Below are 115,343 nucleotides of genomic sequence, written 5' to 3'. Positions count from 1 at the left end.
GATTCAGGATCACGACCATCAATACGTGGTGAACCTTGAGTAATACGGCCACGTACAACAGTTTTTTCTAAATCATGGAACAAATCTTTTGCTTCTTGAACGTTAAGATCGGCGTCTTCAGCCAATAACGCTTCAACAACTGAATTACGAATTTCAGCTATTTTTTCATAACGAACCGCTTTTTCAGTAATTTGGTATGCTTCATCAACTTGTGCTGCTGATAACTCAGCTATTTTAGCAACAAGCGCTGCATTTTTAACTGGTGCAGTCCATTCCCATACAGGCGTGTTCACTTCAGCTTTAAATTCTTTAATTGCATTTACTGCTACTTGCATTTGTTCATGACCAAATACAACAGCACCAAGCATTACTTCTTCAGATAACACGTCCGCTTCTGATTCAACCATTAATACGGCAGAATCTGTACCTGAAACAACTAAGTCCAATTGACTTGTTGGTAATTCAGATTGTAGTGGGTTAAGTATATATTGACCATCAGTATAACCAACACGCGCAGCACCAACTGGACCACTAAATGGTACACCGGCAATAGCTAAAGCGGCAGAAGTACCAATTAATGAAATAATATCAGGGGCAATTTCAGGGTTTACAGAAACAACCGTGATAATAACTTGTACTTCGTTTGTAAAACCTTCTGGAAATAACGGACGAATTGGACGGTCAATTAAACGTGCGATTAAGGTTTCTTCTTCTGAAGGGCGACCTTCACGTTTGAAGAAACTACCTGGGATTTTACCCGCAGCGTAAGTACGCTCTTGGTAGTTTACCGTTAATGGGAAGAAATCTTGACCTTCTTTCGCTTCTTTTTTTGCAACAACAGAGACTAATACACACGTATCATCCATGCTTGCCATAACAGCAGCCGATGCTTGACGTGCAATCGTACCTGTTTCAAGCGTTACGGTATGTTTACCAAATTGAAATTTTTTAGTTACTGGATTAAACATTTACTATGTTCCTTAATTTTCACGTTCTGCTTTCCCTTTAAAAGAATTAAACAGTAACGTATTGAGCATTAATCAATCTGTACAATTATTTATTCACTTAAACGCTAAATTACAGTTAAGTAGAACAAAAAATTATACAGTTTGATTGATTATTTTATTAAAAGTTTTTGCTTAAATTGACCATCGTTTAAAACGGTGCAAAATAAACACGCATATTATACTGACCTGAGTATTATTTACTAGCAAGAATCGCGTGTTAAGGTTTTTTATGTTCATTTAAAAAACAAAAAGGAGCCAAAGGCTCCTTTTTTTAAAATACTTAAATCGACGATTAACGACGTAGACCTAATTTACCAATTAAAGCAGTATAACGTTCAACGTTTTTGCCTTTTAAATAATCAAGTAATTTACGACGTTGTGCAACCATGCGTAATAAACCACGACGTGAATGGTGATCATGGATGTGCTCTTTGAAGTGACCTTGTAAATGGTTGATTTGTGTTGTTAACAAAGCAACTTGTACTTCTGGTGAACCTGTATCACCTTCTTGTTGAGCATATTCTGCAACAATAGCAGCTTTTTGAGTAGCATTTAAAGACATTGTAAATCCTTAGTGTGAGTGCCCTTTTCCTTTTATATATTTTATATATAAAGATAAAGAGCTAAAATAACGACCCAAGCCAAACACTAATCCAAAATGAGGTAACGAAAGAGCGCGTATTCTAACAGGGAATAACTAAAAAGCAACAACTATTGAATACACTGTTAAGTATAATTAGGTTCGATAACCACAATGCGTTTAGGCGCTACTTGACCATCATCATCAATAAAACCCACACCAATAAATTCGGCGGTTTCATCATGCTCATTTTCACCAATATAAACCTGCACACTTCCATCAGCCGGCGCTTGATAGGCTTGAACAGGGTTACCGTGACGTAAAAAGTTAGCAGACATATCATCCACATAAACTGAAGGCATCCCTTCAACGGCACTTTGCATAGGTAATAATAAGGGATCAAGTAAATCTGACGGACTTATTTCTTGCTCATGCGCTTGTTCTAGTAATGCTTCTAATTGTGGTAAAGTGACCATTCTATCAATGGGATAGCTACCCACAGCTAAACGACGTAAATCAGCAACATGCGCACCACAACCTAATAATTCACCTAAATCATCAATAATAGTACGAATATAGGTGCCTTTTGACACATGAATTTTCAGCTCAACTTCATCAAGTTCAAAACGCAATAGTTCTAAAGAAAAAACGGTGATATCACGTGATTCACGCGGTACTTCAATTCCTTCACGTGCATATTTATATAAAGGCTTACCTTGATATTTCAGCGCAGAATACATGGAAGGTATTTGCTTGTCGGTCCCACGAAAACTATCAAGTGCCTGAGCTAATTGCTCATTAGAGACTGACACTGGTCTTTCGCTAACAATGTCACCATCCACGTCACTTGTGGTAGTACGAACACCTAGTTTAGCCGTTACTTGATAAGTTTTATCTGTATCAAGTAAAAACTGAGAAAATTTAGTGCCCTCACCTAAACATATTGGCAACATCCCTGTAGCTAAAGGATCTAATGCCCCAGTATGTCCTGCCTTTTGAGCGAAATATATTCTTTTAACTGCTTGTAGAGCATGATTTGACGACATTTCATAAGGTTTATCTAATAACAAAACACCATTAACAGGACGACCTTTTCTACGTTTTGCCATAACTTATTCGCTCTTCTCACTATCTTCTGTATTGCTGTCTATGCTGCTATTTGTGCTATCGCTTTCTATGTCGCCTTTGTGACTATCGCTAGCAACAGCCTGATCTACTAATGCGCTCATGCGCACACCCTCGCTCATTGAACTATCATAAATAAAACGTAAGTGCGGCATAATTCGCGCACGTAAACGCTTACCTAATAATGAACGAATATATCCTTCAGCTTCAGCTAATACTTCAAGCGACTCTTTAACTTCATCAGCATTATCATTAAAAAATGTTACAAACACTTTTGCGTAGGCTAAATCGCGTGTTACTTCCACTGCTGAAACAGTGGTCATACTTAAACGCGGATCTTTAATTTCGCGCATTAAAATAACGGCAATTTCTTTTTGGATTTGCTGACCAACACGGTCAGTACGGGCATATTCTCTAGCCATGGTTTTCTCCTAACAAAAACGGAGGCTAAGCCTCCGTTCCAATTCTAATTTCGAAGGTCAGTCAATTAAAGACTTCGCCGATCTCTACCGTTTCAAAAACTTCAATTTGATCACCAACACGAACATCATTGTAATTTTTCACACCGATACCACATTCAATACCGTTACGAACCTCTTGTACATCATCTTTAAAGCGACGTAGTGATTCAAGCTCACCTTCGTAAATAACAATATTATCACGTAATACACGAATTGGTGCACTACGTTTAATAGTACCTTCGGTAACCATACAACCAAGAATAGCACCAATTTTAGGTGATTTAAATACATCACGTACTTGTGCAAGACCAATAATCTCTTGTTTGAATTCAGGTGCAAGCATACCGCTCATCGCTTGTTTCACTTCATCAATCAAGGAATAAATAACGCTGTAGTAACGTAAATCAATGTTTTCAGATTCAATTACCTTACGAGCAGAGGCATCAGCACGTACATTAAAACCAACAACAATGGCATTTGAAGCAGCGGCTAAAGTAGCATCTGTTTCAGTAATCGCACCAACACCTGAACCAATAATTTTAACTTTCACTTCATCAGTAGAAAGTTTAAGTAATGAATCAGTTATTGCTTCAAGTGACCCTTGAACATCAGATTTAATTACCACGTTCACCTCAGATATATCACCTTCGGCCATACTAGCAAACATGTTTTCAAGTTTAGCTTTCTGTTGTCGTGCTAATTTAACATCGCGGAATTTACCTTGACGATATAAAGCAACTTCACGTGCTTTTTTCTCATCTTTGACAACAGTGGCTTCATCACCTGATTGTGGTACACCACTTAAGCCCAATATTTCTACTGGAATTGATGGACCTGCAGATTCAATAGTTTTACCATTTTCATCACGCATAGCACGCACACGGCCATATTCTAGACCACAAAGAACGATATCGCCTTGCCTCAACGTACCTTCTTGCACAAGAATGGTTGCAACAGGACCACGTCCTTTATCAAGTTTTGACTCAACAACAACACCATTAGCCATTTTATCGATAACGGCTGTCAACTCTAACACTTCAGATTGAAGTAATACCGCATCTAATAATTCGTCAATACCTAAGCCTGTTTTTGCTGAAACATGACAAAACTGTACATCACCGCCCCATTCTTCAGATAATACATCGTGTTGCGATAGTTCACTTTTCACTCTGTCTGGGTCGGCACCTTCTTTATCCATTTTGTTAACAGCAATAATGATAGGTGCTTCTGACGCTTTAGCATGTTGAATTGCTTCAATGGTTTGTGGCATAACGCCATCGTCTGCAGCAACTACAATAATAACAATATCAGTCGCTTTTGCACCACGTGAACGCATTGCAGTAAACGCCGCATGACCTGGAGTATCTAAGAATGTGATCATGCCATGACCAGTTTCTACATGATAAGCACCAATGTGCTGAGTAATACCACCCGCTTCTCCGGCTGCAACTTTTGCTTCACGTATGTAATCGAGTAATGATGTTTTGCCATGGTCAACATGACCCATAATAGTAACAACGGGTGCACGAGTTATTTCTTCACCGGTATGAGCACGATCGGCTAATACCGCTTCTTCTAATGCATTTTCTTTAACAAGAACCACGTCAAAGCCCATTTCTTCAGCAACTAATGCTGCTGTCTCTTGGTCTATTACTTGGTTAATGGTCGCCATTGCGCCCATTTTAAACATAGCTTTAACAACTTCAGCACCTTTTTTAGCCATTTTATTAGCTAGTTCAGCAACAGAAATTGTTTCACCAATACGTATGTCTTGCACTTTCGTTTCAACTGGTTTGGTAAAACCATGTTTCAAGCTTTGTGGCGCTGATAACGTTGTTTTACGACCTTTGCCAGAACGACCTGCATTAGCATTTTTATCTTGAGCTGCCTTTTTCTTCTTACGACGACGACCTGCGCCTTCATCTGCAGCATCAATTTTATCTTCTGCTTCTTGTGCATATTTAGAAGAAGTAACATGAACGACTTCTTTTTCTTTCGCTTTACGTTCTTCTTCTTGTTCTTTCCAACGCGCTTCATTTTCTTCGGCTAATTTTCTTGCGGCTTCAGCGGCTTCTTTCGCTTCTGCTTCAATTTTTGCCGTGGCTTCTTTTTCTTGAATTAAACGAAGTTTTTTAGCTTCTTCGGTTTCTTCAACTTTAGCCACAGGTGCTTGTTCTGGATTTTTAGCTTTTTCAGCGGCTACTTGTTTAGCTTTTTCTGCTGCTTCAAGTTTGGCTGCTGCTTTACGTTCAGCTTCTGCTTCTGCTTTCGCTAAAGCAACTGCACGTGCATTTTCTGCTTCTTTTGCTGCTAATTCAGCTTTAGCTTTCGCTTCGGCTTCTGCCTTTTCAGCTGCAATTGCTTCGGCTTTTGCTGCCTCTTCTGCTAATTGCTGCTCTTCTATCTCGCTTCGTTTAACATAAGTACGCTTCTTACGAACTTCAACGTTAACCGACTTAGCTTTACTACCGTGACCCATTGTCAAAGTAGATTTAGTTTTGCGATTTAGTGTTAATTTATTCGGTTTAGCTTCTGAATTGTCGCCATGTTGTTTCTTTAAATATCCCAACAAAGATTCTTTTTCGTCTTGCGAAATCACATCAGTTGCCGATTTTATCACGCCTGAATCAGCCAATTGGCTCACTAAACGCTCCACCGGTGTGCCAATTTCTTGGGCAAGTTCTGCTACAGTTATATCTGCCATCTACGCTATTCTCCCGGTGTTATTTATTCTTCGTTAAACCAACAAATGTTACGTGCTGCCATTATTAGCTCACCCGCTTTGGTTTCAGTTAATTCTTCTATATCGCTTATTTCGTCAATGCCTTGTTCTGCTAAGTCTTCTAATGTACATATACCACGACTTGCAAAAACAAAGGCTAAATGACGCTCTAAACCGACAAGCCCAAGTAAATCGGCTGCAGGCTCTGCGCCCTCTAAAGATTCCTCACTTGCTAAAGCTTGCGTAGTTAACGCTTCTTTAGCACGGTCACGAAGCTCTTCGATAATTTCTTCAGTTAAACCATCAATTTCAAGCATTTCAGCCACAGGAACATAGGCAATTTCTTCTAATGAGGTAAAACCTTCATCAGAAAGTAACGTAGCAAAATCTTCATCTAAATCTAGTTTTTCGATGAATAAATTTAACACCTTATCATTTTCTGCCTGATGTTTTTCTTTCATGGCTTCAACAGTCATGACGTTTAGTTCCCAACCTGTTAATTGGTCGGCTAAACGAATATTCTGACCACTTCGACCAATGGCCATGGCTAAATTACTTTCTTCAACGGCAATATCCATGGTGCCTTTATCTTCATCAACAATGATAGAAGCAACTTCAGCCGGCGCCATTGCATTAATAACATATTGTGCAACGTTATCATCATACAATACGATATCAACACGTTCGCCACCAAGCTCACCAGAGACGGCTTGTACACGTGAACCACGCATACCAACACAAGCACCAACAGGATCTATGCGTTTATCATTACTTTTTACAGAAATTTTAGCACGTGAACCAGGATCGCGAGCAGCGCCTTTAATTTCCAACATTTCTTCACCAATTTCTGGCACCTCAAGACGGAAAAGCTCAATCAACATTTCTGGTTTTGTACGACTAACAAATAATTGTGCACCGCGTGCTTCCGGCTTTATTTCGTATAACAAACCACGAACTCTGTCACCTGGACGAAAGCTTTCGCGCGGTAACATATCATCGCGATAAATTATCGCTTCAGCATTATTACCTAAATCTAAAATTACGCTTTCTCTACTCGATTTTTTTACTACACCGGTTACTAACTCACCAATTTGTTCTTGGTAAGCATCAACAACTAAAGCACGCTCTGCTTCACGAATTTTTTGAACAATAACTTGTTTAGCTGTTTGTGTTGTAACACGATCAAACTTAACTGATTCAATTTGGTCTTCAACATAATCACCGACATTTAATTCTGCATCGTCGTATTGTGCGGCAGACAAGCTAATTTCAGCAAATGGATTGCTCATTGGTTGATCGTCTTCAACGATTAACCAACGACGGAATGTGTCAAATTCACCAGATATACGGTCGATACTCACTCGAACCATTATATCACCTTCATATTTTTTGGTTGCTGTTTCTAAAGCTGTTTCCATTGCTTCAAAAATGCTTTCTCTCGGTAATGCTTTTTCATTTGATACCGCATCAACGACCAGTAATATTTCTTTACTCATGCTTCTTAGCCTTAATTTAATTATTTCTATAGTCGCGCCACAAGATTCGCTTTATCAACATTATTGATGACAAGTTCATATTCAATGCCATCAACGTCAACGATTAATGTGTCATTTTCTATGGCAACTAAAGTACCTTTAAACTTTCGACGACCATTCAAAGGCATCGATAATCTGACGTTTACCGTTTCACCAACCACTGATTGAAAGTGCGCCATTTCAAACAATGGTTTATCAATACCTGGTGATGAAACTTCTAAATTGTATTCACTACTTATTGGATCTTCTACATCTAAAATAGCACCCACTTGACGACTCACTTCTGCACAGTCATCAACATTAATGCCATTTTCATGATCAATAAACAAACGTAAAACTGAATTATTACCTGCACTGATAAATTCAACACCCAGTAATTCTTTACCTGTTTCTTCCACCGCGGGACGAAGCATGTCAGTTAGTTTTTGTTCAAATTTAGCCAATCGTTTTCTCCTGTTTTACCTAAAATCAACTTAAAATCAATTGAAAATTCACGTCAAATAAAATTTAAGGTACAAAAAAAGGGCTTATAGCCCGACATATATTTTTGCTGTATATTTTTGTTTTTAATACTTGCCAAAGCAACGGGCTAATAAATACTAAACATTAAAAACAAAAAAACCCCATAACAGGGGCCTATATCACTGACCCCATACTTTTTATTTAACAGTCTTTTAGCTAAGCACCGTTAAGAAAAAGTACTAATAACAAGAATAGGAACCCCCACATTCACACGAAAAAGTAGTGGGTAAATTCTTCAGTGACATCTTGCTATCTGTTCAATTTTAGCTTTACAGTAAAAAGAACAGGACAGATTATATAAGGGCGAACGTCTAAGCGCAAGCGTGAATGGCAATTATATGCTTAAAAAACAACAGAAATTAGCGCAATTAATTAACATATGCATTACAATAAGTTAGTATAAACTCGGTATCAGTGCTATAAAGCTTTATAGTGGTTAATGTTAACTCAATAAATTTAGTGTTTTTTGTGGAGCAATTTACTAGATATGTACACATTCCCCCAGTTATTATTAAGAAATGTTGCTTTGGCTCTAATTTTTATTGTGTCTATCAGCGTTATTTCTATCACCATGTTGTCTTCATTACTTGGAACCAAAAGCCAAGAGCACATTTCACTCATTAATTCATTAACACAACACTTTACGGTGAATGATGAAGATGATGAGTTAAAAACGGCAAATAACCTTTTAAGTACACTTAAAAAAATATCTAATTATAAACAATTAGCTATTTATAGCACCACAGGAAAACAACTAGGTCAATTTACTAATAAAGACGCCATTGTAAATATTCCTTTTATATTTCCTGAACCTACAAAAGTAAATGCTCCAAATCTACAGCTTACTATTGAATACCGGCTCAACTTTAAAGGTGAGTCAATTTTAGTATTAACTTTTATTATCCTTTCTATTGTGCTTTCTCTTGTACTTGTTTTTATTGCTGCCACCCTAAGCTCAAAACGTCATAAAGCGGTATTTAATATTATTGGGCAACAAATTAAAAACGACCTAGCATTAATTAAAAACCCGAATAAAACAAATAATGACAAGTCTACTGCCGACCATGATGTATTAGAAATACCAGAATTAAAACAGGGTGTTGATGACATTAAAGCCTTAATGAAATTGCAACTTAAAAACGTGGTTGATTTAGAGCAAACCGCCTACGTTGACTCACTCACGAAACTTGATAATCGGGGTCGTTTTGTCCAATTTTATGAAAACCAAGTGGTTAATGATAGTCCTGTAAAATTTGGTGTGCTAGTTATGACACGTTGCTCTGAATTACAAACTATTAATCAAATACACGGCTATCACGAAGGTGACAATTATATTGCGCACGTAGCATCACTTATAAAAAAAGCAGTTTCAGTTTATCCTGATAGTAAGTTATTCAGATTAAATAGCTCGGATTTTGCCTGTATATTACCTAACATCAAATTAAAGCAAGCAGAAAATCTGACAAAAGAGTTAACCCTGTTATTTAATGAGTATCAACTTGCGTCAGATCTAGACTCGGTTGCTTATTCTGGTTTAGTCGGTTTTGACAAAACAAAACCCTTAGGTGAATTACTTGCGTTAGCTGATACGGGAGTGAGTATAGCCCAAACACAATCCCCTAATTCTTGGTACACACAAACAGATACTGATATATTACAAAAAAATAGCGCTAACTATGGTAACCAAAATTGGCGACAAGAAATTGAAAGCGTTATAGAAAATCAACGTGTCACATTATTGTTACAACCTATTCAACCAACGGGTCGCAACAGTAAAGTATATGGTGAAGTGTTAGCCCGTTTCCTCAACTCTAACGACGAAATGTTACCCACCGCTTCTTTTATTGCCATGGCAGAAAAACTTGACAAAATAACGGCCGTTGACAAACTTATTGTTGAAACCACCATTAGGAATATTGTAGATAAAAATATGCTTGGTCACAGCTTCGGTATAAATATCAGCCCAAGAAGTATTAGTGACGAGCATTTCATTATTTGGTTAGAACGTCGATTATTGCGCGACCCTAAAGTAGCTACACATTTAATTTTTGAAATATCAGAATACGGCTTACAACAAAATATAAAAACCAGTAAACGTTTAGTTGATATGTTACATCGTGTTGGCTCCAGAGTTACCGTTGAGCGATTCGGCGTTGGCTTAACCTCATTTAAATTTTTTAGGGATTTAACCCCTGATTACATTAAAATGGATAGCTCTTACACCCGCGATATTGACGACGATAAAAACAATCAATACTTTTTACGCTTAATGGTTGATTTAGCCCACAGATTAAGCATTAATGTACTAGCTGAAAGCGTAGAAAGCCAAGAAGAAAAACATACCTTAGAAAAACTCTTCATTGATGGTTGTCAGGGATTTTACATTGGAAAACCTCATCCACTATAAGTAGTTACCCGAACAGTTTTTTTGTAAAGCCAAATAACTTATTATTTGGCTTTTTTATAATTCACAAATCATTAATCCAGATCATTATCACATAACAACCTTATTAATCGTGGTGTTGTTATATCGACTAAAACAAAGGATAATGTAGCTAATATTATAAAACTAACGTTCTGATCTAACTCGCAAATGACTGATTACATTCTGCTACTTATTGGCACAGTACTCGTAAATAACTTTGTATTGGTGCAATTTCTTGGTTTATGCCCTTTTATGGGGGTGTCATCTCGTACTGAAACGGCTATTGGCATGTCGTTTGCCACTACCTTCGTTATGACGCTTGCATCATTGCTCAGCTACTTAGTTACCACGTATATTTTAGCGCCACTCAATCTTGAATACCTAACCACAATGAGCTTTATTTTAGTAATTGCCGTTGTTGTGCAATTTACTGAAATGGTTGTACACAAAACCAGTACCAGTTTATATCGTTTATTAGGTATTTTCTTACCGTTAATTACGACGAATTGTGCTGTCCTAGGGGTTGCTTTGTTAAACTTAAGGTTAGAGCATAACTTTTTTGAATCTATTGTTTATGGCTTTGGTGCTGCCGCCGGATTTTCTTTAGTTTTAGTGATGTTTTCAGCGATGAGAGAAAAACTCGTTAATGCCGATGTACCAACACCTTTTAAAGGCGCCGCTATTGCGATGATCACTGCCGGCCTCATGTCTTTAGCTTTTATGGGCTTTTCTGGCCTAGTAAAGATATAGAGTACATTTAACCTATGAATATTTTAATTGCCATACTTGTTTTAGGACTGATTGCAGCCCTATTTGGTGCCATACTTGGCTATGCATCAGTACGTTTTCATGTTGAAGGCGACCCTATTGTTGAACAACTTGATGCCCTTCTACCACAAACGCAATGTGGCCAATGTGGCTACCCGGGGTGTAAACCTTATGCTGAAGCGGTAGCTAATGGTGAAGCTATTAATAAGTGTGCACCAGGCGGTGAAGACACAATTAAGAAAATAGCGGATTTATTAGGTGTAGAAGTAGAGCCTTTAGATGAAAACCATGATGCTAATAAGGGCCCAACCGTTGCTTTCATTATAGAAGAAGACTGCATTGGTTGTACTAAATGTATTCAGGCATGTCCCGTTGACGCTATTCTTGGTGCAGCAAAACAAATGCACACTATTATTAGCGATGAATGCACAGGTTGTGATTTATGTGTAGCCCCCTGCCCGGTTGATTGCATTGAAATGCGCCCTATTCCTGAAACGATTCAAAATTGGCAATGGGATTTAACTAAAATTGCTGTTAAGCAAGTAGATTAGGAGCAAATACTCATGGAATCTATAATCGAACGCATCAATCAACAAAAATTCTGGCAATTTCATGGCGGTATTCACCCTCCTGAACAAAAGCAATTAACGTCTGATAAGCCTATTAGGCAATTACCCTTACCAAAACAACTCATCATACCTTTGCAACAGCATATAGGTCGCCAAGGAGATTTGTTGGTAAAAGTAGGTGATAAAGTATTAAAAGGTCAACCCTTAACTCAGAGTACCAACCCAATGGCTGTGCCAATACATGCACCAACCAGTGGTATTATTAGTGATATAAAAAAATCAGTTATTGCACATCCATCAGGGTTAAGTGAGCTTTGTGTTTTTCTTGATGTAGACTATGAAGATACTTGGCTACCACGACAAATCTGCCAAGACTTCACTCAACTCAATAAGCAAGAAATTCTTAAAAAAATTGCTGATCTTGGTATTGCAGGTATGGGCGGAGCTTGGTTTTCCCACCCACATAAAAGTGAATACCAAACCTGACATTAATTTTTTAATCATCAATGCCGCAGAGTGTGAACCTTATATCACGTCTGATGATTTATTAATGCGCGAACAAAGTGAAGCAATTATTGATGGCATAAAAATACTTGATCACTTGCTAAACCCCGGTTTTATACTCATTGGCATTGAAAACAATAAACCAATAGCTATTAAAGCATTGCAACAAGCCACAAAAGATATAGAAAAAATCAAGGTTTGCGTAATCCCCACCAAATACCCATCCGGTGGAGAAAAACAGTTAATTAAGATACTGACAGGCAAAGAAGTTAAAAGTGGCTCTCTGCCAATTCATTCTGGCATTGTTGTACAAAACGTTGCCACTTGTTTTGCTATTAGTGATGCTGTAATTCATGATACACCGTTAATTAGACGAGTTGTAACACTCACCGGTCAAGCGTTAAGCAAACCACAAAATGTGTGGGCTTTGTTAGGCACACCAGTAAGTTATTTACTTGAACAAACGGGTTTTACTAATGAGCGTGTTATAGCAAACAATGCGGATAATAATGTAACGCCTCCAGTCATTATGGGCGGCCCTTTAATGGGCTTTAGTATTTTAAATGAATTAGTCCCCATTATTAAAACCAGTAACTGTATTTTAGCGCCAAGTAAAACTGAAATGCCAAGTGCCTTTGACAATTACAGTAATGAAGTAGAGTGTATTCGTTGTGGTCAATGCGCAGAAGTGTGCCCTAGCCAATTACTACCACAAGAAATGCAGTGGAGCGCTAAGGCAAAAGACTTTCAGCAACTAACCAAACTCAATATTTTTGATTGTATCGATTGTGGTGCCTGTGCTTATGTTTGCCCAAGCCAAATTCCGTTAGTGCAATATTACCGAGTGGCTAAAGCTGAAATACGTCAACAACAACAACTTGACATTAAATCTGAAAAAGCCAAAGTACGCTTTGAAGCACGAAAACTCCGCCTAGAAAAAGAAAAAATAGCCCGTGAAGAAAAACATAAAAAAGCGGCTGCCGCACGTAAAGCAACCATGAACAAAAAATCAGCTGATGGCAGTAGCGCTAGTTCAGCTGTTGCCGCAGCCTTAGCTAGAGTAAAAGCTAAGAAGCAAGCGGATGAAAAAGGTAATGAATCAACTGATGCCAACACCGATGAAAAAAGTGGAACATCTCAAGTACAAGCGGCTATTGCTAGAGCAAAAGCCAAAAAGCTTGCGAAGCATAATGCTATGGTAGAGCCGCCCGTTACTGAAAATGTACCGAGTAGTGATGACACCAATGAAAAATCACAAGTAAAAGCGGCTATTGCTAGAGCAAAAGCCAAAAGGCTTGCAAAGCATAATGCTACAGAAGAGCCCGCCGTTACAGAAAATGTACCGAGTAGTGATAACAACAATGAAAAATCACAAGTACAAGAGAAAAAATCACCTGAAGATCATTCCGTGAGTAATGACGCGCTAGATAAAAAAGCAAAAATTGCCGCGGCAATTGCCAAAGCTAAGGCAAAGAAAGAAGCGAAAAAGGAAATAGAAGCGCCCGAGATCAATTCAGATATCGAAAAACCAGATGATGCGTCGCCTAATATAAACGACAAAAAAGCAAGAATTACCCAAGCTGTCGCCAAGGCAAAGGCTAAAGCCAACGCAAAAAAAGAACAAGCCAAACAAGCTGAGCTATTAAAAGAAACCAATAACGAAGCACAATCATCCTTAAAACTTAGCAAAGAAGAATCAGAATAATTATGGCATTTTGGATAGCAAGTTCACCCCATAATCACAATCAAGCTGAAACATCTGCCTTAATGCGTATTGTTATTTATGCATTATTGCCCGGTATTTTAGCCCAATGGTACTTTTTTGGTTGGGGTAATATTATTCATATTACCTTAGCGGTAGCCACCGCATTAGTTTGTGAATTTATCGCCTTATCACTACGAAATAAAAAGGTTAACAAAGGCATTAGTAAACAACTTTTTGATGGTAGCGCCATACTTACCGCCGTGTTGCTAGGTATCTGTTTACCTGCTATTGCCCCTTGGTGGATTTCAGTGATTGGCGCCGCATTCGCTATTCTGGTAGTTAAACAACTCTATGGCGGTTTAGGTCATAACTTATTTAATCCGACCATGGCCGCTTATGTCATGTTATTAATTTCATTTCCAGTACAAATGACCTCTTGGCAACCAACACTCGCTCTTATGAGCATAGAATTAGATTTTTCCAATACACTAAATACTATCTTTACTGGTTTTACTAATGATGGTTATTCAATAGAACAGCTTCGTACGAATATAGATGGCTTCACCATGGCCACACCGCTAGATACACTGAAAACGACAATTGGGTTAGGTTATACAACATTTGAAACCATGAAAAATGAGCTGTTTTCTAATAACTTATCAGAAAGTTTAGGTTTTGCTTTTGGGTGGGAATGGGTAAATATCGCTTTTTTCGCCGGTGGTTTGGTATTAATTGCCAAAAAAGCCATTGCTTGGCAAACACCTTTTAGCTTTTTATTAAGTTTATTTATCTGTTCTTTTATCGCGTATAGCGTCAGTCCCGATACAAGCGGCTCTACCTTTTTTCATTGGCTTACGGGGGGCTGTATGCTAGGCGCCTTTTTTATTTTAACTGACCCGGTTTCAGGTGCTACCAGTGTAAAAGGTCGTTTAGTTATTGGAGCGCTAGCCGGATTATTAGTTTACCTAATTCGTACTTATGGTGGTTACCCAGACGGTGTCGCATTTGCTGTATTACTGTGTAACATGGCAGCACCACTTGTGGATCAATATACTCGCCCACGTACTTATGGTCATTCCCTTAACACTGAGAATTTGTCAGTACTTAACGATAAAAACAGTAAATCGAAAACAGATGAGCAAGGCGAGGTTAAGTAATGTCTGCACCACTTTCTGACGACAAACCTAAAGACGAAACAAAAACAACCTCTCTTTTTAGGATAGCCATACAAAAAAATAGTGTCATATTAGCCCTATTTGCCATTGTGTGTACCGCTATTGTTGGTTTGGTTAATGAGTTAACAAAAGATAAAATTGTTGCCCAAGCACAACTAGAGCTGTTAAATACGCTGCACAGTATTATTGAGCCTAACCGTTATAATAACGACATCACTCAAGACTGTATTAACATAACCGCACCTTCGCTTAAGCTTACCCGTGACGATAAAACAACAGGAACTGCTTATATCGCCCGTAACAATAACATACCAATAGCCGTTGCTATTACGAGCAGCGCACCCGATGGCTACAATGGTAATATTGATTTTATTGTTGCCATTAACATGGACAACACGGTCAGTGGTGTTCGAGTACTAAAACACCAAGAAACCCCAGGTTTGGGTGACAAAGTAGAGATAAGAAAAAGTACTTGGATAACCCGTTTTAATGGCAAAAAACTGCTTTCTGAAAACGATAACCGTTGGGCTGTAGCTAAAGATGGTGGTATGTTTGACCAATTTACTGGAGCAACTATTACTCCCCGAGCTATTGTTAAAGCCATGAAAAAAACACTGTTATTCTTTCAAAACAATAAAGAAACACTGTTAACCTTACCTAATAGTTGTGCAATAACAAATAATGATCCCCAAATTGAACATGACCCAACCAAAGTAAATGTAACGAAAAGTGAGGTCACAAATGAGCACTAATACACAAGAGTTACCTGAAAACTCAGGCGAACTTCCGCCAGAATCAGACAATATGTCTGCTGAAAAAGCGTTAGCTAAACAAGCACTCAAAGCTGAATACAAAGAATTGGCGCTGCAAGGTTTGTGGAAAAACAACCCAGGCCTAGTGCAATTATTAGGACTTTGTCCCCTGCTTGCCGTAACGGCAACCGTTACTAATGCTTTAGGCTTAGGTTTAGCGACACTGCTTGTGCTAGTTTGTTCTAATGCAACGGTTTCAGCCATACGTCACTGGGTTCCAAAAGAAATTCGTATCCCGATTTTTGTATTAATCATTGCAGCATTTGTTACCTGTGTGCAATTATTGATGAACGCTTACACTTATGGTGTATATCAATCCTTAGGTATTTTTTTACCGTTAATAGTCACCAACTGCGCCATTATTGGTAGAGCAGAAGCTTATGCGTCTAAAAACCCAATATTACAAGCAAGTTTTGACGGCTTAATGATGGGCATAGGGTTTGCGTTAGTCTTACTATTATTAGGTGCTATTCGTGAGGTACTAGGACAAGGTACTTTATTTGACGGCGCACACTTATTGTTAGGTGATTGGGCAACCGTTTTACGTATAGAAGTAATGCATTTAGATAGCCAATTTTTATTAGCTATTCTTCCGCCAGGCGCATTTATTGCAATGGGCTTCATCATTGCACTTAAAAATGTTATTGATGATAAAATAAAACAACGCCAACCTAAAATAGAAAAACAAGCGATAGAACGCGTTAGAGTCAACTTTGAGTCTTAAAAATATAACAACCGTGTGATTACTAAAAAATGAACAAAGAAAAACGTTTAGACATGTTAACAAGGTTGCGTGAAAACAACCCAAATCCAACAACAGAGTTAAACTTCAGCACACCGTTTGAATTGTTAATCGCGGTACTATTGTCTGCGCAAGCAACAGACGTTAGTGTAAACAAAGCCACAGCCAAGTTATACCCTGTTGCCAACACTCCACAAGCTATATTAGATTTAGGGCTTGAAGGCTTAATAAACTACGTAAAAACCATTGGTTTATTTAATACTAAAGCCAAAAACACCATAAAAACCTGTCAAATCTTTGGTTGATTTACATGGCGGCGAAGTCCCCGAAAACAGAGCAGCATTAGAGGCATTACCTGGCGTTGGAAGAAAAACAGCCAATGTGGTACTTAACACAGCATTTGGCCGGCTTAAAGACAATGAAGGCAAATACTTCTTAGCCGTGGATACTCATATTCAACGCCTTGCAAATCGTACTGGTTACGCCAAAGGTAAAACGGTTGAACAAACTGAACAAGCCATTATAAAAAACACCCCTAACAAAACAGAATTCATGTTTAATTTACATCACTGGTTTATTTTGCATGGACGTTATACCTGCACAGCTAGAACCCCTAAATGTGGCTCTTGTATTATTGAAGATTTATGTGATTACAAAAATAAAACAGAATAAAACAGAATAAATGAAATTCTGATACTACAATAATAAAGACAATCCTGATAACACAACAAAAATTGAAATAACAATCAAAATATGGGTTTTAATTGATCCTTGATCTATTTTCCCTCGTACTATGGATATAAACCGTTTTAGTTTTATTATCTTTGAAATTTAATTTATAGTTTACAAAGGATAACGAATACACCAAAGGATGATTAATGCCCTTAAGTTTAATTAAAAAAAAGACCGATTATCAGCGCCAAAAATTAATTGATCTTGGCAGGTTTCACAGTGTCCATTGGATTATTTTGTGCTTATCCGCCATGTTAACTGTGCTAGCTTGGTATATATCTAATCAACAAGTAACCCAAAAAATAGAAGAGCGATTTCAACGTGAATCAGGTCATGTTATTGAACTAGTCAAAGATCGTATCACTTTATACGAGCAAGCCTTATGGGGAGCCGTTTCATTTTATGCTGCCAGTGATGAAAAATTTGGCCATACACAATGGAATAAATATGCCACACGTTTACATATTGATGAAACCTATCCAGGTATTAACGGTATTGGCATTATTTATAACATTACCCCCGAGCAACTACCGGATTATTTAGCAAACGAACGAGCTGAGCGACCTAGTTTTACAATTCATCCTAAACATCAACAAAATGAATATTGGCCCATTACTTATATTGAACCTGCACAAATAAATAAAGAAGCCATTGGTTTAGATATGGCGTTTGAAAAAAACCGATACGCAGCGATAAAAAAAGCCAGAGATACGGGATTAGCCCGCTCACAGGGCCCATTACTCTAGTGCAAGATGATAAAAAACTCCTGGCTTTCTCTTTTTCACCCCTTTTTATAAACACTATGCTCCAATTGACACGGTAGAATCTCGACAGCAAAACATTGTGGGTGTTAGTTTTGCGCCATTTATCATGTATAAACTTATCTCTGGCACGTTAGCTATTGAAAACAGATTAGTTACCCTGAAAATCAGTGACCAAGGAAATATGCTTTACGAGGATGCAACAAATAATACCACCGAAAATATCGACAAATCGCCGCTATATAAAAAGAGTGTAGACGTCGATTTTTATGGTCGGGTATGGACTTTTGATATTGAATCGAATTTAGCTTTTCGACGAGCATCAGAGTCTTACCAACCTACGCTTATTCTATTGAGTGGTATTTTTATCGATCTTATAATTCTTGGGTTATTTATTTTCTTAACCCGGGCAAATCGACAAGCTTTGAGGTATGCCGATAATATGAATGTTGAATTAAAGATAAAAACCAAGCGCTTAGAAAAATCTAATCATGATCTTGAAGAATTTGCTTATATTGCCTCTCACGATTTAAAATCTCCCTTAAATGCCATGCGAAAACTCGTGAATTGGATAAAAGAAGATTGCATTGATATTCTGCCAGAGAGTTCATTAAAACATATAGCATTACTTGAAAACAGAAGTGATCGAATGAGTAACTTACTCAATGATTTACTCGATTATGCTCGTATAGAGCGCTTTGACTATAAAGCTGAAACATTGCACTTGGCGGCTTCAACAAAAGAAGTATTCTCGTTGTTGGACCATGATGATAACGTCACATTAACCGTTCTTGATGATGTTGAATTAGAATTTCCACGCATACCTTTTGAAATGATAATGCGCAATTTAATTTCAAATGCCATCAAGCATCATGACAAAGCAATCATTAAAATCAACGTGTCATATGTGCAAGAGAATAATATGCATAAAATTAGTATTGAGGATAATGGCCCAGGTATTCCGCCTGAATTATTCAACAAAGCCATAGAAATGTTTCAAACCTTAAAACCAAGAGATAAAGTTGAAGGAAGTGGAATGGGGCTTGCCTTAGTAAATAAAATTATTCTACATTATGAGGGTAAAATGAATATTGAATCTGATGGTATTTGTGGCACACGCATTAACATAATGCTGCCTTTGCAAATAAAATAAGGCAAAAGAAATAGGTATTAGTATATGAATATTTTAATTGTTGATGATGACATAGTCGATCGCGAACATATCAAACGAACATTAAGTAAGTCTGATGAAAAATGTCATTTTACAGAAACGGAATCGGTAGACGAAGGACTCGCAGCATTTAGAGCCCATAAATTTGACGTAATTCTTCTTGATTACCGCATGCCACAACGCGATGGCATAGAAATGCTGTTAGAGTTAAAAAATGAACCTATCGAAGATTCAGTTGCCATTATTATGCTTAGTAACTCAGAAGAAAGTAACCTAGCCTTAGAGTGTCTTAAAGGCGGCGCCCAAGATTTTCTGCTTAAAATAGAAGTAACCGCTGCCAGATTAAATCGTGCAATTGTACAAGCACAAACGCGCTTTGAATTAGAACGAAAACTCTACCAAAGTTATAAAAATGCAAAAAAAGTCGCTGAACACGACACATTAACAGGCTTAGCGAATCGTTATTCATTTGAAGAAACACTAAAATCAAACGTAAATAAAAGCTCACGAAGCAAAGATAGCATTTCTTTAATGTTAATCGATTTAGATCATTTTAAATATGTTAATGACACCCACGGTCATGATATCGGCGATTTACTATTAAAAGAGTTTGCAACAAAAATTAGTCATTGTTTGCGAGATAGCGAATTGTTTGCCCGCATTGGTGGCGATGAATTTGCTGTTATCTTAAAAAATAAAAACAACAATTACTTAGCGACTAAAGTTTCTGATCGCATTCTAACAAGTTTATCGACTCCTTTTCATATTAATGGTATTGAAATTCAGATGAGTGTCAGTATTGGCATTTCTATTTATCCTGACAATACCCTGAATGCCGATGAACTATTTAAGTTTTCTGACATTGCTATGTACAGAGCCAAAAAGCTGGGTCGAAACCAAGTATGTTATTTTGAAGATGAAATGCAAAAACAGTTTCTATTACGCTATAAAAAAGAACAAGCACTTGCTAATGCTATTGGTAATAACCAACTACTTCTTCATTACCAACCAATATTGTGCACAAAGAAACAGACCCTTGTAGGTTTTGAAGCCCTACTACGGGTCGATAGATGATGTACTTCAAATGCCCGATGAATTTATTAACATTGCTGAAGAGTCTGGCATAATATTAGAAATTGGGCGATGGGTTATTTATAAAGCGATTAATCAACTGTCTGTTTGGCAGCGTCATAATCCGTCGTTGCATATGTCTATTAATTTATCTGCCGTACAATTAGCTGATACTCAATTAATAGATTGCATAAAAAATGCGTTAACAAAACATGCTATCGACGCTAGTTGTATCGAATTTGAACTCACCGAAACCGCTTTGCTAGAAAACAACGACACAAGTAAAAACATGATGAAGGAACTTAGCCAATTAGGATGCAAGATTGCACTTGACGATTTTGGCACTGGATTTTCGTCAGTGTCACATTTACAGAATTTCCCTATCAATACGGTAAAAATTGATAAATCGTTAATGTTAGCTTCATCTACAATTAAAACATTGTCTTTAATTAGGGGGTTATCGTTAATGTTACATTCGCTCAATTTAGAGATTGTTGCTGAAGGTATTGAAACTGAAGAAGCCCTAAATTTATGCCAACACTTAGATATTCATCGAATTCAAGGGTATTATATTTCTAAACCCATAGACGTGAAAACTATGGAAGCAAGGTATTTTAAATAAAGTGTTTTGAACCACATACTTTAAATATTAAGATGAACTTTATCCATTATAGAGTAGTTACTTATAGTAATTACTTGTTATAGTTATAATTAATTTTATTCAAGTGTCGATCATAAGTAGATTCACAATATATATACTTAAAATGTTCTACAGATCTAAAAAATTAAGTATATAAACCACTAACCCATAGGAATAACAATGAAATTTTTGCATAGCATGATACGCGTAAGTGATCTTGAAGCCTCATTAGACTTTTACATTAATAAACTCGGCTTAGTTGAAGTAAGACGACAAGATGTACCTGAGGGAAAATTCACACTGATCTTTTTAGCTACCGCCGCAGGTGAAGCAGAAATTGAACTGACCCATAATTGGGGATCAGAAGAAGTTTATAATACCGGCCGTAACTTTGGACATTTAGCATTTGAAGTTGATGATATTTATCAAACTTGCAAAAATTTACAAGACAATGGTGTTGTTATCAATAGACCACCGCGCTGTGGGTACATGGCTTTTATTAAATCACCCGATAATATTTCTATTGAATTATTGCAAAAAGGTGAAGCACTTGCACCTCAAGAACCATGGCTAAGCATGGAAAACACGGGCACTTGGTAAACTTTTACTAAATATCAGTATAAATAAAGATAAATTACGCTTCAGTTACTCCACTCATTTCAAAGTAGTAAAAATTACATGGCACTAAAAGCAACCATTTACAAAGCAAATATTGAATTAGCTAATATGGATCGTAATTATTACGACTCTTTGCAACTAACGTTGGCACAACATCCTTCTGAAACAGATCAACGACTCATGGTTCGTTTGATCTGCTTTATATTAAATGCTCACAGCGACTTACAATTTGGTAAAGGCGTGAGCGATGAAGATGAAGCAGCCATTTGGCAAATTAATTATAGTGATGAAATTGCACTGTGGATTGAGTTGGGCCAATTAGACGAAAAGCGCATAAAAAAAGCCTGTAATAAAGCCGAAAAAGTTAAACTGTATTGCTATGGAACAAGTGTCGACACCTGGTGGACACAATCGCAAAATGCACTAAAAAAATTCCCCAAACTTAGCGTTGAACAATTTTCAACAAGTACAACCGATGCACTCGTAAAATTATTAAATAGAACAATGGAGTTTCAATGCAGCATTCAAGATGGACAATTATGGTTAAGCTGTGGTGAAGAATCATTATTAATTGAAACAACCGTACTAAAAACGTCAATATAAGCAATATTTCATATGATCATAAAAAAACGTTTCTCATTGTATCCTTTTAGTATTTTTGTAATGTGTTTAGTGCAATCTATAACGGCTTTTGCCGCACCAAGCAATACTGCTGAACCTGAGAATACTATCTCTTTAGCGCAGATCACTAAAGACATTAGCTATTTAGCAAGCGACAAACTAAAAGGCAGAGGCAATTTTTCAAACGAACTGAGCCTCGCTGCACATTATATTACTAAGCGCTTCAAAGACATTGGTTTAATTGGCACTAATAACATTGCCGCAAAAGGCTTTTTACAAACATATAAAATATCAACCATCAGCCCTAATAACCTAATGTTAGTTTTAAATGATCAAGCAATTGCTGCTGAAAATTTAACCATCGCTAGCACGATGAATAATGTGTCATGGAAAATATCAAATGGGGAAAAAACACCCCATTTTTCCTTCACAATATAAACGAAAATGATGATATGCAAGCCATCATTAGCACGCTTAATCAACAAGGAGGAAATCATCTTGTTTTAAGCCACCCTAAGCATAAAGCACTTTTTGAACGATATAAGCACTATTTTCAGCAAGGAATTACTAAGTTAGCGATAAAACAAAGTAACACTATAAAAAATGATGCTATTAAAAACGGCACTATTATCATAGCCTTGACTGACATAAACGGCGATGACATTACCAATATGCATGCCAGTGCCATAAACACTACCGGATAACTGAGCTTAACAATGTTATTGCGATATTACCCGGTAAAACTAAACCAAACGAAATAGTGCTCTTCTCCGCACATTATGATCATTTAGGTAGTAAAAATACTGAAGGAGATAATATATTTAATGGGGCAGACGACGATGCCTCAGGTACTACGGCTATTATTAATATTGCCCAGTATTATGCTAAACAGGCCAATAATGCACGTACTTTGATGTTTGCAGCATTTAGTGCAGAAGAAATTGGCGGTTTTGGCTCCCAATATTTTTCAAAGCAATTAAATCCTGATGCGATCACCGCGATGATTAATATTGAAATGATTGGTAAACCGTCTAAGTTTGGTACTGGTGCACTCTGGATGACGGGTATGGAACGTTCTAATTTAGGGACACAACTTAATCAAGCATTAGCTAAATCAGGTAAAAAAATACACAAAGATCCCTACCCTAAGCAAAAGTTATTTTATCGTTCAGACAACGCAACCCTTGCAAAATTAGGCGTACCCGCGCATAGTTTTAGCAGTTCGCAGTTAGATAAAGACCAAAGATTATCACCAAGTAAGTGACGAAATATCTTCATTAAATTTACCCTCTATGCGTGAGGTTATACAAACACTTGCTGTTGCAACGCAACCTTTAGCTAATGGTTTAGTAACCCCCTCACGTATTGATACTAACAATGTAAAAGAAAAAGGAATAATTTTTTAAACTGAATTAATAACAAGGTTTTAAATTGCAATTTAGGTAAACTAAGCAGCAATAACCTCAAGCGGGCAGCGCATTTGAAATTCTAACTTGTTTTTACCTTCAATTTGAAAACCGTGACGTAAATAAAGCCCTCTTGCAGGGTTTTTCAATAACACATTCAGCGTTATGGGTAACTGAAGTTGTAATGCTCTTTTTTTCACTACCGCTAAAACTTTACTGCCAATACCCTGCCCTTGATATTCCGGCATTATTTGTAACTGCCTAATATGCAAACTTTTATCCATACCTTTAAGAGCAATAACACCAAGCTTCAACACCCCAATCGCTTTACGGTTACGTAAAATAATATGCGAGTCATAATAATGTTCTTTTACGCGTTCAAGATGCTGCTCAGGTGTTAATTTTATGTTGGCGTCAACTAAATGTTTAGACATAGACTTTTTTCGCAACAATAACAAAAAATCTAAATCTTCATGTTTAACAGCCCTAAAGCCGATAGTAAATTTCATTAAAATAATCAATAAATATTGTTATATGAATTAAGTATAACAATATTTATTGGAAATAAAATACGCTTATAATAAATCTGATAAAGGGCTACGCACACCATTAGCCCCATGTTCAAGCACATGCGTATAAATTTGGGTGGTTCGAACATCACTATGCCCTAATTGCTCTTGCACCGTTCTTATGTCAGCCCCGCGTTGCAATAAATGTGTCGCAAATGAATGTCTTAATGTATGACAACTTACCCGTTTATCAATATTAGATATTATAGCGGCTTGTTTAACATGCCAACGTAAACCGGTTTCATCAATATGATGGCGGCGAAACTCATTCGACTCAGGATCATTACTCAGTCGGTGAGAAGGAAATAAATAATGCCACCAAATTCCATTGCCGCTAACGGATACTTACGTTTTAATGCATGAGGCAACCAAACACCTGAGTAATACCCGTTTCTAATATCTTGCTGATATAACAATTTTGTTGCTGAAATTTGCTGTTTTAATGGCGTTATTAACTCTTTAGCTAAAGTAACACGACGATGCTTACCGCCTTTACCATGCCATATCATTACTGATAGATAATTAAAATCAACATCTTGAACTCGTAGCCTAACCACCTCCATTAAACGTAATCCACTCCCGTACATCAACTTACAAGGCAATGCATGACTAGCACTAATATTTTTTAATAAGGTAGCTATTTCAATGGTTGTTAGCACCGTTGGTAATTTAGGCTGCGCCGTACTTTTATTAAAGTTTAAGTTCAACGTTAACGGTTTTTTAATAATTTCACGGTACAGAAAAACTAACGAATTTAATGCAAGTGCTTGCGTTTTAGGCGCTACATTCAGTTGGTTAGTTAAAAAAGAAAGAAAACACTCCACTTCAATATCATGGCAGTCGACAGGGTGTTTTTTGTTATTAAAATTAATAAAGCCTTTGATCCAGTAAACATAGCTTTGAATTGTTCTTTTAGCGTATCGTTTAGTACGCATTTGTTCGGTAACATAGGTTAGAAAAACAGATCCCATTGTAAATTCCCTTTATTTTAAACTGTATACAAATACAGTATAGGCATAAATTATGTAATTTGCATGAAAAAAGGTTTTTATCAACCTTTCACTCATCAACCAGTTAACGGGATTACTATTAACTTATTGATGAGTAGAGGTAATTGGAGTATTGTAGGTTTTAAAATTATTATGAAAGAAGGATCAATGCCGTGTTTAAACATGAAGTTCATCCTTCTAATAAGCGTTAGCCGTACTATGAATTTCGCAGTCAAGTTGTAATAAAGGACTAAAATAATGACAAGAAAAAGAACCGTTTCCTATACCGCTTTTAATATAAGAACACACCCACACTCATCACAAACATATGTAGATTTATTTAATCGCCTGTTTGATTTAAAAAGACAAGTCAATTTAAGAGGTGATACCTATTGTATCCTAACTGAAATAGAGCCCCTGAATGAAGATCCATTAAAAGGAATTTCAGGTGAAATTGTGAAATTTACCAAAATAGAGGTTGGAAAGTGGTTCAATATCGAAAAGTTACGCGCTGCTGAAGAAGACGAAACTAAAAAGATTACAATACCAGAAGACTTGAGGCCTAACTTTACTAGCTTTAATTTTGTTTTTTACCCTAAGAATCACTATCTAGTTATTGAGTGTAAAGATAAGTTCGGGCAAATAAGCCCAAAAATGTTAGAAATATACTTACGCAACTTATTTGATTCAGAAGAGATTATAGAAGAGTTTAATACAATTGAGTTAACTTTAGTCCCAAGAACGGATCAACTAGAATCAGTTCTTTCTTTAAAACAAATCAGTTCTTTAGAAATGGTGCTTCGTCGCCCTAATACTGATGGTTTAGAAGATCTAGAGGATGAAGTCCTTGAAAGGCTTAATCAACAAAATGTTGAAGAAGAAATTATAATTTTAAAAGCACAGAGAGGATTATCTGTTGAAGCTGATGATAGAACTGTTGCTTTAGGTCATATCGCTCAATTAAATGGTGAAGTTAAAGCTACAGGTCATGACGAAAATGGTAAACGTGTAGAAAAATCTACTAAACAGCATCCTTTTGTTGAATCGGGTGCATACGTACCAGGTGAGATCACAGCAAAAGATTTTTTAGTAGTAATGGCAAATGCTATAGTTAAAAAAGTTAGGCGTATGGCTAGAGCGGGAGCCTAGAATGGCTAAAAAAGGGCAATACACAGGCGTCAGGAAATTATTTGCTCGATATTGGGTTGCTTATGGTGGTTTTAAATCTATCTTAGGCTCGCCATACATGCATGTATCACTCTTTATCACGCTAATTTCCTCTGGAATTTGGTTAGAATATGATTGGGTGGAAATACCAATCTCTGTACTACCTAATATTATTGGCTTTTCTCTTGGTGGATACGCTATTTGGTGGCATTAGGTGATGATAAATTTCGAGCTAGCATATCCGGTAAAACCAAAGATGGTGGTGAATCACCATTTATAGTTGTTAACGCCACATTTGTGCATTTTATTGTATTACAAATTTTAGCCTTAATAGCTGCATTGATTGGTAAATCTCAACCAATTTATAATAGCCCACTATGCATACAAAGATTCTTACTTGATCTAGCTCCTTGGTTATATGAAGTATCTTTGGTCATTTCAGTCGCTAGCAGCTTTATTGGTTACTTCCTCTTTATTTACGCCATTTTTTCAGCACTTGCAGCTACAATGGCAATATTTAGGATTGCAGGTTGGCTTGAGGTCTATCACGTAAAGCAAGTTAATAAAAAAAGTGTGCAAGGTACGGCTAATAAATAAAGGATAGGTTGCGCTTGCCGCAACTTAATCCTGTTGTTGAACAAGCCCGTTGTTGATGTGTACTCTTTATAAGTAAATAAATAAAATTGCGGAGGGTTGTTTATTTGCGGTGTTTTCTTGTCGTTTTTTCAGGCCGAGCCTGCCTGCTATCACTCAGTTTAGTTGAGCAATATCGCCACGTAACTCTTTTTTGTCATCTATATTTCGCTTATAAATAAAATCCTCACTCAGTGAATGTTTTGGGCGCAACAATTCCGTTTGCTTAGGCACGTCCTTGTTCTAAATCGGGTAACCAATAATCACGCGCTGCGTTCGTCGCATCAGGTACAGGGTCATGTACGCTTTACATTGAGGGCAGCAAACCCCTTGTTTAGGGGTTGCCGCTATGGGCGGCAGTACCACGTGAAGCATTAACTGTAAGCGCTTTAATGTGCGTTTAGCATTCCCGTGTAAAAACCCATAATTGCGCGCTCGTCGAAACCCTTTAGGCAGTACATGTTGTAGAACGCGCCATAAAAAGGCGGTGGCATGCTCAGTGATGGTTTTATACTGCTTGGTTTGACTGTCTTGGTATTGAAACGTTACTTGGTCATGGTGTATTGATAAGATATTGTTTTCATTAATCACCCCACGATAAAGATATCGCGCAAGGTAGGTTAATGCACTGTCACCTTTGCCCACATGATGACAATCAGCTACCCAGGCGGTTGGGGTTTTAGGCGGTAGATAATACCCCGAGTCGCGCAGCAGTGCGATAAATTTACCACGAAACACCTTGGCAAGGTTATCGGCTTTAAACAGGTACTTGCCTGTTTTTGGTTGCCACTGTTTTTTTGTTTTATCAAGCCCACCTCTTTGGAATAACCAGGTTAATATGTGGGTGAAATGCAAGGCGTCGTGAATGGGTGTGTAACACACCCAGTAAACCATTATGCTCACCTAAGTGCTTATCGCGTTTAAAAAACGCATCAAGGGTTTGCTTAGCCGCATTAAACATCGCCTGATACGCCCATGCTTGATGGCTCCAAACAAAATGGCGTAGCTGATACGGTAGCGTAAAGGTCACTAAATAGTAATCCACCGGCAGCAACTTTTGTTGTTGCAAGGCCAACCAATCACGATTGCTGTTATGCTGACACGCCGGACAATGTCGGTGACCACAGGACGGGTAAACCGTACTGTCGGTTTGACAATCATCGCAATGATACAACATCGCCCCGGCTTGTGGGGTATGACATGCCATCATCTGCGTGAGCGCTTGGTGGTGTACCCCGTTCATTTTAGCGCCATAGTGTTGGATAAAGTCATGATGATACTGTCTGGCTATCTGGGCAAGCTCAATCATGAGGTTGCTCCTGCCAAGTGATATCAAGACTATCGATAATATCGTTGTGTAATAACTGGCTGTTTTGAGCAACCTCTTCAGTCATACGCGTATAAAGCGCAGTGGTTTTAGGGCATGCGTGCCCTAAAAACACTTGAATAGAGCGCAAACTGGCACCGCGCTCAAGCAAATGCGTAGCAATAGAATGCCTAAGCGTATGCACGTGCACGTTTTTGGTAATACCACAGGCGTTAGCCACAAGTTTAATGGTTTTTTGTACGCCGCCTTTATCCATGACTAAGGTTTTTCCCTCACGACAATGCGGTGGTTTACCCCCAGGAAATAATAACGTGGGGTGGCGATGGGTTTTCCAGTAATGGCGTAAGGCAAGTAATGTGGCATGGGGTAGTGGCACAATGCGATCTTTTTTGCTTTTGGTATAACGTAAATGCACCTGCATTAAGTGACTGTCGATATCGGCAATGGTCAGGTTCAAGGTTTCACTTAACCGTAAGCCTAAACTGTACGTGGTGAGATAATACACTTGGTAACGCAATTGGCGTGTGGTGTTAATAATAGCGGCGACTTCAGCGACGGATAACACATCTTGCAGTGCTTGTACCTTGGGTGGTTTGACAATATCTACCCATTGCCAAGGGCGCTTTAGCACATGGGTGTATAAAAACTGAATGGCGCAACGGGTAATTTTAACGTGACTCCATGATTTATGCTCAACGAGATACAGAAAGTAGGTTTTAAGGGCATCAACGGTTAAGTTATCAGGGCAGGTATCAAAGAAGGTCGCGGTTTGCCTGATACAACGACAATAGGCATCAATTGTTTTTTCACTTTTTCCTTGCAAGGTCAGTTCGTTAAGGTAAGATTGAGCTAATAAATTAAAACGTGTTTGTTGGGTAATATTCATGGTGTACTCCTTAAGGGCTGCCAGTATTGACAGTTAAGGTAAGTACAGACGATTTTGTCTTATTCTGCCGCAAAGCGGCTTCGTTCAAATCGGGTAGCCGGAGGTTTCTACCCTCCGGCCCCCCACACCACCCTGCATGCGGCTCCGCACAGGGCGGTTCATTAACCATGATGGATTTTAATCCAGATATCCCTAAGTGATACTAAACCTGCATTGGCTAAATACTCGTTGCTCAATGCTTGATTTATCCCTTTGGTTTTCGCACTTCGCCATACCCCTTTTCTTGTCGCTCCACAGCTAATTGCTAGCGCTAGTGGAACACCCCGTTTTAATAGATTTTTCACTTTGGATCTTGGCTTGCGCCATTGTCGCCAAAAACACATCCGTATTCTTCGGCGGATCCATTGATCTAAATCGACACATAACTGATAATCGTTGGCGATGAGGAAGTAGTTTCCCCATCCTCGCAGATATCGGTTAAGGCTCGCAATTTGCTTGCTCATGGCAATGCCCCAATTTCTGTTAGTTAACTCTCGCACACGGTATTTAAAACGCTGCAATGAATTATCATGTATTTTGATTCGCCCATATTTGAAACCAAAACCTAAAAACCTGGTCTCTTTTACCGCGCCTACACGACTTTTCTTCTCGTTAACGACGAGTTTAAGGATTTGCTTTATAAACAAGCTAATACTCGTTAAAACGCGTTCGCCTGCTCGCTTAGTTTTCACCAAAATGGTGAAGTCGTCCGCATAACGGGCGAAGTGATGTCCTCGTTTTTCCAACGTTTTATCAAGCTCGTCAAGCATGATATTAGAGAGTAACGGTGACAATGGCCCTCCTTGTGGTACGCCTTGGGTTGGTTTTACTCGCTTACCGTGTTCAACAATTCTTGCGCGTAAGTAGCGCCCAATCAGTTTCATCAATACTTTATCTTTTATTTTCAAACCGAGTTTATGCATGAGTAAATCATGATTAACTCGGTCAAAGAATTTAGATAAGTCAATATCAATGGCTATTTTACGACCCGATTTAATACCTGTTTGCAAATGTGTTACCGCTTGTGCTGCATTGCAGTTTGGGCGAAAACCATAGCTGTAAGGTGAAAAATGCGGGTCGAATAGTGGATTGAGTACTTGGTGGATTGCTTGTTGGATAAACCTATCGAGTACGGTAGGAATACCCAGTTTTCGCGTGCCACCATCGGGCTTAGGAATGTTGACCCGTAGCACGGGGCTAGGTCGGTATGTTCCTTGAGCTATCTGTGTTTTGATGTGTTCCCAGTTTGCGTTAGCAAAAGTGGGAAAATCATCTATCGTCATCCCATCAATACCTGCACTACCTTTGTTGGCTTTGACTCGTTTCCAAGCATTATCCAAATTAGCAGGGCTTAACAGCTTTTCGATGAGATTTTCATGTAAGGTCAGTTGATATGCCATGCTCAATAACATCATTACCTGACGGTAATTTTGATGTATTCAAATGCATAAATGTTCCTCCTTAAGTTAATGTTCAGGCCTTCACCGTGTCCCAACCATTACGATGGGCATTTGGCTACTATGCCGTCTGCTGACTTCTACTTAATCACCATTGACGTTACCATCATTGGCGCTATCGGTTTACATCTCATTCGCTCTTCGTCGTCGATGTATTCAACGAAGCCAAGGCACTTATTAACCAGAGCCTTACTGGTTTAATGCCGATTGCGTGTTAAGCAGATCTCCCCAGATAAGTGCATGTACTTTCTTTGCACTGCTGCATCATTTACGGTGACCATTAGATCACATGGTTTCGTTATGCTTGGCTAACTCACCTCTAGTCTACGCCTCATATGATGTTCTTGTTCATCAGCTCACAAATTTGCTAGCGGCTTCCTTCAGACCATTCTTCGCAGAAAAGCCCTTGCCATTCGCTAGTAGTTAGCGTTTAATAAAACTCATTAAACGGTGATCTTCCTACAGAGGACTTTCACCTCATTAGTTCATGCCCATGCCGGCGTACCAAGTCAATTCAGCAGGACAAATAACAGTTGGTTTTGCTCCTGCGTCGCTAATTATAACCAACAATTATTTGCCTCTGATTGAGGCGTTATACCTATACGGAGGATTCGTGGCTCAACTTCACCCTAACTGTCGTTATATGTTTAAACATGCCATGAAGGCTATAGAAATATTAATTACTTATCCTTGTGGTATTGTTGAAAGATTGAAGCATTCAGGTGAAGAGTTATTACTTATTCCTATTGAAGTGCTACCTGAAGACTTGCAATGCCCATATCTTGAAATAAAGATTTACCTTACAAAGTATAAAGCTAAACCAGAAGCACGTTTTCCGTATGATACTGATTTACGAGAAACAATGAGAAGACGGCGAGCTCAAACAGCAGCGCCGATGGCACAAAAGGTTTGGAGTTTTTATAAACAATATGAAAATTCGTTAAAATAGGTATAATAAATAAAGGATAGGTTGCGCTTGCCGCAACTTAATCCTGTTGTTGAACAAGCCCGTTGTTGATGTGTACTCTTTATAAGTAAATAAATAAAACTGAGGTGGGTTGTTTATTTGCGGTGTTTTCTTGTCGTTTTTTCAGGCCGAGCCTGCCTGCTATCACTCAGTTAAACTAATCATGCCACCCATGATAAATACCCCCATAATCAATACCCAGATGCAACATTGCCAATAACGCCTTTGCCATTCAGATTATCTTCCCCTTAGTCGGGATGATAAGGCTTCTTTCAGCCTATCGGGTTTGCTAGCTTCGGCGGGCAAACAAAAAAAGGCAAATATTACTATTTGCCTTTTCTACTCGTATAACTTAATTTATCTACTTTTTGCTAAAACGTGTTCTTAATAGCAATAAAGACGATAAAAATAACAAAGCACTTGCCGGTTCAGGTACTGATGTTACGTTAAACTTCGCATCAAATTGGTTAAACTGATCTATCGAGTTATTGTCTAGGCTAACAACTTCCATACTATCAAGAACTGAAAGTATTTGTGGGCCGGCAGTTAGAGCACGAAAAGTTAATGTTGCTAGTGTAAACCCGGTACCTTGATTAGCTTGTAATACCATTTCATCAGCATCAAAGTAGGCAAAGTCTTCCAAATAAAACAAGCCTGCTATGGAATCATCGGCATAAGGGCTGTGCCCTAAACCGTCATTAAAGCCGTTGCCAAATGACCAATTAATCAACTCTAATGCATTAAAATCGTAGCTTACTTCTGCTACAAAACCACCCAGAAAATAATCTAAACTAGTCAGATTTAATTGAGCTGTGACAACTTCATTTTCGAGATAATTTGTTTTATCTAAATCGAGATTTATTAATGTTGCATTGCCGGCAAAGCTAGTAAGCAAAACTAAAGTTAGTAATAATTTTTTCATTTTATTTTCCTTTTCTTTTCTTTTATTTGTATTGTTGTAGTTTTATGGAGCAATAGCGCATCTTGATAAATCACATAATGCCATCATTGGGCGTACGTCTCGTATATCGACCACTTCGTCTTCATTAAAGTCGTAATCAATTGAAAGCAATGGGTTACCACGTAACATTTTTCTAAACATTAAAATATCACGCATATCTATAGTATTATTTTCGTCTAAATCAGCTGTCTGAAATACTTGCTCTACACATTCACCATCACCGGCTACAATACAAGTTAACCACTCAGAAAACTCTTGGTCGAATGATGTGCCCCAGTTATTTAAAATGTCTGCGTAAGGTGTGTATTCTGGTAAATTTGAATCAATTGGTGTGTTTGTTGGTCTACCACATGTCCAAACCCAGTCAGGGTATCCACCTTCACTATCGTCATATGCCCGGCCCCAACCATTTTCTGTTGCATTCTCTTTACGATGCCGGCTCCAATCCATAGTACAATCACCTGGGGTCATTTCATATTTTGCAGCTCTTAATGAAGGCAATAATTCATTGTCAATGAAACTTCGTTTCTCTTCCATCATGAAACGTACTGCCAAGTAACCCCAGTCATAAGTACGTACTTGATCAGAGTTAGCGTAAGTCGTTTGAAATAATTGACTTAAAGAATACTGGTTAGTTTTGGCGGCAATCAACGCTTTAGCATTATTGTTAGGTTGACTTAAGTATTCTGCAATACCTTCTCCCCACCAAACTGAATTAGCTGCTTGTTCGTAGAAGTTACCCCACTTATTGAAACGTCCATCTAAGTAATGAATAAATTCATGCTCCAAATTCCACACTGAAAAATCTGCTAACCACGTGGCTTGATGTGCAAAAAATCGAGCTTGATTACCTTCTGTTGAAGGGCTTCCTTCTAAATAAAACCCTCCATTATCTGTATTGATACCAAAAAAATCATTCCCATAGTTGTTATAATCTGTATATGAACTGAAAATAATCATTTCTAATACGGCGTTTTTATCATCTTTAACGGGAGTTTCGTTTGATGTATTCATGAGCCTATGAAATTTTTGTTCTTGTGAAGCAATGCTTTGACAAATCTTACCTAGATTTTCTGTTGTAATAGGTTCTTGATAACGAAGCTTTACTGTATCGCCACATTGGTGACTGCCAGATAATATGGCTGCCTGTAAATCAAATTCGCAAACATCACCGTATAGAGAGCAATTTGCATTATCGTTATAATAAACGGCTGACTGAGCGTTAAGCCATCCCTTGCTTCCTTCACCTATATGGCTATATGTGTTTAAAATAGCTTGAATACTTGGTCTAACATTTTCAGCGATACTACCACCAAAACGTAAGTATCTACCCAGTTCTGTAACAGCATCGTTCCAATGCCATTCACGGGCATGACCGATTAACCATTTACCATCAACATCTACAAACTGTTTTAGATTGGCAATGATACTCGGATTATTTAGCACCAATTGTTCAACTTCTTCACTTCTGTCAGTAATAGCGTAATATAATTTTGTAAGAAGCTCATCGACCGCTTTTTCTTCGTAATACACACCGTCGTTATCTGCTCTAGATACAGTGTTAGCGTATCCTAAAAGGGCAGTAGTGAAATTAGCTAAAAATTGTAAAGAGTCGGTTTTTGAACTCGCGACCAGTACCGGCATTTCTCGTTTTACGGAAAAATCACGGGTTGCTTCACCGTTAAATATTGAAAAACTATCACTAGAAAAATACTTAGTGAAAGCTTCATTTAAGGCGGTGTTGTAATTATCAGTATGAGTTCTATTTAAATTGCGCTGAGCATAATGCATTGCTCTTAAATAGGTCACTAAGGTTTCTAGTTCATCAGCACTTTTTGCATCGGATGCATTATATGTGTCTAAGTGTAAAACCATAGCCTCTACAATTGCTGCAGCTTTATCATCAGAGAAAGCGTCACTATTTGATGCTTCACTGTACAGACCATATAAACAGTCACCTAAGCTACTAGCCTTTACGGTATCGACTAAATCTTGACCTGTTAAAGCATATAGTTCACTTACTGATGTGCAACCAACAGCACTAGCGGCAAAGCTTTTAAATAGTTTATTTTTAGACGCTTTATTTTCTGTTTTTTTAATAAAAAATGACGATCTTTGGAGGTGTTTTGTCTGCGAAGTTGATCAAATTCTTCTATAGATAAGTTATTAGGAGTTCTTAATGCTTTATTGTCTGCGTGATTTAAATGTGGTTTTGAATCGAAAGTTGCAGCTTTAGGCATTAATTCATCTTGTTCTTGTTGTGTGTTTACTTGGGCATTTGCTAAGCAAGTACTAATTATTAAACTCGTACATAAGAGTCCCTTTGTTTTTTTCACGGCGGTTTCCTCTATTTAATTATTTTTGTTAGTGTATACAAAATACACAAAAACATTATATTGTATAAAATATATTTATCAAGTGATTGATTAGCTTTTGATTGGACTAATACATTCAGGTAGAGATAAAGACATTTTTGAAGGAAATCATCAGAAAAGTAGCTGTAGGCTTGCGGTACAGCAATCTCCCCATTGTTTTTCTTAATGTTTAACGCGTTTTCTTTGGTTAAGGTGTGGCGAGCACGGGTATTACACAAATGGCATTAGCACTCGACAAGTGGGTCAAATAACAGAAGAAACATAGATAATATTAACGAGGAAAAAACGATGTTTTTATCCGTTGGCTTCGGGCTTGTTGAACACCCGAATAATGTGTCGGCTAGGCGACACCTATCCTTATTTGTTAGGCGATTTTTCGTGCTTTAATTGAATAAAGTAATGGCACTTGCTGCCCCTTGTGTAACATTTGATAGCCCTTCCCAGAAACAAGCTCAAGTCCTTCAAAACAACTATACGGACTATAGGGGTACTCTTTAAAATTCTCTATACTCAAGCCTGCTGAAATTAAAGCATTAATCACTTCACTTAAGGAGTGTGCCCACGTTACCATTTTTGATTTTGTACCATCACAGTTTTCAGTGTATGTCCCTTCATCTTCAACATCCGGCTCAGATTGAGGGAAGTACGAGTAACCGCATAGTAAGTCGTTAAAAGTATGGAACTCTACAAGATGAAACTCACCATGTGTCACTAATGAATTAGAGATTGTTTTTGCCCAATGGTTAAGATCTGGTAACCAACAAAGAACACCGTAAGAAGTAAAAACAATATCAAATTTTTCTGTGCTTTCATTACCAAATTGATAGATATCATTAGCAACAAAAGTTGCGTCTAATCCTAGAGTTAATTTGAGTTCATTAGCTTGTTCTATTGCCTCTGTAGACAAATCAACTCCTGTAACCATTGCACCTTGCCTAGCCCATGACAACGTATCTTGTCCAAAATGACACTGAAGGTGTAATAGCTTTTTTCCTTTTACATTACCAACTTGCTCAAGCTCGACTGCGTTAAGTGATGATTTTCCATCTTTGAAAGCTTCTACATTGTAAAATTTAGATTCCACATGGATCTTTGTTCGCTTATCCCAAGCTTCCTTATTAATATTTAGATAATCCACTTAATACTCCTACCACTGAATTCAACCAATCGCCTAACGAGCCTGTAGATTAACTCGTTTTTTACATTTTTTATTAATAAAATGAACAATAGCTGAGTTCTTATTTTGGTTCAATCAGTTGCTTCGATTTTACATAAAATATAAAAAGCGTATTTCGTGCTGTTTTAATTGACGTTTTAGAAAGTTTTACAGGTGTTAATATAATTAATTTAATAACAGCTAACCGAGCCATTGACCTGTTCATGATATGGATTATTTTAATAAGAAAACAACCTAATTCACATGTCGTTATTACTTAAATTCATCATGGGTGGCCTGATAAATAGCCTGATAAATATAATAAGGGCGTGTTGTTGTAATCTATTCGACACACCCTTACATTGTATACTGTATACTATTCGTGATATAATTTATTTAGTGTGATTTTTAAACAACAGGAAATATGATGAAAACGAATAGTTCAGATTGGAGATATACCGTAATGCCGGCTGTGTTTACATGGCTGAAAGAATCAAAATCAGGTGTCGTTGAAATAGATCTTGAAGAAACAAAAAAGCAAGCCGCAAGTGTTTTAAAAGCCAAAGGTAAGGGCGGAAGCAGAATGGGCGGACTTGTCGGCTCTGGTACTCTTGGTGAGAATAGCTACCTAAGCACCGAACAGCGCCTTTCTGTACTTAAAGCCCTTTCTGAGGTTGCTACAGAATACAATGTTCCGTTGATCAGCGGAGCTGCAGCAGAAACGAAGGAAGAGCTAGCAAAAATCATTGAAGGGTCGCAACAGTTGGCGTAGATACAGTCATGGTCATGCCGCCAAAAACTACGGCTACTCCTTCTGAAGAAGAAATGTATGAGTACTATGCGCTTGCTGAAGCAACGGCAAAAGATGCTTGGCGTAACCATTATGCCTTATAACAATCCCGATGCCGGCCGGTTATCATGCCCTATCAACCGATATTCTTAGAAGACTTTCTATTCTCCCAAATGTAACTGCTCTTAAAATATCGACTATAGATGTTTCAATTATTGAAACTTTAATGTTAGAGAACAAAGATTTAAAAATTTTGGCGGGCGTTGACACCGTCACTGTATATGCAGGACTTGGCGGAGCATGTGGTGGAATTACAGGTGTAGGTACTATTTTCCCAAAAGCAAGTATCACTATGCAGGAGCATGTTAATAATGGAGAATGGGCTGAGGCAATTAAAATTTCTCAGGCGATGAATTCCATATCATATCTTGATGCTCAGCCGTTGCTTATGGAATATCTAAAACTCGCTATGGGTATTCATCATAATGATTTCGATGGAGGACTTCGCACCCTTGGTAAGAAATTAACTCAACAGCAAATTAATGATGTCAGCGCAAGATATACTCTAGCAAAAGAAAGACTCGAAGCGCTAGATTTAATAGACTAATCCTTTCAAATATTCAAAAAGAGAAAGCCCCGTTTTTACGGGGTTTTTTGTGTCTACCACATAAGTAAGCGCGCCTAACACAACGTGAAAAACTTAACACTTAATCAGGCCACCCATAATAACTTTTGCAACTTTCCAAGATAAACTACACTTACTTTACCTCAATCAAGTATGGACACTATGATGCCTAAACCACGCTCACAACAAATTAGTTTACTCAATACCCCTTATTACCACATTTGTAGCCGCACTGTACGCAAAGCCTTTTTATGCGGGGTCGATAAAGAAACTGGCACTAGCTTTGAACACTTAATCAGGCCACTTAATCAGGCCACTTAATCAGGCCACCCATAATAACTTTTGCAACTTTCCCAGTATAAACTACACTTACCTTACCTTAATCAAGTATGGACACTATGATGCCTAAACCCCGCTCACAACAAATTAGTTTACTCAATACCCCCTATTATCACATTTGTAGCCGCACTGTACGCAAAGCCTTTTTATGCGGGGTCGATAAAGAAACTGGCACTAGCTTTGAACACAGACGCGGTTGGATTGAAAAACGTCTGTTTCAATTATCCCAATCCTTTGCTATTGATATTTGTGCCCATGCTATCATGCACAATCACTTACATTTAGTGCTGCATGTGGATTGTGAGCAAATAAAACAGTGGACCACAGCAGATATTCTTCAACGTTGGCATCAACTTTTTAAGGGCACGCTCCTCACACGACAATATCTAAATAAACAACCACTGGCTGACTATCAACTCACCATGGTTGAACAAACCGCTAAAGTATACAAAGAGCGTTTAATGGATATTAGTGGTTTATGCGCTCCTTAAATGAGCCTATTGCAAGGCAAGCTAATCAAGAAGATAAATGCACAGGCCATTTCTGGGAAGGACGGTTTAAATCTCAAGCCTTGCTTGATGAAGGTGCTTTATTGTCGTGTATGGCTTATGTTGATTTAAACCCAGTACGTGCCGCTATCTCCCCTACACCCGAGCAATCAAGTTTCACCAACATTCAGTTACGTATTAAAGCAGCTATTAACGGTGAGCAACCCAAGCAGTTACTCCCTTTTACTGGCAACGAACATCAACACAAAACACAAGGAATTACTTTCAGCTTGAAAGACTATTTAACCCTCGTTGATGAAACGGGGAAAATAATTCGAAACGATAAACGTGGCGCGATTAACCCAAAAGCGTCTAACATTTTAGCCAGGCTACACATCAGTGATGAAAGTTGGTTAAAACTCACCACAAAATTTGAATGTATTTTCACGGGTGCTGTCGGAACAGCTGAGCACTTAAGTGAATTTAGTGAACATGTAGGCTTAAAGCGAACACATGGCATAGCCAATGCCCAAGCTTGTTTGAATAGTGCTTAATTTTATTTAACCCCCCCCCCCCCCCCCCCCCCCCCCCCCCCCCCCCCCCCCCCCCCCCCCCCCCCCCCCCCCCCCCCCCCCCCCCCCCCCCCCCCCCCCCCCCCCCCCCCCCCCCCCCCCCCCCCCCCCCCCCCCCCCCCCCCCCAGTAAAGTAATTAAACACCTAAACGACAAAACAAAAACAAGTGGTTTCGCTAACACCACGGCCTTCTCTCACCTAAGATTCAGAAAAAGTGACGTTACATGTAATAAAACGGGTAATAGAGGCATTTACCTGCACATGATATGGATTATTTTAATAAGAAAATAATATAACTAACGTGCTTAACGTGCTGTTATTACCTAGATTTATCGTGGGGATTTATTATGGGTGGCACGATAAGTTATTAGCACGTTAAATGATCCTATTTATCGCCTAAATGGATTTATTATGGGTGGCACGATAAGTTAATGGGTGGCACGATAAGTTAAATGGATTTATTATGGGTGGCACGATAAGTTTTAGCACGTTAAATGATCCTATTTATCGCCTAAATGGATTTATTATGGGTGGCACGATAAGTTATAATCGCCTAAATGGATTTATTATGGGTGGCACGATAAGTTAATTCATATGGCAAAATGACACAACCGAGAACAAAACCCAAAACAAAATATACAGCAATGCTTTTAACGCTAGTTTTGCAAATAAAACTCAAGCTATAAAGCATAACTAAAACAAAAGTTAACACACTCAAGCAGTCGGTTAAATATGCAATAGAGTAAACACTGTACTCTACTGGAAACAAATCAGAACTGATAAGTAATTCGGTAATAGGAGATTGAATATAAAGTGAAATATAAGCGAGGTAAATGAAAAATATCCAAACACTGGCTGCACCTACGACTGTATATATTGATTTATGCACCAAACTTTCCCTGTATACCTAACGCCGAAGCTCAGCTGACGACAGCCCGCGTAGCGGGATGGCGGTCGGCTGCAGCGCCTTGTTGGGCGACCGCGCAAGTTACTCGTCATAAATTATTGTGGCTTGCGCCCGCGAACAGAAATCATTGGTGGTTGAGAAAGATCTAACACGCCAGAACGAACGTTCCCGAGGTGCTGTTCAATTTCTTCATATGATGCAATGTCGTTGTTCAGCAGGTCATCTCTGATCATCTGTATCGTAGAAATTTCTAGCTGAATGCACTCTGGCATCTTGACTGGGAAATACCCCTCAGCCGTAATATCTTCGATGCCGGCAGCACGAAACAAATGCGGAAGCTTTCGCCCAAATGAAATATCAGCCCCACGGTCGGACAATAAAGCCCTGAACCCTTGCCTGACCTTATTGGCCAACTCTTGCTCAGGACCATATGCGTCGATGCAGCTTAAAGGCTGAAGCGCAGGATCGGCGTCCTCTATAACCCGACGGCCGCCGGGTTTTAGGGAAGAAATCATGTTTTGGAGCGCTTGCTCACGCTCCTTGACATGAACCAGAACCAACCGTGCATGCACCAAATCAAACTTATCATCGGGCGCCGGATCGAAAGCCACGTCATGATTACGCACTGTGACAGTTTCGGATTCTGCTTCCTTGGTCCAAGATGCGTCAATATCGGTCGCTAGCACATACCCGGTATGCCCAACACGGTCGGCGATTATTCGGACAAGTGTGGGGCCGCCGCCTCCTACTTCCCAAAGATTTCCAACCAGATGACATACCACAAGCATCGAATTGGCGCAGTGTGGGCGGGTCAAAAAGTTTCGAAAGCGAGGCGAAGCGCTCCGCAGCCGATGTATTACGATTATTTAAAAGGTACTCATTCTTCGGCATCATGTGCTCCGTTCTCACGCGGTCTATATCTGGGCGCCCAACAGCTATATTATAAGGATGAACTTCATGTTTAAACACGACATTGATCCTTCTTTCATGTAAATTCAAAAACTACAATACTCCAATTACCTCTACTCATCAATAAGTTAATAGTAACTTCACCAACTGGTTGATGAGTGAAAGGTTGATAAAAACCTTTTTTCATGCAAATTACATAATTTATGCCTATACTGTATTTATATACAGTCAATAATAAAATAAACATTCATAGAACATCCTACCTAAATATCAACACAGACCTTCCCTACCCCACTCCATAAGTTTTGCTTTATTTCTAAAACAAGTGACGTTTAAACACGATAATTTACATAAGCTACCGTGAATTGCGCTAAAATTTTAAAATGGCTGTACGTGCTAATTCACCAAAATATCATCATAATATTAAGAGATTAATAATATTATTAACCTTAGGCCTGTAGAAAAAAGGAAAAACCACGTTTTCTACAATGATAGAGTGAAAATAAAACACAAAAAACATAACTGATTGTTATTAAATACTTTTAAATAATAGTATAAAGTTTTTTTCAATATGTATTGAATAGTACGAGCTTTACAGATTATAGTAATAGTCATAAATACAATTACATTAAAAGATTATTATGAAACTTAAATCATTAAAAACTTTATTACCCTTAATATCAGTTATCACACTTACGTTGTCTGCTTGCGGTAATCAACCCAACAGCTCAGCTGTAGAGCAAAGTAATATTGACGCACCTTTATTAAAAGAACTCTTCGCCGATAAATATAAAATAGGAACAGCGTTAAGTAGAGAACAAATAATAGGTAACGCAACGTCTGTTTTACCTTTTGTTAATCAACAATTTAATGCAATTACGCCTGAGAACTCAATGAAATGGGAACGTATTCATCCTAAAGAAGGGGTATACGATTTTGAAGCGCCTGACGCGTCAAGTTGAATTCGCAAATAAAAACAATCATTTTTTTACGGGTCATACACTTGTGTGGCATTCACAAGTACCTGATTGGGTATTCGAACATAAAGATGGTACGCCACTGAACAGAGCTGAACTTCTAGCACGTATGGAAGATCATATTAATACCGTTGCGGGTCGTTATGCAGGAAAAATAGATGCATGGGATGTTGTTAATGAAGCATTAAATGAAGATGGTACTTTACGAGAATCTAAGTGGTTGTCTATTATTGGGGACGACTTTATTGAGCAAGCTTTTATGCTAGCCGCTAAAGCAGCACCAAATGCCAAGCTTTATTACAATGACTATAATTTATATAAACCTGAAAAACGTAATGGTGTATTAAATTTAGTAAAACGCCTACAAAACAAAGGAATACGAATAGATGGTGTTGGAATGCAAGCACATTATTCGTTAACTAAACCTGATTTAACTGAAATAGAAGATTCAATTAAAGCATACAGTGCACTTAATATGGATGTATTGATTACTGAGTTGGATGTGTCGGTTATTCCTTTCCCTGATGAGAAAAATATGGGTGCTGATGTTTCATTAAGTATGGAATTACAGGAGTCTTTTAATCCATATCCTGATGCTTTACCTGTTGAAGTAGAAAACCAATTAGGCGATCGATACAGAGCCTTATTCAATATATTTAACAGACATCAAGAGGTTATTAAACGTGTTACTTTTTGGGGTGTGAGCGACGCTAACACGTGGAGAAATGATTGGCCTATGCCAGGGCGCACAGATTATCCTTTGTTGTTTGATCGTCAATTAAAAGCCAAACCGTTTGTTTCAAGTCTTAATAAGCAATAAGTTACATTTATCATTAATCTTGAAGACGAACTTTTTCTCCCTGTAACCATAAGCTTTTAAAGGTATGGTTACTTTTTTTGCTCTAAGCTCACTAATATAGATCTGAGTTGAGAATAAATTACATAAAATTGAGATCACAATAGAGATAATCATGAAAACAATATCAAACCCCATCTTAAAAGGTTTTAATCCAGACCCTAGCATTATCAGAGTGGCTGATGATTATTATATAGCAACGTCAACGTTCGAATGGTTTCCTGGTGTGCAAATACACCACTCTAAAGACTTAGTTAATTGGACATTACTCACGCATCCGTTAAGTAAAACTTCTCAGTTAGATATGAAAGGCGTGCCTGATTCTTGTGGTGTTTGGGCTCCTTGCTTAACTCATGTTGATGGTGTTTTTTATCTGGTGTATACCAATGTAAAAAACTTTAATGGTGACTGGAAAGACACACCTAACTACGTGGTTACCGCTACAAATATTAATGGTCCATGGTCTGAACCAAACATTCGTTAATTCTAGTGGTTTTGACCCTTCGCTTTTTCACGATGATGATGGTAAATCTTATTGTTTGAATATGATTGTAGATCACCGAAACAGTAAATTTTTTGGTGGTATTATCATTCAAGAATTTGACCGCAATTTAAAAAAGACAGTAGGTAAAATTCATCATATATTTTCTGGTAGCGAACACGGCTTATCGGAAGGCCCACATATTTACAAAAAAAATGGCTATTATTATTTACTCACCGCTGAAGGTGGAACTGGTTATAACCATTGTGTTTCTTTAGCACGATCGACGTCTATTTTTGGACCATACGAAATTCACCCTAGCAATCCTGTTATTACCGCTAAAGATGCACCTAGCAATTACCTACAAAAAACAGGTCATGCTGATTTAGTTGAAACACAAAATGGGCAATGGTACATGGTGTTTCTAACGGGTCGTCCGTTAACCGAATTAGGACGATGTATTACAGGCAGAGAAACAGCAATAGAAAAGGTGCAATGGAGAGAAGATAACTGGCTTTACTTAGACCATGAATCAAATGAAGCGCGCCGGCATGTTCCTGCACCAAATTTACCAGAGCACAAATTTAAATCAGAAGCGCAACGGATTACGTTTGACACCCCCGCAGTAGACATAAATTTTCAAAGTTTGCGTATCCCCATGAGCAATGAATGGGTCAACCAAACTGACAGACAAGGCTATTTACGTTTATATGGCAGAGAGTCACTCAGTTCTTGTTTTGAACAGAGCTTAGTGGGTAGAAGAGTACAAGCCCACCATACCATAGCGTCTACTTGTATTGAGTTTTCACCCGAAAATTTCCAACAAATGGCGGGCTTAGTTTGTTACTACAACACAACGCATTATCATTATGTGTATATTTCAGGTGACGATTTAGGTGCTTACTCAGGTAAAAAATTCATTAATGTGTTAAGTTGCGACGACAATAAAACATCGCACCCTATCAGCCAACCTATCGACATAACTCAAATTGAAAAAGTGTATTTAAAAGCTGAATTTAATGGCGCTGTTATACAGTTTTACTTCGCGGTAGATACAAAAGATCACCAACCTAACTGGCAGGCAATAGGACCAGAGTTAGACGGTAGTATTTTATCTGACGATTACGTTGTTCACACTGAAAAGGGATATTCACCTTGTTTTACAGGCGCATTTTATGGGTTAGCTTGCCAAGATCTTTCTGGCCAGAAAATCCATGCCGATTTTGAGTATTTTGACTACCAAGAAAAGTAATCGATTAGGCTTACATTATTTAATATCACTCGATGTAAGCCTAATTTTAAAAATGTATAAAGTTAAATACTCTCACCATCATGCAAAGTAAAACCTAAATCAATATAGGTTTCTATATTTTGTAACCCATCAATACGCGCAAGTAATTGTTCAGCTGCTACTTGGCCAATAAGAAATCTTGGGGTGATTACACTGGCCAATGCGGGTGAATAAAGCTGTCCCATATCGTGTCCATGCATACCAGTAACTCCTAGCTCTGGCTTTGGTACATTTATACCCTTCTTTTTACAACTTAACAGTACACCCATTGCCACATCGTCGTTCGTACAAATTACCCCATCCACTTTAGGATCCATAGATAAAATATCATCTAAAATTTCTGATCCTAAACGAATAGAAGAAAATTCAGGAGACCGAAAGATCAATGGCGTTAATTGATATGACAAAACAGCCTCTTCGTAACCTTGCCGGCGAAGTAAATCACGTATATCCCCTTTTGCCCCAATATAAGCAATATTTTTATACCCTTTTTCCAACATATTTAAGGTCATTTGTTTAGCAGCTGCTAAATTATCAAAACCTACCGCTTGTTGAATAGGTGGGGTACAGGTATCCATAATTTCTGTAACTGTCACACCAGAAGATTTGATCATACGATGAGTATTTGGGCTATGTACACTTTCAGAAAGGATCAAACCATCAATATGATAACCTAATAATGAGCTAATTCTTTTTTCTTCAAGTTCAGGCGAGTATGCATAATGCGCAATCATAATTTGATAGCCTGCCGGCTCAGTAACCGACTCAATTCCACGTAATACCTCATCAAAAACATGATTGGATATCGATGGAAATAGCACACCAATAGCATGACTGCGACCTTTAGAAAGAATATTAGGTGCCTTATTAGGTATATAGCCTAATTTATCAATTGCCGTTTGAATATCTTTACGAGAAGACTCTGCTACTAAATTGGGATCTTTTAAAAATCGGCTAACCGTCATCTTAGTCATACCCACAATGTCAGCAATATCTTGCAAGGTTGTTCTTCTCATTTTGCTCATAGCTTTGTTTCTTTTTGTCGATCACACTTTTCAATCAAGGTTTGATTATATAACTAAAGTCCCTTCAATGAATAAAAAGATTGATCCCCTCAAATGTTACTGGTAACATCTAACCTTGAAATACAGCATGATTGGACTTTATTTACCTAATTCAGTTATAGTCATAAAAACAATAATAGTAAAATGGAGAATAAAAATGGTCAAGACAATAAGAAACGTTATTTTAACCTTTGTCACTTTACTATCATTAAATAGTTACAGTGCCGATCTAAAATTTAATGCAGATAAAGACCTATTACTCTTAAATTTTGACTTAAAAACAGACGTAGATGATGTACATACTATTGCCGCATTAGATTTAATATTACAGTCAAACGAATTCAAAAATATTAATTATTATGCCGTAAGTGGCACTTATGGTATTCAAGCAGGTTTATACGTGCCAAGAGATACATTATTTAACATTGTATTTAAAAATAACTGGACTGATGCTCATATGCATAAACAGAATTCAATCAATAACACCGTAAAACATATCAGTAAAACCTTATCCACAAACGGTAAAGTTTGGATTGCAGAAGCAGGACAGAGTGACTTTACTCAAGAATTACTTATCGCATTAGATGAATTTGGTATCCCTTTTTCAAAAGATAACATTATGGTTGTTCAGCACAGTACCTGGAATGAGAAAGAAACCAGTGTTGATGCCTTAAATTTTGTCAAAGCTAAAACAACTTATATAAAAGTTGAAGACGGCAACAAAGAAAACAACGGGAGTCCGGGATTTAACAACGAAACCTATCCAGTTAAAAACCTTGAAAATGAAAAATTTATCTCATCTGAAGCGTGGACTGAAGCCAATAAAATTAGCTCACAATATAATGGCGTTAATGGTCGCTATAACAATAAAGCTATATCAAATGGTGGAGCAGACTTTTCGGACCTTGTTGAAATCACGTCTATTTTAAATATAAAAGACACCAAAGAACGTTAAAGACTTCTTTACTAAATTCAATAAATTAAAAAAATAAGGCTCTCCATGTTAACAACAAAAATTGTAAAATCATTCACTGCGTTTGCCGCCTCGTTTTTGGTTATCTTTACGGTAACCGCACAAGATACGTGGGAAACGATTGAAACATCAAAATCGTTTACAGCTCGTCACGAAGCCGGCTTTGTTAAATTTGATAACAAAGGCTATTTAATTGGTGGAAGAAGGATCAACCCCGTTGATGCGTTTGATCCGAACACATTAACATGGCAATCACTGCAAAAATCGCCTCTTGAACTACATCACTTTCAACCTGTGGTATGGGAAGATAGAATTGTTGTTGCAGGCGCTATGACAGGTGGCTACCCTGCTGAAAAACCGGTAAAAAATATTTATTTCTTTTACCCAAAAGAAAATAAATGGGAAAAAGGTCCTGCCATACCTAAAACAAGATTAAGAGGCGGAGCTGTTGCTGTTGTTCATTCAAATTCACTTTATCTTATTGGTGGCATAACCAACGGACACTTAGACGGACACGTAAAATGGGTAGATAAATACGACTTTAAAACCAACACCTGGTCAATTCTTCCTGACGCACCCCATGCGCGTGATCACGCCCAAGGCGCTATCTTAAATAACAAAATTTATGTCGTCAGGCGAAGAACATCAGGAAAAATCAAAAAGGTATTTGAGTTGGTTGAACCCAAAGTCGATGTTTTTAATCTCACTACTCATCAATGGCAGGTAATAAAAGAAAATTTACCAACGCCCAGAGCCGGTAATTCTGTTTTCGCCTACCAAAATAGTTTTATTGTGGTGGGTGGCGAAAGTGCTGACCCAAGCAAGGCTCACAATGACGTGGAATTATATAATACCGAAACAAGGTCATGGAAAAAAATGCCCTCTTTACAGCAAGGCAGGCACGGTAGCGGTGTAATAGAAATGAATGGTTATTTATGGATAGCATCAGGCTCAGGTATGCAAGGTGGCTCACCTGAACTTAAATCTGTTGAGCGTATTAAGCTTAACGCTATTTTTTAATACTAGTCAAATTTTCACTAAAACAAGAGAAACGTATGGAAATGATCAACAACCCAATTTTGAAGGGCTTTAATCCAGATCCGGTTATCTGTAATAACGGTGAAGATTATTATATCGCTACCTCAACCTTTGAGTGGTTTCCGGGTGTTCGCATTTATCACAGCCGAGATTTTAAAAATTGGAATTTAGTTGCTTGTCCATTAGAGCGTGTTAGCCAATTAGACATGAACGGCATACCTGACTCTGGCGGTGTTTGGGCACCTTGCTTAACTTACAGTGACGGTTTGTTTTGGTTGGTGTATTCAAACGTAAAAAGTGTTGATAGCCCTTGGAAATCTGGCGATAACTTTCTGGTTACCGCCGAAAATATTGAAGGCCCATGGAGCGAACCTATCAAATTAAAATTTGGCGGTTTTGATCCTTCGCTTTTTCATGACGAATCAGGTCGTAAGTTTATGACCTACCGCCAATGGGGTGCTAGGCATCACAGTAATCCACATAACAATATTATTATTCAAGAATATTTTCATGACGAACAACGCTTATCAACCGACCGAAAAATTATTTTTGGTGGTACACACAGAAAACTCACCGAAGCGCCACATTTATATAAAGTTAACGACTACTATTATTTATTAGTGGCTGAAGGCGGCACAGTTTACGACCATGCTGTTACGGTATTACGCAGTAAAAGTGTGTTTGGTCCGTTTGAATTACACCCTGATGAAACTATTTTAACCACCAGTGATAAACCCGAAGCTGCTTTACAAAAAGCAGGTCACGGCTCAATGATCAAAACCCATTCAAACGAATGGTACATGGTGTTTCTAGTGGGTCGTCCGTTACCTGACACGATTAAAATTACCGATAACAAAATTTCAGGTTATTGCCCATTAGGACGAGAAACCGCTATCGACAAAATTGAGTGGCGCGATGGTTGGCCATATGTGGTTGGCGGCTCTGGTACTAAGTTAACTATTCAAGCGCCCACATTTTCAGCGTTAACTTCTGACAATCTAACAACCAATGTTTCAGAAACCTTTATTGATAACTTTGATACCACAACCTTGCATCCACAATGGCAAACTTTACGTGTTCCATTTGATGAAATAATGGGCGGCTTAATTCCTGATAGCGCAAGCTTACGACTTAACGGTTTAGAGCCACTTATTTCTCAATTTCCACAAGCAACTGTTGGATATAGATGGCAGCATTTCGACTTTGACGCAACAACCACCGTATCTTTCAGTCCAACTAACGAACAACAAAATGCAGGTATAACGTGTTATTACAACACTAAAAACTGGGTTTACTGCTTTGTTGATTTTGATGAAAACCTTGGCACACGTGCGCTTAAAATCATTCAAGTGGATCAAGGCGAAGCTTCTTATTATCTCTATGAACAACCGATACATATACCTGACTCTGTCACTAACATATCACTGAAAGTTTGTGTGCGCGGTACACGTTTATCATTTGAATACTCATTCGATGACTCAAGGTGGCAACCATTAAATATGGTTTTCGATGCTTGGAAACTCTCAGACGATTACGTAAAAGGTAAAGGCTTTTTTACGGGTGCTTTTATCTGTTTACATTGTTCAGACTTAAGTGGTGAAGGCGTTTTTGCTGATTTTCATCAATTTAAATACAGCCCTAATCTTTAAACATTAGCTAATAAAGACAAACAAATGAAATTAAATAAACAACATCGTTTTCGTTCACAAGATTGGTTTGATAATAAAGAACATATTGATCTAGCGGCCTTATATTTAGAACGATTTATGAATTACGGTATTACGCCTGAAGAGCTACGTTCGGGTAAACCTATTATTGGTATTGCGCAATCAGGCAGCGACTTAGCGCCATGTAATCGCATTCATCTTGAACTCACTAAACGCGTAAAAGATGGCGTTAGAGCAGCAGGCGGCATTCCTATTGAATTTCCGGCTCACCCTATTTTTGAAAATTGTCGACGCCCTACTGCCGCACTTGATCGAAACTTAGCTTACTTAGGTTTAGTCGAAATTTTATTTGGCTACCCCATTGATGCGGTTGTATTAACAACAGGTTGCGACAAAACGACACCGTCAAGTTTAATGGCAGCGTCTACTGTTGATATTCCAAACCATTGTTTTATCAGGCGGACCAATGCTTGACGGTTGGCACGATGGCGAATTAGTGGGTTCTGGCACCGTTATTTGGCGTTCAAGAAAGCGCTTAGCGGCAGGCGAAATAGACGAAACTGAATTTCTTAATTTAGCCATGGACTCTGCACCTTCTGCCGGACACTGCAATACGATGGGCACCGCATTAACCATGAACTCGGTTGCTGAAGCTTTAGGCATGTCGTTAACCGGTTGTGGCGCTATTCCTGCTCCTTACAAAGAACGTGGACAAATGGCTTATCGTACGGGTGTGCGTATTGTCGAAATGGCTTATGAAGATTTAACACCGTCAAAAATATTAACACGCGACGCTTTTGTTAATGCCATGAAAGTTATTTCAGCCTTAGGGGGTTCTACCAATGCGCAACCACACCTTATGGCAATGGCTCGACACGCAGGTGTTGAAATAACCGCTGAAGATTGGAATGAACTCGCCCGACCTATCCCGTTACTTGCTAATGTTCAGCCCGCAGGTAAATACCTAGGTGAACGTTTTCATAGAGCCGGTGGTGTTCCTGCCATTATGTGGGAATTATTAAATGCGAATAAACTCAATGGCGATGTATTAACCGTTACGGGTAAATCGTTGGCTGAAAACTTACAAAACCTACCTAAAACCGACAGAGAAGTGATTAAGTCGTTTGACGAACCTATGTTGAAAGATGCGGGCTTTGCTGTATTTTCTGGTAACTTTTTTGATTTCGCTATTATGAAAACCAGTGTTATTTCACCTGAGTTTACCCAACGCTTTCTTTCAGAAAAAGGTAACGAAGGCGTGTTTGATGCACGTGCCGTAATTTTTGAAGACTCCGAAGATTATCATCAACGTATTAACGATCCTGCATTGAACATTGATGCTCATTGTATTTTAGTTATTCGTGGCGCGGGCCCAATTGGTCAAGCCGGGTTCGGCTGAAGTAGTAAACATGCAGCCACCTGATTACTTAATTAAACAAGGTATCTCCGAAACTTACCTACTTTAGGAGATGGTCGACAATCGGGCACGTCAGACAGCCCTTCTATCTTACATGTTTCTCCTGAGAGTTCTGTTGGTGGCGGATTAGCCTACCTACAAACAGGCGATATGTTACGTATCGACATGAACAAAGGCAGCTGTGATGTGCTATTACCTAAAGGTGAATTTGAAAGTCGTAAAGCAGAAACACAGGTTACGCCTCCTAAATCGCAAACACCGTGGCAAGAAATTTACCGCGATACCGTAGGCGATTTATCACAAGGTGCAGTTATCGAGCTAGCGACAAAGTATCAAGGTATTGCTAAGAAATTACCTAGGCACAATCACTAAACTTAATGACTTAATAAAAGCAGCTAAAACCACCAGTTCATAAAAACTTAACTCAGAGCACAAAGAAGATACTTATTATGCAATTAGAGCAATATTTACCATCAGACCAATACGCCGGCACCTTAATTGGTAGAGCTTGGATACCAAATAATTTAGCTAAAAGCACAGCAAATGTTAGTGGTCCGTCGCCAATCTGGTTGAACGACTCAAACGTTTACGATTTATCTTCATTAGCGCCAACTTGTTCTGACATTCTTAATAAAGGCATTACCAAGCAAGCATTATTAGCGGGTAACTTTCCTGTTATTGGTAGTGTTGAAACGCTTATCGCTAACTCAATTAATTATCCGTGTAATACCGACTACTTGCACCTTTTAGCGCCGTTTGATTTACAAGCCATAAAAGCTTGTGGCGTTACTTTTGTTTGTTCGATGATCGAAAGAGTGATTGAAGAAAAGCTAACGGAAACCCAGATGTCGCCAAAGATATACGTTCTAAAATTGATGCGACCATAGGCTCCAGTATCGAAAATTTAGTACCCGGCTCACCAGAAGCATTAGAGCTAAAAGAAGTTTTAATCAAAGAAAACATGTGGTCACAATACTTAGAAGTAGGTATTGGTCCCTATGCTGAAGTGTTTACTAAATCACAATCAATGTCTTCTGTTGGTTTAGGGGCGCAAGTAGGTATTCACCCTATATCAAGCCGGAACAACCCTGAGCCTGAAGTGGTACTTGCCGTTAACAACCAAGGAACTATTGTTGGAGCAACATTAGGAAACGATGTTAACTTACGTGATATTGAAGGTCGTAGCGCCCTACTTTTAGGTAAAGCAAAAGACAATAATGCCTCATGCTCTATCGGACCTTTTATACGCTTATTTGATGAAAGCTTTACCCTTGACGATGTTAAATCTACACAAGTAACATTGAATGTAAAAGGCGACGATGGCTACGAGCTTGAGGCGACGAATGATATGACGCAAATTAGCCGGGATATTGAAGATCTTGTCGCACAAACGATTTCAACATCGCATCAATACCCTGATGGTTTTGCGCTATTTACCGGAACATTATTTACACCGACACAAGACAGAGACAAAGCAGGTAAAGGCTTTACACATAAACCTAACGATCTTGTTGTTATATCCGCAAGCAAGCTTGGCGCTTTGCAAAACAAAGTGCATTTTTCAGATCAAATTCCACCTTGGGAGTTTGGCATTAGCGCGCTAATTAAAAACCTTGCACAACGTAACCTACTTTAGCCGGTTTTATTTGAACTGACATTAACCAAGCTTAACCGAACCAAATTTAGGAATATTTAACTTATGTACAACCTAACGCAAAAATCATTTATCGGCCGGCTCATGGATTATACCACAAGGTGCATCGTTTAATGCGCAAAGCCCCGACTCACGAGTTATTAGCTGTTCATAATAATTGTCTTGAAGTTGACGTAAATAGCGCTATGCAAGCCGCGCAAGATGCATACCCAGTATTTAGCCAACTTTCGCCCGAAAAACGCGCTAATTTTTTAGTGGCTATCGCTGAAGAAATTGACGCATTAGGCGAGCAATTATTGACAGTGTGCGACCAAGAATCAGGTTTAGGCTTACCAAGACTCACGGGCGAACGTGGTCGTACAACAGGCCAAATTAAAGCCTTTGCTGAAATAGTTAAAAACGCGAGTTGGACACAAGCCAGTATTGATACCGCAATACCTGATCGTACTCCTTTACCTAAACCTGATTTACGTAAAATGTTAAAGCCTATTGGGCCAGTTGCTGTATTTGGCGCGTCTAACTTTCCATTTGCTTTTGGCACCTTAGGTGGCGATACCATTTCAGCACTTGCAGCGGGTAATCCTGTTGTAGTTAAAGGTCACCCTTCTCATCCTGCAACTAACGAGTTATTTGCTTATGCTATTGGTAACGCTATTGCCCGTTGTGAACTTCCAAAAGGTGTTTTCTCATTACTGCAAGGCAACGCTATTCCATTATCCGTACAACTGGTTTGTCATCCATTCACTGAAGCGGTTGGTTTTACAGGTTCCTTAGCCGGCGGTAGAGCAATAATGGACGCAGCAGCTAAAAGAGCTAAACCTATTCCTGTGTATGCAGAAATGGGCAGCGTTAACCCGATGTTTTTCACTAAAAATATACTAGATAAATCAGGCGAAGCCCTTGCTCAAGCACTTGCGGGTTCTGTATGTATGGGAACAGGTCAATTTTGTACTTCGCCAGGCGTTATTGTTATTCAAAAAAACGATGATTTTGTTAATACCTTAGCTGAAACTATGAGTGCTAATGCAAAAGGCTTAATGCTAAATGCAGGTATCGGACAAGCATTTTTAAAAGGTGTTGAACAGTTTATTACTAGCGGTGACGTTGAATGGGTTAATAAAGATGAAACCCACTTAACTTCGTCAATCGACAATGCTTTACTACCACCAAACGTAGTATTGAAAACAACAGCCGGTGCTTTCTTACAAAATCCACAATTACAAAGTGAAGTATTTGGTCCTGCAACCTTAGTGGTGGAATGTGACGATGAAGCACAATTTACCCAAATAGCAAAAACATTAGAAGGCAACCTAACCACCAGTATTCATGCTACCGATGAAGATAACGACTTAGTTAAAAAACTCATTGTTTTACTAGAGCAAAATACAGGTCGAATTATTTTTAATGGTTTTCCTACAGGTGTGGAAGTTTGTGGTTCGCAGCATCATGGTGGCCCTTACCCTGCTTCGTCAAACGGTGCGACAACCAGTGTGGGTATTGATGCTATTCATAGATTTACCCGTTTTGTTGCTTACCAAAATACACCTGCGCAGTTATTACCGGCAGAGTTACAAGATACAAACCCTTATCGTATTGTTCGTCGCGTAAATGGCGAGTTTACTGCAAACGCTATTTAAGCTGCTCTGCAATATTTTATTGTAAAAACGTTTAAAACCTTCTCTAAAAGGACGGTTTTAAAAAATCATACTTAAGGATGTATATGTCTCAGCTAATTACTAACGAAAACGCTAAATTAGTACACAAAAGCCATTGTCGAATAGGTGAAGGTGTAATTTGGTCGATTGCCGAGCAAGCCATTTATTGGACCGATATTTTAGGTAATACCGTTTACCGACATAAAAATAACGTAACTGAATCTTGGGCACTAACTCAAGGACTAACCAGTATAGCTTTTACCTCTGACAATACCTTAGTAGGTACTTTTTTTGATGGTTTTTACGCGTTAGACCTAGCCAACGGTGAGCACAAAAAAATAGGTGCGCCTGACTTAGATTATTCAACCATTCGCTTTAATGATGGTGCCGTTGATACTCACGGACAGTTTTGGGCCGGCACTATGCACACCGATGATCCTATGAACAATGCCCTTGGCTCATTATATCGCTTTGACAAAAACGGCCAATCAAGCCTGCAAGACGATAACTACTATTGTACCAATGGTCCGTGCTTTACCGCTGACGGCAGTGTTATGTATCACACCGACACCTTAATAAACCAAAAAGTGTATCGCTGCGAACTTGATGAAAAAGGCAACTTTGTTAGCCGTTCAACCTTCTTGCATTTTGATACAGACGGTACCTATCCAGACGGCATGTGCTTAGATAAAAACGGTAATTTATGGGTTGCACTTTGGGGTGGTTGGGGCGTTAACCAATACGCGCCCGACGGCACTTTACTACAACATATTAAGTTACCGGTTGCACAAGTTACCAAGTGTGTTTTTGGTGGTAAAAATTTAGATACTTTATTTATAACAACAGCGTCTGAATACTTATCGGATGAAGACCGAGCGAAACAACCTTTAGCGGGCTGCTTGTTTTCAGTGAAAACCAATACGCAAGGTAGAGCTGAAAACTTATGCCAATACACATTATTACAAGAAAAAGGCACTAAATTATGAACAATAAAACCTGTTTTAAAGCCATTGGTTTAACGCTTTCATTTACATTAGTGAGTGCATGTACTTCTATCGCTAATAATGAAATAACAACCAAGACAGAAAAAACAGTTGAACAAAAGGCGACTATTCCATCAAGCATTGTAAGTTTTGAAGATGCTCATCAAACTCCATACGACCATAGCGTGTTTCATAGCTACTTTATGGGTGATACAACAACGACAAAAGATGCCATTGTTGGAATTGCCATAATTGAACCGGGTCATGAAATTCATCCTCCCCATAAACACGAGGACGAAGAGTATTTATTTATTATTGAAGGCTCAGGTGTTTGGACATTAAACGGTGTTGAAACACCTGCTAAAGCCGGCGATGTGCTTTACGTATCGCCATGGGATATGCACGGTATATTCAATACAGGTAACGTTACGATGAAATTCTTTGTTGCCAGAGCAAAGAGCAAAACTGTGACAATTCAACAATAAAATACGCATTTATAAATAACAATAAAATAGCTAGGAATAACAAAAATGGCAACCACAACAAAGTTAAGTACAAAAGAAAAAATAGCGTATGGGCTCGGTGATACAGGCAGCAATATAGTATTCCAAGTTGTTATTGCTTTTATGATGTTTTATTACACTGACGTTTTCGGAATTACCGCAGCAGAAGCCGGTACGTTAATGTTAGTTGTACGTGCGTTTGATGCAATAACTGATCCCTTAATGGGTGCATTAGCTGATAGAACTAAATCCAAATGGGGTCAATATCGCCCTTATTTATTATGGATGGCGATACCTTTTTCATTACTCACCATTATTGCTTTTATAACGCCTGATCTTAGCCATTCCGGCAAGCTGATATATGCTTACATTACCTATTCTTTAATGATGTTAGCTTATACTGCTATCAATATTCCCTACTCTGCTCTAGGCGGAATATTAACAGACGACATACAAGAAAGAGCATCAGTTCAAGCATGGCGTTTTGCAATGGCAAAAGTAGGCGGATTAATTATTGCTCTACTTACGCTTCCATTAGTTTCGTATCTTGGTCAAGGAGATGAACAGCTAGGCTTTACTTTAGCAATGACTATTTTATCGCTTATCGCAATGTCTTGTTTTCTTGCCTGTTTTGCATTTACCAAAGAGCGTGCTCAAGTTATTGTAGAAAAAGTATCAATTAAAACCGATATATTTTCTGTACTTAAAAACGATCAATGGCGTATTTTAGCCTTAGTCACTTTTTTCTTGTTAATTTCGGTAGCGATGCGTGGTGGTGTTATGCCTTATTACGTTACCTATTACTTAGGTGATGAGTCACTTGTTAGTTTGTTTATGACTGCTAGTATGATTGGCGGGATAGTAGGTGCTTTATCATCAAATTGGATGATTAAATTTGTATGTAAAGTTAAATTAATGAAACTCGCTTGTCTTGGTATTGCTATTACCAAAGACCATCGTATTTTTTATACCTGGCGATAAAGCCTACTTATCCTTATCAATTGTTTTATTAACTCAGTTTTTTCACATGATTTTTATTCCTTTATTGTTTTCATCGGTACCTGACACAGTTGATTACAGTTTACATAAAACAGGAACTGGACCAATGGCAATGAGCTTTTCAGGACATTTACTCAGCTTAAAGTTTGGTATAGCAATTGGTGGCGCACTTACCGGTTGGATGCTTGTCGGGTACGGCTATGAAGCCAATGTACAACAAACAGAAAAAGCACTAGACGGTATTATAATAATTTTCGCAGCAAGCCCTGCACTAGGTGCTTTGATTGCTTACATATTGTTAAACTTTTATAAGCTTGACTACAAATGGTCAAAAACTATGAATACAAGCCAAGAAATACCAAAGAAGTTAACTGCTCTATACACTATGAATCTAACAATAATCACCATCACATCGAATAAGGCAGTATAAAATGAAAATTTTAATGTGGATAGACAACAAGTTTATGGACAAGGCTGCCAATATAAAACTGCATGAATATCTTGGTAATAAAGAGGTTCTAATTACAACAGACATTAATATTGTACTAGAAAATGCAGCAGACATAGACATAGTTTTAGGCGACTTTCCAAGAGAACAGCTAGCCTCATTGCCTAAATTATTATGGTTTCAGCAATTTGGTACAGGGGTTGAATGGCTTAGCAATCATCCGTATTTGGTGAAAGCGCCCTTTTTATTAACAAATTGCTCAGACGATCATCACGATGTTGTTGCGGATCACCTAATGGCGTTAGTACTCAGTATTACCCGCAGCATTCCACAATTTGTTACCGGCCGACGAAAAAATCAATGGCTGCAAACAAGCCTCACCGACTGCGATAACTTGTTTCAACTACGTGGTAAAACTGTATTAGTGGTTGGGCTTGGCTCTGTGGGTTTAGCGATTATTAATCGTTTACTTCCTTTTGGTGTAAACATTATTGGTGTTCGCAAAAATATCAGCAAAAGCGTTAAAAACGTAAGTAAACTTTATAGTATTGATGAGCTAGGTATTGCAGCTCAACAAGCTAATATCGTTATTACCTGCTTACCGCGCACCGACGAAACCACGCATTTATTTAATGATGCATTTTTTGAAGCCATGCCAAAGCCAGGCTTTTTCTTTAATATTGGTCGTGGAAATGCCGTTGACGAAACTGCTTTGGTAAATGCTTTAACAACAGGAAAACTGAATGGTGCAGCAATTGATGTAACCATAGAAGAGCCATTAAATAACGAATCACCGTTATGGACAGCGCCTAATTTACTCATTACCCCACACGTTGGCGGCACTTATAACGATGTAATGAAAACGTGGCGCGATGTAGCGTTAGACAACTTAGTCTTGTATCAACAAGGCGCACAATTACGGAACGTAGTAGATAAACAATTAGGGTATTAATCGAGTTACCGATGAGACTAGTTATTTATCGGGATTTGAGCTCACTCCCGCGTAGTATTAATTGATTGGTTTATTCTTTTATTTTATTTTGGTTTGGTTTGGTTTGGTTTGGTTTGGTTTGGTTTGGTTTGGTTAACAATTAGAACCGTTGTATGGGTAAAATCATTAAAAAACAACAAGTTGTTCTTTATCTAATAGAACAACTTGTACGATTTTAAGTACGAGTATAGTTAAACTCATCTATTTTATTATTTAACTGACAACAAAGTTACAGCTCTCCAACGCCCTCTTGCCCAAGCATATCCTCCATCTTCAGGTATTAAACCATTAGAAGCAGCAATAGCTTCTACTGTTATTTGGTCACCTGCTGTTAAGGCTAAGACTTTCTCTGTTTTAAAATATACTTCATGAAAATCGAGTTCTGTTCTTGGGTTAGTAAAATCACCTACTAATTCATCATTTACATACACCTTGTAATGGCTTTCACCGTCGAATTCAGAGAGTGAAACAAAGCCTAATTTAAAGCGGCCCTCTTCTGCTTCAGTTATCGTATAGCTAGCTTTTGCGTATTTAGTACGAAACGCTAAATTAGCGGCATCTATACTTAACGAGTCTGTTTTAGGGTCATCGTAAAAGGCAGCGTACTCTGAATTTTCTTTATGTAATATAAAATCGGTATTAGCAATAATAACTCTTTCAACATTAGGTAAGTTAATGATATTGCTTTTATCGGTTAAAGCTTTATCACCTATAGTAAATAGTGTTGAGTATATTTGCACCGGTTTTTTTTAGCCGTTTGTTCAACACTTGTGTTTATATTATTTTCTGAGCCTGTTACAGCATTTTCAGCTGTTGTATTGTCTTGCGAACAACCAAAGCTAGCTACCGCAATTGATGTTATTAAAAATAAGTTTTTCATAATTTATCCTAGTTTTTTCGTAGGTAACTTGTGTTAGGTTATTTATCTAACTCACCAAAATAGGCATCAACGGTTTGAATTGTGCCGTCTTCGTTATGGATAAGCTCTACCATTTTCACACTGCGTAAATGGGTTTTACCATCACTTAATGAACTATCATGAAAGAACAAATACCATTTACCTTTAAACTCAGCAATAGAGTGGTGATTAGTCCAACCTAACACGGGTTCCAACACTTTACCGCGCCATGTAAAGGGTCCGTAAGGGCTCTTTGACGTGCCATATTGAATAAAGCGAGAGTGGCCTGTTGAGTAGCTTAAGTAGTAAATATCTTTAATTTTATGCACCCATGCCGCTTCAAAAAACTTACGGTCGAAGTCGCCTTGTACAATAGGTTTACCGAACTCATCTTGTATAACAACGTCTTGTAGCGGTTGCGCTAAGCTTTTCATATCAGCATTTAGTTTAGCGATTTTTGGCATGTAAACGGGTTCGTTGTCGGCAGGATATTTGTCTTCTTCTATGTAACTACCTGTTTGCCATCTTTGTAATTGTCCGCCCATAATTCCACCCACATAAAGGTAATACGAACCGTCATCGTCTTGAAATACTGATGGATCAATACTGTAAGCATCTTTTATTGGTTGGGCTTCTGGTACAAATGGCCCTGTTGGTGTGTTTGCAGTGGCCACACCTATTCTGAAAATATTGTTTTTGTCTTTAGCCGGAAAATATAAATAATATTTACCGTCTTTTTCTGCTGCGTCTGGTGCCCACATTTGCTTAGTTGCCCACGGTACTTGATCAACATGTAACGCTTGGCCATGATCAACCACTTTGGTATTCGGTGTAACTTCGTCTATTGAAAAAACATGGTAATCGCGCATATCGAAATGCCCACCCGACGAGTCTCTAACAACACCACTTTCTATATCGTGAGACGGATAAATATATAACTTGCCATCAAATACATGGGCAGATGGATCAGCCGTATACATGTGGGTAATTAACGGTTTTTGTGGAAACAGTGCTTCCGGTACTTTTTTATTGCTACTACCATTAACCGCATAAACTCTGATACTTACTACTGATGCGACTAACATAAAAACGTTAATCACATTAACCGGCAAGGCTGTTTTTTTTGCTTTAATTTTCATGATTTTTCTACCTGTATCACTTTTATTACTGAAATTAATATTATTGCCCATCCATTTGTTCTAACTCTTTGCCTTTGGTTTCATTGACATATTTAAGAACAAATACGATTGAAAGACTGGCACACACTGCATAAAAACCATAGGATGCGGCTAAACCAATTGACCCCAACATAAGAGGAAACATCATGGTGATCATAAAGTTAGCAGTCCATTAGGCAAAACCACTTACCGCCAGATCTAAGCCTCGTAATTGATTAGGAAACATTTCACCTAGAAGCACCCACATTACAGGTCCCCACGAAAGGTTGAAGAAAATGTACAAATAAATAACGTAAAAACACAAAATTAAGTCATTTTCATTTTGTACGTTCCATGTTTTATTTAACAGAGAACGTCCTCATTCACTTAAAATCTATAATCAACACACAAGATGGTTAATGACAAATTTGATATAGTCAAAATAACTATATCAAACTTATCATCTAAAGTAAGTATTAAATTTAGAGAGCGCGTTATAAGTAAAAAAGATACGTTTGTTAATGGCCGAAGAAATCTATGATTATTTAAAATCAGTCTTCTATTCAAAAAATACAGCACTCTTGCATACTTATAATGCGTAGTTATGCTGTCCGCATTTACTCCACTGTTTGAGACGTTTCTTTTAATATTCGACTGATTAAACTACTTGTCTAAAATCATTACGATATTCACAAGGGGTTTTATTGAAGTGTTTTTTAATAAACTACAAGATTTCCTCAATTTTTCATTATGGATCTCATGATGAATACTGTGACCACGATCTCCCCAGATAAGCGCGCTACATTCAAATAATAAAGTAATTTTCATAAGTTAAATATATTCATTTGTTTAAAAAAACACATCTAAAGATTGACACTGCACTTTCTCAGTGCGATTATGCCCAACTATTGGGCATTAGCCCAACAAGAAAGCAAATGCTCAGCCAAGGAGTAATACAATGAAAAAAAATATTAGATTAATTATTTTTGACTGTGATGGTGTCTTAATCGATAGCGAGATTATCAGTGCAACCGTGTTAATTGCTCAATTATCAACTGTAGGTATTGAGATAGATGTTGATTATATTCAGCACCATTTTTTAGGTTGTAGTTTTAGTTCAGTGAAAGAAAAAATACATAACGCTTTTAACATACAACTTTCTGATTCGTTCGAAGATGAATATCGTATAGCGTTACTTAAAGAATTTGATACTAGCTTACAAACAACACAAGGTATTAAAACGGTACTAGCTCAATTGAACACTCCTTTTTGTTTAGCAACGAGTAGCAGTCCAGAGCGCACAGAAAAAGCATTAAGCATTGTTGGTTTAAGCTCTTTTTTTAATAACAGGATATTTACTGCCAAAGAAGTTAAGCATGGCAAACCCGCTCCTGATTTATTTTTACATGCGGCTAAAACCATGCAAGTTGCACCGCAAAATTGTTTAGTGATTGAAGACAGCATGGCAGGTGTAACGGCTGCACTATCAGCGGGCATGCAAGTTATTCATTATAAGGGTGGTTTACATATGTCTACCGCTACGCATGCCGTTTCAAAAAAATATCCAAACGTTACGGTTATGTCACACTGGGATGACTTTATAAAATTACAACATGCACTTTTCAACTAGAGCATAACCACGAGTACTACTAAGAACATAAGGCACTTTGATGGAAAACAAATCAAATACAGAATTAAAACGTTTAGAAGAAGCCGCTCGTGCTGCTTGGCTTTATTACGTTGCTAAAAATACCCAAGACGAAATCGCACAAAAATTAGAAGTATCACGCCAGTCAGCACAGCGCTTAATTGCACTAGCGGTAAGTGAAGGTTTAATAAAAGTACGTTTAGACCACCCTATCGCTCAATGCATGGAATTAGCGCAACAGTTAAAAGCTAAATTTAACTTACTAGAATGCGAAATTGTACCGAGCGATCCCAATACCCCAGATTCGAATCATGGTTTGGCACAATGTGGTGCAGCAATATTAGAGCGTTATTTAAAATCAGACACACCTAAAACATTAGCTTTTGGCACTGGCAGAGCGCTAAAAGCATGCATTGATGAATTACCCTCAATGCAATCTCCACAGCACAGTATTGTTTCCTTATTAGGTAACATGATGAGCGATGGCTCAGCCTCAGCTTTTGATATTGTTATTACCATGGCTAATCGCGTTAACGCAAAACATTATCCCATGCCTTTACCTGTTATTGCCTCAAGTGTTGCTGAAAAACAAACTTTACATAGCTTACAACCCGTGAAAAATATTTTTAACTTAGTGAAAAAAGCCGATGCGACCTTTGTTGGTATAGGTCAAATCACTAGCAACTCCCCTTTATTACTAGATGGTTTCATTGACGATTCAGCCCTTGAGCAGATCAAAAATGAAGGTGCAGAAGGCGAAATTATCAGTTGGCTATACGATAAAAACGGTCAAGTACTTACCAATGCAACAAATGAACGCGTTGTCAGTGCGCCATTAACCATCAATTCTAATAAGCCTGTTTATGGCATTGCCGCCGGCACAGATAAAGTAAAAGCTATTCATGCTGCTTTACAAGGTAAGTTAATTAATTCATTGATAACTAATGAATATACTGCCAAGGCAATACTGGAAATGTCAGTACAATAATGATAGCTAACACGACAACTATCATTATTAATAAAAAGAAATATAAAGAGAGAATAGCGTTTTGAAACATTGGGAACATTATCCCCTAAGTTTTAGATTACTAGTTCAATAAGATAAAACGGTAATCATTAATTAATGTAAAGAAACTAACCGTTTTAGTTAAAAGGCTACTCGTTATTTTTTACCTAACGATAGCGAAAATGAGGGGAAGACATGTCAAATATCCAAACAGATAGTTCATTTAGTGAGATGAATGAAGAACAAATGCCAGTTGCAAAAAACAAACTACATGGGCGGAAACATTTTGCAGGTTTATACGCCGGCGAGCATGTTGCCGCAACAGAATTTGTTATTGGGGCAACCTTCGTCGCATTAGGTGCCTCAACCATAGATATTTTATTAGGTTTGATGATTGGTAACCTACTAGCAATGTGTTCATGGTGGTTATTAACCGCACCAATAGCCGTTGAAACACGTTTAAGTTTATATAATTACCTCAATAAAATTGCAGGTAATTCAATGACCAAGCTCTATAACTGGGCAAACGTCGTTATATTTTCGGTGATCTCCGCCGCCATGATAACCGTTTCCGCCACCGCGGTCAGGTTTGCCTTTGACATTCCCGCCTCAATTGGTATCGGCAGTTTTTGGTTTGTTGCTATCGTACTTGCGGTAGGCTCAATCGTAGTGTTTGTTGCTATGTATGGCTTTTCAACCGTCGCTGATTTTTCTAAAATATGTGCTCCTTGGTTGTTTGTCATCTTTATTGCCGGATCATTCACGTTATTCCCTGCGTTATCGAATCATGTATTAGGCAGCACTACACTGACCGGTTGGAACGACTTTATGATGATTGGCGACAGTTCCATTTGGACCGGCTTTACCAGTGATGGCGAAAAAGGTATTGGCTTATTCGAAGTTATCGGTTTTGCATGGGCAGCTAATTCCATTACTCATTTTGGCTTAATTGATATGGCAATATTCCGCTTTGCTAAACGTAAAAGTTACGGTTTAATTTCGGGTGTGGGGATGTTTTTTGGTCATTATATCGCATGGATTTCAGCAGGTATTATGGGGGCAGGCGCAGCGATATTACTTAAAACAACCATTAGCCATTTAGACCCTGGCGATGTCGCTTATCACGCATTAGGTTTAACCGGTTTTGTTATTATTATTATTGCCGGTTGGACTACTGCTAACGCTAACTTATACCGCGCAGGTTTAGCTGCGCAAGCTATTTTTGTTAATCACTCACGTGAAAAAACAACCGCTATAGTTGGTGCTATTACCGTGATCATTGCCTGTTTCCCTTTTGTATTTTCACAAATGTTACCATTACTAACTTACGCCGGTTTATTAGTGGTTCCCGTTGGCGGCATTGTATTTGCTGAACATGTTTTATTTCCAAAAATTGGCTTAACTCGTTACTGGGCTAGGTATCAAAATATCTCACGCAGCATTCCCGCAATAGCTACTTGGGCACTCGCCTTAATATTCGGTTTTGGCTTAAATATTGTTGGTATTATGTCGTTCTATTACTTATTTATACCAACCTGGATATTCAGTATTGTTGTTTATACCTTTTTAGCCAAAAAGTATGGCGCAGACAAAGATTATTCTGAAGAAGTTGCCGCTGAAGTGCTTGAACAGAAACAGATGGTTGTCTATCAAACAGAGCAAGCAATTAACGACAAACCATTTATCCATGACACTAGCCGAATAAGTAAGTTGTTAAATGCAGTGTCGGTTATTTCCTTAATGATTATTAGTGCTTTTGCTTGTCAGGTAATGTTCTTTAGCGAAACCATGGCTATTTATAACACCAATAAAGCAGAATTTGAGTTCTATTGTTTCATATTTACTATTACTTATTTTGCTAGTGCCTATATGTCGCTTAAACGTCAAAAAGCATTAAATATACATTAAACGATGCATTAATTGACGTATTTATTAACACATTAAAAAGGCGGTAAACCCGCCCTATCGGTAGCCAGAATATATTTTAGGTTAACGCCTATTTAGCAAGGAAAAAACATGACTTCTGATTCATTAAGTAAATCAACATTAAACCAAGTAACACTAGCTGAATTACCTAGCCATATTGATCGCCCAACATACGACCGTAGCCAACTTAAAGCGGGTATAGTTCATATTGGGGTCGGTGGTTTCCATCGCGCCCATCAAGCGGTTTATAGTAATGAATTATTGAAAACACCTGGCTCAGAGCAATGGGCTATATGCGGTATTGGCTTACTCGAAAACAATCGTGCTTTACGCGATATCCTGGTTAAGCAAGACTACTTATATTCACTCGTAGTACGTCACCCTAATGGACAAATTGACAATAAAGTGATTGGTTCAATGATCGACTTTATCTTTGCACCTGATAACAAACAAACTGTTATCGATAAATTAGCACACAGCGATACTAAAATTGTATCACTAACCATTACCGAAGGTGGCTATAACGTTCATCCTACTACAGGCGAACTTGATGTAGAAAATTCGGCTATTGCGCATGACATTGCTAACCCTAACGATCCAAAAACAGCGTTTGGTTATATTGCCGCAGCGTTAAAAGTTCGTAAAGAAAGTGGTATGAAAGCCTTTACCATACAGTCATGCGACAATATTCAGCACAACGGTGCAGTGACTCGTAAAATGCTATTAAGCTTTACAGCTTTACAAGATGCTCAGCAACAAAATAGCGAGCTAAGCCAATGGATTGCAAAACATGTGCATTTCCCCAATGCGATGGTTGACCGTATTACCCCAGTAACCACCAAAACAGATATTGATTACGTTACACAAAATTATGGCTTAACCGATGAATGGCCAATTACGTGTGAATCGTTTTCACAATGGGTTATTGAAGATAACTTTAGTGACGGTCGCCCAAATTGGGATAATGTTGGCGCGCAGTTTGTGTCTGATGTAACTCCGTTTGAAAAAATGAAAATTCGTTTATTAAATGCCGGCCATTCAGTATTAGGATTATTAGGCTCAATTCATGGTTACGCAACAATAGATGAAACCGTATCAGACAAAGATTTTGCTAAATACCTACGTGCCTTTATGGACTTGGAAGTAACGCCTTTACTCGATGAATTAGACGGCATTGATTTAAACCAATACAAAGATACCTTAATTGAACGTTTCGCTAATCCAAATATCAAAGATAGTTTGGCGCGTATTTGCTCAGAAAGCTCAGCTAAGTTACCTAAATTTTTAATTGCTACCATCCATGAAAACTTAGCTGTAAATCGTGATTGTTCATTAGCTGCCTTAGTGATTGCTACTTGGTGTTTATATAGCGACAAGCAAGTAAACCAAGCACAACAAGCGTTAGATATTCAAGATGCCATGCAAGCTGAGCTTACAACCTATGCTCAACAAACTAGCGCAGATACCTTAGCCTTTTTAAAACTTAATAGCTTATTTGGTGATTTAATGAATCAGCCAGCCTTTACTCAATTATATAGCGATGCAATTAACGCGCTTTATGCGCCGGCAAGTAATATTAAAAACATTATGCACAATACACTTAAGCAGAAACGCCAAACTGTTGCCGCGGAGACAAAGTAATGAATAGCTTATTTATCAACAATAAAGCACCTAGCGATATTTCAATAAATTGTTTTGGTGAAGTACTTTGGGATTGTTTCCCTGATGGTAAACGCTTAGGTGGCGCGCCATTAAATGTGTGTTTACGTTTAAACTCTCTTGGCATTAATGCACAAATGATCAGTGCAGTAGGTGATGACGAATTAGGCCAAGCACTGCTTAATGAAATTAAAGCGCGTAACATAAAAACTAATTTCATTGAGACCAATACTGACAAAAAAACGAGTACGGTCGAAGTCACTTTAGATAAGCACGGCTCAGCTACTTACGACATTGTGAGCGATACTGCATGGGATAATATCGCGTTAACTCCTGTGCTACTTGAACAAGTTAAAAACTCAGATATTTTTGTTTATGGCAGTTTAGTTGGCCGTCAACAAGTGTCACTAGCGACCTTAGAACAGCTTATCGATGTAGCAAAATTTAAAATATTTGATGTTAACTTACGTAAACCACATTACAACCTTGAAACCTTAATTACGTTAATGAAAAGTGCTGACTTTATTAAACTTAACGATGATGAGTTATACGAAATAGCCCATGCAATGGGCTCTAAGTTCAACTCGTTAGAGCAAAATTTAGCGTTTATTGCCGAGCAAACTAATACCGCTTATTTATGTGTAACCAAAGGTCGTTATGGTGCATTACTTAAAATTAATAATACCAATTATTATAACTCAGGCTTTTTAATTAACGTTGCTGATACCGTTGGCGCCGGTGATTCATTTTTAGGTTCGTTAATTTATCAATTATGCACAACAACTGATGCACAATATGCGGTTGATTTTGCCTGTGCAGTTGGCGCTATGGTCGCTCAACACCATGGTGCAACACCTGAATTGTCAATTGAAGTAATTGAAGCCTTTATCAATCCGGCTTAAATTACATGCTTTTTAATAATGCGCTGAAACGATAAGATTAATGAAGCGCTTTATTGCTCCTAATTCAGAAGTCTATATTATACAATTTTGAGCGACTGAGTTTGCTAATTTGTCTTTTCAGGCCAGTATGTTGTTGGCCTTATCGAACTGAAGTTCACAAAGACGTTGATATAATTTAGAACTTTTTAACAACGACTTATGATCCCCAGTATCGACAATTTCACCTTGGTCCATAACAACAATTAAATCAGCATGAATTACCGTCGCTAACCGATGAGCGATAATTAATGTTGTTCTATTGGTCATTAACTCATCTAATGCTGCTTGTACATGAGATTCACTTTGTGCATCTAACGCACTGGTTGCCTCATCAAGGAGCAATACATCAGGGTCTTTTAAAATGGCTCGAGCTATAGCAATACGCTGTTTTTGCCCACCGGATAAACGCACACCTTGTTCACCTAAAAAGCTATCATAACCTTCAGGTAGTTGTTCAATAAACTCATGAGCATGTGCTCTTTTGGCGGCGCTAATAACCTCTTCATCACTTGCTTCTGGCTTACCATAACGTATGTTGTGCCAAACATCCGAACTAAAGAGTATCGGGTGCTGCGGTACCATGCCCATCGTTTGACGTAAATCAGTTAATTTTAGTTGGGTAATATCCACATCATTAAAACAAATACGGCCTTTTTGAGGATCATAAAAACGTTGTAATAATTCAAATAAAGTTGTTTTTCCAAGCACCTGATGGACCCACTAACGCGACAATATTTCCGGTAGGTATTGCTAAATTGATATGCTTAAGTGCAGCACTGTCAGGACGTGATGGATAACAAAAGTCTACGTTTTCAAATTTAATTACCGATCGGGCATTATTGGGCAACACCTTAGGAGTAGTTAACTCGTTAATATCACTTTCAACCTTAAGTAACTCTAACAGTCGCGTTGCAGAGCCTGCCGCTCGCTGTAATTCACCATATACCTCTGCAACTGTTGCCACAGACATGGCGACCATAATGGCATAAAAAACAAATGCTCCTAATTCTCCACCGCTCATCTTGCCTTGCAAAACATCCATGCCGCCTACCCACAACATGCCACTAATAGCACCAAAGGTAAGAAAAATAACAATAGCAATTAACAATGAACGTTGTTTTACCCGTCGTTTGGCGACAGAAAAAGCTTTTTCGACTTCATCAGCAAAAGCCTTTTGTTCTTTGGCCTCATGGGTATAGCTTTGTACCACTTTTATGTTTTGTATAATTTCACCCGCATAGGTGCCAACATCAGCGATAGCATCTTGTGAGCTTTCCGCTAGTTTTCTGACTTTGCGGCCATAAATCATCATAGGTATTAAAATAATCGGCACGCTGAAAATAACAAAGAGTGTTAGTTTTAAATTAGTCACCATTAACATCACTAACCCGCCAATCAACATCAATAAACTGCGCAGTGCCATCGAAAAAGACGAACCAACAATTGACTGTAGCAAAGCAGTATCAGTCGTTAACCGAGACATTAACTCACCACTGCGGTTTTCTTCAAAATAGCTTGGATGCAAAGTAACAATTCGGTTGAAAACCGCTTTTCGAATATCGGCGCTAACTCGTTCACCTAACCATGACATTAAATAAAAACGACTAAAAGTACCTATTGCCAGTAAACTAATTAACCCAATTAATACTAAGATAGCTGATTGTAATTGTTCAACTGAACCCGCAATAAAACCACTGTCAATTACAAACTTTACCCCCTGCCCTAAAGATAAATTTACGGCAGCGGTCATTAATAACGCCAACAATGCCAACGCTAACATCAGTTTGTAGGGCTTAATAAAGGAAAAGATGGGTAACAGGTCGGTGAATGCTTTAGGCTTATTTTTTGAAGAGCTATCATCTGAAATAGGCTGATTAATGGTTTGGCTTTTATCGCTCACGATGTGCTCTCAGGATTTTAATCTTTCACTATAAGTGGTTACGAAAAACGATAATTCAAGTATCCACGTAGAACTAACTAGTTTTAACAGTCCTAGTTAGCTGTTCTTGCTTTAGTAAACTTTGAGCGACTGTCCTTGTAAACTTTGAGAATTTCAAGGGAATTTCAAGGGGTGGAATTTCAAGGGGTCAGCTAACTTGATTCTTGTATGTTTTACTCTTTCTATCTCCACCATGCGCGGATAGCTTTGTAGGTCGCGTGAGATATTTCTCAATATGCTGATGGAAATTAGCGCTACCATAAACTTCACCACGTAATGTTGCCTGCGTAATAGTATCATTTTGCTTAGATAAATCTAATTCAGTAAAGGAATTTCAAGGAATTTCAAGGGGTCAGCTAACTTGATTCTTGTATGTTTTACTCTTTCTATCTCCACCATGCGCGGATAGCTTTGTAGGTCGCGTGAGATATTTCTCAATATGCTGATGGAAATTAGCGCTACCATAAACTTCACCACGTAATGTTGCCTGCGTAATAGTATCATTTTGCTTAGATAAATCTAATTCAGTAAATAGCGATTGATACTCTTTACACCTCACCTTTACTGTTTTACCTAACTTTTGATATAAACGATGCTCCCTGATCAATTTATCTTTTTGCCCTAAAGCGTTATATGCATAACTAGACCATTTATAGTCATCAAGCGATTTAACCATTTTCGCTTTAATAGGGTTCATTTCGATATATTTATGTAGCGCAAATAAATACTGTTCACTATCAACCAAACACGACTTATAACGCCCTTCCCAAATAGTGCCTGTTCGTTCATATTTTGAATTAAAATAACGAACATACTTGTTCGCCATCATTTGCATAAAAATAGCAAGTTGGTCTTTATTTTCAGGAGTAATAAGTAAATGTAAATGATTGGTCATTATTACATAGGCGTGAAGTTGACAGCCTGACTTTTCCAGTGCGTAGAAAATATCTTCCTTTATTCGAAGCATATCTTCTTCACACCGAAAAATATCTTGGCGGTTATTACCTCTATGCATGATATGCAGAGGCTGATTGGGAATAACTATTCGAGGTAAACGTGCCATTTGAGTATATTACATATGAACATAATCCATATCAAGTTAGCTGACCCCTTGATATCAAAAAAAAGACAAAAAACAGTTGGCTTTTGCTCATGTATCTCTTATTTTAATCTATATTTCTCCTGTTAATTCGTTGAGTACATCATTTGAGCATTAATCTACAACCACTTAATCAAAATGACGATAACTACCTGAACGTTATTGATTTATATAAGTCAGCTTTTACCACTGCTCAACGTATCCCCACGTGGTTTCTTAGGTTTAAATTGAGAAAAGGTAAGGCAGGCTTTAACATTCTTTATGCAAATGACACTTGGATTGGCCTTATTTATACTACTGAGTATAAAGACATTGTATTAGTACACTTTTTCGCTATATCTGAATCTTACCGCTCAGGTGGATATGGCAGTAAAGTAATAGATTCAATGAAAGTTACGCACTCGAGAAAAAGAATTGTACTTAACATTGAACAGCTTGATAAGCGAGAAAAAAACTACCCACAAAGAGTTAAGCGTAAAGCTTTTTATGAAAAAAATGGATTCAGCTCATCAGGTTATATTGTGAAAGAACCTAGAGAAAAACTAGAAATGCTTATATTTGGTGGAAGTATCAGCAAAGAAGAAATAGAAGCAATATATAAGAGCATCTTTGGTAGTATTATTGGTTTTTTACTTAGACCTAAAATTATAAAAATATAATGCATTACTTTTATCTGATATTGCTAACTATCGTATCTTTATGCTTTCCTGTGTGAGCAGAAAAAGCATTAAGCTCAGCTAACGAGCCAACCGTTTATTGGTGTTTTTTGCCAAAATGTTCGGCAAGTTGTATCCATTCGTCACTAGTAATGCCTAAAGAGGTTATTAACGGGCACGTTTTTTCATTAATCTTACCGTGTTTATCTGCTCTGGTAATTTTTGACGTTGACGGTTATTTAACCACAGTAAAGAGCTGTGATTTAATCAACAAAGTCAGTGTATTTCAATATTTAATTTAGATCAGCAAAAAGTAAATTAGGACACTCGCTTAAAGTAAATTAGGACACTCGCTTAAAGTAAATTAGGACACTCGCTTATAAATTACTCTACAACAAAAGTAAATTAGGACACTCGCTTATAAATTACTCTACAACAAAACCAGATTACAAGCTAAATAACAGCTCTAAATAAACTCAAAGATGAAGAATATGATCTCAATTTGAAAATTATTGACCAACGTTACAGCCAAATTAGGAAATTACTGTTTTCTAGGCATTACAAACACATCAAGCTTGATGTGTTGTTTAAAATAAGTGATTAGTGTTAATTCTTTATGCCAATAGTTTATCACAGCAACTGACATTGGTTCGCCGCTTTAATCCTTTATGCTCACAGTAATCGGTTAACACATCACTATGACCTACCGCGCCACGGAATACCTTTCTAAAGTCTTTTGTTAACGTGAGCCAATTATCAGGACTTATGTTCAAGCGGTTAAGTAAAGTCAGTTGAGTTGTTTCAATATAGCCTGCTTTATCTTCACGGAAACACCGACCTGTCTGTTCAATTAATTCAAGGTAATCTTTAAGCTCAAATGGTAAGCCTTTTGGCATTGCTTTACGTGGGTTTCCTACAAATGGTAGTAATGATTTGGGTTGTTTAGCTTTTTTAGCTTGTACTACTCGCTCTTTTACACTGGTATGTGCGGATGTTTCAGGCGTTATGGCAATGTTAGCTCTAACGGAGTTTAAGTCTACATAGGCCATACAAGCCGCAAGTGCCGCTTCATCTAATAGCGCTTGGGATTTAAAGCGCCCTTCCCAAAAATGACCTGTACAGTTATCTTCTTGATTGGCTTGTATTGCAATACTTTGGTTGAGTAAGCGCATAAACCACTGATATCCATCAAACGATTGCGATAAACATCTACCGTTTCAAGTAAAGAAGCTATAAGGTAGTCAGGGATTTCTTCTCTTCGGCAATATTTTTGCGTTAATAAGGTACCTTTAAATAACTGATGCCGCCGCTCAAGTACCTCAAGTGTTGACCACCCTTTCGCTGTTGTTTCATCAACAAAAAGTACCATGTGCGTGTGATTACTCATAACAGCGTAAGCGCACACATCAATAGCAAACACTTGACTTAGGCTGAGTAATTTATCCTCAACCCAAATGACCGCCTGTGGTCAAAATTTTCCCCTGTGTTTTTATCTTCACCACATAAAAAGGCGCGGCGAACACAACGAGAAATACAATGATAATAAGGGGTATCAACTAAGCTAATGAGTTGTTTTCTGGCAGTTGTCATAACAAAAACTCTGAATAATGGTTATAGATTAACCTTAGTTCAGTGGTTTATATTATTCAACTTTAAGCGACTGTCCTTGTTAATTCGGGTTTGATAAAACACTTGCTCGTGAAAATAATGAACCCACCCAATATTTTCAAACTCTTCAATAGATATTTTATACATCATTCAACCACCAATATTTTACTTTCTAATTTAGATCTAAATACTGATAACACTTCATTTACTTTATTATTCAATAAAGTATCATCAGATAATCTATACCACCCTGCGATACGCTCCCTAAGCTTTGTATCTGTTTTTAAGGCATTGGTTACAGTTTGCTTTAAGCAGCAATAGGGCCTGTCATCGAAAACAATAAAGTAAAAGTACTTAAGATCAACCGATGAAAACATAAGAGATATATTTATGTTTTTACTTAAGTTCGGCTTGATTTCTGGAGAGCGTCCATATATGTCCTTGTTAATTTCTGTCCGTGTTAATTTTTCCAGTTAATTATTTAATTCTTTAAAGTCTACTCTAAGATTATTCAAAACTTTTACCTTACTTTCCTCATTTTTAAATTCAAGATGTAACCTATGCCCCGATTTAGTTGTCTCTACTAGTATCTCTCCTAAGTCTGAATTATCAATGTCAAATGTCACCAGTCGGGTGAATATTGAACTATTGGATATACAGAGCTTTTGTAATTCATCAAAGTTTAATAATTTTTCAATTGACACAGAAATGTTGCCATTATAATAATCAGCAGGTAAATTTTGCTCTCTAATAACATCAATAAAATTTGATTGATGATTTCCAAATGAGCTGTTGTCAAAAATAATTGGATAACACTTCCAGGAACAACTTAGTACCTTTTCGTTATAGAGAAATTCAAGCGCTTTCTTTAACAGTTTCACTTGAATCTTTGGTGAGCTTTCATCAATTTCACAGTAAAATGCACTGGGATTTTTTCCAAATAAGCCTCCCGCTAATATTTTCAAATTTTTAGTGTCAGAAGTTAATCTAAAAAAACCTTCGCTTTCTTCAACTATAATATCTAATCCAATAAGCTCAATAAGTTCTTTTATGACTCGCTTACCATATTCCTTATCAGAGGAGATTTTCGAGCCATTCGCATAAAATGAAAAAGAACATTGGTTTTGTTCAATTCTAAGCCCTATAGAATCATATGCTCTTTTATTATCCTCTTGCACCTTTCCCTTATAATCGATATTAATAATGCAGCCGCCATATTCCCTAATCCTTTCATCTAATCTTAAAAGTACGTCCTCTAAAGTCTCCCAGAAATTAGAACGAAAATTCAAAACACCTTCAATCATTAAATCTTTTATATTAATATCGCTTTTAAAATCTAACAACTCGCACCTTGATAATTTTTCAAAGTATAGATTATGTAAATCACTAGTACCTAGAACATTAACGTTTGTAAACTTATTTGATATCTCTTCTAATAGGCTTTCAACCTCTTCAAGTTTGACCTGTTTTACTGATAAAAATTCATATTTTCGTTCTGACATTATTCTTTCTCTATAAATGTGGTATATCTTTAAGCACCTGAATATTCTTAAGTTCAAGATACTCTCTGATTTGCTTTGGTATATTTTGACCAGGGGGAACAACATATAAAATTTTGCTAAAATCATTTGGAGCTGCACCTAAGGCTTCTTGTGCCTTTGCTATCCATAATTTTGTTTTATTTAAATTTTTAGCTCCATAACCTAAAGCAGCCGTGCTTTTTTTAACTTGAACATAGGTTAAACCTTGGCCAAAGTCTGCAATTATATCTATATCCGTATTGCCAAGTTTTTTTGATGAGGTTTGAGTTGACAGTTCAGCAACATTTACACCTTCTCTTTTTAAATAAGCAGCACTCTCTAATTCGTATCTAAATCCTTTAGCACGGATATTGTTAGTTTTTAGCATTTTAGCTAAATCTTCAACCCCCTTAACAGTAGCGATTTCACCTATATCTTTAAGTAATTCTCCTTGCTTATATGCATTTGAATAAATTTTATCATTCCCTAATATCTTCGTCATTAGCTCAGGACTAACTTTTGCACTTGACTTTGCTATAGCAGTTAAAGATTCTAACAAAGGAACTGGTGAGTCTTTAATGTTTTTCAGCACGTCATCTGAGGATTTTGATAACACTAGAATTAATGCTTCTGCCGGTGCTTTCCCTAAACTAGGGTCTGTCGCTATTTTTGTAAATACATCTAAGAAGTCATCTCCTAATTTGTCGCCACTACGAATGGCGGCTTTATACAATTCATCCGATGTTACAACTTCATTAAAAACCTTACCAAGCGCATAATCTCCCTCACTTAGCTGTTTAACAATTGCACTTTCTGCTTCACTAAAGGGCACATCTTCAATGACCGAATCTTTAACCCGTGTCGCTAGCGTTCGAGTAAATGGGGTATCTCCAAAAGTAGATGATACCGATTTAACTACGGAAATTGGTAAGTCAGCAACTTCGCCAAAACCTACCGCGGCTTCTGTTAATAAGCCTAAACCACTAAAAAATGTTTCAACTAAATTAGGTTCATTGTCTGACCACCCAGTTGCTCGCCATGAATTTTTAGTAATCGCGCCAACATCTCCAACTATCGCCATACCACCTGCGATATTTGACACAAAACCAAAGACCTGATTCTGGATCACCACCAAAAAAAGAGGTCACAGTATCAACCAATAAAAACCATGTATCTCGTTCTACAATTTGAACATAGGTTGTTACACTTTCTTCATCTTCAGTTGCTTCGCTTGGGCTATTCGATAGCACACTTATGCTTCTGGAAAGTTTAGTCTTACTTTGTCGTACAGGGGTAGAACGTATAGTTATTGGGACACGAGATGAAATACGTGAGGTTAAATCACCTGTATTTAGTACTTGGAAATTAGCATGACCTGAGCTATCTAATTGTAATCTACCTGTACCATCTAAACCTTCAAACCTGATTTCTGCATCTTTATTGGTGCTAGAAAAAACCAAATCATCAACATGCCCATTAAAGTTATCTGCAATGGCAATATTTCCATTATTATTTGATAATAAACCCTGCGCATTTCCATTAGATTTTGCATCTACTCCAATGGTTAATCTCAAACCATTACTACCATAATCAATTGAAACGTAAGACCATGAGCCTACTTCCACTTTAGCGTCAGATATAACTTCATATGAAGCAACATTGGTTTTAATAGTAGCTTTTATTTTACCGTCATCGAGTAAAGTTAATTGCCAATCAGATCCTTTTTTGAGTATTTGTGCATTTGTTATTTCATTTGGTCTTAACCATACTGAAATCGAGAATTCTTCCTTGAAATTAAAATCATCATGATGTGTTATTACTCCCTGACCTTGGCCATCAAATAAAAATGCCCCTGAGCCAGAATGCCTAACAATAGTATCTAATATTGCGCCTGATACCTTTATTTCATGCCCTTTCAAATTTCCTTTAGTTATATCTACATCAAGTTCTTCAAATAAAAATATTTCAGTTTTTTTATTATCTGAAACACCAATATCCAACCATGCATTTTCAGGACCCGTTACTTCAACATTACTGCTCGACCAATAGGGAATTTTACTAACGGTGCCATCACCTCGAACAACCTCACCAATACCATTACTTTTTTCACCCGCAACTATGTAGGGATGTTCGACTTTAACCTTGATAGCTGAGTTACTTTCAAAGCTTCCTTCCCAAAGAAGTAAGCGATCTCCTATTGTTGCCGTTACTGCGACCTCACCTACTAAGCCACCAGACAATATAGCAGTTGCCTTTCCATCCGTTACAAAGTTATCACCTAAAACCACACCGTTCTTTGGACATCCAAAAAACAGGGGTGCCATCTGTAGCATTTACGTTTGCTGTTATGGTTGCTGTTTCAGTATTATCTACGTTAATAACAGCTACATCTGAAGTCAAAGAGCCGCTTACTCGATTAACTTTCATTGTGGTAGAATGAACAACATCACCAGACATTACAGTTACCACTTGATCAACAGGTAACTTTGGTGATCTCAACTCTGCTGTAACTAAACCGTCAACTGTAATATTTTCTACACTTATAAAGGATGATGTTGACTCATTTGCTAACCATGTCACAGCCGTTCCATCTTCTACATGATTACCAAATTGATCTTTGATTAAAGCAGTTAAAGTAACCGTTCCCGTATTATCTGAAGGATAATGCTCTATATTTTTAGTAATCTGTATTGTGTCAGGTTTACCGGCAATTACTTTTATAAGCCCTGTATCTAGATAACTACCAATGGCTTTTACTCCACTTTGTGTTTCAATATTTATTAATTGACTACGAACTTTATAAGTATCACCGACTTTGGTAGATGTATTCAGAGTTATAATTGAAACTTGTTCATCAAGCTCTGTTGCGTTTTCAGATATATTTCCGCCACCCGAATTTTCAATAAGTTTCCAACCTATATCTGAGCCGTCACCATGCACTGACATTGCGGTAATGTAGGTAAAATGATCATCGGCACTTATTTCAAGCTCAACCTCAGGATATACACCGAAACTACCAAACGCATACTCCCACAAGATATTACTGGCATCGTTATTGGTGTAAAGCCGCATACTGAGGAAATCTTCAGGGTCTAGGCTTGCTAAGTGCGCAATATTACTAAAAGTAATGCTTTGGTCTTCGCCAATGGTGATGAGTTGCTCTTCTTCACCCAGTGCTAAGACTAATTCTTGTGGGCCATCTATTGCGGTTAGTCTGTCGTTGTTACTGCTAATAAGTGAGTACAAGGCGGTAATGTAATCATCACTACTGGTAATGGTTGGGCTGTCACTCTTGAGAATGTTAGTGCTAGTCTCTGCGCCATTGGCATCCGTTGCTGTTGCATTAATTTCTTTCATCTCTAGGCCATACTGGCTGAATTGATATTCAGGTCGGTACGCCCGACTATACGCCGGCAGTGGCTTATTGGGTTTGTTGGTAATGGCTTCATCTGCCAGTAAACCACGGTAAGTACGGTAGTCAATCCAGGTGCGGTCTTCATCTGGCAGGGGTACTAAAAAGGGTACCAGTAAGTTTGGCCGGGTATCATAAGGCGCGGTAGTGCCGGTGTTGCTAAAGCCGGGGCAACTGCCACCACCGCTGCATTCTTGGTCTTTGCCTTTGCCAATCACATGCACATAATAATGCTCGGCTGTGGTGAGGTTACTGCCCACACTAATGACTTGGGTTTTGCGTCCAGGGGCTATCGCAAATGAGGCTAAGTCATTGCCTGCGCCAACGCCTTGTAATTGATTAGGCGCCACGACTTTGGCTAAGCGCCCGGTAAAACCATATTGCTCACCGTTGTCTAGGCCAAGCTCATCAGGCAGCGGATTGCCGTATTCGTCTAACCATTCGGTGTAGATGGTAATGGTGCTGTCACTGGTTAATGCTGCCCCCTCGGCGCCTATGGTATAGTTGCGCGACTCACCTTTGGTCAGACCTTTATCAACATTGTATTTGCGCTCAGCCCATATTTTAAATTAGGTGGCCTTAACACTATCGGTGGTGCTAATACGGTTAAAACACCTGATGTTCTGTCAATTTTAGCGCTCGCTGTGCCCATATAACCGGTGGCGCGGTTAATGGCGACAATTTTAATGGTTTCGCCTTCACGTATGTAGTCAGACTTTTTCTGTTGAAACGGCTCGGTTAACTGATACTCTGTCGCCCAATTCTCATAACTTCCTTGTCGCTGTTTATATCCTACGCCGCCGCCGATATTTAAACTCCAATCCCGAGGGCCACGCAACATCACACGATAACCCACCAGTTGCGTTTCTTCGTCTAGCTGTACTTCGCCGCCTCTGACTTCGGCTTCTTTTAAGCCGTTTCGCTCCATGATTAATTGTCCGGTGGACTCTCTAAAAAAGAGTACGTCGGTATTGCGTAAATCGGCTGTGCTAATACTTTCTAACAGGCCAACAGAGGCTTTACGTACTTCGTGGTCGATAAGGCGCAGTAGGTCAGGTGCCTCGCCTGCTTCGGGTGCGTCAAAATACAGCCCTTGTAAATTACCCGCGCTATTGGCCTCAAAAACCTCTTCATTATCGCCGTTTTCATTGGCTTTGGTGACCAAGTGACCTTGAATAACCTTGTCTGACTGCCCGTCACCATTAAAGTCATAAAAATTTCAGGCTCCTATATTTTATCTTAGTTAAAAATAATCAGAGTTAACACGAGCAATAAAGGATTAAATTCATTTCCCTATTGAGGGTGCCCTAATTTTTTATCATGTATGACTTGATAAGTTTTACTTTTGTCTTCTTTAGGCATACCTGTAATTGATACGCCGTCGTAACCTTGGTCTTTGTTTTTTTTAATTTGCTCCGTCAAGTCCTCCTCTGTAACCTCAGGACTGAACCATAAAATATGATTCTGATCACCTTTACCAGTGTCATATTTAAAGTGTTTTTTAGTAATAGGTTTCCCATTAATATCCTTACTTGCCGAAAAGACGGTATCTAATTCCATATCACCATCGTACCAAGCGAATTTGGGTTCAGCGTCCCCTAACAATGTGGCTTTAATACGTCTTTGGCGTTCTCGGCTTATCATCAAGATCTGCTCCTCCTATACTACTATGAAGATTTTTATCATTGGCTTTAACTACTAAACGTACCGCACCATATAAATGCTCAATCTTCTCAATAGCCGCTTTTTTAATAGTGACCCGATAACGACTACCTTTTAAGTGCACATTAGTAGCATCAAACTCAGGAAACTCACCTCTAACGGCGAGCACTTTAGGGTTACCTGCATTACTAGGGGCATCTAAATCAATAAATTCAAGGTTAGCTTTATCTAGCATTTTAATAGAAGAAGATTCAGATATTTCACCGTTTTTTAACGCTGATTCTCGCTTTAACCCTATTTCAAAATTACTACCATCTTTCTGTGGTGGTTTAATTGGCTCACTAAAGGTTAAATAAATATCAATGTCTTGATTATGATACAAAGGTGCTGTCGGTGTTTCACGGTTCAGTTTTCGTTTCGCCGTAAAGAGTGCTTTTGACACATAACCAATCGATGTATCTATACTATCTTGAGTGTTAGTTAAAAACGCATGACCGTTTTTCCAACGCGCATCGTAAGCCGTAAATTCATATTTGGCATAAGTATTGTCGGCTTGTTTAACTTTTATTACTTTTTGTTTAACTTTGACCGCTTTTAAATAGGGTGGTGAGTTAACAGTATTATACCAATAAGCTGAAAAACCGGCGGAGTATCGAATAGCTAAAGGAACCAATTGTTGGGCAAACTTAGTCAGTAACTTATTCTTGTTTTCGTTATCTACTTTCAGTAATTTATTATCTGTACTGTATGGTTGAGTTAATTCAGCCCGTATGCCATTGTGAGCCACTGCAAAATCACTTTCGTCTCCTCGAAAAGAGTCACCCGTTTTTTGCTCGATATAATAATAACCGGCGGGGCCGTCAAACCTTTCTGTTGGCCACCAGTCATTGTTAGACCACCAAAAGGTTTTATAGTGGTAATTACCTACATCTTCAATAGTCCATACGGCAAACTCATAAAATGAACGGTTGTCATGATACAAGCCTTTATTTTTTGGTATGCCTTTTTCATCCTTCTCTTGGTATTGAAACATATCAGCCAATTCACCGTCTGATGTAATTTCGTCATTTGCAGGCGTATTTATACCATCGGGCTGTAAAACACCTTGAAATACCGAAGCGTTGTAAATTTTATGCGCTAAGCTGTTACTTTCCCACTTAATCGCACTTTGCTTAGTTGGCCAAATATCATTTACATTATCTACAGTAGCGGCAACTGCCCCTGCCTTTAAAAACCAATTATCATTCGTTGTGCTAGAAGAACCGCTAGGTCCGGCACCATAAAACTGAAAGATTTTATTAGGTAAATAATGTCCTTCGTAATCGTCGAGTTCGTCATCAGAAAAAACCAGATGGCCATCGTTTTGTACATGGGCAATAGAGCTCATATCTTCGACATGATGTAACGCTTCACCGAAGGTTTGAAATGCCAATTGTTTAGCAAAATACACTTTTTCTGTGTTAACGCTAGCCGCTTTGATCTTGTTTTTTAAAGTTTCATCAATGTCGTACCAGTCGTTTTTCCAGTTATCGTCACTAAAATCATGCCCAATTTCATAGCCATACTGGTTAGCTGAACGGACTAAAAAAGTTAATGCACGAGTTTTACTATTTTCACCCAATTCCTTACCTACTATTGTTAATGGCGCAGTGCTATAGGCATGATAAAAATGTTTTAATACCTTAGTAAACGGATGATCTTCACGCACAACACCACTAATTACCGTCATATCATTAATTTCATGTAACTCCGCATAAGGTGTGGTCACTAAATTATGCCAGAAGCCATCGTCTTCATCAGTATCTGCCGCATCCATATTTGGATAGATACGCTCATCGGCCAACAACCATGGGCCATCCTTGTCAGCATTCCATGCCCCCCAAAACAAAGGGAATTTACCATTCCCAAGTATCAATTCATCTGATGTCATACGGTAAAGCTCCGAAAACTCGCCTTTCATCTTATCTTGCTTTTCAAGCAAACGAATCGCTTCAAGGGTGATCACCGGATGCGTAACTTTAGTATCATGTGCTAATACTTCAAGCGAGGTACTGCTAACAAGAGCTGATATAATTATTTTACATATTGAATTTACTACTTTTTTATTGAGTACGTACACGAATACCCTCTCTTACTTTACTCTCAACGGCTTTAGCTTCGGGAGAATTAGGGTTATTACCAAACATAGCGGTCATTTTTAATGTTAAATATTTTTCAACTAAATCTTCTCGACCTAATTTTACTAAAGCAACAAAATAACGTTGTGAAATTGAATATAAATTAGCTCTTTTTTGACTGCTTATTGCTTCAGGACGGCTTATATTGCGGAATGACATTAATTCTTGAATCTCTTTTTCAGTAATCTCTTTATTCTTTTTAATAATAGGGTCAGGCAAAACAATAATACCGTTTTTATCGGCGGTATTAATGGTGACATATTCCGTGGAATACTGGTAATAATCCATATGCCGTACACTTAAAATCATGCCGATACCGGTATCATCAGTATCAAGCACATAGCCACGGGGCAAGGTGACTTTTTCACCACTATTAACAAGGAGTTTTTCTCTATATGTGTGGTTAGAACGAAAAAGTGAATTGGGTCGACTAAACGCCAAACCAACAATAATATCGTCCACTTGCTCGCCACTTTGAGTTTGTACGGTAAAGGTAAACGGGCCATATCGTCCCGAAACCATTGAACACCCTGCCATGGATAAAAGCAGGAGCAGTACGGTAAGTTTTGCTAATATCTTGCGGTATGAATAGTGTGTTTTTGTCATCGAATTTCCTTTCTCTTTATAGAGGCGGCAAAGTTAACAACCATGCTACCCCATTGATTGTCTTTATGATTACATCAATGCTAATTGTCTTGCTTTTCAAGCAAGCGAATGGCTTCAAGGGTAATTACTGGGTGGGTCACTTTAGTATCATGCGCCAATACTGCAAATGAGATACTGGCAACAAAGGTGGTTAGTAGTATTTTCTTTTTATATATTTTAAGTACGAACACGAATATTCTCTCTTACTTGGCGTTCAGTTTCTCTAGCTTCAGAAGAACTAAGATCAATCCCAAAAATAGCCGTCATTTTTTGTTTTAAATATCTCTCAACTAAATCTTCTCGACCTAACTTGACTAAATCAACAAAATAACCTTTTGAAATGCTATACAAAGCCATGATTTTTTCTAATTTTATTGATTCCGTACGATTTCTTTTATTTTTTGACAATAATGAGCTTTTCATTATCCTTTGAATTTCTTTTTCCTCACCCATTTTTTTCTCGCTATTATGGGATCAGGCAAAACAATAACAACGTTTTTATCGGCGGTATTAATGGTGACATATTCCGTGGAATACTGGTAATAATCCATATGCTGCACACTTAAAATCATGCCGATACCGGTATCATCAGTATCAAGCACATAGCCACGGGGCAAGGTGACTTTTTCACCACTATTAGCAAGGCGTGTCTCTATATAAGTGTGGTTAGAGCGAAAAAGTGAGTTCGGTCTGGCGAATATCAATGTAACAATAACATCGTTCACTTGCTCGCCACTTTGAGTTTGTACGGTAAAGGTAAACGGGCCATATCGTCCCGAAACCATTGAACACCCTGCCATGGATAAAAGCAGGAGCAGTACGGTAAGTTTTGCTAATATCTTACGGTGTGAATAGTGAGTTTTTTTCATCGAATTTCCTTTCTCTTTATAGAAGCGGCAAAGTTAACAACCATGCTACCCCATTGATTGTCTTTATGATTACATCAATGCTAATTTAGTGATTTGTGCCGCATCAAAAGTACCGCTGGTTTGGTAACCTAACATACGCACAACGGCTTGCATGGGCGGATAAGTGATTGCAGCATTGCCATTGTCGTCGTTAATGATTTTAAGGCGTTTTAATAAATCAATTTTATCGTTCTTGAGCAAATACTCATACGCGGTAAGTACTAAAAAAGTTTCACTGCGCTGATACAAGGTACTCACTAATTTGTCTTTTTCTTCATTATTCGCCCAATTAAAATCGTTGTAACTATGTATGAGTTTTTTGTCCCAAGCACGCATACTAGAACTATCAATGACAGTATTAAATTCTGCGCCCGTAATAAGGTGTGACAAACCTAAAGCGGCGTGAATACGGTCATCCGCAATGGTTGTATCAGCCATTATCGTTAGTATGTTATTTTTTTGCGCTGTTAAATTAAGACGCCCGGCTAAATAGGCGGCCATTGAGCGAATAATACCCGCTTGGCTTGCTTGAATATAAGTTGCTACATAAGGAGCCATCCAGTTCTCTGGGTGGCTAGATAAGTAGGCTAGCGCACCTTGCAAGTTCTTAGCACTTGCCGTACCCATATCCAAAATGTCTTTTGCATAAGCATCACCACTGACCGATGGACCAATACGAATTAATGCAGTAAAAACGTATTGCTGACGCATTTCATTAGTGCTACCTTCGCTGCCTAACGCAATCACTTCATCTATGGAGGCTTGCGTGGGAATTGTGCTTAATTGAACTAATCGGTTGATCGCACTTTGGTCATCTGTTGCCGAGGCTAAAGATGAAAGCATTATGCTACCAAACATTAATACACCTATATAATATTTTGTTAACTTTGTCATGATACACTTCCTTTTAGTGTTAATTGTCACACCTATTCCATCATAAATTTATTGGATAAAAATAGAGGTTTGAGGCGTTATAAGTTTACAATCTTTGCTTGAATTAAATAATTGCCGGGTAATTCACTAATACCGACAACCTCAACATACAAGGTTAATTTGTCATCAACCAATTCAGGTAACTGACTTAACCGAATCAAAATATCTGTTGGTACAAAATCACCGGATTCTATGACAGACAAGTAATTTCTGTCTTGTGTTGATTTTTTGGTCCACACTCTCAACACCCCTTTACTAGGGATGTATTGTTTCTTGTCTTTGTCTGATTTTTCATCACCATCGTTTTCAGCATCCTCATCATAAAAATGATATTCGAATTCTGCCGGACTTTTTGGTACAGAAGCATAATAAGAAAGCTGTAAAAGCGTCTTATCACGATCTCCTTGTTCGCCAAGGTTGACATGAATCACTAAAGGCACAAAAGTGGTTTTCTTTATTCCGAAGTAATTAGCAAAACCTGGTAAGGTATTATCATTACCTTCTACGTTTTCAATACTTGCATCAACAACAATTAGTTTACCCGGCTTATCCAAATCATTAAATTTTGACTCCATACGCTCTTCAGTCCCAGACGAGTCTGGTTCACTAAAACCATTATTATTATCGGAATCAATATCTAAATCATTGGTTAAAAACGCATACTCCCACAGTATATTACTGGCATCATTATTGGTGTAAAGCCTTATACTCAAAAAATCTTCAGGGGCAAGTTGTGATAGGTGTTCAATGTTACTAAAAGTAATGCTTTGGTCTTCGCCAATGGTGATTAACTGCTCTTCTTCGCCCAGTGCTAGTACCAACTCTTGTGGGCCGTCTATCGCCGTTAATCGGTCGTTATTACTGCTAATGAGTGAGTACAAGGCGGTAATGTAGTCATCGCTACTGGTGATGGTTGGGCTGTCACTTTTGAGAATATTGGTGCTTGTTTCTGCGCCACTTGCATCCGTTGCTGTTGCATTAATTTCTTTCATTTCTAGGCCATACTGGCTGAATTGATATTCAGGTCGGTACGCCCGTGACTATACGCCGGCAGTGGCTTATTGGGTTTGTTGGTAATGGTTTCATCGGCGAGTAAACCACGGTAGGTACGGTAGTCAATCCAGGTGCGGTCTTCATCGGGCAGTGGTACTAAAAAAGGTACCAGTAAGTTTGGCCGGGTGTCGTAAGGCGCAGTAGTGCCGGTGTTGCTAAAGCTTGGGCAACTGCCACCACCGCCACATTCTTGGTCTTTGCCTTTACCAATCACATGCACATAATAATGCTCAGCCGTGGTGAGGTTACTGCCCACACTGATGACTTGGGTTTTGCGCCCGGGGGCTATGGCAAACGAGGCTAAGTCATTGCCTGCGCCAACGCCTTGTAGTTGATTAGGCGCCACGACTTTGGCTAAGCGCCCGGTAAAACCATATTGCTCGCCGTTGTCTAGGCCAAGCTCATCAGGCAGCGGATTGCCGTATTCGTCTAACCATTCGGTGTAGATGGTGATGGTGCTGTCACTGGTTAATGCTGCCCCCTCTGCGCCAATGGTATAGTTGCGCGTTTCACCTTTGGTTAGGCCTTTATCAACATTGTATTTGCGCTCTGCCCATATTTTTAAATTAGGTGGCCTTAATACTATCGGTGGTGCTAATACGGTTAAAACACCTGATGTTCTGTCAATTTTAGCGCTCGCTGTGCCCATATACCCCGTGGCGCGGTTAATAGCGACAATTTTAATGGTTTCGCCTTCACGAATGTAGTCAGAATTTTTCTGTTGAAACGGCTCGGTTAATTGGTATTCAGTCGCCCAGTTTTCATAGCTTTGGTGTCGGTTTGTATGCCCTACGCCGCCGCCAATATTCAAACTCCAATCCCGAGGGCCGCGCAGCATAACACGATAACCCACCAGTTGTGTTTCTTCGTTTAGCTGTACTTCACCGCCTCTGACTTCGGCTTCTTTTAAGCCGTTTCGCTCCATGATTAATTGTCCGGTGGACTCTCTAAAAAAGAGTACGTCGGTATTGCGTAAATCGGCTGTGCTAATACTTTCTAACAGGCCAACAGAGGCTTTACGTACCTCTTGGTCGATAAGGCGCAGTAGGTCAGGTGCCTCGCCTGCTTCGGGTGCGTCAAAATACAGCCCTTGTAAATTGCCCTCGCTATTGGCTTCAAAAACTTCTTCGTTATCTCCATTTGCATTGGCTTTGGTGACCAAGTGACCTTGAATAACCTTGTCTGACTGCCCGTCACCATTAAAGTCATAAAAATGCTGTAAACGGTCATCCGCCGCTACGCTAAACGAGGTATGTGTTGTTTCACCAATAGGCACATCAAAGCCCTGCCGGTTGCTAATATACATAACCCCCGTTAAAAACATCACATCCGCATAGAGGTTACTTTGATAAAAAGGTTTTGATAAGCCTGCGAGTATGCCGATGATTTCTGGTGCTAACATAACCGGTACTAAATCGGCAAAACAAGCGTCATAGCCCGGTGTGCGTAAAAAATACGAACGAACCGAACTGCCCATGGGGAGTAAGTTGGTGTAATGAAGCTCAGACCATACATCGGTTTTAAACTCCCAACCGCCAACAGGACACTGGGGCATAAAAAATGAGAATGCGTATTTGCCGTCCCTATCGGTTATATTACCCCCGCCATAGTAGGCAGATGTATCTACATGCACGCCTACACCCGCTACAGGACCAAAAATGGTTTCGTCGTTATCAACATCGCCCGAACTTTTACCGGTTTGTACCTCATTGGGATTACCAAAAAATCCGGTGCGATAACCGATATGTTGAGCTGATTGCGCCAGAATATTGCCCGTTGGGGTGACAACCAGTGAGACAGAATCATCCGCTACCTTAGCGGTAGTATGGTCAAAGGTCAGCGCCAGTAACACTAATTCATTTGGGTCAGGTAATAGTCGGTCACTTTGGCCTCTCACTAACACGCTGTTGATATTGCTTGGTAAGCCAGGGGGTGAAATAATGGTGCTATTGTCAGCGGCTTTAAACTCACCAGATAAAAAAGCAGCTCGCGACATTAAATAAGCGCCTTTGGCCAAGGTCTCTTTGTATTGCAGCTTATATACGTCTATGCGTTGTTGCTCTGCATGAAAAGCAGCAGCAGACATAATGGATAGCTCAGAGATACTGTATCCGCCGCCCACTGACACCACACCGCCTCTGTGCCATCGGTATTGTAGTTCACTAAAATAGGCTCATTGGTTGCGGGGTCAAGCACCACAGAGCGTGCCATCACATAACCATGTTTTGTCCCAAAGATTAGGTACAAGACCTACGTAAATAGCAGGGCCATATATAGCAAATACAGAGCTAGAAGAAAACAGGCAAAGCATAGTCCATAACATGGCCCGCTTTTTATCAAAACAACTCGCTTTTATTAGTGTGAATACGGTAGTTATAACGCGCATTAATTGACTCATCATGTGTCTCAACCTTTTCCCTGAATTGCCGCTTGTAATTGCGCTTTTAATTGTTGTAATGACAGCTCGCCTTGGGCATAACTTATTAAGGTTTCTGCTAAATTCTGATGCACTTGGGCGTAACCAATAAAGTCTAATGAGGTTAGGTTAACGCTACCAACACTAACCACCTTGTTATTGTCAACTCGGCCAACCCCAATGGGCTCAATCACCTCTTGGTTAGCGTTGTAACCAACTAACACAACATAAGGGTATGATGCGGGGTTTATGTAGTTATAACTGCCTGACAGTTTAGGAATTTTTAGTGTTAAGTGCGTACTACCTTCAACCGTAACGCCTTTAGGTTGGCTTGAATATAGCCATAAGGGTACGGCGCCTGGCCACATGTTTGTACCAATATGCTCAAACGGTAGAAATTGCAGATGGGCTGACCCCTCGGTGCGTCCGTTATCAAAAAGTACCTTAGCTTGGGTCAGGTCAAGTATTAAGTCGCCGCCAACCAGGGTGTTAATTTGGCCACTACGGATATTCTCAAAGGCGATAGTGCGGTCTAACTCTTGTAATGTGAATCTTTCTAACTGGTTACCATAGTTTTTCTGTACACTGATTTTGGTGCTTAACATGCCCAAGTTAGGTGTAGTGAAGTTTTTATTGATTGTTAAACTATACTGGCCACTGGGTATAACTTGCTCACCCGTTTCTTGATAACCAAACGCAAAGCCGCCGTCACCATCGGTAATCGTTTTACGACCAAGTTCAGGAATTTCAACGGCTACACCGGCTAATGGTTGCCCAAATTGGTCTGCCACTGCGCCGTTAATTAAGGTTGGTAATTCTCTGACTGAAAAAAATGACCGTGATATTTCCTTTGCGTTATACATCACGTCAACATAAACCTCGGCGTTAAAACCAAACAGTTTGTCTGCGTAAAAAGCAACGCCTGTGCCGCCGGGGTTAAGCTCGGTTTTACCCAAAACCGGCATGAGGTTTCGATGAACATCCACTAATTTATAACCTTCTGAGCTCAGGTAATCTTCGCCTAAGTTATCATCTTTGAGGTAGGTTTTTCCGTGTAAGGTTTCACGCACTTGCACTGATAATAAGCTTAAGTCTATCTCGCGATTAAAATAAATCTCAATAGGCGCATTGGGCTCAATAAAATCACTGTTGTTCACTGGCTCTATACGCATTACTTCAACAGGAATATCAGTAAAGGAGGCGATGCTCACCTTGATTTTACTTTGAGTGATCAGCTCGCCATTTTGGTTGTGCAGTGAAATAATAATGTTTATCTGTGACGCCACCGCGGGCAACGTTACCATACCGCTTGCTAATGTACCGCTGATATCCATAGTAACGGGCGAACTTAAATCATTATTTAATAAATATTGAACGGTTGCTATTTCAGTACCAACTAAGCCATGCACACGGGCTGCCACTTGCACAACAATGGGCTCGCCTTGGGTTACAAATTCACTATTGTCCGCCGGCATTAACGACTCTAAAGACGCTGTCGCACTGTTATGTAATAGATAATCTAGTGTGGTGTTATTACTATTGTGATCATAAGCCGAGATTGATACGGGCACGGTGGCTTGGCTCGCAATGGGTATTGTCACTGAAAACGTGTAGGAATTTTCAGGGCTACTGGGTTGCAAAATAACCGGTGGTCATTAACGAGCATACTCGCTAAGTGTTCGTCACTTACCGTGCCATTTATTACATAAAGGGAGTCGCTCACTTCGTTCGTTATGCCTGGAATAAGTGGTGTTGTTAGTGAAATTATCGGCGCTTTTGTGTCTCGGTAAAAGGTAAATTCTTTTGTCGATGTTTTGTTCAAGCTATCGGTTGCCGTAATAGTGACCGTGGTGCCATTATCGGTATTATTAAACGTCATTAATTCATTCAGATGGTATTGTAAGAGCCCGTCTGTGCTCTGCACAAGGGTATTGCCGTTTAACTGAACCGTTAACGGCCCTGCACTACTTTGAATTAATGCTGTAAGTCGAAAAGTGTCTTTATTTAACAAGGTACCATCACTAACATGAGTGAGGGTAATTTGAGGCGCAGGGATCTCTTCTACATTGTCTTGGGTAAAATGAATATTGAGCACACTTTGCGCTTGTTTGTTGTTTGTACTTTTAACCACAAGGTTGAATATATTTAAACCATTCTCTAGCTTTATATTGGGCATATAAAACGAGTAAACATTCACTTTACTGGTGGCGCTTGGGGTTAATTGCCATTCATTAATTGAAAGCGTTAAGGCATTGAGCGGAAGAAGTGAATAAATTTCACCGCTAATTGCCGTTGTGTCATTGGTAGTGTAGCTACCATTGGTTGGTAATATATTGAGAAAGGTGAGCGATGGGTCTCTATTAATTACTAGCTCTGCATTAGTTTTATTGCCAGAATAGTCTTGAGCGGTAACCTTAATGATATTTTCTGATGCTTTTATCGGAACTTCAATAGTAAAAGCACCATTAGCGGGGTCATAGCTACCAGTCAATATAACATCAGGGTATTGATTAGACTCAACCGTTACTGACTTTACCCCTGAATAAGGTTGAGCATTATCGGTAGCCGTGCCTGACACAATAAAAAAATCAGCTTCAATATCAATGGGGGTTTCACTGTTTAATACTATTTGTGGTTTTATTGCATCAGGAAAATCATTGATATTATAAAAGTCTGTACCCGCTGCTTGTTCAAGGGTATTAATAAAGCCATCACCATCAATGTCTACATCACTATTGTTGCCAACACCATCACCATCTAAGTCAGACGTTTCAGTGTCATCCTCAGGGAAAGCATCGGCATTATCGCCAACACCGTCGCCATCTAAGTCAGACGTTTCAGTAGGATCATTTGGGAAAGCATCCGCATTATCGCCAACACCGTCGCCATCTAAATCAGACGTTTCAGAGGCCGTTTCGGGGAAAACGTCGTTATTATCGCCAACGCCATCACCATCTAAGTCAGACGTTTCAGTCTCATCTTCTGGAAAAGCATCCGCATTATCGCCAACGCCATCACCATCTAAGTCAGACGTTTCAGTCTCATCTTCTGGAAAAGCATCGCTATTATCACCAACACCGTCGCCATCTAAGTCAGACGTTTCAGTGTCATTTTCTGGAAATGCATCGGCATTATCGCCAACGCCGTCGCCATCAAAGTCAGACGTTTCAGTGGCATCCTCAGGAAATACATCAGCATTATCACCAACACCGTCACCATCTAAGTCAGACGTTTCAGCAGGGTCATTTGGGAAAGCATCCGCATTATCGGCAACACCATCGCCATCTGAATCTTTAGCATTTTGCTCTGTGGGCGCCTCATTTTTTTCATCCGACTGGAAACAACCACTAAGTAAGAAAATACTCCCGGCAACACAATAGTCGCTTTAGATAATGTGTTCACAATAGTTCCCTTTTTATTGTTTTGCTGTTTTTGCTAATCATTATTCATTTAACTCTACGTACACAACCTTCGTTTGCTGTAATACTTGCTCTGTGCTTTCTTTAACCGCTTTTTTAAGCTGTAATGCTGCGAGTTTTTTACGAATATCTGCGTTTACTGAAGACAAGGGTTTTGCCGGTAATGTTTGTATTGCTAATACTCTAAGAATGTAAGGTTGGCCTTGCACAAAAGTGATTTTTGACTTTTCACCTACCTGCATTTTTTCTATAACTTCTGCAATATTTTTATCGAATAACCCTGGAGTAAATCTTGTTTTTACATAACTTAAGCCAAGGCTTTTGCCTTTGTTTTCGGCATAGTTTTGCCAATCAGTTTGAGCATTAATCGTTGGTAGACTAGCTAATATTGTGTCTCGTTCACCTTCGTTTAGTTTTGTTTTACGCTGCAGGATCTCTACCGTTTTCACATCTACTTGACCAAATTGATCTAAGTGTTCTTGATAATAACTACTTATCATAGCGGACGAAACTGGCTCAGGAATAGCATATTGTTTGAGGTATTCTTTTATAAATAACTCTTCTTCGTAGTGTTGAGTCTTTAGTTTAATATCATTGATTTCTTCTTGGGATAACTCTGCTTGCATTGCAATTTTCATTGCTTTTGAAGCGACTAAATCAAGCTAATATGTTTTTCTTTATTTCTTTATTTCTAATGGCTAAAGAATTATTAGCAAAGGTTTTATTAATGAAAAATTGCAGATCTTCATCGGTAATTACCTCATTATTAACATGAGCCAAAATAGTGCTTTGCTCAATTGGTGACTCATGCTTAGTTTCTTCAGCGCGATTGCAGCTACTCAGCAGAAGAATACTAGCGAGTAACATAGTAATAGATTGAGGTAATGTATTCACGATAGTTAGCCTTTTATTATTTTTACAGTATTTATTATTTTTGATGTAATACCATTATCGCTAACTATGTAATCATTTTTACTTGTTAAAACCGCCAACACTTTGTTATTTAATAGTTAAAACTGCTAATTATTAAAATAAGAACCTTGTCCTTGGCTGTTTTTCCTGTGTACAAAATAGATCACCAAATTAATGAAACTGGTGTAAATAATTTTACGGAGCCAATATATGACTCCTGCGTATTAAAAAATAGGGTTAATTCGATGTAACCATATGGTTATATTGTCGATTTACTCAACCGATTTTATCAATCTTGCCATTTCAGCTTGCTTACTTTGGTTACGTAGCTGATAACGAATATCACCTTTTACACTTTCAAATGACTTAGTAATTTCTTGTGGTTCATCAATAACTTTAACTATGTGATACCCATAAGCCGTTAAAAATGGTACTGATACTTCGCCCGCCTTTAGATTAAATATTTTTTGTGAAAATTCTGCGGATATAGCTCCTTGATTGATCCAACCTAAATCGCCTCCTTTTGCACCAGATACTTTATCGTGTGATTGCGATTTAGCTAATTCTGAAAAATCTTCTCCACTCTTTATTTTGCTATAAACGTCTTGGGCTGAGGTTAATAACGCTTGTCGTTCAACCTCATCCATTTTGGGGTTTACACGGAAAAGAATATGACTAGCATGTATTTTTCGGGTTTTGTAATTTTCAATATTCTGATTATAAAAGTTCTGAAGTCCCGTTTCTGTTACCGCATCGGCTAGGTATTGTTCAAAATAACGACTAATAACTAATTGTTGTCGAAATTGTTCCACTTCGGTGTCTATTTGTAATTGTTTAAGCTTTTTTGTGTGATCAATTGCGCCCACTAGCGCCGCACGTTGATTGTATTCTTTTTTTATGCGCTGATAACGCGCTTTATCATCTAAAGGAATACGTTTAAGTTTCAAATATGCTTCAAACTTTTCCTTGTCAAGATCTTTGCTAGACAACATATCGCAAGCACCAAGCGAGGCACAGGCGATAATTACCGCAATTTTAACTAGTTTCATTTTTATTTACCTACTGATACAACTTTATAAAATTATTATACATTAGTAACTTACATAAGTTCTGAATGTTATCATTAAAACATCAATGCCAACAACTACTACTGAGATGATTCATATTATCCATTGGCTATTTATTGGGCGTGGAATTCTATTCCACCACTTCTTCGCTGACAATTGAAATAACGTGAGCCGTGTTATTTAAGGTTCCAACAGCAACTTCAGGGGAGCCATCACTATTAATATCTCCTAAATAACTCACTGCGCTGCCTAATTGTGCGTCTTCTATCTGACCGGATATAGTGAATAGCCTTGAGCCATCAAACCCTGAAAATACAATAACGCTACCTGAGTCAGTACCACCTGAAAATTCAGCATTATTATCTTTTCCTGATACTCCAACAATAACATCGGCAAAACCATCATTATTGACATCACCAAGACCACTCACTGAACTTCCTAAATAATCACGTGAAGCTACACCTTCAAAGTTATGCAGTACCTCGCCTGTGCCGCCGGAATAGATGGTGGCACTGCCAGTTTGATAAACATTAGCCGTTTTATAAGGCGCACCAACAATAACATCATCAAAACCATCATTATTAACGTCGCCAACATCACTAATAACACTACCAAAACCATTAGTGTAGCCATTATTACTAGAAGAACTGAAACGGTGCAATACCTCACCTGTGGCCCCAGAGTATATGGTCGCACTGCCTACACTATTATTAGAAGCACCAACAATAACATCACCGAAGCCATCATTATTTACATCACCCGCATCACTAACAGAGCTACCAAAATAACTATAGGCCGCCTCACCATAAAAGCTACGCACTACCTCACCCGTAGCACCAGAGAAGATAGTTGCACTACCTGAGTACTGCCCATTAGTATCATTTCGTGATGCTCCAACAATCACATCAGCATAACCATCATTATTAACATCACCGGCAGCACTGATAGCGCCTGCAAAAGTATCGTTATCGTTAGACGCACTAGAAAAGCGATGCAGTATACTGCCATCTGCGCCCGAAAAGATTACCGCCACTCTTACTGAAGTGTCTACGATTACTTGGTTACTTCGTGAGCTGACAATAACATCATCGTAGCCATCGTTATTAACATCACCTGCACCACTAACAACACGCCCTAATTCATCATTTGGAGACTCACCATAGAATTGATACAATACCTCACCCGTTGCCCCTGAAAGTATAGTAGCACTGCCAGAATCATTACCATTGGTATCATTTCCATAAGCACCAACAATAATATCTACCACTCCATCTTTATTGACATCACCGGCATCACTAACCGCATCTCCAAAATTGTCATTGATATCTTCACCATTAAATGAATATAGCAAGTTATCGAAGGTGTCTGCAGCATCGTTAGTACCGTCACCATCGGTATCAACTAATAATGGATCTGATGTAAGCGAATGGTATTCATTAAAGTCACTAAGTGTATCACCATCGGTATCAACATTATCGATGGCTGTACCAATAGCTAGCTCCAATACATCCATTAAACCATCACCATCACTGTCTAGAAAATCATCAATATAAGGATGTAGATCTGCCGACAATACTAAGCCATCACCATCCCAATCCTTATTTACAGCAATAATACGTGCGGTACTTTTATAAGTGCCAACAATAACTTCAGGATAACCGTCATTATCTATATCAGCCAAAGCACTAACTGAAATACCTAAGCCGGCATAATCACTCTGTCCAACTATGGTTAAAAGCGTTGAACCATCAACACCTGAAAATATAGTCGCACTACCATTAGTGTCATTTTCAGGAGCCCCAACAATAACATCGGCATAACCGTCATTATTAATATCGCCAAGACCACTCACGGATATTCCAAATTGGTCGTACTCAGCTTCGCCATTAAAGCTATAGATAACCTCACCTGTGGCTCCTGAGAATATGGTGGCATTACCATTATCCGTCTGAATTCTTTCAGCTGATTGCAAAGGTGTTACAGATTGAGCTCCTCGCATAGATCTCTCCGCGACTTCAAAGCCTTCACCCGGTGCGCCTATAATAACATCAGTAACACCATCTTTATTTACATCGCCAGCGTCACTGACTGAGTAGCCAAAGTTTTCATAATAATATTCACCATAAAAGCTTTTCAGCACCTCACCTGTCGCGCCAGAGAAGATAATGGCACTGCCTGCATTACGACCATTAGTATCATTTTGCGGAGCACCGACAATGACATCAGCAAAACCATCGTTATTGACATCACCTGCATCACTAACAGCACGCCCAAACTCATCTCCGTTATCCTCGCCATAGAAACTATGCAATACCTCACCCGTAGCACCAGAGAATATCATGGCGCTACCAGAGTAGGTATCATGGGTGTTATCTTGTGGCGCTCCGACAATAACGTCAGCAAAGCCATCACTATTAACATCTCCAAGAGCACTGACCGACTCGGCAAAACCATCAAAACTAGAGCCACTGTAGAGACGATGTAATACACTCCCGTCTGCGCCAGAGTATATAGTCGCAACTCCTATAGACGTTTCCATCAACATATTTTGACGTTGAGAACCAACAATTACATCAGCAAACCCATCGTTATTCACATCGCCAAGATCACTGACGGATCGTCCTAAGTTATCCTCAGGGAATTCACCATAAAAGCGATACAGTTCTTCGCCAGTAGCGCCCGAGAATATAGTGACACTGCCTGAATTACTGCCATTGTTATTATTCAGTGGAGCACCAACAATGACATCAACTACACCATCATTATTGACATCTCCAAGATCACTAACGACGCTACCAAAATAATCACCGACCGCTTCACCATTAAAGAAGTATAGCCAGTCATCAATAGTATCTTGTGCATCATTAATACCATCACCATCAGTATCGGCGAAAAAAGGGCTCGTTTTAAGGGTATAGTATTCATCAAAATCAGATAAAGTATCACCATCTGTGTCATTTAATAATGGATTAGTTTTGGATGTGTTTATTTCAACGCTATCGCTTAAACCGTCATTATCGGTGTCCGCAATCAATGGATTAGTTCCAGACTTGAATTCACTTAAGTTATTTAAGCCATCGGAATCGTTATCTAATTGTGCATCTGTAGGATCATTTTTATCTAACCCATACTCATCTTCCCAATCATCAGCAATACCATCATTATCCGTATCAGCAAAGCCACCATTTTCTAATGATATGTGCAGAGTATAACTATCACCTGATTGAATAACGCTATCTGAATATCGAGAGACTTTAAGAGTATATTCGCCAGGAATAGAGAAAATATGAGCATAGAAAGATTCAGCTCCAGAACTGCTACCTCCCTGCCCCTTGCTTATACTTGCATCATCATTACTGCCAATGAGAGTACCACTTTGGTTATATAAACGGATATAACTATCAAAATTACCATCATCTATATCGAAAACAGCAAGGGAGTCTGCAGTAACAACCGTAAACTGATAATAATCATAGCTACCATCTCCTGTCCCTGAAATACTGACATGAGGAATAACGGTTGAAGTATTGGTGGTTTCATCTCCAATATCTGGCGAATAAATAAGATTGAAATAGGTATCAATATTTTGAGCAGTTTCAAGACTGTTATTAGGCTCTTGCTCCATAGTAATAGGGTCTATTTGCGTTAAACTTAACGCTAAGCTCACAGTCTCAGTCAATACTGGGTTCTCAATAAAGGTTACCGTTATTTCAGTCGTTCCACTGGCAATTAATGAAATAAGCCCTGTGGTGTTAACCGTTGCAATTTGCTCATTGGCTGTGTCAAATGACAATAAGTTGCTTTGCTGTGTAATATCGACCGTTTCAATACGGCCTTGGTCTTCAAAGTTAACTGTTACTGCTAATTGTACTGGAGCAGAATCTGTTGCTAAATCACGCGTAATGGTTAATGGCGTTACCTGCATACCAGTAATATAGAACGGGTCAACAAACGCTTCTAACGGATTGGTTGGATCCGATTCAGATATCACTTCAATAAAATCTGAAATACCATCTAAATCCGTGTCGACTAAATTAGGATCAGATTGATGAATAATGACTTCATCAAAGTCATTAAGCCCATCATTGTCACTGTCGCTATTGTCTAATTGCGTATTAGCCTGTATTTCTGCACTATTGTTTAATCCATCACCATCAACATCTTCATCACCATCGTTAATACCATCGCCGTCGCTATCAACATTATTTGGATCATAGTCCGCTAAGGTAAACTCAATACCGTTAGGAATACCATCACTATCGAAATCACCGTTAGCTTGTAAGACTGTTAATAACAGACGATTACCCGTAGTTATTGATATTTCGTTTGTTGTATTTAAATTGCTTATGCTTACTAGTACTTGCTGACCATCGGCCAAATCTGTACCAGTATGAGTAGGTATTGCGATTTCAAATTGTGAACCACTGATAACAAATGATTCTGAATCAAGTGGGTTCAATAAATCTTGGTTTTCAACTCTAGCAACAACCGTATTCCCAGTAAGAGTACCGCTATCCAGTTGTTCGTCTAGCAATAAATTAAGTGACGTGGTTATACCTTCTAGCAGGTATAACTTTTGTGGTACTGAAATTAATGACTGTGGCGCACATATACTAAGGGTTTGCGCAAGTACTGGGTCATTAGCTGCCGTGCCACGTAAAGATGAGTTAGTGGTATCAACATCGTAACAGCGCCCTAGTTCAAATACCGAATCTGGTGTAAAGACAAGTTGTGTCGCTTCACTATTGGTTGAATCATTCATTACCGTAAACAATTCAAAGCTACCATTTACCATCGCTCCATCAAGGCTAATATTGACTAACGAGGCATCAAGGTCATTAACCACTTCACTGTAATACAGTGCTAGTGGAATAACATTGGTATTAATACCCGAAACAAACTCTTCGCTAATAATTGCAGGCTTACGCTTGTTAAATGATAGCTCTATCGGTACAAATGTTTGTAACGTCTCAAGCACTAAACCACTGTTATTTTCAATATCACTCACACTATCTACTGTTACATTTACCGTTTCTACGATTTCATCGCTGACGGTGAATTCTGCATAACCTTGTGCCAACGCGAGAGTATCAACATTCATGGTCGCCTGACCCGTTACCGATAAAGACAAGGTCAAATTGGCATCTTGAGCATTATTTAATGGATTTAAAATAAATACTCGGTTGTAGTATTGATCCAACAATGTTGCTGAAAGCGTAACATCTTCACCAACCTCAAGATTCGATTCTTCGCCAAACGGATGATTTGTTTGTGATTTTTTCTCTAATCTGACTAGGAAAGGGTCTGCTTTGGAATAACATTAAAGTTCAGTTTATCAGTTACCTGACTAGTGCCGTTAAGGGTAAGAGGGTAAGTAACGTCAGTATTAGTGTTTTCAATAACATCTACATTGGCAGAATACCTCCCTGACTCAGTAATGGATGAAACAGGAAAACTCGCTTGTCCATTAAAGAGGGTAACCGTTGCCATTTCACCACCTGTTATCAGCGGCGTAATAATGACGTTATTGGCAAAACCGAAATTAAACCCTTGGTAAGGGAGTGTAATTGAGAAACTAGTCGCTGAATCACCAGTGACTATATTGCCACCTTCGTCACGAGCGCTCACATTGATATTAAAGAGCTCTCCGGCTTTCACATCTTGAATAAAATCAAAACGAAGCTCTCTGGTTTCACCCGTATCTATTCGAATTCTCCGTTCAACTAGCACATTAGCATTAGCAGATAATTCAGCCCTTAAATTATAAACACCTGCTATTTGAGCGGTATTAAACTCCGCCGATGCCAAACCGTTAACATCTGAAACTGAAGAAGACAAAGTTATATTTACAGGTTCGTCTGCTGTTGCAATACTGACTAATCGCCAAGTAATATCTTGATTAGCGACACGGCGGTTAGCATGATCAATCACTTCAATTTGATAAATAGGTGATTCATCAACATTAACCACTGATGGGTTATAGCTAACCTGAACAACCTCTTTAAAGAAACGAATCTCGTTAGGTGAACTGGTCAGAGATACTGTCATTACGTCTGTTTCTGATACTTGGCCTAGATAATCGGTAATTCGAACTTTAAAGTTATATTCGTTATTAGGGATATCTGTTGATGGCAAACGGACAATTGATCTAGATACTTCATCGATTTTCACTGATTTTGTACTAACAATATGTTCAGACAATGCTGTTATTTCAATAATATCTAGGCGCATGTTCTCGCTGTCATCGTTGGCAATTTTAAGACCTCCTACATGAATTTCCATATTATTGCCGTAAATACCGTTAACTTGATAATCAACCAGTAACTTTGATGCATCTGGTTTTTGATTAGGCTGTAAGGTAACCATAATTACTTGCTCTGTTACCTGACCAATATCATCGATGACTCTAAGTGTTAAAGGCTGTGATAACTCAGCATTAATGCGCTCAGCACGAGTATCTCGAAGCTCTAACTGCTTCGATAAACTTTTAACGTGATTAGCATTTACCGTGGTAGTAAAACCATTCCATTGTAATTCAATGCGTTCAATGGCCACTTGATCAGTTACCTCATAATTAACGTTAAAGGCCCCTTGCTCAAAAACAGGCTCATTTGTAACCGAGAATACCGTAATTTCAGGCGCTAAATCTTCAACAATGGTATAGGTTTCACTGACGATGTTGCTGTTGCCTGCACTATCACGCATCGTTAATTCATACGTTAATACGTCATTAATTTTCGCTGTTGTTTCGTTAAAGCTTAAACTGCCATCCTCAAAGATAGCGGCGACGATAATGCCATTGCGACGAAGAATAGCCGATTCAATACCACTTTCAGGATCACTCACTTGCATGCTTAATGTGAAGTCATGATTGTCAAAAATATCATTGGTTGCACTACCATTAACAATAACTTGTGGTCCATCAATGCTAAATGGGCTTGATTGAGGTTGATTGTTATCTTCAAGACGAGTGAAAGATATTGGACTCGATTCGGTAAAATTACCAAAAATATCAATTGCTCGTAATTTTATATAAGTACCACTATCAGCAACACCATATTCACGGTAAATGACATACTCTGGGCCAAAATGTTTACCAATGATCTTAAATGGGCCATCGACAGAGTCCGCTTCATAATATTCAACTTGATAAATGGGTTGTGCGCTATTTCTTACTTCTGCACGAATTTCAAGAGGCTTGGGTACATAACTTAAGCCCTCGTGTTGTGGTTCAACCAAAATAACGTCAAAACCATTCGCGGGTAAGTTTTCACCTTGCAGTAAAACTTCCCTATCATTTAAAGCAATAACGTCACCATTAATCGTTTCAATTTCTGCTGAAATATAGAATGGCTGACCATTACGTAAATTAGCAGGAACCAATAAGTCTAAGGCAAATGGCGCTTCATCAGTACCTGTGGCTAAGTCGCCGTTTATATAGTAATTAACAGCACTAACACTAGTAGTATCCATTAACGATAGAGATAAGGTCTGCCCTTGTATAAAGACTTGACTGGCAATCGGTGACAACAAGGCTGTTTTTGCCGAGTTAAATCGTCCGAGATCAAGTAGCTCTATCCCAAAATCACCTTTTGCTACAGCCAATAAGCCATTATCAATCGCCATTGCGGTGACTTGTTTGCTTAACTCGTAAGTGAAGTCTGGGATAATTGACCATGTATCAACATCAATTGGACGTATTCGTATAGCTGTGCTGCTTTTATCTGCAAACCAAACATGGCCGTTACCATAAACCATGGCTGTTACAGCAAGGCTATCCGTTAATTCAAGGGAAGTATCGGCAAAACTATTAAGATCAAGTTTATGGATATTCTTTCCTACTTGGAAGAACAAGTAATCACCTGAAGTGATTAGATTTTCGATTATGTCGTTACCACCATCTATCAGGGCTTTAATACTTACTTCAAAATCATTAAGCGGTAGTGAACCAACAACCACTCGATATAATCGGCGATTATCCGTGGCAACAAAAATAGTTTCTCCTTGAGTTACTAACGCAACAATATTTTCACCTACTGGCAAGTCAACACGACCTCGAAGAGTAAAGTCTCCTTTTGCCGACAAATGAATTTGATTTGCTGTAGTTGCAACTACTTTTGTAGGAGTGGATGCCAGATGTTCCGCTATTATATTATCAAAAACAGCTTCCCCAACTAATTGATCAGATGAAACTGAATAACGATTCAGTGATTCCACTACGCGGCGATCATGTTGAGCTAAATAAATTAGATCATCATCAATTTCTGTCAAATGTGATGCAATTGTATAGGCTTGGCTTGGGTAATTATTTGTATGCCATTGCCCATTTTTATATTGTAATAATTGAGCACCCAACTGTTCTGCTGCTACCGAAATAACACCATTATTAATTGCTATATCACGCGCATAACCACGGGTACTATTACTACTATAAATAACCACAGGGTCGTAACTCGGCTTTTGTAAATCAACAATGACGCTGCTATTGTCACCAAAATAAACTTTCCCGTCATAAAGCTTAGCTGTTGATATAGTCTCAGGTAATGGTAAGTCATAACTTGCTATCAGCTCTGGGTAACTAGGGCTTTTAACGCTAATAAAATGTATTCTTTGGAACGCATTTCTCCCATCAGAAAGTGCTATCAGGTATTGGCCATAACGAATAAGTTTATCCGTGTTGATAGCAAGTTCAGCTGTAGACAATTCTGCATTTTGATTGATGGTGTATAGAGCACCATTTTCCGCAGACACAAAAGTGGTATTCAAATGCGTTACCATCGTAATTGCATTAGGAATACTCTGCACTCGTATTTCATCGCTAATAAAATCAGTGGTAAATGTTAACAGAGAATCACTGCGTAATACGGTAAAAGATTGTGCTGTAGCTGAGACCTCAAGTACAGATTCACCGTGTTCATAATTACGGGTACTTTCGCTGTTTCCTACTACTGAGGAGGTTTTTAGCACTGCCGCTTCGATGGCATTTCCTGTGCTATTAAAAGCATAAAGTTTGTTATCACCGATGGCCATTATTTGCGTATTGAGTACGGCAATATCTGTCATTACCGTGTCAGTTACATAGGTTCCCACAACTTGGAAGTTCTCAAGAGGATCAACAATAACTAAGCGATTGTCTTCTAAAGCGACTAATAAACGATCAGTTAAGCGGCTAATAGCGCTAATGTTACTGTCTAAAGTGACTTGTAATACGCCGTTTTCGTCAAAAATGTTTCTGCCGCGCACTAACCATGCATTACCTACATCAGGTAGGATGAGATCTAATGGTTCATCGTTAACCATTAGAAGAGGCTCTATTGCTGAGACAACAGAAATATTATGTGCAACCTCTTGTTGGTTACCATAATTATCAGTGATAGTTGCAACAACACGAATCGTATTTGTTGTTTCTGGAACCGTAAAGCTAACCGATGACGAATCAGATATAAGTAACTGTTGCAGTTCATTGAACACTTCAATACGGGTTACGTATTGATCATTAACTTCATTAAGCAAATGATAATTTGCATTACTCCCGAAAGAAATACCTGACTTGTTATACCCGATAATTCTGGCATAGGCACCTGAAATTTTGGCGCTATTCGGATGCCAATTTCACGGTCACTATATCGGAATTGTTCGCCGTAATAACTTCGAACATTGATATAAAAAGTATCCAACTGTTCAACACTAGGCAGGCGTATGTCAAGTTTTCCACTTTCTTGGCTGCTTAATACTGTTGCGACTAAATTACGATTGAAATCAAATAAGCTGATTTGAGTAAAACGGTAAACGTCACTATCTAAGCTGTTTGATGAATACACTACTTTAGCAAGTTCGCCTTCCTCAAAACGTTGATTATTATCAGGACTCAATACAATGACATTTGATTGTTCGGCGACGTTAGCCACAAGATTAAGTTGAACATCTTGTTGTTGACCATTGTTAACTCGTATATTGATGGCTTTATTGTCAAGATCTTCAAGTGATAACCACTGATAGCCCGATGACGATAATGGCGATAATTCAAATTGCGAATTATGCGTAACCAATACCTGCTCACTAATCTGAGCAGATTCAATATAATTTGCAACTACGGGGATTAGTGAATTTTCAGTAATATTTGCTGAATCTGCAGGAATAACCGTAGGTAGTACACTGTTATTTGTTGTGTCAATAAGCACATTGTCTGAAAACTTACCCGCATGGGTTAGTACATTAACAGTTATTGTTGTCGTATCAGACAGATCAGCGTAAGCAATAAACCACTTTAATTCCCCTGCAACCCACTGTAATTGAGTAGGGAGTTTCAAGCCATTTCCATCAACAAATGTGACATTTTTTGCACCTATCGGTTCATTTGTTACGCTTACCGAGATAGCTACACCAAATACTGTTTGTGAAACATCAGCTGAAACTAAAGGAGTCGCTATTGAGTCCAGTGCAACATCAATACTACGATATAGGATTCTATCACCAGGATTAGTCGCTCCCTCTCCTGTAAGTAGTCAGCCACGATTGGCTGTAAAAAGTCTATCATCTCTCAATTGTTCTTCAGGTAACAAACCGACTAATTCATTACCTAAATAGGCTTGCCACTGAAGTTCTTTGTCAGTGTCTACTTTTAACCAAGTTATATTTCCGTCTAATCTAGAAGCTAAAACGTTACCACTAATTTCTGTTACGTTATCGTTTGGCGTAAGCAAGCTACCGTCATTGAGTAATTGATAACGTGTTAACTTAGTATTATTCCAAACCAACAACTGATTATCTTTAAGACTAAACCCTAATTGATCAGGTAAGGCCACATAAGACGTTTGATGTACTTGCGGTATATTCTGTAGATCAATGTTGTATTGATAAAGCCCTGATTCAGTTAATACAACGAGATAATTACCCTTGGTATGTGCAGCTAACAGCGGCTCTCTAAGTGAAAGTCCCGCAACAGGAACAAAGCCATTGTTTGTAACGGTAGTAGCGCCGATCAAATCACCGTATTTTACCCAAATAGTATTGCCTGATGCACCAAGAATGTCACCATAGATTAACTGTGATTGAGCCGCTTTAAAGCGAGTGTTTTCGAGTGCGTAGAAATCAAGTTGATGCTGACCATTAACTTTAACCTGAGCAACAATACCGGTTCCAGTATAAATTAAGTTAATTAACTGCCCTTCACTTACATCGAACAAGGTTTCGGATGCAGTAGCAATACGGTACCCTCCGTCGAGTCGATTAATCCCCATAAGCAGCTCACTATCGCTTGTAAATCCGACCATAGCGTCAATGAATTTAATATTTTCATTTTTAGCCGATTGGAAGTAAACAATGCTATTTTCGTCGGTAAAATATTGCTGCTTACTAACGGTGTGGTTAGTTATGTTTTCATTGCCTGATTTATCACGCAATATAGACTCAACCAAAACCTCTGAGCCACTAGCATTAATTTCAGTCATAACATACTGACCAACGGGAACATCGTTACTACTCAACGCATCAATCGGATCGAAGATTCTAATTCGAGAAGACTCATCAAAATCCAACATATCCACAGGAGCCATACTATTAACATGTAACTGCGTACCATTGAGTATTTGATTGGTTTGGTTTAACGTTAAGAATAGCCTCTTCTTCAATTCCCTTATCATTTAAGATATTGAGAAACTTAAAGCTTTTTAATGAGCCACGTTGAATGCGTGCTAGCACAACAATATCTTCACTTACTTCGGGTATTGATGCGGTAATAAATTGTCTTTCTGGACCATCTACTGCTCTACTTATTTTAATAGCCGTTGAAGGGTTCGCTTCCACGCCACCTATGTCTAAATAAAATTCAGCTTCGGTTACATTCCTTAATAAAACTTCAAATATTACTGATTCATTTTCATGGAATGTTTTGCCATTATCTGGAGAGATAATCTCAACTTTTGGCGCCCCTGCTTCTGCATCATAAGGATACAAAGTCACGGTATCAATCAGACTAACATTACCGTTAGGGTCGCTTGCACGTGCTGCAATTGTAATATCGGTAGATAAGTCATCAACATTTGCTGTAAAGCTATAACGTGAAGGGTCTTCAAGTAAAACAAACGGCCCTCCATTTTTTGACACTTCAACAGTTTCAATACCATATTTATCAAACGATTTAATTAGTACATCTGTTCTTTCATCCATGGCAATAAAGTCACCATTTTCAGGTGATACGATACTTAGCGTTGGCGGAGTACGGTCAAGATATAACGTATAACTTTGTTCGAAAACTTTACTGAAACCAAAACCATATTGAACTAGCAACTTACTGGTCATTTCTACCGGCGCTATTGTAGCCCCTTCAGGCAATAAATCTCTTATTTTAGGGTTTAAAAATGAACCAGTTACAACGCCATTAACAGCATTATAGTTATTGAACACATCCATCGACTGACCATTTTGAATTTGATCAACACCCATACGAGTAACGCTTACCATATCGGTATCACCGCTTAAATCAAAAATCAATGTAGCACGAACAGATTCTTCTGCTTCAAGTGGGTTAGTCGTAAAGCTTTCTAGTTCGACAATAGGATCACGTAAAGACGCTCTAAAATCTGTTTGAGCAGAAAAACCTGTTCCATCGGTGACATCCAATTGAACCTCTAAATAATTATAGTTTCCTAGTATATCTTCACTAAATGATTGCTCTAATATATCAATAGAGCCCGTTTGAGGAGCCTCAAACGCTGTTGACAATCGATATGTAAACTTAAGTTTGCTTAGGTTGGTATAATTATCTTCTGCTGTAACTTCAAAATCATAGCCTCGCCCTCGGGTTAATAACATTGCTTCATTGACGGTAACACCATCAGATGCACGCACGACTTTAAGATTACGCGGCGGTAAAGTGTCTTCAGCTAAGAAAGAAGAGTTATACACACCATCTAGCGGTCTATTCATATCATTAACTTGCCCTTTGGCTAATACATTACCAGACAAGTCCTCCAACCCTTCGATATGAAGTAAATAATTAGCGTTGTTATCAAGGGTTTTACCACTAAGTAACCGTAATGCAACCGAGCTAGATGATAAATTGATTAATTCAAAGTGACTTGAAATATCAAGATCACTATTACCGCTATAATCTTTGAATTGCTTAATCACACTAAAACCAGTCGCTATAACATCTTCATTAAATGATAAAACTAGGGATTCATCCTCTTCTGCTTTTATTAGTTGCGGCTGAGTGTCGTCGATGGCATTGAGAATAAATACCTCATCAACATAAACTTCATCCGTTGCTTCTCTAACGATAACTATTTGATATTGCTGCGCAGAATTCGTGGTTGGTGAGTTCTCAATAATTAATGAGCCATTACTGAAATGATGTATTAACTTGTTGCTTTGAGAAGGAGATACACCCGCATTAAGTGGTAATAAATGAACTGACAAATCACCATTTAATCCAAGGCCAGTTATGGTAATTTTATTACCTCCACTATCACTTAGTGAATCACTTCCAAAGGGGTTATCTGTCACTATTTCAGTAACTTGTATAGATTGAGATAACAACACCGCAGCAGGCAGTGTTGATGCGACAATATTGCCAGAATGTAATGCTTGCAGTGTTTTAAATCCTGAGACGTCAGAAGCAGCAACAAAACTTAATTCGGTTCCAAGATCATTGACTATAAAGTCGCCTGCTGTAAGTATCAGTTCACCAAGTTTAAGGGTTGATATATTCTCTAACTGTTGACCTGTTACCTGATAATTTACAGAACGGCCTGTGATACTATTTTTTGGCGTAATATTCACCAAGCGCGTAGGCGCCAAACCAAACAAATCAGACGTTGATATGAACCACGGTAAATCGATATTTACTTGTGCACCTTGGATGCTTTGTTGTGGATTGGTAGCGAAATTAACTTTATAAATGTCACCTAATTGATATTTAGCACCAACAACATCAAAGGTAACTTTTTTACCTAACGGGCGATTAAACCCTGGCAAGGCAACACCTGTACTTGCAGGTGTAACATTTACCACTGCTAACTCCCAATTACGCGAATCTCCACTAATAGATAAAACTAAGGTATCAGACTTACTCGTTATTTCATTAGGGGTAAGAGCCGATACGTTATTAAATGGTAGTTTGATATTGACGTACTTACCAACCGAGTTTGGCGTACTATCTGCTTCAATCCATTCAAGTAAATCAGATGTAAAATTCGTAAAGTGAAGTTCATTAGTATCCTGAGTTCTAACATCAGTTAAATGATTAAGTTGTAGCGTTTGTTCGTGTGAATCAATATCAAAAATTTGGAAGGTATCTTCATTTGTTGAACGTAATACTAATAACTCACCATTAAAGATGGCTTGATTATGATTAATGTTTGGTTCGCCCAATGAGCGGTTCTACTTGATTGTTTTTTAAATGAAAGCTATTAATTATTTCTATTTCTGTAGTAGACCGAATTAACACTCGTTGCCCACTGTTCAGTAACTCTAACGGGTTCGCGATAAAGTGTTCATAACGTGAATGTAAAACAGCTAAGTTTGAAACATCATAATAATCAATATTTGTTTCATAAAGAACATATATTCCCTCTTCATCATAATTGATGGCAAGCACATCATCCGGCAGTATTTTTGTTTCAATATTCTGACCGCGGATATAACCACTAAACAATTGATTAGCATTTGATGCGACTAATATATCTCCCATAAGGCTGATATTATCAAGCAGCAATCCTTCTTCATTAGTGATCTGATTGATTAATTGAGGCGCATAAACATTACTAATATCATAAATAAATATTTGTCGGTGGCTACCATCAACAACAAGCGCTAAATATTCGTTACTCATATCGACATCAATAACACTACCCGCTATATTACCTGTTGATAATACCTGAGGTAAATCAGTTTCTGCTGTAGTCGTTAAACGCCAATTTGTTGAATTATCTTCTGCGCTTTCAATTAACAGTAATAAATCATTATGTCGATAAAGCTGCTCTGAATAACTCATTTGAGATTCATAGGCTAACTCAATAGATAAGTCTTCATTACTATATACATCGACTCTTTCTTCATGATTACTCACTGAAATTAACAACTGACCTAAAGTATTTTCTGGTAATTTAAAACTAATTAAGTTGGCTCTTTCTAAAATAACATCGTTAGCAATTTTCCCATTAATGGTTACTTTTGTGAATGAGCTAAATCCTGTACCCGAAATGGCAACAATTTCTTGTTCATTAAAAGTAAACCTATGAATATTAGGTGTAAATATGCCTTCAATACGATTATAAGCGCCAATAGCAGTTATTTTTGGATCGGCTATATAGGTAAATGCTGCCCGGCGACTAGCACTTAATAAACCATTACTAACGGTTATGCCCATCAATAAGTTATCGAGTGGCGAATTTGCTAAAGCAGGTAACTGAAAGCTTATTTGATTATCATGAACCGAGGTAATATTGGCTTGTTCAACTAATTTACCACCTATTTTAATAGTCGAATCCATGGTAAAGTTTTCACCAACAATCGTAATGACTTCACCGCCTCGCCAGTTAGCGAGCATTGGTCGAACATCTAAGATACTTGGCGTAAAGTTATCGTCAGCAACAAACCTGAAACTGTAATTAGCTCCAAGATTTTGTCCCTGATTATCCTTAATCGCACCTGATAAACTTACTCGATAACGTTTGTTACCTTGCCAAGACGAAGTTGGTTGGAAGAATAATCTTGAACCATCATTTGTTGTCTCTAGCGAGACATACCCATCAACTTTCGCGCCATCGAGTGTTACTTCAAATAATTGCTCCCCATTATCAATCACCTGATTATAATCAAGATGACGATTGAACTGTATTTCAACGGGTTGATTAACCGGAAGTACTTGCTCAGAGAATGGGATTTGTTCTGTAATCACTAGCAAATCGTTAATAATTGTATTTAAACGACCACCTAACTGGGTTACAGAGCTAGGTTGTTGGATCGGATTTTCAGCAGCCTCTCCATCAACATAAGGGAAGGCACTACCAACAAAGAGCGCAAATGAAAAGCAAGTGCTTCAGCATTACCTAGTACTGAAAAGTAGTCTTTTAACTCAATGCTACTGTTATATTGCCCTTCAAGCCATGATGAAATATCAAATAATTGCAAATCACCTTGTCCACTCACTACATAAAGGGTTTGACCTTTTAACTCTAATTGACCAAAAAAAGATCACCGTTACGCACAAGATAGGCAAGGTTCAAACTTGCTACAGCTGTACCTGATTCATCATCAAGCGAAAATAGTTCAACCGTACCTAAGTTGCCAGTAGAGATAAATAACAAGTTATTTTTTACCAACAAGTCTCTAGGTCTTACTCGTTTTCCTGCCAACGTATTAATTGGTACATCTCTGACAATATTGTATTCACCAGACATGAGTTCAACTTCAATAACACGTCTTGAGTTAGGCATACTTGCCCAGAGGCTATTGCCTTCAAGGTAAATTTTGTCTGTGGTACCTTTTAACTCAATACTTGTTATTGTTTTTATCCGTCTGATAGTTCGCTGATCAGTAATTTTATATATATGTATACCGACACTGTCGGAAACGTAGACAAGATCACCATCAATTGCGATATCTCTTGCCGTTCCATCTAGCTCTAATGTATTAAGTAAATTCGGAGATGTAGGTAATGTTATATCAAAATGATAAAGTCCTTTTCCACCAAGAGCGAATAAATTTGTACCTTCACCAACAAGACCAACAAATCCTTCTGGAGCTAAACCACCTGTAACGTCAATATGATATGGCTTAAGTACATTGGCAAACTCTTTCTCGATGATGATAGGGCGAACTGGATCGGCAACATTGGTGACGACTAATCGTGCGACATTGGATCTGAGTACTTTTTCAATACGACCTGATTTTTCACCTATAACATCGTAATGTCCACCTGTAACTGCATACAGGACTTGATCTTTAAGGAAAATTGCTGAGACTGGGCTTGCTTTATCTGTATTTAAATCAACCGAACCTTTCTCTTTCTCTGCATAAAAATAATCAATCGGGGATACTACTTCTACATATTCAAACTGGCTATTTACTGCAGCTACAGGTGCATAGCCATAAGTACCCGCCGGTGCACGAACTTGAATATGTCCACTATTGATAACTCGAAGATCACCCGCTTGAACACCGCCAAATGTTATTTCGGTTGAATGGTTAAAACCGCTACCAAACAAGTCTACGGTATTTCCTCCTTGAGGAGATCCACTAATAGGCGCGATATCATCTATAGAAATAGCAGGTAAAATCACAATCGCGCCTTGTTTTACAACACTCAAACCATTACGTTCAACGGTAATAGGTAGGGTTATCACCTCATTTGCTAGGAAAAGATCTGGCAAGACAAATTCGATTAATTCATTTGAAAGCTGCGTTACTTTTGAGTTCTGCAGTAAGGTCTCCCCAATACTAATCTTTAACTCACCAAGGTTATCGCCAAAATTTTCACCGGTAATACGTACCATTTCAGTACCATTTGCATGGAAAAAGTGCTGAACTTCTTCCCCATCAATCACGCGATTAATAGCATTAATACTTGGGCGTTTACCGTCAACCAGTAAGTAATCAATGGTTAAAGGAGATAATATAGAGTACGTATTTAACGCTTGAATACCTGTAGATAAGTTAACGTTAAGTGCACCTGTGTAACTCAGTTCTTCAGTAAAGCTTATGACAATATTGGCACCCGCTAAGGTATTAGTTGCCGTAATATTATAGGTGTTACTTGCCAATTCTGAGCCATCAGCTTGCTGCAAGCTCAATGCACTAGCAATAACTTCTTCATTTGTATTGATTAAGTCATTAAACTGGATGCGAATACTTTCATTTTTAGCTAACTCAGCTCCGTCTACAGGAGCAAATGAACTGATAACTAGTGATGGACTGGTAACATCACCAACGCCATTGGTTGTTGAAACAAAAGCACTACCTTGATTGTTAAAGACCTCTGCACCCGAGACATTTAAGTCATCCCAATAGATAGTTTTATATTCGCCCTGTTCATTTGGCTGTATAACTAACAATTCTTTATTGCTTGGTTACTGTAATTTGACCATACTGAACAAATAATGAAGCATCATTAATATTATCAACTGAACCACGTTCAATAGCGTGAACTTGATAAGTGACCGCTACAGATAGGTTATCGAAAATAACTAAATGGAGTTGTTGATCACGTTTAAGTAATACATAAAGCTTGTCATTAAGCCATTGAATATCAACTGGTTGCCCACGAAGTTCTCCTTCATTAAAGATCAGGCTACTATAGCCTGTTGGAGGATTAAGCTGATCATCCGTTACATCATAAAAGCGTATAAATCCGGCGCCAAGTTCATCAGCAACAGACATGGCAAGTACTTTTGTTTTTGTATTATAGGCAACATCGGTTGCTATATGACTAGGTACTGGGTGGTTATCTATTAATAGTGGCTTGGCCAAGTCAGTTATATTAACAATTGCTAGGCCATTTTTGCCATTTGCTAAGAACGCTAAATTGTCTACAACCTCAATACCTGTTACTGGCTCATCTGTAATCAATTGGCTAATACGAATTGGTTGTTCCCAGATACTAATGTCATAAATTTCTAATCCCGAAGGCATCAAGAAACGATTCTCTGCTGTTGCTTCTTCACCAGATTTAACTCCGACAAAATAGAATATTATCGGTAATAACCGTTGCACCTATCTGTTGAGGTGGGTAATTAGGCAAATCAATATTCAAGCCGTCTGCAAGGGTGTAAGAAATATTACCAACCAATAGCTCTGTGCCGTTAACCGCTAAGTAAACTTGGTATAACTCAGGCGTAAGTACACCGGGAACACGGAAGGTGAAGGTATTTAAATCTTTTACATCATCTCGCAAATCAGTAATGTCAAAACCTAAATCATTAACCTCGCTACGAATTTCATTGCCACTCAACGAGCGCATAATAACTTTTGCGCCGGGTAAAATTATTGATTTTGAAGCACGAATGGCTACATCGTAGTCACCTTGGGTGTCAACAGCATCTCTACTTAACGATAATTCAACATCAATCAGCTCATCCCCTATGAGGATTGCACCCGGAACTTGAAGCTCAAGTTCCGCATCAACTAGTCTGATGTGATGTTGCCCTATCGCTAGCGGTAATATGTCTAAACCAGATGCAGGAATTTCTACCGTATTTTCATCTATCCAGTTAATTGCCACCGGGTAGGCATCAACTAACAGTGTCATCTCTGGTCGGAAATTTTCACCATGTAAGGTAATTGTCTGCTGATCACCGCGATGGAAAACATTGTTATCAAGGTTTGAGATATACGGACGCAAGGCGTCAACATTCGCTTGAACAAAAGTTTGAGTAAAAGGCGTCCATTGACCTGTGCCTCGTAAATTACGCACATCATTTATATCAATACGATAAGCAACATCTGTTTCTCGTGCAAAATCAAAATCAAATTCACGCGCACTGCTATCAATTTTATCAATAGCCGTAATAACTACAGGTACGCTTTCATTACTATCAAGCCTTGTTACTTGAACAACGCCGTCAGTTTTAACTGATTCGATAGTAACTGATTCGTTGAAGGTAACTCGGTAAGGCTCGTTAGCCGCAAGGTAGTCACCTTCTTTTACTGAAGTAGCCAAAACGATGGCAGCAGGTAATTGTAGTGTTCGTAAACCTTCTGGCCCAACCTGCAATCAGACGATCTCGGTAAATATCTAACGAGTTAATGATTTCATCATTACCCGCAGAAATTACGCGTGGCGCCATTACTTCACTTAAATCAAGCACGATAACGCCGCTGCCCATAGCAGAAACAAATAACACATTCCCGCAAGCTTAAGACGATGAGCACTGCTTGACTCTGCTTGCAATAAATTTAAATCAACACGAACCCTAGTATCAGGTTGGTCTCGGTGGAAAATATCAATGCCCTTATCACCTAAAGCCGCAATGATATAGTCACCGTAATTGAGTACATCAAAAACAGTGCCATCAAAGTCATAACTTTGTGTTAATAATGGATCAAAAACATTGATAACATTAAGAGTATCGGTATCACTATTTCTTAACGGCTCCGCGGAAGATTTCCGCCAACTTGGTGGGCACCTTCCCCAAAGATTACCAAAGGAATTAGTGCCATTAAATAGCCGACCTTTGTTGTAATACAACAGATCACCACCCGATAAGTGTCCCATACTCGGTACACTAATTGGATCTATAGATTCAATATAACTATAAGACTCAAAAGCAGTACTAGCTGCAGGGCCTGAAGCAGAAACACAAAGAAGAGGTTCACCTCCATCTTCAACACCGTTAGATGTTGATGCAAACAAGCTATAACCAACCTTTTCAAGGTCACGCACTTGTTGCTCAGCCAAAACACTATCAATGACTTGCATGCCATTTTGATCATCAAAATTAAGTCGAGTAATACCACCATTACCTGCAGCCATATACAAGCGTTTATGCTGTACTCCGACCTCTTCATCTTCACTGAACAATACACGAATAGAGTCAACTGAACCGAGTAACGAAGCTCCGTCTACTCGATCAAGTGCATGTTGATCTGCGGCAGTAAAAATAGGTTGATCAATTAAGTTCTCACTTCTAAGTTTCTTACTTGCTAATTCGACATAGGTTTGGAAACGGGCAATCTCATTTAAGCCCTTTTCGCCACTTGGTAATGTTGGTATTCCACCAACAAGAATGGGTGAAGTCGGGTTTTGTACATTGAAGTCGGCCGCAAACAATGACTCATTAAGCTCTGTGCCGTCATAGACAACATCTTCATTTTGGTCATCGCTTAGTTGTGCATTGCCATGACGTACCACGTCACCATAACTGAAATCAGAAAAATAACCGGTTGCTAGTGCTGCTACACCGCTTTCTTGCTCAACATAAACATCAACAGGGTTAACAAGCGCTGCTCTAGTAACAGATAATTGCGCAATACCGTAACCAAAACCTTTATCACCCTCTAGCGAGGTTTGATTACCATAGCGATCTTGCCCATATAGGTTGTTATAACCACTAACCCCTCGAGGTGTAACAATTTCTATTTCTGTGGTAGATATTACCCTAACTTCTCGAGCCGGTTGTGAGCCTACATTTACCGTCAATCCATCCATGACTGTATTGCCCGGTTCGAACCCTTTACCCAAGATAGTAACTTTTGTACCACCGACCCGGCCCCCATTTAGGAGAGATACTAGTAAACTCAATAGGTTGGTTAACTTGCAAAGCACCATAGAGTGATACTGACTGCCACAGTCCTTGTTTTTCAACCATCACAGTAATATCGTACAAGCCACTAGCTGCAATAGGAGGAACAGCAAAGGTAATAATACTTATTCGCTCGTCATCATTATTACTATCAATGGATATAGCGTCAATTTCAGTGCCACCAATAAAGCCGCGGATACGACTAATATCAAGCGGGGAGCCTAGCATTGAAACCGTTATATTTTCAGCATGGTCAAGCTGAATATGCCTTGGAAAAACAGTATCTATACTAATTGTTTCAGGTCTTGCCCCTCTGTAGACTAGGTTCACTCGCTGAGTGCTTTTCAACCTGTACAGCTCTAAATTTATTTGTTCACCATTTTGTAAAACGGGTTTACTCGCGATAATGCCCGCAGTAGCTTCTACGGTTAAAATATCATTAACCTCCAAGCCTAAACTGCTATCTAAATAAATAATGGCGTCATTATTTATTATTTCGATATGATTAGGTATGGGCTGTTCATTTTCATCCAAAACAGTAAAATGGTCTTTGTTTTCATCAAATAAATCAATGGCCTTATTGAATCTCAAACGAATTTTTAGCTTTTCATCTGTATCAAAATCAAGTATTCCGTTAGCCGGATTAACTGAATTAAGCTTTAATATAGCATCAGGGGTTTCTTGAACCACACCATGACCAAAAGTACCTACTCCTGCGCCAATAGCCGAATAATTAGTCGCTAATACGACGTCAATACTGCTGCCACCTAATGCTTCAAAGCTGTCGAGCTTTGTCGGTGCTTTGGGGTTAGTTACATCAAAGCTAGTAATGCCTACCTCTGCTTGAGCTATATAAAGAACATTACCTTGCAGTGAAATATCATAAGCCGGAGTCTGGATTCTATGAATAATTTTGGGGTTATATACATCTGAAATATCAACAATTACAACACCAATCTCACCTGCAGCAAGATATGCATATTGATTCGGCGATGCGTAATTTGTATTATCAAGAATAACCTTAGAGGCAGGAATATCTAAACTAGAAAGGATTTGTAAACCTTTAGTACTATTACGTTCGATAATATAAAAACCACCGCCGCCAACAACCTCAGTATCGGTTAAACGATTAGAAGCAAAATCAAATTCTCCGGCTGCCACAGCAAAACGAGCAGAAATACCCGCTTGACTAGAAAGTTGAGTGACATCTAATGCCGGTTTATTATTAGGTAAAGCAATATAATCAGCGAGGTAAACTTTACTGTGCAGATAGACATCAACAATACCTAAACCTTTATCACCCATAGCGATAACCGCTTGATTATTCTTAACTTCAATACCTTTAGCAAAACTTGCATTAAGAGGAAGCTCGTTAACTATGGTTGACGTGGTAATATCGAGACTATCAACTGCAACAATAAATAATTTGGCATCTTTGGTAGTTCCGCCCAATTTAGCTGCGCTAATAAATATACGATCATTGTTTCGCTCAAAGAAAAGATCTATGCCTAAGGCCGCATAACCGCCCGGGAGCAGAATTCGTGAAACAATTCGATCATCTACTTTGTCTTTATTTTTATCGATTAGCTCGCGTAATTCATCGATATTGGTCAC

Annotated in this window: 101 protein-coding genes and 9 pseudogenes (2 of these 110 only partly in view); 50 read left to right on the top strand and 60 right to left on the bottom strand. The window is 38.5% G+C overall.

Translation table 11 applies throughout. From position 1 onward, the window contains the following. From pnp to rimP, 7 genes are all read right to left on the bottom strand, one after another. Nucleotides 1–968 carry the beginning of a polyribonucleotide nucleotidyltransferase gene (gene pnp / locus L3081_RS20450; protein ID WP_242288171.1) on the bottom strand. 1,147 nt of this gene lie to the left of the window's left edge, so the window shows 968 of its 2,115 coding nt (coding positions 1–968); its start codon is at nt 966–968; its stop codon lies off the left edge, out of view. A gap of 331 nt (nt 969–1,299) precedes the next feature. After that, nucleotides 1,300–1,569 (bottom strand): 30S ribosomal protein S15, encoded by a 270-nt coding sequence (rpsO, locus tag L3081_RS20445; protein ID WP_215972561.1) that lies wholly within the window; start codon nt 1,567–1,569, stop codon nt 1,300–1,302. A 164-nt stretch (nt 1,570–1,733) separates the two neighbouring features. Further along, the gene (truB, locus tag L3081_RS20440; protein ID WP_242288169.1) at nt 1,734–2,696 is read right to left on the bottom strand and encodes a tRNA pseudouridine(55) synthase TruB; all 963 of its coding nucleotides are present in this window, start codon (nt 2,694–2,696) and stop codon (nt 1,734–1,736) included. A gap of 3 nt (nt 2,697–2,699) precedes the next feature. Then, a complete protein-coding gene (rbfA, locus tag L3081_RS20435; protein WP_242288167.1) occupies nt 2,700–3,134 on the bottom strand; it encodes a 30S ribosome-binding factor RbfA in 435 nt (144 codons plus the stop codon). A 61-nt stretch (nt 3,135–3,195) separates the two neighbouring features. Beyond that, entirely contained in the window at nt 3,196–5,877 is a 2,682-nt protein-coding gene (gene infB, locus L3081_RS20430; RefSeq protein WP_242288165.1) for a translation initiation factor IF-2, read from the bottom strand. 23 nt (nt 5,878–5,900) lie between these two features. After that, the gene (gene nusA / locus L3081_RS20425; RefSeq protein ID WP_242288163.1) at nt 5,901–7,391 is read right to left on the bottom strand and encodes a transcription termination factor NusA; all 1,491 of its coding nucleotides are present in this window, start codon (nt 7,389–7,391) and stop codon (nt 5,901–5,903) included. Between the two features lie 26 nt (nt 7,392–7,417). After that, a complete protein-coding gene (rimP, locus tag L3081_RS20420) occupies nt 7,418–7,873 on the bottom strand; it encodes a ribosome maturation factor RimP (protein ID WP_242288161.1) in 456 nt (151 codons plus the stop codon). A 605-nt stretch (nt 7,874–8,478) separates the two neighbouring features. Between rimP and L3081_RS20415 the strand changes: the two genes are divergently transcribed. The 18 genes and pseudogenes from L3081_RS20415 (at nt 8,479) to L3081_RS20330 (ending at nt 23,530) form a co-directional block, all read left to right on the top strand. After that, nucleotides 8,479–10,359 (top strand): EAL domain-containing protein, encoded by a 1,881-nt coding sequence (locus L3081_RS20415; protein ID WP_242288159.1) that lies wholly within the window; start codon nt 8,479–8,481, stop codon nt 10,357–10,359. A 186-nt stretch (nt 10,360–10,545) separates the two neighbouring features. After that, nucleotides 10,546–11,127 (top strand): electron transport complex subunit RsxA, encoded by a 582-nt coding sequence (gene rsxA, locus L3081_RS20410; RefSeq protein WP_242288158.1) that lies wholly within the window; start codon nt 10,546–10,548, stop codon nt 11,125–11,127. Between the two features lie 14 nt (nt 11,128–11,141). Then, on the top strand, nt 11,142–11,696 hold the full coding sequence (rsxB, locus tag L3081_RS20405; RefSeq protein WP_242288156.1) for an electron transport complex subunit RsxB: 555 nt from the start codon (nt 11,142–11,144) through the stop codon (nt 11,694–11,696). A gap of 12 nt (nt 11,697–11,708) precedes the next feature. Then, the gene (locus L3081_RS20400; RefSeq protein WP_242288144.1) at nt 11,709–12,200 is read left to right on the top strand and encodes a hypothetical protein; all 492 of its coding nucleotides are present in this window, start codon (nt 11,709–11,711) and stop codon (nt 12,198–12,200) included. After that, the gene (gene rsxC / locus L3081_RS20395) at nt 12,142–13,923 is read left to right on the top strand and encodes an electron transport complex subunit RsxC (protein ID WP_242288142.1); all 1,782 of its coding nucleotides are present in this window, start codon (nt 12,142–12,144) and stop codon (nt 13,921–13,923) included. The genes L3081_RS20400 and rsxC overlap by 59 nt, the downstream gene beginning before the upstream one ends. Before the next feature lie 2 nt (nt 13,924–13,925). Beyond that, nucleotides 13,926–15,080: an electron transport complex subunit RsxD gene (gene rsxD / locus L3081_RS20390; protein ID WP_242288140.1), complete on the top strand. Its 1,155-nt coding sequence runs from the start codon at nt 13,926–13,928 to the stop codon at nt 15,078–15,080. Next, nucleotides 15,080–15,850 (top strand): electron transport complex subunit RsxG, encoded by a 771-nt coding sequence (gene rsxG, locus L3081_RS20385; RefSeq protein ID WP_242288138.1) that lies wholly within the window; start codon nt 15,080–15,082, stop codon nt 15,848–15,850. Before rsxD ends, rsxG begins: the two co-directional genes overlap by 1 nt. Nucleotides 15,851–15,902: 52 nt before the next feature. Further along, complete coding sequence (locus L3081_RS20380) at nt 15,903–16,634, top strand: electron transport complex subunit E (protein WP_242288224.1); 732 nt, start codon at nt 15,903–15,905, stop codon at nt 16,632–16,634. A 29-nt stretch (nt 16,635–16,663) separates the two neighbouring features. Then, nucleotides 16,664–17,324 (top strand): annotated as a pseudogene (gene nth / locus L3081_RS20375) (endonuclease III). Between the two features lie 206 nt (nt 17,325–17,530). Further along, nucleotides 17,531–18,130 carry a CHASE domain-containing protein gene (locus L3081_RS20370; protein ID WP_274620674.1) on the top strand — a complete coding sequence of 200 codons (600 nt, stop codon included), beginning with the start codon at nt 17,531–17,533 and terminating at the stop codon, nt 18,128–18,130. Nucleotides 18,131–18,194: 64 nt separating this feature from the next. After that, nucleotides 18,195–19,298 (top strand): sensor histidine kinase, encoded by a 1,104-nt coding sequence (locus tag L3081_RS28630; RefSeq protein WP_338027439.1) that lies wholly within the window; start codon nt 18,195–18,197, stop codon nt 19,296–19,298. Between the two features lie 24 nt (nt 19,299–19,322). Next, nucleotides 19,323–20,390, top strand: coding sequence for a two-component system response regulator (locus tag L3081_RS20360; protein ID WP_242288137.1), 1,068 nt, complete (start codon nt 19,323–19,325; stop codon nt 20,388–20,390). 10 nt (nt 20,391–20,400) lie between these two features. Next, nucleotides 20,401–21,009 (top strand): EAL domain-containing protein, encoded by a 609-nt coding sequence (locus L3081_RS20355; protein WP_242288136.1) that lies wholly within the window; start codon nt 20,401–20,403, stop codon nt 21,007–21,009. 198 nt (nt 21,010–21,207) lie between these two features. After that, nucleotides 21,208–21,627 (top strand): lactoylglutathione lyase, encoded by a 420-nt coding sequence (locus L3081_RS20350; RefSeq protein ID WP_242288134.1) that lies wholly within the window; start codon nt 21,208–21,210, stop codon nt 21,625–21,627. A 78-nt stretch (nt 21,628–21,705) separates the two neighbouring features. Continuing rightward, on the top strand, nt 21,706–22,248 hold the full coding sequence (locus tag L3081_RS20345; RefSeq protein ID WP_242288132.1) for a YaeQ family protein: 543 nt from the start codon (nt 21,706–21,708) through the stop codon (nt 22,246–22,248). A gap of 12 nt (nt 22,249–22,260) precedes the next feature. Beyond that, a complete protein-coding gene (locus tag L3081_RS20340; protein WP_242288130.1) occupies nt 22,261–22,704 on the top strand; it encodes a zinc-binding metallopeptidase family protein in 444 nt (147 codons plus the stop codon). A gap of 14 nt (nt 22,705–22,718) precedes the next feature. Beyond that, nucleotides 22,719–22,970, top strand: coding sequence for a hypothetical protein (locus tag L3081_RS20335; protein WP_242288129.1), 252 nt, complete (start codon nt 22,719–22,721; stop codon nt 22,968–22,970). Next, a complete protein-coding gene (locus L3081_RS20330; RefSeq protein ID WP_338027438.1) occupies nt 22,967–23,530 on the top strand; it encodes a M20/M25/M40 family metallo-hydrolase in 564 nt (187 codons plus the stop codon). The genes L3081_RS20335 and L3081_RS20330 overlap by 4 nt, the downstream gene beginning before the upstream one ends. Before the next feature lie 183 nt (nt 23,531–23,713). Here L3081_RS20330 and L3081_RS20325 read toward each other — a convergent pair whose 3' ends face one another. From L3081_RS20325 to L3081_RS20320, 3 genes are all read right to left on the bottom strand, one after another. Then, the gene (locus L3081_RS20325; protein WP_242288125.1) at nt 23,714–24,181 is read right to left on the bottom strand and encodes a GNAT family N-acetyltransferase; all 468 of its coding nucleotides are present in this window, start codon (nt 24,179–24,181) and stop codon (nt 23,714–23,716) included. A gap of 66 nt (nt 24,182–24,247) precedes the next feature. Then, a complete protein-coding gene (locus L3081_RS28625) occupies nt 24,248–24,532 on the bottom strand; it encodes a tyrosine-type recombinase/integrase (RefSeq protein ID WP_338027437.1) in 285 nt (94 codons plus the stop codon). Beyond that, nucleotides 24,529–25,212 (bottom strand): phage integrase N-terminal SAM-like domain-containing protein, encoded by a 684-nt coding sequence (locus L3081_RS20320; RefSeq protein WP_338027429.1) that lies wholly within the window; start codon nt 25,210–25,212, stop codon nt 24,529–24,531. Before L3081_RS20320 ends, L3081_RS28625 begins: the two co-directional genes overlap by 4 nt. A gap of 276 nt (nt 25,213–25,488) precedes the next feature. On the opposite strand from L3081_RS20320, the gene L3081_RS20315 reads away from it, so the two are divergent. Genes L3081_RS20315 through L3081_RS20305 form a run of 3 tightly spaced genes read left to right on the top strand, consistent with a single transcriptional unit; the run spans nt 25,489 to nt 26,994 of the window. Continuing rightward, the gene (locus L3081_RS20315; protein ID WP_242288124.1) at nt 25,489–26,379 is read left to right on the top strand and encodes a DUF4747 family protein; all 891 of its coding nucleotides are present in this window, start codon (nt 25,489–25,491) and stop codon (nt 26,377–26,379) included. A 1-nt stretch (nt 26,380) separates the two neighbouring features. Next, on the top strand, nt 26,381–26,611 hold the full coding sequence (locus L3081_RS20310; RefSeq protein WP_242288123.1) for a hypothetical protein: 231 nt from the start codon (nt 26,381–26,383) through the stop codon (nt 26,609–26,611). Continuing rightward, nucleotides 26,602–26,994: a hypothetical protein gene (locus tag L3081_RS20305; RefSeq protein ID WP_242288121.1), complete on the top strand. Its 393-nt coding sequence runs from the start codon at nt 26,602–26,604 to the stop codon at nt 26,992–26,994. The genes L3081_RS20310 and L3081_RS20305 overlap by 10 nt, the downstream gene beginning before the upstream one ends. 279 nt (nt 26,995–27,273) lie before the next feature. Here L3081_RS20305 and L3081_RS29240 read toward each other — a convergent pair. The 3 genes and pseudogenes from L3081_RS29240 to ltrA all read right to left on the bottom strand — a co-directional run bounded on the left by L3081_RS29240 (nt 27,274) and on the right by ltrA (nt 30,697). Further along, a pseudogene (locus L3081_RS29240) lies at nt 27,274–28,339 on the bottom strand (IS91 family transposase). After that, nucleotides 28,332–29,243: a site-specific integrase gene (locus L3081_RS20290; RefSeq protein ID WP_242288115.1), complete on the bottom strand. Its 912-nt coding sequence runs from the start codon at nt 29,241–29,243 to the stop codon at nt 28,332–28,334. Before L3081_RS20290 ends, L3081_RS29240 begins: the two are co-directional and overlap by 8 nt. Before the next feature lie 161 nt (nt 29,244–29,404). Further along, complete coding sequence (gene ltrA / locus L3081_RS20285; RefSeq protein ID WP_242288113.1) at nt 29,405–30,697, bottom strand: group II intron reverse transcriptase/maturase; 1,293 nt, start codon at nt 30,695–30,697, stop codon at nt 29,405–29,407. 655 nt (nt 30,698–31,352) lie between these two features. Here ltrA and L3081_RS20280 point away from each other — a divergent pair. Next, nucleotides 31,353–31,688 carry a hypothetical protein gene (locus L3081_RS20280; RefSeq protein ID WP_242288111.1) on the top strand — a complete coding sequence of 112 codons (336 nt, stop codon included), beginning with the start codon at nt 31,353–31,355 and terminating at the stop codon, nt 31,686–31,688. Nucleotides 31,689–32,067: 379 nt separating this feature from the next. Here L3081_RS20280 and L3081_RS20275 read toward each other — a convergent pair whose 3' ends face one another. The 4 genes from L3081_RS20275 to L3081_RS20260 form a co-directional block, all read right to left on the bottom strand. Next, a complete protein-coding gene (locus L3081_RS20275; protein ID WP_242288110.1) occupies nt 32,068–32,628 on the bottom strand; it encodes a hypothetical protein in 561 nt (186 codons plus the stop codon). A gap of 42 nt (nt 32,629–32,670) precedes the next feature. Next, on the bottom strand, nt 32,671–34,542 hold the full coding sequence (locus L3081_RS20270) for a collagenase (protein ID WP_242288109.1): 1,872 nt from the start codon (nt 34,540–34,542) through the stop codon (nt 32,671–32,673). A gap of 143 nt (nt 34,543–34,685) precedes the next feature. Further along, a complete protein-coding gene (locus L3081_RS20265) occupies nt 34,686–35,003 on the bottom strand; it encodes a hypothetical protein (RefSeq protein ID WP_242288108.1) in 318 nt (105 codons plus the stop codon). A 403-nt stretch (nt 35,004–35,406) separates the two neighbouring features. Continuing rightward, nucleotides 35,407–36,180 carry a class I SAM-dependent methyltransferase gene (locus tag L3081_RS20260; protein WP_242288106.1) on the bottom strand — a complete coding sequence of 258 codons (774 nt, stop codon included), beginning with the start codon at nt 36,178–36,180 and terminating at the stop codon, nt 35,407–35,409. A 445-nt stretch (nt 36,181–36,625) separates the two neighbouring features. Here L3081_RS20260 and L3081_RS20255 point away from each other — a divergent pair, with 445 nt between their 5' ends. The 4 genes and pseudogenes from L3081_RS20255 (at nt 36,626) to L3081_RS20240 (ending at nt 38,994) form a co-directional block, all read left to right on the top strand. Then, on the top strand, nt 36,626–36,970 hold the full coding sequence (locus L3081_RS20255; RefSeq protein WP_242288104.1) for a beta/alpha barrel domain-containing protein: 345 nt from the start codon (nt 36,626–36,628) through the stop codon (nt 36,968–36,970). Nucleotides 36,971–37,100: 130 nt separating this feature from the next. After that, the gene (locus L3081_RS20250; protein ID WP_242288102.1) at nt 37,101–37,595 is read left to right on the top strand and encodes a dihydrodipicolinate synthase family protein; all 495 of its coding nucleotides are present in this window, start codon (nt 37,101–37,103) and stop codon (nt 37,593–37,595) included. 183 nt (nt 37,596–37,778) lie between these two features. After that, a pseudogene (locus L3081_RS20245) lies at nt 37,779–37,904 on the top strand (transposase); the annotation flags it as partial. A gap of 110 nt (nt 37,905–38,014) precedes the next feature. Next, a pseudogene (locus L3081_RS20240) lies at nt 38,015–38,994 on the top strand (transposase). A 572-nt stretch (nt 38,995–39,566) separates the two neighbouring features. Here L3081_RS20240 and L3081_RS20235 read toward each other — a convergent pair. Then, nucleotides 39,567–39,902 (bottom strand): hypothetical protein, encoded by a 336-nt coding sequence (locus tag L3081_RS20235; RefSeq protein ID WP_242288100.1) that lies wholly within the window; start codon nt 39,900–39,902, stop codon nt 39,567–39,569. 113 nt (nt 39,903–40,015) lie between these two features. After that, nucleotides 40,016–40,735 (bottom strand): methyltransferase, encoded by a 720-nt coding sequence (locus tag L3081_RS20230; RefSeq protein ID WP_242288098.1) that lies wholly within the window; start codon nt 40,733–40,735, stop codon nt 40,016–40,018. A 735-nt stretch (nt 40,736–41,470) separates the two neighbouring features. On the opposite strand from L3081_RS20230, the gene L3081_RS20225 reads away from it, so the two are divergent. The 4 genes and pseudogenes from L3081_RS20225 to L3081_RS20210 all read left to right on the top strand — a co-directional run bounded on the left by L3081_RS20225 (nt 41,471) and on the right by L3081_RS20210 (nt 44,395). After that, a complete protein-coding gene (locus L3081_RS20225) occupies nt 41,471–41,791 on the top strand; it encodes an endo-1,4-beta-xylanase (RefSeq protein ID WP_242288097.1) in 321 nt (106 codons plus the stop codon). Then, a complete protein-coding gene (locus L3081_RS20220) occupies nt 41,766–42,626 on the top strand; it encodes an endo-1,4-beta-xylanase (protein WP_242288095.1) in 861 nt (286 codons plus the stop codon). The genes L3081_RS20225 and L3081_RS20220 overlap by 26 nt, the downstream gene beginning before the upstream one ends. 151 nt (nt 42,627–42,777) lie before the next feature. After that, nucleotides 42,778–43,597, top strand: a pseudogene (locus tag L3081_RS20215) (glycoside hydrolase family 43 protein); the annotation flags it as partial. A gap of 204 nt (nt 43,598–43,801) precedes the next feature. After that, a complete protein-coding gene (locus L3081_RS20210) occupies nt 43,802–44,395 on the top strand; it encodes a beta-xylosidase family glycoside hydrolase (RefSeq protein WP_242288222.1) in 594 nt (197 codons plus the stop codon). 62 nt (nt 44,396–44,457) lie between these two features. Here the strand turns inward: L3081_RS20210 and L3081_RS20205 are convergent, their stop codons facing one another. Beyond that, nucleotides 44,458–45,459: a substrate-binding domain-containing protein gene (locus tag L3081_RS20205; protein ID WP_242288093.1), complete on the bottom strand. Its 1,002-nt coding sequence runs from the start codon at nt 45,457–45,459 to the stop codon at nt 44,458–44,460. Nucleotides 45,460–45,655: 196 nt separating this feature from the next. On the opposite strand from L3081_RS20205, the gene L3081_RS20200 reads away from it, so the two are divergent. From L3081_RS20200 to L3081_RS20145, 13 genes and pseudogenes are all read left to right on the top strand, one after another. After that, the gene (locus L3081_RS20200; protein WP_242288091.1) at nt 45,656–46,453 is read left to right on the top strand and encodes a hypothetical protein; all 798 of its coding nucleotides are present in this window, start codon (nt 45,656–45,658) and stop codon (nt 46,451–46,453) included. 45 nt (nt 46,454–46,498) lie between these two features. After that, complete coding sequence (locus tag L3081_RS20195) at nt 46,499–47,491, top strand: Kelch repeat-containing protein (RefSeq protein ID WP_242288088.1); 993 nt, start codon at nt 46,499–46,501, stop codon at nt 47,489–47,491. Between the two features lie 35 nt (nt 47,492–47,526). Then, the gene (locus L3081_RS20190; protein ID WP_242288086.1) at nt 47,527–49,158 is read left to right on the top strand and encodes a glycoside hydrolase family 43 protein; all 1,632 of its coding nucleotides are present in this window, start codon (nt 47,527–47,529) and stop codon (nt 49,156–49,158) included. A 24-nt stretch (nt 49,159–49,182) separates the two neighbouring features. Further along, complete coding sequence (locus L3081_RS20185) at nt 49,183–49,650, top strand: dihydroxy-acid dehydratase domain-containing protein (protein WP_242288084.1); 468 nt, start codon at nt 49,183–49,185, stop codon at nt 49,648–49,650. After that, nucleotides 49,643–50,965: pseudogene (locus L3081_RS20180) on the top strand (dihydroxy-acid dehydratase domain-containing protein). The gene L3081_RS20185 and the pseudogene L3081_RS20180 overlap by 8 nt, the downstream one beginning before the upstream one ends. Before the next feature lie 77 nt (nt 50,966–51,042). Further along, the gene (locus tag L3081_RS20175; RefSeq protein ID WP_242288082.1) at nt 51,043–51,480 is read left to right on the top strand and encodes a hypothetical protein; all 438 of its coding nucleotides are present in this window, start codon (nt 51,043–51,045) and stop codon (nt 51,478–51,480) included. 74 nt (nt 51,481–51,554) lie between these two features. Next, nucleotides 51,555–52,229, top strand: a complete 675-nt coding sequence (locus L3081_RS20170; protein ID WP_242288081.1) for a fumarylacetoacetate hydrolase family protein — start codon at nt 51,555–51,557, stop codon at nt 52,227–52,229. Between the two features lie 131 nt (nt 52,230–52,360). Beyond that, the gene (locus L3081_RS20165) at nt 52,361–53,884 is read left to right on the top strand and encodes an aldehyde dehydrogenase (NADP(+)) (RefSeq protein ID WP_242288080.1); all 1,524 of its coding nucleotides are present in this window, start codon (nt 52,361–52,363) and stop codon (nt 53,882–53,884) included. A gap of 83 nt (nt 53,885–53,967) precedes the next feature. Beyond that, on the top strand, nt 53,968–54,888 hold the full coding sequence (locus L3081_RS20160) for an SMP-30/gluconolactonase/LRE family protein (protein WP_242288078.1): 921 nt from the start codon (nt 53,968–53,970) through the stop codon (nt 54,886–54,888). Continuing rightward, the gene (locus tag L3081_RS20155; protein ID WP_242288076.1) at nt 54,885–55,370 is read left to right on the top strand and encodes a cupin domain-containing protein; all 486 of its coding nucleotides are present in this window, start codon (nt 54,885–54,887) and stop codon (nt 55,368–55,370) included. The genes L3081_RS20160 and L3081_RS20155 overlap by 4 nt, the downstream gene beginning before the upstream one ends. Nucleotides 55,371–55,415: 45 nt before the next feature. Next, entirely contained in the window at nt 55,416–56,369 is a 954-nt protein-coding gene (locus tag L3081_RS20150) for a glycoside-pentoside-hexuronide (GPH):cation symporter (RefSeq protein ID WP_274620671.1), read from the top strand. Beyond that, nucleotides 56,320–56,817 carry an MFS transporter gene (locus L3081_RS27375; RefSeq protein WP_274620670.1) on the top strand — a complete coding sequence of 166 codons (498 nt, stop codon included), beginning with the start codon at nt 56,320–56,322 and terminating at the stop codon, nt 56,815–56,817. The genes L3081_RS20150 and L3081_RS27375 overlap by 50 nt, the downstream gene beginning before the upstream one ends. A gap of 1 nt (nt 56,818) precedes the next feature. Then, nucleotides 56,819–57,787, top strand: coding sequence for a D-2-hydroxyacid dehydrogenase (locus L3081_RS20145; RefSeq protein WP_242288075.1), 969 nt, complete (start codon nt 56,819–56,821; stop codon nt 57,785–57,787). A 248-nt stretch (nt 57,788–58,035) separates the two neighbouring features. Here the strand turns inward: L3081_RS20145 and L3081_RS20140 are convergent, their stop codons facing one another. The 4 genes and pseudogenes from L3081_RS20140 to L3081_RS20125 all read right to left on the bottom strand — a co-directional run bounded on the left by L3081_RS20140 (nt 58,036) and on the right by L3081_RS20125 (nt 60,251). Continuing rightward, a complete protein-coding gene (locus L3081_RS20140) occupies nt 58,036–58,566 on the bottom strand; it encodes a hypothetical protein (protein ID WP_242288073.1) in 531 nt (176 codons plus the stop codon). Then, nucleotides 58,536–58,706, bottom strand: a complete 171-nt coding sequence (locus L3081_RS20135; protein ID WP_242288071.1) for a hypothetical protein — start codon at nt 58,704–58,706, stop codon at nt 58,536–58,538. The genes L3081_RS20140 and L3081_RS20135 overlap by 31 nt, the downstream gene beginning before the upstream one ends. Nucleotides 58,707–58,744: 38 nt before the next feature. Continuing rightward, nucleotides 58,745–59,863, bottom strand: coding sequence for a glycoside hydrolase family 43 protein (locus tag L3081_RS20130; RefSeq protein WP_242288069.1), 1,119 nt, complete (start codon nt 59,861–59,863; stop codon nt 58,745–58,747). A gap of 40 nt (nt 59,864–59,903) precedes the next feature. Further along, nucleotides 59,904–60,251 (bottom strand): annotated as a pseudogene (locus tag L3081_RS20125) (MFS transporter). Between the two features lie 588 nt (nt 60,252–60,839). On the opposite strand from L3081_RS20125, the gene L3081_RS20120 reads away from it, so the two are divergent. From L3081_RS20120 to L3081_RS20100, 5 genes are all read left to right on the top strand, one after another. Continuing rightward, a complete protein-coding gene (locus L3081_RS20120; protein WP_242288068.1) occupies nt 60,840–61,511 on the top strand; it encodes an HAD family hydrolase in 672 nt (223 codons plus the stop codon). Between the two features lie 40 nt (nt 61,512–61,551). Then, nucleotides 61,552–62,517, top strand: coding sequence for a sugar-binding transcriptional regulator (locus L3081_RS20115; protein ID WP_242288066.1), 966 nt, complete (start codon nt 61,552–61,554; stop codon nt 62,515–62,517). Between the two features lie 213 nt (nt 62,518–62,730). Beyond that, a complete protein-coding gene (locus L3081_RS20110) occupies nt 62,731–64,443 on the top strand; it encodes a purine-cytosine permease family protein (protein WP_242288064.1) in 1,713 nt (570 codons plus the stop codon). 108 nt (nt 64,444–64,551) lie between these two features. Further along, nucleotides 64,552–66,102: a mannitol dehydrogenase family protein gene (locus L3081_RS20105; RefSeq protein ID WP_242288062.1), complete on the top strand. Its 1,551-nt coding sequence runs from the start codon at nt 64,552–64,554 to the stop codon at nt 66,100–66,102. Next, nucleotides 66,102–67,022 carry a carbohydrate kinase family protein gene (locus L3081_RS20100; protein ID WP_242288060.1) on the top strand — a complete coding sequence of 307 codons (921 nt, stop codon included), beginning with the start codon at nt 66,102–66,104 and terminating at the stop codon, nt 67,020–67,022. Before L3081_RS20105 ends, L3081_RS20100 begins: the two co-directional genes overlap by 1 nt. Before the next feature lie 117 nt (nt 67,023–67,139). Here the strand turns inward: L3081_RS20100 and L3081_RS20095 are convergent. Continuing rightward, nucleotides 67,140–68,928 (bottom strand): annotated as a pseudogene (locus tag L3081_RS20095) (ABC transporter transmembrane domain-containing protein). 424 nt (nt 68,929–69,352) lie between these two features. Continuing rightward, a complete protein-coding gene (locus tag L3081_RS20090; RefSeq protein ID WP_242288058.1) occupies nt 69,353–70,015 on the bottom strand; it encodes a transposase in 663 nt (220 codons plus the stop codon). Between the two features lie 191 nt (nt 70,016–70,206). Here L3081_RS20090 and L3081_RS20085 point away from each other — a divergent pair, with 191 nt between their 5' ends. Continuing rightward, a complete protein-coding gene (locus L3081_RS20085) occupies nt 70,207–70,758 on the top strand; it encodes a GNAT family N-acetyltransferase (protein WP_338027428.1) in 552 nt (183 codons plus the stop codon). A gap of 611 nt (nt 70,759–71,369) precedes the next feature. Here L3081_RS20085 and L3081_RS20080 read toward each other — a convergent pair. The 19 genes and pseudogenes from L3081_RS20080 to L3081_RS19990 all read right to left on the bottom strand — a co-directional run bounded on the left by L3081_RS20080 (nt 71,370) and on the right by L3081_RS19990 (nt 89,667). Continuing rightward, nucleotides 71,370–72,345 (bottom strand): annotated as a pseudogene (locus tag L3081_RS20080) (transposase). 164 nt (nt 72,346–72,509) lie between these two features. After that, nucleotides 72,510–72,740, bottom strand: coding sequence for a hypothetical protein (locus L3081_RS20075; protein ID WP_242288054.1), 231 nt, complete (start codon nt 72,738–72,740; stop codon nt 72,510–72,512). 96 nt (nt 72,741–72,836) lie between these two features. Next, on the bottom strand, nt 72,837–73,865 hold the full coding sequence (locus tag L3081_RS20070) for a hypothetical protein (RefSeq protein WP_242288052.1): 1,029 nt from the start codon (nt 73,863–73,865) through the stop codon (nt 72,837–72,839). A gap of 10 nt (nt 73,866–73,875) precedes the next feature. Further along, nucleotides 73,876–74,985, bottom strand: coding sequence for a hypothetical protein (locus L3081_RS20065; protein WP_242288050.1), 1,110 nt, complete (start codon nt 74,983–74,985; stop codon nt 73,876–73,878). Continuing rightward, nucleotides 74,930–76,207: a LamG domain-containing protein gene (locus tag L3081_RS20060; protein WP_242288048.1), complete on the bottom strand. Its 1,278-nt coding sequence runs from the start codon at nt 76,205–76,207 to the stop codon at nt 74,930–74,932. Before L3081_RS20060 ends, L3081_RS20065 begins: the two co-directional genes overlap by 56 nt. Beyond that, nucleotides 76,158–77,645 (bottom strand): Ig-like domain-containing protein, encoded by a 1,488-nt coding sequence (locus tag L3081_RS20055; protein ID WP_242288046.1) that lies wholly within the window; start codon nt 77,643–77,645, stop codon nt 76,158–76,160. The genes L3081_RS20060 and L3081_RS20055 overlap by 50 nt, the downstream gene beginning before the upstream one ends. Before the next feature lie 173 nt (nt 77,646–77,818). Next, complete coding sequence (locus L3081_RS20050) at nt 77,819–78,460, bottom strand: hypothetical protein (RefSeq protein ID WP_242288044.1); 642 nt, start codon at nt 78,458–78,460, stop codon at nt 77,819–77,821. A gap of 128 nt (nt 78,461–78,588) precedes the next feature. Continuing rightward, a complete protein-coding gene (locus L3081_RS20045; protein ID WP_242288043.1) occupies nt 78,589–78,942 on the bottom strand; it encodes a hypothetical protein in 354 nt (117 codons plus the stop codon). Continuing rightward, nucleotides 78,908–81,076 (bottom strand): hypothetical protein, encoded by a 2,169-nt coding sequence (locus L3081_RS20040; protein ID WP_242288041.1) that lies wholly within the window; start codon nt 81,074–81,076, stop codon nt 78,908–78,910. Before L3081_RS20040 ends, L3081_RS20045 begins: the two co-directional genes overlap by 35 nt. Further along, nucleotides 81,060–81,740 carry a hypothetical protein gene (locus tag L3081_RS20035; protein WP_242288039.1) on the bottom strand — a complete coding sequence of 227 codons (681 nt, stop codon included), beginning with the start codon at nt 81,738–81,740 and terminating at the stop codon, nt 81,060–81,062. Before L3081_RS20035 ends, L3081_RS20040 begins: the two co-directional genes overlap by 17 nt. Nucleotides 81,741–81,820: 80 nt before the next feature. Continuing rightward, on the bottom strand, nt 81,821–81,970 hold the full coding sequence (locus L3081_RS20030; protein WP_242288037.1) for a hypothetical protein: 150 nt from the start codon (nt 81,968–81,970) through the stop codon (nt 81,821–81,823). Then, nucleotides 81,957–82,136, bottom strand: coding sequence for a hypothetical protein (locus L3081_RS20025; RefSeq protein WP_242288035.1), 180 nt, complete (start codon nt 82,134–82,136; stop codon nt 81,957–81,959). Before L3081_RS20025 ends, L3081_RS20030 begins: the two co-directional genes overlap by 14 nt. Nucleotides 82,137–82,201: 65 nt before the next feature. Then, nucleotides 82,202–82,648, bottom strand: a complete 447-nt coding sequence (locus tag L3081_RS20020) for a hypothetical protein (protein WP_242288033.1) — start codon at nt 82,646–82,648, stop codon at nt 82,202–82,204. Nucleotides 82,649–82,717: 69 nt separating this feature from the next. Continuing rightward, the gene (locus L3081_RS20015; RefSeq protein WP_242288031.1) at nt 82,718–83,581 is read right to left on the bottom strand and encodes a hypothetical protein; all 864 of its coding nucleotides are present in this window, start codon (nt 83,579–83,581) and stop codon (nt 82,718–82,720) included. 77 nt (nt 83,582–83,658) lie between these two features. After that, entirely contained in the window at nt 83,659–84,612 is a 954-nt protein-coding gene (locus tag L3081_RS20010) for a hypothetical protein (RefSeq protein WP_242288030.1), read from the bottom strand. A 2-nt stretch (nt 84,613–84,614) separates the two neighbouring features. Next, entirely contained in the window at nt 84,615–86,801 is a 2,187-nt protein-coding gene (locus tag L3081_RS20005; protein ID WP_242288028.1) for a hypothetical protein, read from the bottom strand. A gap of 60 nt (nt 86,802–86,861) precedes the next feature. Further along, nucleotides 86,862–87,074 carry a hypothetical protein gene (locus L3081_RS20000; protein WP_242288026.1) on the bottom strand — a complete coding sequence of 71 codons (213 nt, stop codon included), beginning with the start codon at nt 87,072–87,074 and terminating at the stop codon, nt 86,862–86,864. A 5-nt stretch (nt 87,075–87,079) separates the two neighbouring features. Beyond that, nucleotides 87,080–88,660, bottom strand: coding sequence for a carboxypeptidase-like regulatory domain-containing protein (locus L3081_RS19995; protein ID WP_242288024.1), 1,581 nt, complete (start codon nt 88,658–88,660; stop codon nt 87,080–87,082). Between the two features lie 26 nt (nt 88,661–88,686). Further along, nucleotides 88,687–89,667, bottom strand: a complete 981-nt coding sequence (locus tag L3081_RS19990) for a hypothetical protein (RefSeq protein WP_242288022.1) — start codon at nt 89,665–89,667, stop codon at nt 88,687–88,689. 142 nt (nt 89,668–89,809) lie between these two features. Between L3081_RS19990 and L3081_RS29235 the strand changes: the two genes are divergently transcribed. Continuing rightward, nucleotides 89,810–90,469 (top strand): hypothetical protein, encoded by a 660-nt coding sequence (locus L3081_RS29235; protein WP_420839767.1) that lies wholly within the window; start codon nt 89,810–89,812, stop codon nt 90,467–90,469. Nucleotides 90,470–90,531: 62 nt separating this feature from the next. Here L3081_RS29235 and L3081_RS19980 read toward each other — a convergent pair whose 3' ends face one another. The 15 genes from L3081_RS19980 to L3081_RS19910 form a co-directional block, all read right to left on the bottom strand. After that, nucleotides 90,532–91,146, bottom strand: coding sequence for a peptidyl-prolyl cis-trans isomerase (locus tag L3081_RS19980; RefSeq protein WP_242288020.1), 615 nt, complete (start codon nt 91,144–91,146; stop codon nt 90,532–90,534). Nucleotides 91,147–91,165: 19 nt separating this feature from the next. Further along, nucleotides 91,166–91,402: a hypothetical protein gene (locus tag L3081_RS19975; protein ID WP_242288018.1), complete on the bottom strand. Its 237-nt coding sequence runs from the start codon at nt 91,400–91,402 to the stop codon at nt 91,166–91,168. Between the two features lie 290 nt (nt 91,403–91,692). Continuing rightward, a complete protein-coding gene (locus tag L3081_RS19970; protein ID WP_242288016.1) occupies nt 91,693–92,469 on the bottom strand; it encodes a peptidylprolyl isomerase in 777 nt (258 codons plus the stop codon). A gap of 148 nt (nt 92,470–92,617) precedes the next feature. Continuing rightward, nucleotides 92,618–97,687, bottom strand: coding sequence for a beta strand repeat-containing protein (locus L3081_RS19965; protein WP_242288014.1), 5,070 nt, complete (start codon nt 97,685–97,687; stop codon nt 92,618–92,620). 92 nt (nt 97,688–97,779) lie between these two features. Next, nucleotides 97,780–102,000: a hypothetical protein gene (locus L3081_RS19960; protein WP_242288013.1), complete on the bottom strand. Its 4,221-nt coding sequence runs from the start codon at nt 101,998–102,000 to the stop codon at nt 97,780–97,782. Beyond that, nucleotides 101,970–102,797: a hypothetical protein gene (locus L3081_RS19955; protein WP_242288011.1), complete on the bottom strand. Its 828-nt coding sequence runs from the start codon at nt 102,795–102,797 to the stop codon at nt 101,970–101,972. Before L3081_RS19955 ends, L3081_RS19960 begins: the two co-directional genes overlap by 31 nt. Before the next feature lie 195 nt (nt 102,798–102,992). Beyond that, on the bottom strand, nt 102,993–104,042 hold the full coding sequence (locus L3081_RS19950; RefSeq protein ID WP_242288009.1) for a hypothetical protein: 1,050 nt from the start codon (nt 104,040–104,042) through the stop codon (nt 102,993–102,995). A 4-nt stretch (nt 104,043–104,046) separates the two neighbouring features. Continuing rightward, nucleotides 104,047–106,860 carry a hypothetical protein gene (locus L3081_RS19945; protein WP_242288007.1) on the bottom strand — a complete coding sequence of 938 codons (2,814 nt, stop codon included), beginning with the start codon at nt 106,858–106,860 and terminating at the stop codon, nt 104,047–104,049. Next, complete coding sequence (locus L3081_RS19940) at nt 106,841–108,388, bottom strand: IPT/TIG domain-containing protein (protein WP_242288005.1); 1,548 nt, start codon at nt 108,386–108,388, stop codon at nt 106,841–106,843. Before L3081_RS19940 ends, L3081_RS19945 begins: the two co-directional genes overlap by 20 nt. A 44-nt stretch (nt 108,389–108,432) precedes the next feature. Then, the gene (locus L3081_RS19935) at nt 108,433–108,639 is read right to left on the bottom strand and encodes a hypothetical protein (RefSeq protein WP_242288004.1); all 207 of its coding nucleotides are present in this window, start codon (nt 108,637–108,639) and stop codon (nt 108,433–108,435) included. Nucleotides 108,640–108,665: 26 nt separating this feature from the next. Then, a complete protein-coding gene (locus L3081_RS19930; protein ID WP_242288003.1) occupies nt 108,666–110,543 on the bottom strand; it encodes an IPT/TIG domain-containing protein in 1,878 nt (625 codons plus the stop codon). A gap of 4 nt (nt 110,544–110,547) precedes the next feature. After that, entirely contained in the window at nt 110,548–111,201 is a 654-nt protein-coding gene (locus L3081_RS19925) for an LVIVD repeat-containing protein (RefSeq protein ID WP_242288001.1), read from the bottom strand. Continuing rightward, on the bottom strand, nt 111,158–112,201 hold the full coding sequence (locus L3081_RS19920) for a hypothetical protein (RefSeq protein WP_242287999.1): 1,044 nt from the start codon (nt 112,199–112,201) through the stop codon (nt 111,158–111,160). The genes L3081_RS19925 and L3081_RS19920 overlap by 44 nt, the downstream gene beginning before the upstream one ends. Nucleotides 112,202–112,282: 81 nt before the next feature. After that, nucleotides 112,283–113,668, bottom strand: a complete 1,386-nt coding sequence (locus L3081_RS19915) for a hypothetical protein (RefSeq protein WP_242287997.1) — start codon at nt 113,666–113,668, stop codon at nt 112,283–112,285. Next, on the bottom strand, nt 113,661–115,343 hold the 3' end of the coding sequence (locus L3081_RS19910; RefSeq protein WP_242287996.1) for an IPT/TIG domain-containing protein. 5,667 nt of this gene lie beyond the right edge of the window; only the last 1,683 of its 7,350 coding nucleotides appear in the window; its start codon lies off the right edge, out of view; it ends in the stop codon at nt 113,661–113,663. The genes L3081_RS19915 and L3081_RS19910 overlap by 8 nt, the downstream gene beginning before the upstream one ends.

This window comes from Colwellia maritima (assembly GCF_022669015.1).
In the GTDB taxonomy this organism is placed as follows: Bacteria; Pseudomonadota; Gammaproteobacteria; order Enterobacterales; family Alteromonadaceae; genus Colwellia; species Colwellia maritima.
Note: the sequence above shows the minus strand (reverse complement) of the source record. Positions and strands in the feature narration are given on the sequence as shown.

Bases quoted from the DNA above. Each gene is read 5' to 3' on its own strand.
- L3081_RS20185 (WP_242288084.1), top strand. From the start codon at position 49,183: ATGAAATTAAATAAACAACATCGTTTTCGTTCACAAGATTGGTTTGAT.
- L3081_RS20100 (WP_242288060.1), top strand. From the start codon at position 66,102: ATGAATAGCTTATTTATCAACAATAAAGCACCTAGCGATATTTCAATA.
- L3081_RS20325 (WP_242288125.1), bottom strand. From the start codon at position 24,181: ATGAAATTTACTATCGGCTTTAGGGCTGTTAAACATGAAGATTTAGAT.
- L3081_RS20205 (WP_242288093.1), bottom strand. From the start codon at position 45,459: ATGAGCAAAATGAGAAGAACAACCTTGCAAGATATTGCTGACATTGTG.
- ltrA (WP_242288113.1), bottom strand. From the start codon at position 30,697: ATGATGTTATTGAGCATGGCATATCAACTGACCTTACATGAAAATCTC.
- L3081_RS20340 (WP_242288130.1), top strand. From the start codon at position 22,261: ATGATCATAAAAAAACGTTTCTCATTGTATCCTTTTAGTATTTTTGTA.
- L3081_RS20105 (WP_242288062.1), top strand. From the start codon at position 64,552: ATGACTTCTGATTCATTAAGTAAATCAACATTAAACCAAGTAACACTA.
- L3081_RS20060 (WP_242288048.1), bottom strand. From the start codon at position 76,207: ATGGCACCCCTGTTTTTTGGATGTCCAAAGAACGGTGTGGTTTTAGGT.
- rpsO (WP_215972561.1), bottom strand. From the start codon at position 1,569: ATGTCTTTAAATGCTACTCAAAAAGCTGCTATTGTTGCAGAATATGCT.
- L3081_RS20290 (WP_242288115.1), bottom strand. From the start codon at position 29,243: ATGAATATTACCCAACAAACACGTTTTAATTTATTAGCTCAATCTTAC.
- L3081_RS20130 (WP_242288069.1), bottom strand. From the start codon at position 59,863: ATGAAAATTAAAGCAAAAAAAACAGCCTTGCCGGTTAATGTGATTAAC.
- L3081_RS20270 (WP_242288109.1), bottom strand. From the start codon at position 34,542: ATGGTTTTACACTTAGACACATATAATGCATCCGATGCAAAAAGTGCT.
- rsxA (WP_242288158.1), top strand. From the start codon at position 10,546: ATGACTGATTACATTCTGCTACTTATTGGCACAGTACTCGTAAATAAC.
- L3081_RS20310 (WP_242288123.1), top strand. From the start codon at position 26,381: ATGGCTAAAAAAGGGCAATACACAGGCGTCAGGAAATTATTTGCTCGA.
- L3081_RS20345 (WP_242288132.1), top strand. From the start codon at position 21,706: ATGGCACTAAAAGCAACCATTTACAAAGCAAATATTGAATTAGCTAAT.
- rsxD (WP_242288140.1), top strand. From the start codon at position 13,926: ATGGCATTTTGGATAGCAAGTTCACCCCATAATCACAATCAAGCTGAA.
- L3081_RS20225 (WP_242288097.1), top strand. From the start codon at position 41,471: ATGAAACTTAAATCATTAAAAACTTTATTACCCTTAATATCAGTTATC.
- L3081_RS20025 (WP_242288035.1), bottom strand. From the start codon at position 82,136: ATGGCTTTGTATAGCATTTCAAAAGGTTATTTTGTTGATTTAGTCAAG.
- L3081_RS20200 (WP_242288091.1), top strand. From the start codon at position 45,656: ATGGTCAAGACAATAAGAAACGTTATTTTAACCTTTGTCACTTTACTA.
- L3081_RS20400 (WP_242288144.1), top strand. From the start codon at position 11,709: ATGGAATCTATAATCGAACGCATCAATCAACAAAAATTCTGGCAATTT.
- L3081_RS20190 (WP_242288086.1), top strand. From the start codon at position 47,527: ATGGAAATGATCAACAACCCAATTTTGAAGGGCTTTAATCCAGATCCG.
- L3081_RS20210 (WP_242288222.1), top strand. From the start codon at position 43,802: ATGAGCAATGAATGGGTCAACCAAACTGACAGACAAGGCTATTTACGT.
- nusA (WP_242288163.1), bottom strand. From the start codon at position 7,391: ATGAGTAAAGAAATATTACTGGTCGTTGATGCGGTATCAAATGAAAAA.
- L3081_RS19970 (WP_242288016.1), bottom strand. From the start codon at position 92,469: ATGAAACTAGTTAAAATTGCGGTAATTATCGCCTGTGCCTCGCTTGGT.
- L3081_RS20175 (WP_242288082.1), top strand. From the start codon at position 51,043: ATGCAATTAGAGCAATATTTACCATCAGACCAATACGCCGGCACCTTA.
- L3081_RS20370 (WP_274620674.1), top strand. From the start codon at position 17,531: ATGCCCTTAAGTTTAATTAAAAAAAAGACCGATTATCAGCGCCAAAAA.
- L3081_RS20090 (WP_242288058.1), bottom strand. From the start codon at position 70,015: ATGCATAGAGGTAATAACCGCCAAGATATTTTTCGGTGTGAAGAAGAT.
- L3081_RS20020 (WP_242288033.1), bottom strand. From the start codon at position 82,648: ATGAAAAAAACTCACTATTCACACCGTAAGATATTAGCAAAACTTACC.
- L3081_RS20070 (WP_242288052.1), bottom strand. From the start codon at position 73,865: ATGTCAGAACGAAAATATGAATTTTTATCAGTAAAACAGGTCAAACTT.
- L3081_RS20250 (WP_242288102.1), top strand. From the start codon at position 37,101: ATGCCGGCCGGTTATCATGCCCTATCAACCGATATTCTTAGAAGACTT.
- L3081_RS20315 (WP_242288124.1), top strand. From the start codon at position 25,489: ATGACAAGAAAAAGAACCGTTTCCTATACCGCTTTTAATATAAGAACA.
- L3081_RS20150 (WP_274620671.1), top strand. From the start codon at position 55,416: ATGGCAACCACAACAAAGTTAAGTACAAAAGAAAAAATAGCGTATGGG.
- L3081_RS20195 (WP_242288088.1), top strand. From the start codon at position 46,499: ATGTTAACAACAAAAATTGTAAAATCATTCACTGCGTTTGCCGCCTCG.
- L3081_RS20000 (WP_242288026.1), bottom strand. From the start codon at position 87,074: ATGATGAGTCAATTAATGCGCGTTATAACTACCGTATTCACACTAATA.
- infB (WP_242288165.1), bottom strand. From the start codon at position 5,877: ATGGCAGATATAACTGTAGCAGAACTTGCCCAAGAAATTGGCACACCG.
- L3081_RS20380 (WP_242288224.1), top strand. From the start codon at position 15,903: ATGTCTGCTGAAAAAGCGTTAGCTAAACAAGCACTCAAAGCTGAATAC.
- L3081_RS20355 (WP_242288136.1), top strand. From the start codon at position 20,401: ATGCCCGATGAATTTATTAACATTGCTGAAGAGTCTGGCATAATATTA.
- L3081_RS20075 (WP_242288054.1), bottom strand. From the start codon at position 72,740: ATGTTTTCATCGGTTGATCTTAAGTACTTTTACTTTATTGTTTTCGAT.
- L3081_RS20015 (WP_242288031.1), bottom strand. From the start codon at position 83,581: ATGACAAAGTTAACAAAATATTATATAGGTGTATTAATGTTTGGTAGC.
- L3081_RS20010 (WP_242288030.1), bottom strand. From the start codon at position 84,612: ATGAAAGAAATTAATGCAACAGCAACGGATGCAAGTGGCGCAGAAACA.
- L3081_RS20320 (WP_338027429.1), bottom strand. From the start codon at position 25,212: ATGGGATCTGTTTTTCTAACCTATGTTACCGAACAAATGCGTACTAAA.
- L3081_RS20120 (WP_242288068.1), top strand. From the start codon at position 60,840: ATGAAAAAAAATATTAGATTAATTATTTTTGACTGTGATGGTGTCTTA.
- L3081_RS20350 (WP_242288134.1), top strand. From the start codon at position 21,208: ATGAAATTTTTGCATAGCATGATACGCGTAAGTGATCTTGAAGCCTCA.
- L3081_RS20145 (WP_242288075.1), top strand. From the start codon at position 56,819: ATGAAAATTTTAATGTGGATAGACAACAAGTTTATGGACAAGGCTGCC.
- L3081_RS20255 (WP_242288104.1), top strand. From the start codon at position 36,626: ATGAAAACGAATAGTTCAGATTGGAGATATACCGTAATGCCGGCTGTG.
- L3081_RS20115 (WP_242288066.1), top strand. From the start codon at position 61,552: ATGGAAAACAAATCAAATACAGAATTAAAACGTTTAGAAGAAGCCGCT.
- L3081_RS20035 (WP_242288039.1), bottom strand. From the start codon at position 81,740: ATGACAAAAACACACTATTCATACCGCAAGATATTAGCAAAACTTACC.
- L3081_RS20335 (WP_242288129.1), top strand. From the start codon at position 22,719: ATGCAAGCCATCATTAGCACGCTTAATCAACAAGGAGGAAATCATCTT.
- L3081_RS19980 (WP_242288020.1), bottom strand. From the start codon at position 91,146: ATGAAAATTGCAATGCAAGCAGAGTTATCCCAAGAAGAAATCAATGAT.
- L3081_RS20275 (WP_242288110.1), bottom strand. From the start codon at position 32,628: ATGAAAAAATTATTACTAACTTTAGTTTTGCTTACTAGCTTTGCCGGC.
- rbfA (WP_242288167.1), bottom strand. From the start codon at position 3,134: ATGGCTAGAGAATATGCCCGTACTGACCGTGTTGGTCAGCAAATCCAA.
- rsxB (WP_242288156.1), top strand. From the start codon at position 11,142: ATGAATATTTTAATTGCCATACTTGTTTTAGGACTGATTGCAGCCCTA.
- L3081_RS29235 (WP_420839767.1), top strand. From the start codon at position 89,810: ATGTCTACATCACTATTGTTGCCAACACCATCACCATCTAAGTCAGAC.
- L3081_RS20135 (WP_242288071.1), bottom strand. From the start codon at position 58,706: ATGAAAAACTTATTTTTAATAACATCAATTGCGGTAGCTAGCTTTGGT.
- L3081_RS20160 (WP_242288078.1), top strand. From the start codon at position 53,968: ATGTCTCAGCTAATTACTAACGAAAACGCTAAATTAGTACACAAAAGC.
- L3081_RS20170 (WP_242288081.1), top strand. From the start codon at position 51,555: ATGTGGTCACAATACTTAGAAGTAGGTATTGGTCCCTATGCTGAAGTG.
- L3081_RS20155 (WP_242288076.1), top strand. From the start codon at position 54,885: ATGAACAATAAAACCTGTTTTAAAGCCATTGGTTTAACGCTTTCATTT.
- rsxG (WP_242288138.1), top strand. From the start codon at position 15,080: ATGTCTGCACCACTTTCTGACGACAAACCTAAAGACGAAACAAAAACA.
- L3081_RS20110 (WP_242288064.1), top strand. From the start codon at position 62,731: ATGTCAAATATCCAAACAGATAGTTCATTTAGTGAGATGAATGAAGAA.
- truB (WP_242288169.1), bottom strand. From the start codon at position 2,696: ATGGCAAAACGTAGAAAAGGTCGTCCTGTTAATGGTGTTTTGTTATTA.
- L3081_RS20360 (WP_242288137.1), top strand. From the start codon at position 19,323: ATGAATATTTTAATTGTTGATGATGACATAGTCGATCGCGAACATATC.
- L3081_RS19950 (WP_242288009.1), bottom strand. From the start codon at position 104,042: ATGGCTCCTGTGGATATGTTGGATTTTGATGAGTCTTCTCGAATTAGA.
- L3081_RS20165 (WP_242288080.1), top strand. From the start codon at position 52,361: ATGCGCAAAGCCCCGACTCACGAGTTATTAGCTGTTCATAATAATTGT.